This is a genomic window from Sphingobacterium lactis (assembly GCF_051951495.1).
GTDB lineage: Bacteria > Bacteroidota > Bacteroidia > Sphingobacteriales > Sphingobacteriaceae > Sphingobacterium > Sphingobacterium lactis_A.
This window is the reverse complement of the sequence record NZ_JBNHAS010000002.1, coordinates 115,343-230,685: the sequence shown is the minus strand read 5'-3', so window position 1 is coordinate 230,685 and position 115,343 is coordinate 115,343. Positions and strand designations below refer to the sequence as shown.

Here is a 115,343-nt window from a genome sequence, read left to right as displayed (position 1 = left end):
GTACTCGCTTGGTAAGTCCCTCGCTGATCCTTTTTTCTTTGGCTTTGCCATTTAAGATAAAGGATACGGTCGTTACGGAGACGCCCAGATTCTTGGCAATGTCACTGATCAAAATACGTTTCTTCATTTTTTTAGGTTAGCTGTTGATAGTTAAAATCTACCAAATATATAAAAACAGCTAAATTTTAGCAAATAAATGCTAAATAATTCGCTAAATAAAATGCTAAAAGGGTTTAAACGAATTAAAAATGTACATTTGTAATAAACAATTTTTAAACTTAGCATATATGATAACCTTAAACAAGCTGAAAGCCGCATCTATATTTTCAGTTTTAAGTCTGCTTTCTTTTCAAGGAAATACGCAAGAACTGACGAAATATGTAGATCCCTTTATCGGTACTGGGGGTCATGGACATACCTATCCTGGAGCTACCGTACCTTTCTCTCTGGTCCAATTGTCACCTGATAATGGAAAAGGCGGTTGGGACTGGGTCAGTGGTTACCACATAAGCGCAGACTCCATTGCCGGGTTTAGCCATATGCATTTGAGCGGAACCGGAATAGGCGATTGGTTGGACATTGCTATTATGCCACTAGTATCTCCTAAATATCAGCATCAGCTGGATACGCGCGTAAAATTTGACCATCAGAATGAGCAAGCAAGCCCAGGTTATTATACCGTAAAACTACAGAATGGCATTCAGGCCGAACTAACGGCAACGGAACGTGTGGGTTATCATCGTTATCAATTTCCCCAAGGTTCGGAAGCAACCATTCGTTTAGACCTTAACCATGCCTACAATTGGGACAAACCTACAAAAACTGCCATCCGCATCTTAAACGATAGCACAGCAGTTGGATATCGTTATTCAACAGGATGGGCGAATAAACAGCATGTTTATTTTGCTATTCGTTTCTCAAAACCATTTGCGAAATACTTGTTGAACGGTAATAAGACTATAGATAAGGATGTGGAATTGGAATTGAAGAAAGGCATGTTAGCAAGTTTAGCTCCCAATGCGCAATTCATCTTTGCTGATTCTAATCCGGTAGAATTAAAAGTTGCTTTATCGACTTCCAACGAAGAAAAAGCATTGGCAGCATTACAGGAGATTCCGAGTTGGAATTTTCAAGCTGTAAAAGCAAACGCGGAAGCAAAATGGGAAAAGGAACTAGGGAAAATCAAGGTGGTTTCTTCAGACGAGCGATTGAAGAAAATATTCTATTCGGCCTTGTATCATACGGCAGTATCCCCTACCCTTTATTCGGATCAAGATGGTGCTTACAAGAACTATAAGGGTGAGGTTCATAGCATGGCAAATGGCGGACAGCGTTATACTTTGTTTTCTCTTTGGGACACTTTCCGCGCCCTTAAGCCGCTATTTACCATTACTCAGGCAGATCGCTATACCGATATGCTCAACAGCATGTTGGCTTTTTACGATGAGAACGGACTATTGCCTGTTTGGGATTTAAGCACTTTTGAGACTAACACCATGACGGGCTACCACGCTATTCCTGTCTTAGCTGACGCTATTTTAAAGGATTGGCCAGGATTGGACCAAGAACGTGCATATAAAGCTATGCTAGGCAGTGCATTTCAGAAAATAAGGGAAGTACCGGCATATATCGAGTATGGTTATGTTCCTCAAGATGTAAATGGAGGATCCGTAACCAAAACATTGGAATATGCCTTTGATGATTACTGTATCTCCTTAGTTGCTAAAAAACTAGGCAAAACTGCGGATTACGAAGCTTTTACAAAAAGAGCTAAAAACTACCAGCATCATTTTGACCCTAAGAGTGGTTTCATGCGTGCAAAATTGAAGGACGGTTCATTCGTTGAGCCATTTGACCCTTTCTATTCCGAACATGATTTTGACAAGAGCCAATACATCGAGGGTAATGCTTGGCAACATTCTTTCTTCGTGCCACATGATGTACGCGGTTTAGCGAAGTTATTTCCTAAGAAAGATGGATTAGACAAGATGCTGGATAAATTATTTGCTGCACCTTCCTACATGACAGGTGAAAACAAATCGCCTGATGCGAGTGGATTCATCGGGCAATATGCTCATGGAAATGAACCAAGTCACCACATTGCATACATGTATAGCTATTTGGGCAAACCTTGGAAAACGCAGGAGAAAGTGCGTACCATCTTGGATTCCATGTATCATGATCGTCCAGATGGCTATGCCGGAAACGAAGATGCCGGTCAAATGAGTGCTTGGGCAGTATGGTCAATGATGGGCCTATACCCTGCTTCACCGGTAAATGGGGAATATGTATTTGGAAGCCCTTCATTGGACGGAGCACATATCAGTATGCCAAGTGGAAAAACCTTTAGCATCGTGGTGAAAAACAACGGCCCAAAGAATGTGTACATCAAATCGGTACGATTGGATGGCAAGATTTACGACAAATCATATATTCGCCATAGCGATATGTTGAAAGGAGGAACGCTAGAGTTCCTCATGTCGGACAAGCCCAACAAGAAATTTGGTAAGCATAAAAAGAATCAGCCAACTTCTATGGAAAATTAAACAATTCCTTCAATCTAACGTTTTGTCATAAAATACCCTTAGGTATGCATTTTGATAAATTAGGGAAAGGAGAAAAGAAAAATGACAGATTTTAACAACAACATTAACATAAAGGACATTCAAGACAACAATCCTGAGGATTTTTACAAAAACTTCAAGGAGAAATTAATCGACGTAGAGAATTTCCCTACGATCTACACCTTTAAATTCATCGTTAAAACCGATTCAGACAAAGGAGATCAAGTGAAAGCGCTTTTTACTCACCCGAGTGCTAAGTTCTCGGAGAAAGCTTCTTCCGGCGGAAAATATACATCGATATCGGTTGAGAACTTTGTAAACAATGCCGATGAGGTGATTGATTATTACAAAAAAGTCGCTGAAATTCATGACGTAATGATGTTATAACCAAAAAAGGGATGCCATTTTGGCATCCCTTTTTTGGTTAGTATTTAGTATTTAGTACAGAGTAGTTAGACCTATTGGCGGGATAGATTTTATGGAGCGTTAAAGCGGTCGAAGCATGCTTCGACCCTACAGTTAGGGACGTTTTAGGTTGTATTTTCCTCGTTATCGGTAGGGTCGATGCATGCATCGACCGCTAATAAATAATACCTAAAAACCTTATCTGGTGTCTGATGTCTATCATCTGTTATCTCAAACAATTATGGTGGAAATGGGATACGGAATATCGGTCGAAGCATGCTTCGACCCTACAGTTAGGGACTTTTTAGACTATATTTTCCACGTTATCGGTAGGGTCGATGCATGCATCGACCGCTAATATATAACACCTAAAAACCTTACATCTGGTGTCTGATGTCTATCATCTGTTATCTCAAACAAAAAAGTTTCTTCGGCTAGCCTCTGAATGACAAGGTCTTGAGGGGAGGGAACAAAGACTCTTCGCTTTGCTCTGAGTAATAAGTGACAGAAATGCCTTTACCAACATACCTATTAACACAGCTCATCACAACAAACATCACTTATCAATCCTCTCATGTCTCAAAATTCTTTCTCTGCGACATAGGTCTAACTACTAAATACTCACTACTATATACTAAAAAAGAGCGCCTCATCAGCGCTCTTTTTATTTCAACTATCCTTCTTTCGGTTTGTCTTCCTTAGGAGGTCTTGGCAATAAAGCTTTGCGGGAAAGCTTCAATTTACCTTGCTTGTCGATATCTAATAATTTAACGGTTACCATATCGCCTTCTTTGAATACACCGTCCATTGTTTCTAGACGTTTCCAGTCGATTTCAGAGATATGTAGCAATCCATCTTTACCTGGCATAATTTCAACGAATGCACCGAATGGCATAATCGTTTTCACTTTACCTTCGTATACTTCACCAATTTCTGGTTTAGCAGTGATGGCTTTGATACGTGCTAAAGCAGCATCAATAGACTCTTTGTTATCAGCGAAGATCTGTACAACACCTTTGTTATCCACTTCTTCGATAGAGATGGTTGCACCAGTTTCACGTTGCATTTCTTGGATGATTTTACCACCAGGTCCGATAACTGCACCAATGAATTCCTTATCAATGATGATTTGGATGATACGTGGAGCGTGTGGTTTGTAATCCTCACGTGGTTGAGTAATGGTTTTCGCCATTTCACCTAAGATATGAAGACGAGCTTCTTTCGCTTGGTCTAATGCTTGGGTTAATACTTCCCATTTCAAACCATTGATCTTTAAGTCCATCTGACATCCTACGATACCTTTCTCCGTACCTGTAACTTTAAAGTCCATATCACCTAAGTGATCTTCATCACCTAAGATATCCGAAAGAATAGCATACTTACCAGTTTTCTCATCAGTAATCAATCCCATTGCGATACCTGATACTGGAGCTTTGATTTTCACACCTGCATCCATTAATGCTAATGTACCAGCACAAACGGTAGCCATGGATGAAGAACCATTAGACTCTAGGATATCAGAAACAACGCGGATAGTGTATGGGTTATCCTCACTAGGAAGAACTTGCTTCAAGGAACGCATAGCCAAGTTACCGTGTCCTACTTCACGACGACCAGGACCTCTGTTAGGTCTAACTTCACCTGTAGAGAATGCTGGGAAATTGTAGTGTAATAAGAATTTGTTGTATCCGTGGAAGAAAGCACCATCAATCATTTGCTCATCATCCTTAGAACCTAAGGTTACAGATGTTAAGGATTGAGTTTCTCCACGTGTAAAGATTGCTGATCCGTGTGCTGCAGGCAAGTAATCTACTTCTGTCCAGATAGGACGTACCGTACGAACATCACGACCATCAAGACGAATCCCTTCGTCTAATACCAAGTTACGAACAGCATCATACTGTACATCATGGTAATATTTCTTCAATAAGAATGCAGTTTCATCATCAATCTCTTCACCTAAAGTTTCAAAGAATGCTTTTCCGATTTCTGCGAATTTCTCTGTACGGTCATGTTTAGAAGAACCCGATTTTGCTATAGCGTATACTTGATCATAAGTAGCGGCATAGATAGCATCACGCAATTCTGGGTTGCTAGGTTCGTGTTCAGCATTACGCTTTTCTTTAACACCTACTAGGTTAGCTAATTCCACCTGAGCAGCAACTTGTTTTTTGATCGCTTCGTGTGCAAAAGCAATTGCCTCTACCATTTCGGTTTCAGAAATCTCTTTACATTCACCTTCCACCATCACGATATCTTGTGCAGAGCCTGCAACGATAAACTCTAAGCTTGCATTTTCTAATGCAGATACAGTAGGGTTAATCACTAACTGACCATCTACTTTCGCTACACGAACTTCAGAGATAGGACCATTGAAAGGAATATCTGAAACCGCGATAGCAGCAGATGCAGCAAGACCTGCTAATGCATCAGGCATAATCTCTTTATCAGCAGAGATTAAAGAAACCATCACTTGTGTATCTGCGTGATAGGTATCTGGGAATAATGGACGTAAAGCACGGTCAATCAAACGAGAGATCAATACCTCATAGTCTGATAATCTTGCCTCACGACGTAAGAAACCACCAGGGATACGACCAGTTGCCGCATATTTCTCTTGATAATCTACCGATAAAGGAAGGAAATCTGTTCCTGGTTTAGGTTCTTTAGCAGAAACAACTGTTGCTAACAACATTGTAGCACCTTGTTTCAACACAACTGATCCATCAGCTTGTTTAGCTAATTTTCCAGTCGACAATTCAATAGGTGCTAATCCGCCACCCATTTCAATTGTTACTTTCTTTTCGTTATAACTCATTGTTTTTTCATTGTGATGCATTTGCGTCATTTGTCATGCATCAATTTATTTGACCTTTTTAATCCGCACAAAGGTAAATAAAATTTTATCTAATCGTATTGATGTACGTTTTTTTATAAGATAGGCATGAATTGGAAGGGGAGACAACAGATGGGAGACATTAGACCACAGACATTAGACGGGAGACAACAGACAGTGTCTTGTTTAACGGGCGATGCATGCATCGCCCCTACATGAAACGGAAAACACAAACCTAATACCTACATCTAATAGCGAAGCGGTCTCATATCTCATATCTAACAGCGTAGCGGTCTCACTTCACACAACAAAGCCTCAACAAAAATGCTGAGGCTTTGAAAATACTTTTTACTAAAAGCTTATTTGATAATATCACGTAGACCTAATGCTTTAATGATAGCACGGTATCTGTTAATATCTTTTTTGTACAGGTAAGCCAATAAAGAACGACGCTTACCTACTAACATTTGTAGGGAACGTTGTGTGTTAAAGTCTTTTCTGTTTTTTTTCAAATGCTCTGTTAAGTGAGCAATTCTTTTAGTGAATAAAGCTACTTGTCCTTCTGCAGAACCAGTGTTTGCTGCTGCACCTGCAAATTCTGCGAAGATATCAGCTTTGTACTCTTTACTTAAATACATTCTTGAATAATATTAAAGCGTTAAAAATTTAATTAATTGGATGCAAAGATAATGGCTTTCATCCAATTATGAAAATATATCTTTCTTTATCTTCCTTTTAAACCTTGATATAGATTTTCTTTTGGTCTAACCAGTAACAAATTGCCCACATAAATACTAGAAAACAAAGGGAGTAAGCAAATGAGCCCACTTCAGTTGGTCCAGGCAATTGTGCACATACATTTTTATAGAACCAAGCTAATGGACTGGTAAACAATTGCACACCTTCTGCAGACACACCATTAGGAATACGAATCAAAGCCAATGTTTTTGGCAATAGACCGCTTAATACAAAGATAAACAGTGGATTTTTACCAAATACATCAAAGAATTTGGTCAATGCATTCTTAACGCCTTGTACCTCGATATACCAGATCATGCCACCTATGGTCATAATACCCAGCCCTGTCGTGTATAATACATAGGAGCTTGTCCATATTTTCTTATTAATTGGGAAGCCCAAAGACCAAGTCCAAGCAAGAACTACTAAGATAAAGCCGGTTACAAACATACCGGATAACAATTTAAAATGAGGTTCATTTGATGCTGGCACTTTCGTCCATAACCAATCAACCTGTCCTTGCTTCTTAATAAATACACCTGCTAAATAACCGAACACAACTTGTATTACTGCTGGCAAAGCACTCATAAATCCTTCCGGATCAAATGGCACCCCCTCACCCTTGTACATATGCGCCACACCCAAAATTTGCTTGTCGATATCAGTACCAAACCAACCTTCTAAAGAATAAGGATCTCCAGTACCTAAGAATGCTGTTAAACCCCAATACCCTAAAAGGACCGCAGCAGATATATAAATCAATGTTCTAGGTTTAAAATAATAGGCCAATACGGATGCAAAGAAATAAGCTATGGCAATTCGTTGTAATACACCTAAAATACGTACGCCTTTTGTGGGATCAACAGAGCTTACCCACTCACGGAATTGCAATGCCCCATCAACCCATTGTACAAATGGAAACCAATTTAAGCCTAATCCAATTAAGAAAATCAAAATTGTTCTTTTGATTACTTTTCTCCAAAACACCCCATCCCCTGCTTCTTGCAATCGAGGGATTACAAATGACATGGCATTACCCACTGCGAACAGGAAAAATGGAAATACCAAATCCGTTGGAGTACATCCATGCCAAGGCGCATGTTTTAAAGGGGCAAACATGGAGGACCAAGTGCCCGGATTGTTCACCATGATCATCAAAGCTACGGTAGCTCCTCTGAACACATCTAAAGAATAATAACGTTGTTTCATATGGGTAATAATTAAAGCTAATGTACGGCTTTAAGCGCATAAATAAAACCATATAGTGCGGAAAGAGAAATTAAACACGCACAATAACGCATGTTTTATAGAATACATTACTAATCAATTAAGTAATGAAGCCAGACTTATTAAAAAAATTAAAAAGTATTTGTATGTTAAGATTATTTTAATTTAACTTTACCAAATCATTGTTAAAACGAATTAGCCTTGGAAAGCCTTAAATTATCGATACTTAAAAGTCTTTACTTTACAAAGCCGCAATCGATTGCAGACCTTAGTCAATCGGCTGGAAAGAGCATTCCAAATACTACAAGTGCAATTAATAGACTTATTGAGGCTAATTTAGTGGAGCAAGACGGTTTAGCACCATCAACTGGAGGACGTCGAGCAGCACAATTTATTTTAAATGCCAAAGCCCTTCCAAACATCGTCAGTGTTGCAATAGATCAGTTCTATTGCTCAGTTGTTGTTACAAACTTCAATAATGTTTATCAAACAGCGATAAAAACGCAACAGATCACCTTGAAAGATTCCAATGCTTTTGAACAGATTGTGGAATTAATTCAATCTGTTATTGCTGAAGCCAAGGATATTATTATTTACGCAGTAGGTTTAAGCATGCCTGGTTTTGTGGATAGTAATTTAGGGAAGAATTATTCCTACCCTATTGACTCTCCATTCTATAATTTACAATCTAACCTATCCAAACTAATAGATCTTCCTGTATTCATTGAGAATGATTCTTCGGCAATAGCAATTGCAGAACATCATTTTGGACAGGCAAAACTGGCAAAGAATGTTATGGTTGTCAATCTGAATTGGGGTGTAGGATTGGGGATGATTATTGACAATGAACTTTATCGAGGACATTCTGGTTATGCTGGTGAATTCAGTCATATCCCCCTCTCTAATTTAAATAAGTTATGCTCTTGTGGAAAAGTAGGCTGCCTGGAGGTAGAGGCTTCTTTATTAGCAGCTGTCGACATGGCAAAAGAACGATTAAAGGAACAAGCAGAATCCCAATTAAGTAAACCGTATCAAGAACAAGGCTACCTAACAGGAGATCAATTACTGACTGCTGCAAATAATGGAGATCAATTGGCCATTGAATGTGTGAGTCGTATTGGCTATATGTTAGGTAAGGGTATTTCGACCTTAATCCACATCATCAATCCAGAAATGGTTGTTATTTCTGGTCGAGGGGCAAAAGCAAAAGATGTCCTTAGCCCCCACATCAATGCGGCTATTTTAGAGTTTACCATTCATCGCCTATCTAAAAATGTTAAAATCAAATTCAGTAAAACTGAACACATACAACTATTAGGCTCTACATGCATTTGTATTGCTAGAGCGGATAAAACCATTTATAAATCACAATTAAAGACTGTTTTATAAACCTTAAAAAAAAAAGAACAATACAATCAGGAACAAAATCACAATTAATAGAAATTATTTACCAAAAATCAGTTTAAAAAATGAGCAAACTTTACGCTAAAAGCTGCAGTATAGTGCTTGTCATGCTATTGAGCATTTCGACACTATTTGCACAGCAGACTGTTACAGGACGAGTAACAGATGCAAACGGTCCTGTTGCGGGCGTTAGTGTGACTGTAGCAGGCACCACCCGTGCTACACAAACCAATACGACTGGACAATACAGCATTCAAGCTAACAATGGTGAAAAGCTACGATTTACCATTATTGGTTATAGTTCCCAAGAAATCACCGTTTCTGGAACTTCACACAATGTAACCTTGAGTCAAGATGAAAGTAATATTGATGAAGTAGTGGTGACGGCAATGGGTGTAAAACGCGAAAAGAGATCTTTAGGATATTCTTTCCAAGAGGTTCAAGGAACAGCATTAACTGATGCTAGAGAGAATAACATTGCCAACGCTTTAAGTGGTAAGGTCTCTAACTTGCAAGTTATGAAAAGTTCAGGAGGTCCTGCTTCATCGTCTAAAATCATTTTAAGGGGTTTTAATTCATTAACTGGGGATAACCAACCATTAATCGTTGTGGACGGAGTACCTATGGATAACTTCGTAGGAGCATCAAACAATGACTTCTGGAACCCAACAGCGGATATGGGAGGTGGTCTTGGAGACTTAAACCCTGAGGATATCGAAAGTATGTCGGTATTAAAAGGTGGTGCAGCTTCTGCATTATATGGTTCTCGCGCGTCTAATGGTGTTATCTTGATTACAACCAAATCTGGTAAACAGAAAGATGGCGTTGGTATTTCCTACTCCACTATCACTGGTATGGAAAACATCTTTATGCTACCTGAATTGCAGAGTGAATTCTCTCAAGGTGCAGGTGGTATTTATGGCAAACAAGCTGGTACTTCGTGGGGTGAAAAAATTACAGGTCAGGAAGTAGAAACTTGGGACGGAAAGAAAATAAATTTGAAAGCATATGATAACATGCAGAATTTCTTCCAAACTGGATTTAATACAACTCAAAACATCAACTTCCAACAAGCGATTTCTGACAAAGTAAACCTTTACTCCTCAGCAACTTATCTTCATGACAACAGTAAAACTCCTGGCATGAAGCTAAATCGTTTAAATCTAATCAACCGTGTTAATGCTAAGTTTGGAGAAAGAAACCAATGGTCAACGGATGTAAAAGTACAATACATGAAAAACATGGCGTACAACCGTGCAGTTGGTGGACAGAACGATGGTAACTATTATGCACAGTTACTTTTATTCCCAAGATCTTTAGACATTACGCAATTCAGCACAGGAATGGATGAGCTTGGGGTTAACCAAACTTGGTATGTAGATCCTACAGAAGCTCCAGTAAACCCTTATTGGGCTATTCATAACAAGCTAAGCAACGATACACGTGATCGTTATTTGATGAATGCTACTGTAAAATATGATTTCAATAGCTGGTTAAGTGCTGATGTTCGCTTCGGAACAGACAACTACAACACCAAATATGAAAGCAAAACATATACAGGAAGTAAAATCAACAACTCTTACGGTACAGGTGTAGATAAATTCTATGAGAACAACTACATCGCAAATATTACTGCAAGAAAAGACAATATCGTAGGCAAATGGGGAGGTTCATTAGCTTTATATGGTCAAATCATGGAATCGAACAGAAACTCCATTCATGCTTCTGCTGGAAACTTAAGAGTACCTAACTTATTCACTTTAGGAAACAATATTGGTAATCCTGGCATTACGGAGTCTATCCATAAAAAACAAATCAACTCACTTTACGCGAGCTTAGACTTAAATTACAGCAATTACTGGTATATCACTTTGACTGCTAGAAATGACTGGACTTCAACATTACACCCAGATAATAACAGTTATTTTTACCCTTCAATAAGTTCATCATTGATCGTATCGGATTTGGTTAATTCAAATGGTCAAATGCCTTCTTGGTTTAGCTTTGCAAAGATCAGAGCTTCTTATGCTCAAACTGGTCGTGATATGGATCCATACCAATTGTACAATACTTTCTCAGTTGGAAATGACCCTAATAATCACACCACAGCAAGTAAAGGAAATACTTTATTTGACCCTAGTGTAGTTAATGAATTGCAAAAGAGTTTTGAGGCTGGTTTTGAAACTAGATTCTTCCAAGATCGTTTAGGAATTGACTTTGCATACTATAAAACGAATTCTACCAATCAGCTTTTAAGCATTCCATTAAATAACTTATCTGGATACCAATTCTTTATGGCGAATGCAGGTAATATTCAAAACGAAGGTTTTGAAGCTGTTATTAACGCTAGCGTTTTTAGAGATACTCCATTTAAATGGAACATAGTTGCTAATTTCTCTAAAAACAACAACGAAATCTTAGAATTAACGGATGATGTAAATCGTTTAAAGCTAGGTGGATTTGATGATGTTCAAGTATTTGCAGAAAAAGGCAAGAACTACGGTGCTATTTACGGTACTAAATTCCTTCGTGTTGAGGATGAAACGTCAGAACACTATGGTAAATTAATTTTAAGTTCTCAAACAGGTCTTCCATCGAAAGCAGCAGGAGAGCCAGTTTACCTAGGCGATCAAACTGCACGTGCATTAGTAGGCTTAACCAACTCGTTCATGTACAAGAACTTTGGATTAAGCTTCCAGATTGATGGTCGTTTTGGTGGTAAATTCTTTGCGGGTACACACCGTGCAATCCAATTAAACGGTACTTCAGCGGAGACAGTTGTCAATGGAGATCGTAAGCCTTTCGTAGTAGACGGTGTTGTTTCAAACAATGGAGCTTATGAAATCAATAAACAAGAGGTTACTCCAGAAAATTATTGGACAGCAGTTGCAGGTACTGGAAACTTGGGTATTACAGAACACAACTTATTAAGTGCGACTAATATTCGTGTCAGAAATGTGATGTTAAATTACAGCCTTCCACAATCCGTATTAGGCAACTCTGTTGTTAAAAATGCGAAAATCGGATTCTCTGTAAACAACGTGTTGATGTTGAAGAGTTATGGTAAAGGTGTAGATCCAGAATCTACTTTTGCTATCAATTCCAATGCAACTGGTTTTGAATACCTTTCATTCCCAACATCAAGATCTTATTTCTTAAACATTTCTGTAGGTTTTTAATTAGACAATCATGAAAAATATAATTTCAAAAATAACACTTGCTTTACTAATTGGGGGCATCACTGTTTCCTGTAGTAAATTTGAGGCACTAAATTCAGATCCTACGAAAGCGAGTGAGGATCAGGTAAAACCTGAATACTTTTTAAACAATTCCATTATCGGTGCACAACAAGATCCACATGTTGGTGAGCGTGTATTCGTTTATTATTGGAAATCTGCATCGAGACAAAATTATGCCAACGTATTAAATATAGGATCGGATGATGATTCATTTAATGCTGATTATTGGCGATATATTTCAGAATGGTTAAACAATGCCAACTCAGCAATTGATATTACAGATTTGCATGCTGAAAAAGGCTTAACCAAGCCGTATCATGAAAATGTGAAGCAAGTTGCTCGTATTTGGAGAGCATACTTGATGAGTGAGCTTACAGATAATTTCGGCCCTGCTCCTATTCAATCATTTCAAGGTAAAAACCCTGAGTTCAACACGGTAAAGGATGTTTACTACTACCTATTGGAAGAACTTAAAGATGCAAGCTCAAAAATCAACACTACAGTTGATGGCAGTGAGGTGAAAGATTATGACGCGGCATATGGTTTCAATTGGGATAACTGGATTCGTTATGCTAACTCTATGAGAATGCGTCTTGCGATGCGTCTTTCTGAAGTAGATGTGAACAAGGCTAAATCAGAATTTGAGGCAGCGGTGGCAACCAATAAATTTATTGAAAGCAGCGCTCAGAACTTCGGGGTTCAAGAAAAAGATGGTTGGGATCCTTTGACTGGTGTTATGTCCAGATCTTGGAATGCACAAATCCTTTCGGCTACTATGAACAACTTATATATTGGCTTAGGTGGTGTAAAAACAGAAACACAATTCTCCAGTGCTGCGATTAAAGCAAAGGTTAAACCTGAGAATGACATGGGTATCCGTTATCTACAACATTTCTCCACCATGTCCAATGACCCATCTCAAGGTTATTTATTAGATGGTTTACCTAATAAAATGGACCCAAGAGCTTATAAAGCATTCTTTATTCCAGGAAACACATCAGACCCACAATATTGGTCAGCAGCAAGTAACCAAACAGCTAATATTAAGGTTTCTGACTCCCAAACCGATACGTACAACATGACCAATACTTGGAATGCATTCAGTACAGGTACATGGGGTGGAAAAGCTTCCAACATTGTTGTAAGAGGTCAGAACGGTCGTTTACCTGGTATGATTAACAGATTTAGAACGAGTAAGGAGAAACGTCTATTCTTTGCTTCTTGGGAATCTTATTTCCTAATCGCAGAAGCAGCTTTAAGAGGCTGGGCGACTCCTATGAGTGATAAAGCAGCTTATGAAAGAGGAATTAAAGATAACTTCGAATATTGGGGTGCATCTCAGTTCCTAACAGAATATTTAGCTTCATCGAACTACAGTCGCGTAGGTACTTCTGTTAATTACGATCATATTACTGAACCTGGAGCCACATTTACAGCCACTTATAAAGACGCTTATACTGGAGCAACAGGAACAACACAAATTGCTTATCCAAGTAATACGATTTATAAAAATGGTGCAGTTAAGAATGATAAATTAACGAAAATCATTACGCAGAAGTATCTTGCTTCTTTCCCTTATTTGGCATTAGAAGCTTGGAATGACCACCGTCGTTTGGGTTTACCATTCTTTGAAAACCCAGCAGTGGAGCAACCAATAGCAACAATACCTCAATTAACTGCAGCTAATTACACTAAAAATCAAGTTAACTTTTTCCCGCAAAGATTGAGATACCCATCTTCTTTCCGTACAGCCGATCAAGCTAACTATGATAAAGCAGTTTCCATGTTAGGTGGTGAAGATAATCTATTCACTCCATTATGGTGGGCAAAGAAAAATTAAAAGTATAGGTTGATTATAGAAAAGATTCTCGTAGGACTCGCTCCTACGGGAATTCTTTTTTATAGCCCTTCCAATTATAAAACCGCAGTTTTTCAGTAAACTTGTATTCAAGCATAATCCTTATGACAAAAATGTTTAAACTAGCCGATATCAAAATTCTAATACTTTCACTTATTCTGCTATTCACGCAATTCCAGTTATTTGCTCAATCTGAACATAAAGAAGATAAAGCGCAATGGCTAGAAGATGCCCGCTTTGGCATGTTCATACATTGGGGGCTATACAGTGCCACAGAAGGAATCTGGAAGGGTGAGCGCTTAAGACATCCGAACAACTATGCTGAATGGATTCGCTATAGAAACCGCATCGGGGAAGCGGAATATGGAACATTAGCTAAGCGCTTTGACTGGTCAAAGATCAATCCGGAGGAATGGGTCTTATTAGCAAAAAAAGCTGGTATGAAATATATTATCATCACCTCCAAACACCATGATGGTGTGGCGATATGGGATAGCAAGGTCAGTGACTATTCCTTACCGAAATTAAGTGGTATCAAACGTGATGTCATTAAGGAAATTGCCGAAGCATGTAAGAAACACGACATTAAGCTTTGTTTTTATTATTCACATTGGATCGACTGGCAGCATCCCTATGCCTGGAATCATAACCAAGAAGTAACTGGGCGAGTTACAGATGAGCAATACGACCAATATTGGCAAGAGAAGGTCATCCCACAAGTCAGGGAATTGCTAACCAACTATGGTGATGTGGCTATGATGTGGTTTGATATGTGGATTCCTTATCAAAAAAGCATCATCAAGAAAGAACAACTTGAACAATTGGCCAACCTTATTCATGACTTACAACCCAATTGTTTAATCAACTCGCGTTTGGGTTTACCGATTGAAAACGAGCATGTGGATTTCGAGACCTTAGGTGATAACCAATTCGGTACAGCCTATACAGACCATGTGTGGGAGACTCCTGGTACAATAGCACACTCTTGGGGATTCAATGCCTTGGAGAATGAATGGAAATCAAATAGCCAGCTCTTTCAATCCTTGATCAACAACATCAGCTTAAATGGTTCTTATACCCTAAATATTGGTCCTCGAGCAGATGGTTCGGTTCCTTATGAAGGTATTGAACGATTAGAGAACATGGGAAAATGGCTAAGCAAGTACGGTGAAGCTGTATACAACAACCAAGGCATCAACATTCGTGCTTCGCAGCATGATTGGGGTAAAATGACCCGTAATAAACTCAATAAAGCTGTTTACTTACATGTGTATAATTGGCCATTGGATAAGATCCTTCGTGTAACTGGGATTAATAGCAAGCCTAAATCAGTAGAACTGCTGACCTCCAATGGTAAAAAACAAGCATTGAAATTTCAGCAATGGGGACCTGTTATGCACATACAATGCCCTGATCAAGCCGCAGATCCTTATGTATCTGTTATCAAGTTGACCTTTGACAACTTCCAATTAAACAATGAAGTCGTTGCAGAATCTACATTTGGCGGCTTTGCATTGAATGCCAAAAACACCATCAGCAAGAACTTGGAGATTAAAGAATTTGACGGCACACGTCCAGATCACATCAAGCTGCAAGCAAAGCAGAAAGTACAATGGAAAGTATTTATCCCTCAATCCGGAAAATACACTCTTGAAGCTTCCTTACATAACCCACAAAAGGAAAATGTGCGATTAACTATAAATGCCAATGGAAAAACCTACCAAGCAATCGCCAAGCCTAATGGCAAAGTAACAGTAGAACCCAATGAAAATTGGTATGTAGAGGAATTCCTTGATATCCCAATTGGACAATTAGACATCAATACCCCACAAGAAATCCTAGTTGAAATGGAAAGTAGTGAGGCTATTTTGTTTAATAAAATAGTATTTAGTAATTAGTATATTGAGTATAAAGACCTGTGGCGTCTAACCATAGTTTCTAGTAATAAAAAACGTGCAAAATAATATTTTGCACGTTTTTTATTGAGTTATAGGTCTAACTACTAAATACTTACTACTATATACTAAATAGCTGCCGTCTTCTCTTTCAACCAAGCTTGTTCTTCTGGGCTTAGGTGACTGGATAGCTGCTCGTATACCCAAGCGTTGTAGTTATTCAACCATGTAATATGTTTTTCTTCTAAAAGCGATTTATCCACTAAATCTGTAGCGATATAACAGATGGTTAATGTTTCAAAATTCATGAAATCGCCGAAGTAGTTGCTTTCAACTGCTTGTGTTAATACCAAATTCTCAATACGGATACCATATTTTCCTTCGCGGTATAAACCAGGTTCGATGGAGGTAATCATTCCCTCTTCAATCATGATATCTACTGCTGCCATATTGAACACCTGAGGACCTTCATGCACATTTAAGAAGAAACCAACACCGTGGCCAGTACCATGTCCATAATTACGTAAAGTCTCCCAAAGTGGGCGTCTGGTAATGGCATCGATGGAATATCCACGAGTTCCTTTAGGGAAGATCGCCATAGACCCTTCGATAGTACCTTTCAATACTAAGGTATAATCAGCACGTTCTTCATCTTGAATATTACCTAAGGATATTACACGGGTAATATCGGTCGTTCCATCTTGATATTGACCACCAGAATCTACCAATAATAAACCCTCCGGTTTTAATGTCGAATTACTGCTTTCCGTAGCTTTATAATGTGGTAATGCCCCATGTTCTTTGTATCCAGCAATTGTATCAAAGGAAATGTCAACAAAACCTTCTGAAGCAGCTCTTAATCCTTGTAGGTGTTCTGCAATGGAAATCTCTGATAATTCTCCGCTAGCAACTTCCTCCTCTACCCATTTGAAAAATTTGGTTAAAGCAACACCATCTTTCACCATAGCGTTGCGCGTATGGGAAGCTTCCACATTATTTTTCACCGCTTTCAATATAGTCGATGGATTCATGTCTTCAACTAGATCAACTGATTCTTTCACTGAATCATAAATTGAAAAACAGGTTTTCTTAGGATCCAATAAGATTCGGCCATCCTTAATATTAGCCACCGCATCAAATGCTTTTTCGTAAGACGCTACTTCTACTCCTGCTTTGTTTAAAGCTTGAATATCATCAGCAGATAATTTACCATCACCGATGAACAAGGTGTTTTTATCTGGTTGGATTAGGAAGAATCCTAATACTACAGGATTACAATGTACATCATTACCACGGATATTTAGCAACCAAGCTAAATCATCCAATGAAGAAACCAAATGAGCGTCGATACGTTTATCAGCCAATCTAGCTTTCACTGCCTCAATTTTGGAAGTAGTGGATTGACCAGTGGTGGACTCATCGATTAAATAAGCTTTCTCAGCAGGTAATGCTGGACGGTTTTCCCAAATAGGTTCTAGTAAATCCAAATGACCATTCACTTTAATTCCCAATGGCAGCAATTCTGCTTGTACCGCTTGTGCTACAGCTACTGCTGCTAAATTACCATCGAATGCTACTGTATCGCCTTTTTTAAGGTTCTTAGCAAGCCAAGTTGCATATTCTGGTCGACCTTGAACTTGCAATTTCACCAGTTCAAATCCGGTACCTTCCAACTGTTCATTAGCCTGAACAAAGTAACGTGAATCGGTCCAAAGACCAGCGAAATCCGCTGTTATCACCAATGTACCAGCAGAACCTGTAAATCCTGAAGTCCAAGCGATACATTTGTATCGATCCGGTAAGTACTCGCTAATATGTGGATCAGAGGAAGGGATAATATAGCCATCTACAGCCTTTTCTTTCATCTCCTGACGGATGGAAGCTAATTTTTCGATGTATTTCATTGTTTATTTTTTAAGAATTCGTGCAAGTTATAAAAAGTCTCTTAATTAATGCATTACCATAATCACAGAATTGAAATTTTACAATTTAAATGCACATTATGTCCTCTAGATTACGATATTTGCTAGCTATGAGAAGAATTCTTTCTTTTTTGACGTTTGCAACCATTTTGTGTCTGCTTAGCAGCCCATCCTTGTTTGCACAGAACAGTAAACCGAAAATCCAAGCTGCCTTTCAGCAATTCCTGAAAAACCCTGCTTTAGCTAATGGATTGGGATCACTAACCGTTATCAATGCGAAGACCGGTGAGCTGGTATTTGAAGGGAATAACAAGGTTGGTATGCCTACGGCATCTACCTTGAAAGTCATTACTTCCATTACAGCGCTAGACCTTCTTGGCCCTGACTTCAGTTTTGCCACTAAACTTTATGTCTCCGGAGATATTGATTCTTTGGGCACATTAAATGGCGACATCATTATTGAAGGAACTGGAGACCCTACCTTAGGCAGCGATCGCTATCCACAAACAAAACCCGAGCTGATATTAGCTAAATGGAAAGAAGCGATCCTTAGCTTAGGTATCAAGCAAATCGCGGGTAGCATTATTGCCAACGACCAACTCTATAAGGGATATGATGTTCCTGGAACATGGATGTGGACAGATATTGGTAATTACTACGGTGCTGGTGTATCGGCATTAAATTGGAAGGAAAATAAACTAGGCATCAAATTCAATCCGGGAAAACCGGGGCAAGAAGCTAGATTATTAGACCAAGCAGGCAACCCTAGCTATAGACTTATTAATGACGTGAAAACAGGATCTGTTGGTTCGGGTGATAATGTTTACGCCTATTCAGCTCCATATTCGGAAATAGTGTACTTGCGAGGTACCTATGGTAGCGACTTGAAAAAGATTATTGAAATCTCTGTTCCTGACCCTGCTTTAGACTTGGCCTATGATCTTTCCCGTGTTCTGGAACAAGATTCCATTCTTGTAATGGATACTATAATCACGTATCAAAGACTGATAAATTCCAATCCACAATACCAAATTCCAGGCAACAAGAAGCTCATCCATACGATACAATCCCCAAAACTGATAGAGATTGTTCATTGGTTCAATCAAAAGAGCATTAACTTATACGGGGAGACTTTGCTGAAGGTAATCGGTGGAATCTCTGCCAACAAAACCAATACAGCAGAGGCTGCTTCGATGGTTTCTAAGTACTGGCAGACCAAGCTAAAGATCCCAACCAGTGAAATCAATACCTATGACGGTTCAGGATTATCTCCACAAAACCGAGTAACCACAAACGCCATTGCCCAGATCATGCAATATGCCAAGGGAAGAAATTGGTATGCTGACTTTTTAAAATCATTACCTACGATCAATGGGACGAGCATGAAAAGCGGCACGATTGGTGGGGCATTAGGATATACCGGTTATCAGAAATCCGCTGATGGCCAAGAATACAGCTTTTCCCTTTTAGTGAATAACTATCAGGGATCCAGCACAGCCATGAGACAGGCTATGTTCAAATTATTAGATGCATTAAAATAGAATCACCCTTTTGGGGTTGTTTCGACATATATAAGTATAAACTACAATTGTAATGAGTAACATCAACAGAAAAAAAGACGCTTTAAATTACCATGCTATGGGGCGTCCAGGAAAGATTGCCGTCGTTCCTACAAAACCACACAGTACACAGAGAGATTTAACTTTAGCCTATTCTCCGGGAGTTGCTGAGCCTTGTTTGGCTATTGCAGAGAACAGTGAGGATGCTTATAAATATACCGCAAAAGGAAACCTAGTAGCCGTTATCAGTAATGGTACAGCTGTATTAGGTTTAGGAGATATTGGTGCACAAGCTGGTAAGCCAGTGATGGAAGGTAAAGGTCTTTTATTTAAGATCTTCGCTGATATCGATGTATTTGACATCGAATTAGACACTAAGAATGTAGACGAGTTTGTCAATATCGTGAAGGCTTTAGAGCCTACTTTTGGTGGGGTGAACTTAGAAGATATCAAAGCACCTGAGTGTTTTGAAATTGAACGTCGTCTTAAAGCCGAGATGAACATCCCGGTGATGCATGATGACCAACACGGTACTGCTATTATTTCTGGCGCTGCAGTAATCAATGCCTGTGAGTTATTAGGAAAGAACATTGCAGATGTGAAAATCGTAGTAAATGGTGCTGGTGCAGCTGCTATTTCCTGTACAGCAATGTATGTTGCTGTAGGTGCAAGGAAAGAAAACATTGTGATGTTAGATAGTAAAGGGGTTATCCGTAAAGACCGTGATAACTTAGATGCTACTAAAACAGAATGGGCTACTGACCGCGACATTCATACCTTAGCAGATGCAGTTAAAGATTCAGATGTATTCATCGGACTTTCAAAAGCAGATGTATTAACACCGGATATGCTAAACACTATGGCTGAAAATCCGATTGTATTAGCGATGGCAAATCCTAATCCAGAGATTGATTACGAATTGGCATTAGCTACTCGTAAAGATATCATCATGGGCACAGGACGTTCAGATTATCCTAACCAAGTAAATAATGTATTGGGATTCCCATACATCTTCCGTGGTGCATTAGATGTTCGTGCAACAGCTATCAATGAAGCTATGAAGATTGCTGCCGTTCGTGCAATTGCTGAATTAGCAAAACAAAATGTTCCTGAAGAAGTAAATATCGCGTACAACCAAAGCAATATCCGTTTCGGAAGAGATTATGTAATTCCTAAACCAACCGATCCACGTTTGATTACAGAAGTATCTATCGCGGTTGCTAAAGCAGCAGTAGAATCAGGTGTTGCCCGTAAAAACATCGAAGATTGGGATGCTTACCGTGAAGAATTACACAAACGTCTTGGTAAAGATGATCGTTTAATCCGTAACCTAGCAGCTAAAGCAAAAACAAATCCTAAGCGTGTTGTATTTGCGGAAGCAGATAATACCAAAACTTTAAGAGCAGCTCAGATTGTTAAAGAAGAAGGAATTGCAAAACCAATCCTTTTAGGTAATAAAGAAAAAATCCAAGGCATTATCCAAGAATATGGTTTTGAATTGGATGGTGTAGAGATTATTGACCCACAAGCAGAAACTAAAACAGAACGTTTCGAGAAATATGTGGATCATTTATATGCTAAAAGACAGCGTCGTGGCATCAATAAATTAGATTCTAGAAAATTGATGACCAACAGAAACTACTTCGCTGCAAGTATGGTAGAGTTCGGTGAAGCAGATACCTTAATTTCAGGCTTGACCCGCAACTATGCATCTACTATTCGTCCTGCCTTACAGGTGATTGGTGCTAAACCAGGAAGCCGTGTAGCTGGTATGTATATCATGATGACTAAAAAAGGACCTCTTTTCTTCGGTGATACTACTGTAAACGAGAATCCAAATGCACAGGAGCTTGCTGATATTACCGTATTGTTGGATTCAGCTGTAAAACGCTTCAACATCAAGCCGCGTATCGCCATGTTATCTTATTCAAACTTCGGTTCGAATGAAGGAACTATTTCTGACAAGGTGCGTGGTGCAGTTAAAATCTTACATGGAGAACACCCAGAGATTGTGGTTGATGGAGAAATCCAAGCAAACTTTGCTTTAAACTCAGAAATGTTGGCTGCAAACTTCCCATTCTCGACTTTAAATGGTGAAGCAGCAAATACCTTAGTATTCCCTAACTTAGAGTCTGGAAACATTGCTTACAAACTTTTACAAGAAGTAGGAAATGCGGAAGCAGTAGGTCCAATCTTATTGGGAATGAATAAACCGGTACACGTATTGCAATTAGACAGCTCTGTTCGTGAAATCGTAAATATGGTAACTATTGCCGTAGTAGATGCGATTGAACATGAAAAAGCGGCTAATGCCAATGCATAATTTTAGATATGTACGAATATTTTAAAGGAAAACTTGTATTTAAAGCCCCTACTCACGTCATTTTAGAAGTGGGTGGGATAGGCTATTATCTGCACATTTCTTTGACGACTTTCAGTCAGATCAAGGATATGGAGGAATGTAAACTGTTTGCGTCTTTTCAAGTTCGGGAAGATTCACAAACTTTATATGGTTTTGCTACAGAAGCGGAGCGCCATTTATTTGAGCACCTGATTTCTGTATCCGGCATTGGTCCGAATACAGGTAGAATGATGCTTTCTTCCATTACCCCAGAGGAAATACAACAAGCCATTATTGCTGGTCAAGTGAATGTTATCCAGAAGATCAAGGGAATTGGACCAAAGACAGCACAGCGTGTTATTTTGGAACTTCAGGACAAATTGAAAAAACAAGGACCTGATGCCTTGATACCTTTACCGATCAGCAAATCATCGGCTATTGAAGAAGCATTGACTGCACTAGTCATGCTTGGATTTGCCAAACCAGCAGCAGATAAGGCACTACAAGCCATTCATGCAAGCGATCCTGAACAAAGTGTCGAACAACTTATTAAAGCCGCTCTGAAGCGCTTATAATCAAAAAAGTCGGAAAGCAATTTCCGACTTTTTTATTGACATAACCTAGACCAAACAGGTGTTATAACATACAATCCATCTTTGGACAATTTCTTATATTTGCAAACGAAATAAACAGTAGAAAATGGCAGAAGATTTAACCATCCATAAAGGCACTAAAGAAGAACAATATCAGTCCTTACTTCCTCAAATCAAGGGCTTAATAACTGGAGAAGATAACCTCATTGCTAATTTAGCTAACATTGCGGCCGCGCTTAAAGAACAATTTAACTTTTTCTGGGTTGGCTTCTATTTAGTAGATAACAAGCAATTGGTACTAGGTCCTTTCCAAGGTCCAGTAGCTTGTACACGCATGGCCTATGACCGCGGTGTATGTGGAACAGCTTGGGCTAAAGAAGAAACCATCATTGTCCCAAATGTGGATGAATTCCCAGGTCATATTGCTTGTTCTTCCCTTTCAAAATCTGAAATTGTAATTCCTATATTCCAAGCAGGGAAATGTATTGGAATTTTAGATGTGGATAGTGATCAATTAGATGCTTTTGATCAAGTTGATGCAAAATACCTGCAAGAAGTTTTAAACTACTTGCCGAAAAGCGTTTAATACCTAAAATTAGGTATTAAACGTAATTAATCCTATCTACAAAGGAAAATCGATTAAATTTCACTAAATAAATCATAAGTATTCGAGTAAAAAGATTATCTTCGCTGAACGTCACACCTAATTATTAATCTGCCATGTCTACAGCGAAGACATTAGCTCTGCTCAATTGTATCATAGTCACGATTAATTTTTCGTGGATTATTCTTATTGATAACAGTTATTTCTTCGGAGATTCTATCAATTCGGCAATCAGCGAATACCCAACCTATTTAACTCCCGATACAATTACTTTTAAAATCTGGTCCTTTTTAGCTGCCAATATGATATTAGTGGGTATACTCATGTATATAGCTAGCAAAAATGAACAAGAAAATATACGAACCCTTAAAAAGGTAGAAAAAATAGGAAACCTATTGCTGATTAACCAACTATTTTGTGGAATGAGTATGGTTTTGAAATTAAACGACCAATTCATTTTATCGGTTCTATGTTCAATAGGATGTTTAATCACTATTCTGTTGATCAATAGAAAGATCGAAATCCACAAGCTGGTATCCAATTCCATCACCCGATATTTTATCCGCTTAGGTTTTGGTGTATATACAGGTTGGATGATTGTTATAGCAGCCTTTAACAGCGTTATCATCGTAACGAAATACGAATTGATTACAAACTCAATCGAGATGTTCGGATTAAACTTGGCAATTATAGTCGCAGCAACTGTTTATGCTATTTATTACACCATCTCCCACAATTTACCTGCTGTATCAGTAGTCATGGCTTGGGGAGTTTTTGGTATTCTATTAAAGAACATTAATAGCCCGTTTTATATTCAACCGGATATGAAACCTTATTTATTTATCCTGTTGGCAGCAACGGTTCTAAGTTCAGCCTATAGCTTTTATCGCTGCAATGTAAGAAGAGGAACTGTCGTGGAATTTAATGAAAATCCACCTTCCATATCTTAACTTGCTTATCATCACTTACCGTGATGATTCTGTCCTCATTCCATAAGAGATTATTGATACTGAGGTAATGACTATCAAAACCTCGGTCTCTTGAAATATTTTTAGCGAGGGTCCAATCTTTTGACTTCCATATTTTCAATGTTTTATCTCGACTAGCTGTAGCAAGATATCCCATGTCCTCTGACGCTGCAATACCATAAACAGTAAACATATGCGGAACCAATTCTTGAACTTTCTCTAAGTTTTTAGGATTTAATCGATATAATTTAGCATCTCTACCCCCGGATACCAGATCATCTGCAATAAATTGAAGACTAGTTACCGGCAACTCATGAATCTTTTCTTTGCAGATGACATGAAAATCATGCGCATCGTGTAAATGAATATAGCCTTCCTTATCACCGAAAGCTAAGAAACGTTCATCGGCAGACATGGCAATTACTCTTGAAGTATCATTGGCGACCTTAAAACGGTATAACAATTCCTTATTCTCCAAACTCCATACATAAGCATACCCTTCCTCTCCTATTGCTAGAAGTTCTTGTTTGCCTATAAGGTACAGAATATCAAAAATAGCTCCCGATTCCGTTTTCCAATTGCCAAGGATCTCCATCTTCAGGGTATCCAATAAGAGAACTTGTCCTGAGCGCATACCTACAGCAAGCATATTCGTACCTGGAATAGTCAACAGTTTATATACAGAAGATCCCACTTTACAGACAATACGCTTAAAAGATTGACTTTTTAGGTCCCATTCCACCACGCCTTTATCATTCCCACCCGTGAATAAGATGGAACGGTCATCAGGTTGCGCTAAAGCAAATATGGGGTTTTGGTGTCCTGTTAGGCTGGCTTCAAGCTGTACGTCTGCAATACTTCTCATAATACAAAGATAAGCCCAATAGCTATAAATAAAAAGGCTAACCTGAGGTTAGCCTTTCAAAGTATCTTATTGATGTCTACTTTCCAAATTCTTGGCGACAGTTTCTAAACCCATCCCCTTCTCCTTGAGCAAAACCAATAAATGGAAAAGCAAGTCAGAGGATTCATTAATGAAATCCATATCCGTTTCACGAAGAGCTGCAATAACAGTTTCAACAGCCTCCTCGCCTACTTTTTGCGCGATTTTATTGATTCCACGACCACGAAGCCTATTGACATAGGATTCATCGGATGGGAAGTCAATTCGGTGTTGAATAATACGCTCCAATTGAAACAAGAAGTTCTGATTGAACTCCGTTTGAAAACAACTTCTGGAACCAGTATGACAAGTAGGCCCTACTGGATTCACCAGCAATAATATCGTATCCTGATCACAGTCAAGATGTGAACTCACTACATGTAAGAAATTTCCACTCTCTTCGCCTTTAGTCCATAGACGATTCTTACTTCTGGAGAAAAAAGTAACCTTTTTTTCGGCTTCTGTTTTCTTCCAGGCTTCTTCATTCATATAGCCCAACATTAAGACCTCTAAGGTCTGAGCATCTTGAATAACCGCGGGCACTAATCCATCGCCCTTACTAAAATCTATATTCATGATGATCTTGTATTTTAAGTTCTAACGGTCACCCCATTAGCCTTAAGTGTATCTTTTAATTCTGGAATCAGGATTTCCCCATAATGGAATACCGAAGCTGCTAAGGCAGCATCTACTCCCGCTTCCTGGAATACATCAACAAAGTGTTGTTGATTCCCTGCTCCGCCTGATGCAATTAAAGGAATGGAAATCCGATCATTCATTTCCTTTAATAATTTCAAGTCAAAGCCATTCTTTGTGCCATCATGATCCATGGAGGTCAACAGAATTTCACCTGCCCCTCGACCTGCAGCTTCTAAGATCCAATCTTCCGTTTTTATATCCGTTAAATCACGTCCGCCACGCAAGTGGACATAATTGCCATCATTAACGAATCGAGTATCCACTGCCAATACCACAAACTGAACCCCAAATGCTTTGGCAAATTCATCCAGTAGTTTTGGATTACGAACCGCAGCTGAATTTATCGAAATCTTGTCTGCTCCAGCGTTTAACAACACATCGGCATCCTTTAACTCATTAATCCCGCCCCCAATCGTAAATGGAATATTAATCTGGCTAGCCACAGACTTTACCAGGTCAACCGTCGTCTTCCTGCGTTCATGGGTGGCTGTAATATCCAAGAAAACCAATTCATCAGCCCCCTGTTGAGAATACTGATAGGCTAATTCTACCGGATCACCAGCATCGCGAAGGTCAACAAAATTAACCCCCTTAACGGTACGGCCATCCTTTACATCCAAACATGGAATTATCCGCTTTGCTAACATCCTTAGAAGTTAATTAAGGCCTTTAAATTCCAAGCCTTGATATCTTCAATTGAAATTCTATTTTCATATATGGCTTTCCCAACAACAACCGATTCCATTTTACCTAAATCGTTCAATGCCTCAATATCACCCATGGAACTAATTCCTCCGGAGCCTATTAATTTAATAATGGGAGAATGAGCCAATAATTTACTGTATAGCTCTACACCTGCACCACCTAGTTTACCATCCTTACTGATATCCGTACATAAAAAACGGTAAAATCCTAAACTAAGGCATTTATCAATGTATTCGATTAATTTGATTGGGGAGCTTTCTAACCAGCCTGAATATTTGATGACCTCATCCAATACATCAATCGCAATCACGATATGGTCAGCATATTTCGTACGACCTTCGTTTAATTTTGATAATTCCTCTAAAAAGGTCGGATTAGTAATCGCTTGTGTCCCAACAATTACACGATATACGCCAGCGTCGATTAGTTCTTTCACTTTTTCTATGCTGCGAACACCCCCTCCATATTGCACTTTCATCTCCGTACGACGGATGATGTCAAATAGGTAAGCCTGGTTACTAAAGTCACCTTTAGCACCATTCAAATCTATGATATGCACGATTTCCGTACCATTGGCATGGTACTTCTCGATCTGCTCTTCTAAAGAAATAGGATAGGTTGTTACTTCATCGTAATTGCCTTCTCGCAAGCGGACAACCTGTTTGTCCAATACATCAATTGCAGGTATAATATACATAATTTCAAATATTCAATTATAAGTTACTAAAGTTCAGCAGCAGGGTTTCGCCTGCCTTCCCCGACTTCTCCGGGTGAAATTGTACCGCCCAAAAATTATCCTTTGCAATAGCTGCAGAAAATGGTAATCCATATTCACAGCGTGCCACGCAATAGGCTTCGTTATACTCGATAAAATAGGAATGTACAAAGTAAAAATAGGAATTGTTTGCTATATCTTTAAATAATGGACATTTATCATCAAACGCAATCGTGTTCCATCCCATATGTGGCACCTTTTCTCCTAATTCTTCCTCAAAATGAAGCGTCTTTACAGGTATAATTCCCAACAAATCAGCATTTCCTTCCTCAGAATAATCAGTCATCAACTGCATTCCTACACAAATTCCCAGTACGGGCTTTGTTTGTTGTTTGATGATCTCTGCCAACCCTGAAGCCTTTAGCTTTTCCATAGCCGCTCCAGCATGGCCCACACCCGGAATTAGAATGCGATCATATTGCTCGAAATCCTCCGCATGGTTTATCATACCATAACTTAATCCTAAACGCTTTAAGGCCGCAGTAATCGAGAATATATTGCCAGCTCCGTAATTTACTATCCCAATCATCTTTTATCTTCCTTGTATAACCATTTGGTATTCAAAAAGTTTTACAGCAATCCCTTGGTACTTGGTAATTGCATATTGTCAGCATCACGACGAACCGCTTTTTTAATGGTCTTTGCCAATGCCTTAAAGATTGCCTCTATCTTGTGATGCTCATTATCTCCAGTTGCTTGAATATTCAAATTCGACTTGGAAGCATCTGAGAATGACTTGAAGAAATGGAAGAACATCTCTGTAGGCATATCCCCTATTTTTTCACGTTTAAACTCCGCATCCCATACGATCCAATTACGACCGCCAAAATCCAATGCTACCTGTGCTAGGCAATCGTCCATTGGTAAAGTATAAGCATAACGCTCAATACCACGTTTATTACCTAATGCGGTAAGAAAGATCTCGCCTAATGCAATTCCGGTATCCTCAATGGTATGGTGCTCATCAATGTGTAAATCGCCTTTAGCTTTGATGGTCAAATCCAACGAACCATGACGCGCTAATTGATCCAACATATGATCAAAAAAAGGCAATCCCGTTTCAATGTCCGATTTACCTGAACCATCTAAGTTCAGTTTAATATAGATATCCGTTTCATTGGTCTTCCGATGATGCTCTGCAACTCGGGTTCCCAATTTCAAAAATTCATAGATAGACTTCCACTCGGAAGTTTCCAAAGCCACAACGTCGGCATTGATTTCTACGCCTTCCAATTGACCCAATTGGTCATTATTTCTCAACCAAATTGCCCTTGCCCCTAAATTCTCCGCTAATTTCACATCATTCACGCGATCACCTATGACAAATGAATTGGCCAAATCGTATTTCGTTTCATCGAAATATTCCTTCAACATACCTACACCAGGCTTGCGCGTTTCTGCTTGCTCATGAGGGAAGGTACGGTCAATATGCTCGCGTGCGAAAGCTACACCTTCGCCAGCAAAACTATCCATGATGAATTGATGCACCGGAAAGAAGTTTTCCTCTGGATGGGAGTCGGTACCCAAACCATCTTGATTCGTTACTAATACCAATTCAAAATCCAATTCCTTGGCTATTCTTGGTAAGTACTGTAAAGCACCTGGATAAAATTTTAGTTTGCTGAAAGAGTCGACTTGTTCATCTGCTGGTTCTTGAACCAAAGTCCCGTCTCGATCGATAAAAAGTACACGGATTAATTGCTCAGACATGCTATTTTGATTTATAAAAAGATTGGATTTCGGCTAGTAATTTTTCATTTTCATTTTTCGTACCTACGGTAATACGTAAGCAACCCTCACATAGAGCTACCTTGGACCGATCACGAACGATAATCCCTTGGTTAACCAAGGCATCGTATAATCCTCTAGGATCTTCTAACTTCACCAATACAAAGTTGGCATCCGAAGGTGTAATGTGTTCAACCTGGCTTAAGTTGGCTAATTGAGTGATTAATGCTTCTCGCTCCTGAATGGTTTCTTTAATCCATTCATTTACGATGTTATAGTTATCCAATGCTTCCAAGACTAAGTCTTGTGTAGCTTGATTAATGTTATATGGCGGTTTAATCTTATTGAAAACAGCTATTATCTCCTTGCTAGCGAACGCTAAGCCCAATCGTAATGCTGCCAGTCCCCATGCCTTTGATAAGGTCTGTAAAACGACCAAATTCGGGAATTCAGGAAGAGAATAGGTAAATGATTTCTGCTTTGAATAATTGATATAAGCTTCATCAACCACTACGATTCCTTTAAAATTCAGCAATAAGGTTTCAATATCCAATGGATTGATGCTATTGCCTGTAGGGTTATTTGGCGAACAGATGAAGATAATCTTGGTATGCATATCCAATGCATCTGCAATACCGTCTAGGTCTAATTGAAAGTCTGGTGTTAAATTGACTTTACGGACTTGCACATCATTAATATTTGCTGACACCTCGTACATACCATAGGTTGGTGGAACAATGATGACATTATCTAATTTTGGGGTACAAAATGCGCGATAAAGGATATCAATGGCTTCATCAGAACCATTTCCCAGAAACATATTTTCTGAAGGTACACCTTTAATTTTCGATAACTTATGCTTTACTTGATGTTGAAGAGGGTCGGGATAGCGGTTATAATCATGAGGAAGTGGTGAACCAAATGCGTTTTCATTGGCATCTAAGAATACTGATGCTTCCCCTTTAAATTCATCCCTTGCTGATGAATAAGGTACGAGATTTCTAATATTATCCCGAAGTAATGCGTTTAAGTCGAAGGACATTTTACTGGTCAATTTTTTGAGCTGTAAATATGGTCAAAAAATCACAAAATCACTAAACTAAATACCATTTCCCTTCTACAGAAAGCTCTGTATTAGGAAATACGGATTGTGCTTCTTCCAATAGTGGTGTTAAAACCTTATACCGAGCGGAATAATGCCCCAAAAGCAATTTCTTCACACCTGTTTCTTTGGCAATCTCTGCTGCCTCCAAGCAAGTCGTATGAAAGGTTTCTTTTGCGCGATCTCGCATATCGTCTAAGAACGTTGATTCGTGATACAATAGATCGGCATGTTGAATAGAAGACAGATAAATCGGATGACGTACCGTATCCGAGCAATACGCATAACTTCTGGACTTCGGTCCAGGCTCAGTCAGTTCACTTGCATAGAACACTTTGCCTGTAGGATCCACATAGTCTATCCCTTTTTTCAATAAGGAAAAATAGGGTTTTGGAATACCTGCAGCTTCCACTTTGTCCGCTAAAATACTTGCCGACCGCTTTCCTTCATCAAAACGAAATCCCGTACAAGGTATCCTATGGACTAATGGGAAAGATTTTATCGACATCATTCGTGAGCTGAAGATTTCCTCTTCCTCATTGGGATTGGTGTGGTGAAAAATAATGGGATAACGGATAACCGTCTCAGAGTACTTAAAATGTACTTCTAGTATTTCCTGCAATGGTGCTGGACCGTAGATGTGCAGATCTGATTTTCGACCAACCAAGTGCATGGAAGACAAGAGGCCAATTAAACCTAAATAATGATCTCCATGCAAATGACTAATAAAAATATGGTCTATACGATTGCTTTTGATTCCGTACCGCGACAATTGCATCTGGGTACCCTCTCCACAATCGATCAAAAATAATTGTTCGTTATAGTTGATGACTTGTGATGTTGGATGGCGTTCAAAGATCGGCGTAGCAGAGCTATTACCTAATACCAACACTTCAAATCGAATCATCTTATACTTGCCCCTCTTTTAAGTCTAAGCGAATCTCATTGCCAAAGATTAAATCCTTTGCTTTTTCCACATTAGAAGTAATAATGAGGTATTTATCTAAACCTAAAGAATTGATATATTTTTTTACACCATCATTCAGATTGGTAATGATAAATAATCCACCTAGGGATTTACAAAGACGACGAGCTAACAATCCTGTACGGATTCCATGCTCATCCGTCTCCAATACTTGATTCATATCGAGGACGATGTTTCGCTGACCACCGGTATTGCGTAACATAAATTCGCCTTTTAAACTTGCGGCAGCATCCCCATCCAATTTCTGTTGAAGAGGCTCTATCACCACGTATCGATCGTACTTATCCACCGTAAATTTCATAATATGTTCCTTTTTTTGGTAATTCCTATAATTGTGCTAATGCTTCGTTCACATTTTTCTCCACCCGATTCAACACCTCGCCTTCAGCAGGGTATTGGAATTTATCCCCAGTGATGTGTTCGAAAAGCTCAATATAGCGCTCAGAAATTGAATTTACAATAGCATCTGTCATTTCAGGTACTTCTTGTCCTTCTTTCCCTTGGAAACCATTCTCGATAAGCCATTGACGGACAAACTCTTTGGAGAGTTGTTTTTGGGCTTCGCCATTCGCTTGACGTGCTTCATATCCATCAGAATAAAAATAGCGTGAGGAATCCGGCGTATGAATCTCGTCGATCAGGTATATTTCACCATCATGCTTACCAAATTCATATTTCGTATCCACCAAGATTAAGCCTCTATCAGCCGCAATCTCTGTTCCGCGTGCATATAAGGCATGTGCATACTTCTCCAGTTGGCTGTATTCCGCTTCACTTACGATGCCTTGGCGAATAATCTCTTCACGGGAAATATCCATATCATGTCCTACCGCAGCTTTGGTGGTTGGTGTAATAATCGGAGTTGGCAACTTATCGTTTTCCTTTAACCCTTCAGGCAAAGTAACGCCACATAATTCACGACCACCATCGCGGTAAGTGCGCCATAAATGTCCAGAGACATAACCACGAATAACCATTTCCACTTTGAAAGGCTCACATTGTTTCCCGATTGTAACATTGGGATCAGGAACAGAAACCACCCAATTTGGAACAATATCCTTGGTTGCTGCCAAAAATTTCGATGCTATTTGATTCAACACCTGACCCTTGTAAGGTATTGCCCGTGGCAATACCACATCGAAGGCTGAAATACGATCCGATGCGACCATAACTAAATAGTCGTCGCCGATGCTGTATACATCACGGACCTTGCCCCGGTAAAAGGAGGTTTGATTATTGAACTGAAAGTTCGTTTCTTTTATTGTACTCATTATCTTATGCGCATTCACGCGTTAAATTTCATTAAATATCACCGTAGGCTTCAAGGATACGTTTCACAAGTTTATGCCTTACCACGTCGGCACCACTTAGGTAAATCATATCAATTCCTTCAATACCATCCAGAATTTTCACAGCATTTACCAGTCCTGATTGTGTTTTCTTCGGCAAATCCACCTGCGTCATATCTCCAGTCACGATGAATTTCGCCGTTGGTCCCATACGCGTTAAGAACATTTTCAACTGCATATCGGTCGCATTTTGTGCTTCATCTAAAATCACAAAACAGTTATCCAAGGTACGTCCGCGCATAAATGCTAAGGGTGCAACTTCAATCGTACGGTTCTCTAAATATCCTTTCAGTTTTTCAACAGGGATCATATCATCCAAGGCATCGTACAAAGGACGTAAGTAAGGATCTACCTTTTCCTTTAAGTCACCCGGCAAGAAACCTAAGTTCTCTCCAGCTTCTACTGCAGGACGTGTTAAGATTATACGTTTGATCTCTTTATTGCGTAAAGCACGAACAGCAAGTGCAACGGCAGTATAGGTTTTACCCGTTCCTGCAGGACCTATAGCAAAAAGAATATCATTCTTATTGATACTATCCACCATACGGCGTTGGTTGGCCGTTCTTGCGCGCACCACAATTCCATTCGGACCATAAACAATAGGCTCCCCTTTCATGGCAGCCGCCTTTGCATCAGCCTCATCTTTACTGTTCACAGGTGCCTTAATGTCGCTGACAACGCCTAGGATGCCCTCTAGCTCCAATAATGAGAGTGTTTGAAATTGGTTAACGTGGGCTAGAATCTGATCGAATGTTTGTTGAAAACGACCTCTTTCCCCTTCTTCGCCTAATACCTTTAGTTGACTACCCCGTGCTACCAAGCGCAGTTTTGGGAATGCCTTCTTGATAAGCTCATAATTCTCATTCTGTGCCCCCCATAGGGTTACCAGATTGACAACATCTAAATTGATTTCTAATTCACTCAAATTTTAGTGTGTTAATTGTTCAATTATTTTTCTTTTCATCCCCTGCGGGTTTCTTTAAAGATACCCAATTTTATACTATCTTGAACCTTTTAAAGGTTTTGCTGACTCAAAAATACAAACTAATTGAGCAGAAATAAAAGCATTTGCAAGGATAAATTCACATATGATTTAGCATTCAGTTTACTTTTTCTATTTTTGTAGTTCGCTTATCAAAAACATCAGTTAAAAATTTTAGCTTCGGGCATTCTGGATAGTATGGGAGTAATAACGTTAACCACCGATTTAGGTCATCGCGATTTTTATCAAGCTGCATTGAAAGGCAGTATTATTTCGCAATTGCCTAATGTGCGATTGGTGGACATATCACACGATATTCCATCCTTCAACATACAACATGCGGCTTTCGTTATCAACAACGCTTACCCGTATTTCCCCAAGAAAACGGTTCACCTTATCGGTATTGACACCGTATTCCAAGAAGATTCACGCTATTTAGCCATGGCATACAAAGGTCAATTCTTTGTGGGCGCTGATAATGGTATCTTCAGCATAATCCTTGGTGAAGACCAACCTACAGAATTGATCGAAATCAATATCATGCAAGATTTGCGTTACTTGCATTTCCCATTAGCGGATATCCTGACCAAAGCTGCTTGCCATATCGCCAATTCCGGCAAGTTAACAGACATTGGTTTCCATATTGATAATGCCGTACAAAAAGTAACCTTCCAACCGGTTTACAATCAGTTTAGCATTAAGGGGCATGTGACCTACATTGACTCCTTTGGCAACGTCATCAGCAACATCAGTAAGGAGCTTTTCAATAAAGTGCAAAACGGTAGAGATTTCATCTTACGATTCAAACGCAATGAAACCATATCAAAATTAAGTTGGCATTACAATGAAGTAGTGGAAGGAGAAAAACTTTGCCTATTCGGCATCAGTAATTTCTTGGAAATTGCCATCAATAAAGGAAATGCCAATCAATTGTTAGGCTTATATCAAGACGAAACCATCTTGGTGGAGTTTTTCGATAAATAGGTTTTTTCAATTCTATTCAAAAGTTTTACTTTCCGATATAATCTTAAGTCCGCAAATGAATTAGCAGGACTTTTTTGATTTCACTCTGTGATCTACCAAGGATAACATTCTCCTTACACCTCCCTATTGATAAAAGTATACGCCATATCGTATTCTTATTTTAGCCCATAATCCTTCGAAACTCCAATGGAATTTTCAAGGATCTGATACGGATCTTTTTCGGATCTCGTTCGCTTCTAACCGAACGAGATCCGAACGAGTTCCGAAGGAGTTCCGAAGGAGATCCGAAGAAGTGTCGAAGGAAACCCTTGTGAGAGACGTGGAGACAACAGACGAAAGACACCAGATTTTAGACCTATTGGCGAGATATCATTTATGTCATTTACAACTCAGAACGAAGTGAAGAGTCTCTGTTCCCTCTCCACAAGACTCGTCATCTTCCATCGAAGGTGGAAGATCTTTAAACTATGCAAATCAGTTAAAGAAAATAAGTTGAAATAGATTTTTGCAAAAGACGGTCGAAGCATGCTTCGACCCTACGGTTTTTGTGGTAAACAGTAATAAAATCACGAACGTCTGTAGGGGCGATGCATGCTTCGTCCGCTAAATTTAAATTAGAAATAAAATTCAAAAGGCTGACACATTAATTTGGTCAGCCTTTTCTATAAGTAGTTTTTGATTATTTATAAATTCCGAAATCCGCCAAGTTTGCGTAATTAAAATCTCCCCATGAGTTTTGGGATTCAATTTTTAAATACCGCGTGCTGATTGTAGATCCCAAATCAATATTGATCCACGATCCATTCACATTTGGCAGTTGAAAAGTTTTTAACAGCGTCCATTGTGTACCATTTGTACTTTGGTAAACTTTGACATCCTTCAATGCTCCATTAAGGTTATCACGCTGTCTAAATGCCAATCCTTTGAAACTACGCACTTCCCCCATGTCTACAGCTACCCAATGTGGATGAGTCGGTTGCCCTGTTCTCCAGGTGCTGTGCCAAAATGTATTTCTGTTGTTATCCAAGATATAAGAAGCCATGCCATCCCATTCTTCGCTATCTTTTCCTAAGATTGACCAGCCATTAGTAGGTTCCAACTTATGTACAGTTACTCCAGAAATCTGTGGGATAGAATTGACAAAAGAATAGTTATATCCAAAATTGGTTCGTGTACCATTTTCATGAACAAATCCGATACGCAATTGGTAATCGCCTTCCAATTTATAGAAATCGGTTAAAGGGCAAACAAAGTGGAATCCGTCTGTACCTACGACTTTTCCAGACCAACTTACAGCATCGTAATCTGTGTTTGCTGCTCCGTATGGTGCAGGATCATTCCATACAATGATATCGTTTACTTTCTTACTGCTTTGGAATTTTCCATCAATGACAATACTTCCATTTTCGTATTTTACCGAGAGTTCAGTGATCTCGTTATTAACTGTTGTATACCAATCGCTACGTGTTTCCGTACTGAAAGTTTGGGAACTATTGAAAGTTGCTGTTGAAGACCTCGAAAGCGTCGTTAATGACTTTCCATAGGTATAGTTTCCATCACTCATTAATGAAGTACCTCGCGATGTAACCATGGATTTTATCATTTTATCGTGGCTGGCATTCAGACCATGTCCAAGTTCATGTAATAATCCGCCAATAAATACTGTTGCTGAGTTACCACGAGCACCGGATGTACCCAAGTAATTTACGTCCAGGTATTGGAAGTCTAAGGCATAACAATAAGTACCACTTCCATAATATGGAGGTCCTGAAGGTCTATAAGGGTCTGTAAGATCATAGGCAGGAACGATGATTAAATTATGTACACTTTTCTTATCATTGGGGTTTTGCGTGAAATAAGCATCAACTTCGGCTTTAATATTTGGCCCACCACCCTCGTACATATACTTTTCTTTACCAAATTTACCTTTGAGATAAATCACATTTACCGTTTTGTCATTGATCAAGTTAAGACCGAAGGATTTTCGACCATAACCATCTTTTTCCATATCATCGGCAAATTCCTTTTGACCGCGCAATAAGATTTGACTTAAACGATTTTTGAAATTTGCAAAAGTATCTACATCATTAGGTACAAAATAGAACACATTCAATTTGTATGGATTTTTGTTCCATGGATTGGTAATTTCCGTTGGTTTTGGATCTGGATCTGGACCTGGTTTTACTCCTGGATCAACAGTAGATTTTGAACAAGAATAAAATGCAAATAGAAATACGCATAGAAATACCCTCCAAAGGTTTGTGTGCATCATCGTAATAGGATTAAATAGTTAATTGATTATTTGATGCGATATTACTATTCTTTATTTAAAATTTTAACGAAACACATTTGTCTTTTACTCATTTTTATTAATCAAACGATTGCCTAAACAACGAAATAGAAAACAATGTAACGATAAACAACAACTATTTAAGAAAAATGACCTATTTAGCTATATGAATCAATTAAAAAGTAGGAGTAAACCGTAGGAAAATTTAACTCCAGGATGATGCTGTAAGAGATAGAAGGTAGCTCATGCAGGCATTACTAAAGTATTCCATGTGAAACATATTTTGTATTCTTGGACGCATTTTTGATGATAAAAAAACTAAATATCCTAAAACAACATGTTTAAAACCCGAATACCTCTATGGAGGAAGCTTAATTTTCAATTTTTATTTTTAGGTTTAATAAGCTTTTACATGAGCAGTATGCAAGCTCATGCGAACATTCAAGATAGTACAGCAAAAGCTGCTGATTCCCTGACTTTCGAAGCACAAAGAGCAAGAGTCAATCAGCTATTGGACTCCAGAAGCAAGCGGTTTGGCGAATATGCTACCTCTTTGGAAAAGAAGACCGGTGTTTTCGGTTTATTTAAGACGAAAAAAGATATGCAGAAATCAAATGACATCCTTCGGGAATTGGTCATTAACGATAATAATATCTTCTTAGAGACACGTAAATTGCTTGACTTGAAAGACGCACAATCCGAGCGCTATCAAAAACTAGCCACTGAATACGACCAACAGGTCTCTGCCTACATGAAAACCATCAATAAACTTCAAAATGAAAACGACAAACTGCGAGGAGAAATCAGTCAATTGCATGATGTAGATCAAGGAAGTGACAATAAACTCTTTTTTGCAATCGTCCTGATTTTGATTCTGGTAGGTGTAATTGTCTATCTTTATTTAAAGAATAAGCCTAAAAAATTGACTGTATAGTGATAAGAAGACATAGATATATGTTTACTTTTGCCCAATTCATTAGTAAAGATACATGGCCAGACCGAGATTGAACAGTGGAGATTCGCATTCGGAGGATTTACCGAAAACGAAATTAAACAAGGATACCTTTAAAAAAGCCTTAAAGATTTTCTCTTATATCAAACCTTTCAAGTGGAAGTTTGTGATAGGGATGATTTTTTTGATTTTATCAAGTTTAACCATGCTGACCGTTCCAGCATTGCTTGGAGCGATGATTAATGCAGCCCAAGGGCAGCAATCTTATCAATGGTTGCCAGCTGATGTTTCCTATATAGGTGGACTAAGTATTGCTATTCTCGGGATATTAGCCGTCATTTCCTTCTTCCGTATCCGTCTTTTTGTGGAGATTGCAGAGAAGGCATTGGCGAAAATCCGTAAAGAAAGCTACCTGAAGCTAATTACCCTTCCCATAGATTTTTTTGCCAACCGCAGAGTTGGTGAACTAAACAGTAGATTATCTGCCGATCTATCGCAGATTCAAGATACCATGACAACTACTTTGGCGGAAATAATCCGTCAAACAATTAGTTTATCTTTTAGTGTGGTTTTATTGGTTTTGGTATCGCCAAAGCTTGCCCTGATGAACCTGAGTATTTTACCGGTGATTATTGTGATCGCTTTAATATTCGGGAGATTTATCCGCAAATTATCTCGCGAATCGCAGGATGAACTTGCTGATTCCAATGCCATTGTTCAAGAGACTTTATTGGGCATTAGCAATGTAAAAGCATTTGTAAATGAGTTTTTCGAGTCTAAACGTTATGCTTCAAAATTAGAGAAGGCCGTTAATTTGGCGGTTAAAGGGGCTACCTACCGTGGTATATTTGCTTCTTTCATCATTTTTGCCATTTTCGGAGCTGTAGTTTTGGTTATTTGGTATGGCGCGACATTGGTATCTACCAAGGAAATTTCTGTTGGTGATTTGACCAGTTATATTTTATACTCCATGTTCGTTGCTGGTTCTATGGGAAGTTTCCCGGAGTTATATGCCAGCATACAGCGCTCCTTAGGCGCTAGCGAACGCATCTTGGAAATCTTGGATGAACCTCAAGAAAATATACAGGTAGCAGAGAGCGATAAAGTCATTAAACAGGAATTGCGTGGTGATATTCGTTTTGACCATGTTCAATTCTCCTATCCAACCAGACCTGATATCGAAATATTAAAAGACATCTCGTTCGAAGTTAAAGCAGGCAAGAAATTAGCGATTGTAGGACCTAGCGGTACTGGGAAGTCAACTATTGCATCCCTAATCCTACAGTTCTATCAACCAAGTGGCGGTACGATTTATTACGATGACATACCATCATCAGAATTAGCCTTGACCGATATACGTAATCAAGTTGCCGTAGTACCTCAGGATGTACTCTTGTTTGGCGGTACGATTCGAGAAAACATCAGTTATGGAAACCTGACTGCTGACGCGGAAGACATTATTATGGCGGCGAAGCGTGCCAATGCCCATCAGTTCATTATGGATTTTCCAGATGGTTATGATACGGTTGTTGGAGAGCGCGGGGTGAAACTTTCCGGCGGTCAGCGACAACGCATTGCCATAGCACGCGCTTTATTAAAGGATCCTGCGATTTTAATATTGGACGAAGCAACTTCCTCTTTGGACTCTGAGTCCGAGCGTATGGTGCAGCTAGCTTTAGAGGAATTGATGAAAAACAGAACCTCCGTGATCATTGCTCATCGACTATCGACTATTCGCGATGCCGATTGTATCATCGTGGTGGAAAATGGTTTAATTTCAGATAAGGGAACCCACCAAGAGTTGATGACTAAGGGTAGTGGGCTTTATCAGCATTTATACCAATTACAATCTTTACAGGTGATTGAAAGTTAATTTTTGTTAATTTCTAATACCCACAAACATTTTGGCTTATTGCTTGTTTGAATTATAATATCATTAACAAAAAATAGGATAAAACAATATAATCATGGAAAAGAATAGAAATGGACTAGTGGCATTCGCCCTATTAGGATTAGCAGTAGGTACAGCGGCATACTATTTATTAGGAACCGAAGACGGTAAAAAACAATTAGACCGTGCAAATGACGGTATCAAAAGTTTAACGAAGTCAATTAAAGATTTATCAAAGAAAGAAGCGAAACGTGCTTCCAAATTTGCTAAAACAGCGAAAGAGGATTTAGAGAACCTTAAAGATCGTGCAAAGAATGCAGGCCGTGATGCATTGGATAAAGCAGCATCTAAAGCTAACGAGTGGGCAGGACGTGCATCAGACGCAGCTCATGGAATGGCTGACAAAGCGAGCGATGTAGCTGACAAAGCAAAATCTGAGATTAAAAACGCTTAATTTCTAGCTCATTCCACTTGGTAGAGCAGATTGATTCGTATCTTTGTGGCGATGAATCTGATTACTCAAGTAAAAACATTAATATATAAGGATGTTCTTTTGGAATGGCGTTCAAAATATGCCATCAACAGCATCCTACTTTATGTGGTATCCACCGTATTTGTATGTTATCAATCATTCAAATCGGTGGATACTTCTGTTTGGAACACTTTGTTTTGGATAATATTACTTTTTGCAGCTATCAATGCCATGAGCCGTTCTTTCCTTCAGGAAACGGGGAACAGGCAGATGTATTATTATAACTTGGTGAGTCCATTGGCAATTATTCTTGCCAAGATTATTTACAATTCCTTTATCATGATATTGATGACTGGAATTGCCTTTGTAGTTTACAACCTTATTTTCAGAACGCCTATTGGTAACTTACCTGTTTATTTGCTGAGCATATTATTGGGCAGCATTTCTTTTGCCACTGTTTTTACCATGGTTGCCGGCATTAGTGCAAAGGCCGGTAATAACAGTACCATCATGGCGATCTTGAGTTTTCCTGTTATTATTCCTTTGTTAATCGTGTTGATTAAATTATCGAAATCAGCAGCAATGGGTGGCTTAATCGCTGAAAACTGGGGAGATATTGCTGTTTTATTGGCAATTAATGTCGTTACTATTGCCGTTTCTTTGCTGTTATTTCCTTACCTTTGGCGAGATTGATTTTTTAGTACTTATGAGAAAAAATTGGTGGAAAATCTTGGCCGTAGTCATGGTTGCGAGTACGGTGATAGCCGGTTTATTAGGTCCAGTACCGGTACTGTATATATTAAATGAAACCATCAGAAATGTTTATTTCCACGTCCCAATGTGGTTTACTATGATGATTTTATATTTAATTTCATTGGTTTACAGCATCAAATATTTGAATACAAGTAAGCGGGAATATGATTTCATGGCAGTTGAAGCCGTAAATACAGGAGTATTGTTTTGTATCTGTGGTCTATTGACTGGTATGTTATGGGCGAATATTACTTGGGGTACACCTTGGACAAACGATCCACAATTGAATGGTGCTGCAATAACTACCTTAATGTATTTGGCCTATTTGGTATTGAGAAATGCCTTGGAAGAAGAGCAAAAGAGAGCAAAAATCTCTGCGATATACAACATCTTCGCATTTCCGATTATGATTGTATTGATCTATATCCTTCCAAAAATGAACGATTCATTACATCCTGGAAGTGGAGGTAATTCAACCTTTGGCTCCTTGGATATGGATAATAACATGCGCCCAGTGTTTTACACGGCAGTAATTGGATGGATCCTTATCGGGACTTGGATAGCAACCTTACGCTATCGCATTCGTTTAATTGAAGACAAAAGAAATAGTATTTAAGAAAATATGAGAAATTTCCTATTATCCCTAATGGCCATGCTAGTAAGTTTTAGCAGCGCTGTTGCACAGACTACAACAACTGACCATGTACCTATGGCAGATGGTCTTCGTGCTGAAGGAAAAATCTATGTGGTTGTTTTGGTTATGTTAGTTATTTTCATCGCGGTTGCTGTTTACCTATTCACACTTGACCGCCGAGTGAAGAAATTAGAAAAAGACAACTAAGAATAAGATATGCTGATTAACCAACACCGGACATTATCGGGATTAAACATCTTCCTGGTGACCCTTGTTGGCACAGTATTATGCCTTGGTGCCTATACGCACTTACCTGAACGATTAACACCGGTCCTTTTTGAGCCGGGCTTAGCGAACCTTTTAGGATTTCAAATTGGGGAGAATATTTCGCCCCAATCCAACGTATTCATTACCTTGGCATTGACCATTCTTCAGGCATTCTACCTGAACCGTGTAGTAAATCACTTCAACTTATTGGGAAAGCCAAATTTCCTTACCGCATTGATGTTCATGACCTTGGTTAGTGTGTTTATTCCCTTCCTGGTCTTATCCCCTACCTTAATCTGTAATTTCATCACCATTTGGATGTTGCACAAACTATTCAACATCTATAAACACAGTGATGTGAAAGGAATCATGTTTGATCTAGGCTTGTTAATAGCCTTGGGAAGTTTGATTTACTTTCCATTTATCGTGATGTTGCTGCTTATATGGGCTAGCTTGGTCATATTTCGACCATTTGCTTGGCGAGAGTGGGTTACACCATTATTGGGGGTTATCGTGGTTTATTTTCTTTTAGCGGTAGCCTATTTCTGGTTGGAGCGGATGGATGAGTTTTACCAGATTTTTATTCCATTCAGCTACCCATTTCCAACACGTTTGAATATGGACATGCACGATTTCTTCGTGTTGATACCTGTTGTAGTTGCTTTAGTTGGTTTTCTTTTTATCCTTAAGGACAATTTCTTTAAGAGTGTAGTACAAGTCAGAAAGAGCTTTCAATTACTCTTTGTGATGTTGATTTTAATCTTTATCTCCTTTTATTTGAATCCAGATAAATCTGTAAACCATTTTTTATTGACTATTCCGGCGATTTCGATTTATTTGGCTTATTTTTTCACCTATGCGAAGGTACGGTGGTTTTATGAGACCTTATATGCCGTAATAATAGCCACGATTATCTACTTCCAGTTTTTCTAAAAAACTGATATTTAGTTGTTTAACCTTTTTTAACAACTAAATATCCCGTGATTATTAAAAATTAGATAGTTTTGTAGCGAAAATTTAGGCTTAAAATGCCAAAAATAAGAATTAACCTCATCGTTTTAGATTATGGAATAAGGATTCCCTTGATCGATCAAATACGATGGTTTATTATAAAAAGTTGATACCATTGAGACGAATTTTTAGAAACAGACAGTTATTTACACTTTTGGGTATAGGTGCTATGCTCTTGGGTTACACGGAAACACGTGCCCAATCATCGACTTCCCATTCTCCTTATTCACAATTTGGCTTAGGCCAAATGCGTGAGGATCAATTGCCTCAAACCCGTTCTATGGGTGGTATCACGAGCGGTGTCCGTTATCAAAGTGGTTTACCGATTTTAAACATATCCAACCCGGCGAGTTACTCAGCTTTCAGTTTGGCTATTTTAGATGCGGGCTTATATGGTAATGTGACCCAATTGGCAAAATCAGGCAGCCAAGGACATACAGCAGACTTTGCATTCAGCCATTTCGCATTCGGATTTACCTTAAATAAAACAAACGGACCGAAATTAGGTGGTGTTTCCTTTGGTTTAATGCCGTATTCGGATGTGGGTTACAACACAGCGAGCACTCGTCAAATCGATAATATTCCTTATAAATCAAGTTTAGTTGGTGAAGGAGGCGTAAATAAAGCCTATGTAGGTTATGGTGTTTCCATTTTACCAGGGTTCAGTATCGGTGCTAACGCTGGTTTTCTTTTCGGAAACTTGTATGATAAGTCCATGATTGAATTTCCATTTGAAGCAGGCATGTACAATACGGTTCAAACCCGTACAAGACAGATTCGTGGGGCAACCTTTGATTATGGTGCGCAGTATTTCAAAGCGCTAGGAAATAAAATGAACTTGACTATTGGCTATAATGGTTCCTTAAATAACACTGTAAATAGCAAAACGAGTTCATTAACTACCTTGACACAAACAGATCCTTCATTAGGAGATAATGGACAAGTAGCGATTGACACATCGGCAATGGATATGTTATCCAATAGAAATATCAATCTTCCGCTAAAGCATTCCGTTGGTTTTACCTTGAGCAAAGGTGTTAACTGGAGTGTGGGTGCCGATTTTAAATATGCTGATTGGTCAATTTTCCAAACGGAGCAAGGACAACCTAAGTTAGGTAAAAACATGGGTATTGCAGTAGGTGGGCAATTTAAGCCAGATCCTACATCCATGAAATATTTGAATGTGGTGGATTACCGTCTTGGTTTCCGCTATAACAAATCGCACATCTCAGTCGATAACCATCGATTAACAGATATGGCAGTTACGGTAGGTTTAGGTTTACCATTACCTGAGAACAATTTTGGTCGTACATTTTCAAATGTGAACATTTCTGCCGAATTTGGTCAGCAAGGTACCATGAACTATAATTTAGTTCGCGAGCGATATATCAACATCAACTTAGGCTTTACCCTAAATGATGCTTGGTTTAAGAGAAGATCTTACGATTAATATGTTAATTCCGAAATTAAAGATATCATCCATTTTGCCCCTAACAATTATATTGCTAGGGGCAATCTTGTCAATTGCCTGTGAAAACGATCAGAAGGACATTGATCGTTTGACGAATATTGAGGCTGAGGAGGCAGTGGATATATCGAAGGATGTAACGGTTATTTATAGTGATTCGGCGAGGGTAAAAGCAGAGCTTAAAGCTCCAGAAATGCGCCAATATCACGATAGTACCGGTAACATGGAATTTAAAAAAGGGGTCTTGGTAATCTTTTATGACGATAATGCTAAGGAATCGCAACGCATCACTTCCGAATATGCGATTCTAAAACAAAAACAAAAGCTCACTGAATTCCGAAAGAATGTGGTGATCACGATGGCAGATGGATCGGTGATCAAAACGGAGGAGTTGATTCATGATGAGCAGAAAAAGCAATATTATGGTAGCCAACCAATTAGCGCTGATTTCACAGATGGTAGAGGACAAATGCAAGGGACTTCGTTTATTTCGGATGTCGATTTCAAAATAGTGGATTTCACAAATGCCACAGGAATAATATACCCTAAATCAAACTCTTCAGGTTTCCCTGGTTTCGGAAACTAACAGAAAGTGAAGTAATTGACTAATAATATTTGGGAAACGGCCTAAAAATAAAATTTTACACTTTTTTTCATAAAAGTTGTATCTTGCGCCTTGTTTTAAAGAAACACAATTAAGTAACTCAAATTAAGCATTAAAATATATAGTATACAGTTATGGGATTAATGGGCTATTTGCGAAACCATGCGGGACTAGTTGTTACCGTTATAGCTTTGGCAATTGTTGCGTTTTTATTAGGCGATATGATTAACATGGGGACTCCATTTTGGCGCAGCAGTCAGAATGAGGTTGCAAATGTGAACGGAGAAGGTATCGACTATCAAGAGTTTAATGGACAAGTAGAACAAACAGTGAACATGTATCAGCAACAAATGGGTGGTGCAAACAACCCGCAGATGCAAGGATATGCGGTTCAACAAGTTTGGAATCAATATTTGACTCAGCAATTGATTTCTCAAGAGATTGAGAAAATCGGAATTGAAGTAGGTAAAGATGAATTGAACAGTTTAGTGAGTGGAAAAAATCCTTCTGCATTAATTGCACAGTATTTTACCAATCCACAAACAGGTCAAATTGACAACAATGCATTAAATGCATTTATTCAACAAACTAAACAAGATCCTAATGCAAGAACGCAATGGGAAGGTTTATTGAAAAACATCAAAACTGATCGTTTATTCCAGAAATACAGCACATTGGTTAACAACAGTGTTTATACCACTGCTTTAGAGGCGGAATACGATTATAACTCTCGTAATAAACTAGCTAACTTCAAATATGTGATGTTAGACTATGCATCTGTAACAGATGCTCAGGTTAAATTGACCGATGCAGATTATAAAGAGTATTACGATAAGAATAAAAATGCTTTCAAGAACAACGAAGAGACACGTAGTATTGATTACGTAATTTTCGATGCTCGTCCAAACAACGCAGATACGGCATTAGCGACAGCTGAAATCCAGAAATTAAAGAATGAATTAGCTGCTTCAACAAATGATTCTTCATTTGTAAACATCAATTCAGAGAATAAATACCCAGTAAGATATTACGGAAAGAATCAATTAAGCGCGGCTTTAGATTCAGTAGTATTCAATGCTGCTCCAGGAACAGTTGTTGGACCGTTCTTAACGCAAAATGTTTATGAGATTGCTAAAGTAATCAGTGTTAAAAACTCACCGGATTCTGTAAATGCTAGCTTAATTGTGATTGATCCTGCTGCTGAAGGAGGGCTTGACAAAGCAAAAGCAAAAGCTGACTCCATCAAAAACTTGGTATTAGCAGGTGGTAATTTTTCTACTTTAGCAGTTGAATTCAGTGCTGATCCACAGACAAAAAATAATGGAGGTGAATTGCCAACATTAACTCGTGGAGCAATTCCTGAATTGGACGAAGTATTATTCGACGGTGTAACTGGTGATGTAAAAGTAGTTCCTACCAACAATGGTGTACACATAGTAAAAGTGAACAAGCAAATTGGTAGCTCTAAAATTGCCAAATTAGCAATCGTTGACAAAAGCATCGTTGCAGGAAAAGAAACAACAGATTTCGCATATTCAAAAGCTAATACATTCTTCTCAGGCTTAACTGGTAAGAATTTCGAAGAGCAAGCGAAGAAACAAAACTTAACGATCATGAAGAACGACCGTACTGCTGCTATGGATAACACATTCGGCGCAATTGAAGTACCACGTGATTTAATTCGTTGGGCATTTGAAGCAAAACAAGGCGACGTAGGTGAGAAAATCTTCGATACACAAGATAACTTCATCGTAGCTCGTGTTACAAATATTCAACCTAAAGGCCATCAGCCATTAGAGTCTGTAAAAAGTGTTATTGAGCCAGTTGTTAGAAACATGGTTAAAGCACGTATGTTGAAAGAGAAAATGAACAATGCCTTAAACGGTGCATCATCTATCGATCAAGTAGCTCAGAAATTAGGTAAGAATGCACAATCTGTAGAGAATGTAGTATTGGCTAATCCGGTTATCCCTGGTATTGCAATCGAGAATGCAGTTGTAGGTACTGTATTTGGTTTACAACCAAATAAACCATCTAAAGCAATCGAAGGTTCTCAAGGTGTATATGCTGTTCAAGTAGTAGGATTTGTAAATCCTAAAGCATTAGCTGGTGAGGAATTAGCTGCACAACAAAGACAAATTACACAACAGAAAGCACAACGCTCTCAAAACGTAATTTTCCAAGCATTACAGGATAATGCGAAGATTGTTGACAATCGTATTAAATTCTATTAATAAAGAATAGTTAAATTTACAGCTGGGTAACGTTTTGTTGCCCAGCTTTTTTTATTTTAGGGAAATGGATATTCAAGAGAACATCGTTAATAAGGTAGCAGAGAGTGGGTTGATTACGATCGACTTGGCAAAATATGCCCCTACGGAGCCAATCGTCGTTTATGATATAAAGGACAACTTATTCCATGGGTTGATATTAAAAGAGAAAGATTTCAGAACATTTATAAAAGAACATGATTGGTCCAGCTATGCCGGTAAACACGTTGGCATTGTTTGTACCGCTGATGCTATAGTACCTACCTGGGCATATATGCTTTTAACCAACAAACTGGTGGAGCATGCCCTATCGGTTCATTTCGGTGATGAAGCTTATGTTCGTCAAGTATTATTTGAGCAACAATTACAGCAATTGGATTATAGTCAATATCAGAATGAGCGTATTGTGGTGAAAGGATGTGGGGATATCTATATCCCTGAGTCTGCTTTTGTCAGTTTTACAGCATCATTAAGTAAAGTTGCCAAAAGTATTATGTACGGAGAACCATGCTCTACAGTTCCAGTGTTTAAGCGGAAAGCTTAAACTATTTATGCTAACCACGGTCATATTTATATGAAAAAATTAATTTCAGTTCTAGTATTGCTATTTGTGTTGAGCTCCATGAGCATAGCACAAACATTACCTTATCTTCCGGAGCCTACCTTTAAAGCGGGTGAGGTTTTGAAGTATAAGTTGCGTTACGGTATTTTATCGGCTGCCACAGGCACCTTAGCTGTACATGAATCAAAATATGATTTCGGGGTAAAAGATGCTATGCATCTTTCCGTTTTCGGACAGACTTCAGGGGCCTTCTCTAAGCTCTATACGGTTAAAAATCAATATGATTCTTACATAGACCGCAGGAATTTCCTGCCGATATTATACACGGAAAATATCCGGGAGAACAATTACCGTCGAGTAGAATACGCTACGTTTGATCACAAGTCTAGAAAGGTAAATGGAAAGAAAGGAAAGTTCACAAGTCCGACAGCACAGACTTTTGACTTGGTATCGGCCTATTACTTCTCCAGGAATCTTGACTTTTCAACGCTTAAGAAAGGCGATAAGTTTAAGATTACGTATTTTCTAAATGATGAAATTGCTCAGTTAGGCGTGGAATACATCGGTGTAGAAAAGATAAAATCTGTATTAGGCACATTGGAATGTATCAAATTGAGTCCTGAAATATCTCCGGGAAGAATCTTTAAAAAGAGCAGTCGTTTGTATCTTTGGGTCACCAACGATGGGAACCGCATTCCTGTAAAAGCACAGGTTGATATCATCATTGGCTCAGTGACCATGGACTTGGTCAGTGCAGACGGATTAAAATTCCCGTTAGGAGAACGGGTTAGTTATTCAAAATAAAAAATGATAGAAGTAGGAAATGTATTGGTTCACGAGGACATCGTGAATCATGATTTTGTTTGTAACCTGAGCAAGTGTAAGGGTGTTTGCTGTATCGAAGGGGATTCAGGTGCTCCACTTACGGCTAAAGAGACGAAAATATTAGAAGATATCTACCCACAGGTTAAGCCTTACTTGACAGAGAAGGGCATTGAGGCTATCGAAAAGCAAGGAAAGTATGTTGTAGACTCCGATGGAGACTTAACGACGACCTGTGTAGATGGAAATAAAGAGTGTGCTTATGTGACTTGGGAGAATGGCATCACGAAGTGTGCCATTGAAAAAGCATATGAGATGGGTGATGTCAATTGGAAAAAACCGATATCCTGTCACCTCTACCCTATTCGTGCAACACATTATCCGGAGTTTGATGTATTGCATTATGACCGTTGGTACATCTGTAAAGATGCCTGTACCTTTGGCCAAGAATTGAAAATCCCCGTATATCAATTCTTAAAAGATCCATTAATTCGAGAATATGGCGAAGAATGGTATAAGGAGCTTGAAATTACCTTAGCTTCTAAACCATAATTTTAGTATTTTTATGGTCAATTTCATCGATTATTAATGGTCTTAAACCATTTTCATGTTAACATTAGACGAAATACAACTTCCGATAAAAGAACATCTCAAGAAATTCGAAAAAACCTTTAAGGCTTCGATGCAGAGCTCTGTACCTTTATTGGATAAGATAACACGATACATCATTAAACAAAAAGGAAAACAGATGCGACCGATGTTTGTTTTCTTTTCAGCAGGTTTATGTGGCGGCATTACAGAAGCAACTTACCATGGTGCTTCATTAGTGGAATTGCTACATACTGCTTCTTTGGTACATGATGATGTCGTAGATAATGCCAATGAACGCCGAGGCTTTTTTTCCATCAATGCATTATGGAAAAACAAAGTAGCTGTTTTAGTTGGGGATTTCCTGCTTTCGCAGGGTCTCCTACTTTCGGTAAAACATAAAGAATTTGATTTACTACGCATCGTTTCAGAAGCAGTTCAGCAAATGTCAGAGGGGGAATTGTTGCAGATTGAGAAAGCAAGACATTTGGACATTGAGGAATCTATTTACTTTGAGGTCATCCGTCAAAAGACAGCCTCTTTAATAGCTTCATGTTGTGCCTGTGGAGCATCTTCAGCTGGTGCAGATGCAGAGACAGTAGAAAAATTACGTTTATTTGGGGAGAAGGTCGGTATCGCCTTCCAAATAAAAGATGACCTTTTTGACTTTGGATTAGATGATGTTGGTAAACCAGTTGGAAATGATATCAAAGAAAAGAAGATGACACTTCCTTTGATATACGCGTTATCTGTTGTTGATAAAGGACAGAAACGTAAGATTATCAATTTGGTGAAAAACCATAATGAGGATCCTGAAAAAGTTACGGAGGTAATCAATTTCGTAAAAGTAAATGGAGGGATGGAATACGCCACGGAGCGTATGATGCAATACCAACAAGAAGCATTCGATATCTTAGCACAGATACCGAATGGCGGTGATTATAAAACCGGATTGGAACAATTAGTACGTTTTACAACAGAAAGAAAGAAATAAAATAACATGAGCCACGAAGCACTCTTTATGATCGGATTTATAGTCTTTATAATTCTGATGCTAGCAATTGACTTAGGACTATTTTCAAAAAGCGACAAACCTGTATCCCTTAAAGTGGCTGCCATTATGAGTGCCATTTGGGTTACATTTGCCCTCCTCTTTGGTTTGTTATTGTATTTTTGGGGAAATGAACTCCACAATGTTCACGACATAGCCAGGCTTAAGGAGGTCATAGCCAAACATTTTCATAATATCACCATCAATGAAAATGACCTCGCAGCAAGTTTACATATCTATAATAAAAACCTGACCCTAGAATATTTAACAGGTTATGTGGTGGAATATGCCCTTTCAGTGGATAATATCTTCGTCATGGTATTGTTATTCAGCTCTTTTGGTATTCCAGAGAAATACTACCACAAAGTTTTGGTTTGGGGTATTTTAGGTGCTATTATCATGCGTTGTATTTTTATTTTCGTAGGTGCTGCCCTAATTACAAAATTCGGATGGATTCTATATGTATTTGGGGGATTCTTGGTCATCACTGGATTCAACATGTACCGAAACCGGAATAAAGAGGAAGAGGTTGACCCAGAAAATCATCCGGTTGTTAAATTTGCATCTAAGCATTTTAAAGTAACCCATAAATTGGATCAAGGTCGTTTCTTTCATATCGAGAATGGCGAAAAGTATATGACCCCATTATTTTTGGTGTTGTTGGTAATCGAGTTTACTGACTTAGTCTTTGCTGTGGATTCTATTCCAGCGATTTTCTCCGTAACGAAAGATCCGTACATCGTATTCTTCTCGAATATCTTTGCAATTCTTGGATTACGTTCCATGTTCTTCTTATTGGTAAACATTATCCACAAATTCCACTATTTGAAAGTTGGTTTAGCATTCCTATTAATCTTTATCGGATTAAAAATGTTACTTCACAGCTACTTGAAAGATTGGGGTTTCACTACAACACACTCACTGATTGTAATTCTAAGTATATTGGTAATAAGTGTTGTTGCCTCCTTGATGTTCCCTAAGAAACAAGACTTCGAGAAATCTTAATCAGAAATACCATGGCCCTCATATTTGGGGGCCATCTTTATATGTGCTAATATTTTTACAATATAGCCCAATAGCCCTATTATAAATTTTATAAATTCGTAAACATTTTATTTTAACAAAAGACCATATGAATTGGAGTAAATCTATTCTATTTGCAGCAGCATTATTTGCTACAACATCAACATTTGCGCAAGACAACCTAATAAACGCATTAAAAGGAAATGCTTCGGACAACAGTAAAGAAGGTTTCCGTTTTACGGAAGTTATCAATCTTGGTAACACTTCCATTAAAGATCAAGGATCATCAGGTACCTGTTGGTCTTATTCTGGTAACTCATTCTTAGAGTCAGAAATGATTCGTATGGGTAAAAAACCAGTTGATATTTCACAAATCTATACTGCACGTAATACATATATTGAAAAAGCGAAGAACTTCGTTCGTCTACATGGCGATCAAGCACAAGGAGACGGCGGACAATTGCATGATGTATTGACCATCTTCAAAAAATACGGTGCGGTTCCTTATGAGGCCTATACAGGACTTACAAATGGACAGACTCGTAATAACTTCGGTGAGATGGGTACAGTTCTTCAGGGGATTACTAAAACTGTTGCTAGCAGCAAAAAACCAGGAGCTCATTGGTTGGATGCTTTTACAGCAGCGATGGATTCTTATTTAGGAAAAGTTCCTGAATCTTTCCAATACAATGGAAAAACCTATACGCCTAGAACATTTGCTGATCAGGTAATTGGTATTAATCCTGATGATTATGTAGGTATCTCTTCTTTTAAAGAGCATGAATTATACAAACCATTTGTTTTATTAATTCCTGACAACTGGTCATTTGAAAGTTTCTACAATGTAAAAATCAATGATCTTACTGATATCATCGATCAAGCATTAGAAAAAGGATACACTGTTGCATGGGCTACTGACGTATCGGAGAAATCATTTAGCTGGAAAAACGGTATTGCTTATGTACCAGAGAAACCAGTAGAACAAATGAACCAACAAGAGTTGAACAATATGTTCAATGGTCCTAAACCAGAGGCTAAAATCACGGAAGAGCAACGTCAAGAAGCATTTGATAATTATACGACAACAGATGATCATGGTATGCACATCACTGGATTAGTGAAAGATCAGAACGGAAAAGAGTATTATATCGTGAAAAACTCTTGGGGATCTACAAATGACTACAAAGGTTATATGTATGCTACTAAAGAGTTTGTTCGTTATAAAACTATCTCACTTTTATTGCATAAAAAGGCATTAACTAAGGAAATGTCAAAAAATTTAGGCGTCTAAATTAAAAATATTACAAAAAGTCCTCGTAAAAACGGGGACTTTTTAGTTTTCTTTAATTACATTAGCTTCATTATAAACAAAGGATTATAGATTAAAATAGATTATGAAAAAGTTATTATTACTATTATTTACCATTCCCTTCTTGGCGATAAGTCAAGAAAAGGGTATACAATTCGAGCATGGCACGACTTGGGAGAAGGTAAAAGCGAAAGCGAAAGCAGAGAACAAACACATTTTTGTTGATGCATTTACCACTTGGTGTGGTCCTTGTAAATACATGTCCTCCACTATTTTCCCTCAGGAAAAGGTAGGTACATTTTTCAACAAGAACTTTGTGAACTTAAAGATTCAGATGGATGAGACTGAAGGAGATAATGCAGATGTAAAATCATGGCGTGCAGAAGCAAAACGTTTTGCTAAAGATTATGCCATTACTGCCTATCCTACCTTTTTAATATTCGATCCTAACGGTGAGTTAGTACACCGCATCGTTGGTGGTGGAGAAGCTGATCAATTTATTGCACTAGCAGGTGAAGGATTGAACCCAGAGACTCAATACGTGACATTGTTGAAGAAATTTGAGGCAAACCCAACAGATGTAGCTACGGCTAAAGTAGTGGCAGCAGCTGCCTCTAAAGCTTATGATAAAGCAACAGCTGATAAAGCCTTAGGAGTTGTCATTGATAATTCGAGTATGGATGAGTTATTGACCAAAGAAAGCGTGTCTATGTTAGGTCGTGCAGCTAGTTCGACTAAATCAAAAGCATTTGATGTTATCAGAAAAAACAAAGCTAAAGTTGATGAGTTAACCAAACCAGGTTATGCTGACCAAATCTTAGGTATTGCTATCATTAATTCAGAAATCGTTTCTAAAGTTCGTGGATCTAAGGAAGATATTTTAGATCAGGTAATTGCAGATGTAGAAAAAACATATGCTGATGTTGATATGAAAAACATCTTAGCAAGCTATAAACCAAATTATTATGCTTCCAAAAAGAATTGGCCTAAATACCGTGATGCTGTCAATGCATACATTGCTGTATTAGGTGATAAGACTCAAGCAAGCCAATACAATAGCTTTGCTTGGACTATTTTTGAGAACTGTACTGACCCTGCATGTTTAGATGCTGCTATCAAATGGGCAGAGGCTGGTTTGAAAAAAGAAGAAACTGCTGCTTTATTAGACACTTATGCAAACGTGCTTCATAAAGCTGGTAAAACGAAAGAAGCGATTGCTGCTCAAGAAAAGGCTATTACCTTAGCTGATGCACAATCTAAAGCTGATTACGAGAAAACATTAGCATTGATGAAAAAAGGCTTGCCAACTTGGGAAACTGAATAATCAGCATGCTGAAATAATGAAAAAGGCAATCCAGAAGTGGATTGCCTTTTTTATTTTGTTAAACTTAGGACACGCTTATTTCTGAATATCCTTATAGCCTACATTCATATTTTGGAACATAAATGCCCATTTATCGGTTTGTTCTGCAATAACCATTGCAGTAGACTTTCCAGCGCCATGTCCTGCTTTGGTATCAATACGTATTAATACCGGATTTGGTCCTTTATGGTATTCCTGCAGACGAGCAGCAAACTTAAAGGAATGCGCAGGAACTACGCGATCATCATGATCAGCTGTGCTAACCATAGTTGCGGGATACTCTACTCCTTGTTTCAAGGCATGATAAGGTGAATATTTATAGAGGTAGTTAAACATTTCCGCACTATCATCTGCAGTTCCGTAATCAAATGCCCATCCTGCACCTGCTGTAAACTTATGGTAGCGAAGCATATCCAACACACCAACAGCTGGGAAAGCTACTTTAAACAATTCCGGGCGTTGGGTCATAGAAGCTGCAACAAGCAGACCGCCATTAGATCCTCCAGCAATGGCTAATTTTTCAGAAGAAGTATATTTCTCCTTGATCAGGTATTCAGCCGCTGCAATGAAATCATCAAAAACATTCTGTTTCTTCATTTTAGTTCCTGCTAAATGCCAAGTTTCACCATATTCTCCACCTCCTCGTAAGTTGGCAACCGCATAAACACCGCCTTGCTCCAATAAAATCACATTACTAGTACTAAATGATGGTGTTAGACTAATATTGAAACCACCATAACCATACAATAAAGTTGGGTTAGTGCCATCTAATTTTATTCCCTTTTTGTAGGTAATAATCATCGGCACTTTGGTGCCATCCTTAGAGTTATAGAATACTTGTTTGGATTCGTAATTCGAAGGATCGAATTGAATAGCTGAAGCTTTATAGACTTCTGACTTTCCAGAAGCAATATCATATTGATAAATGGTTCCAGGGTTGACATAATTAGTAAAGGTATAATACAGGGTTTTATCATCTTTCTTAGCTCCAAAACCAGCTGCAGTACCTATTCCAGGTAATTCCACTTCATGCTCTAACTTACCGTTTCGATCAAATTGTTTCACTAGTGAAGTCGCGTCTTTCAAATAGGTAGCGAATATTTTACCTCCACCAGTTGATGGACTCAATACATTTTCGGTTTCAGGAATTAAATCTTTCCAATGCTCAGCCGTCGGGTTTGAAATATTGGTTTGTACTAAACGGCCATTAGGTGCATTTAATTCTGTGAAAATAATTAGATTATCACCTTCATTGTCTATTACATAGTGATTTTTCTCCATGTTGTTGACAATAGGCACAAAGGCTGAATTAGGGGCTTTTAGGTCTTTTATGTATAATTCATTTCCTGAAGTAGTATTAGCTGCTGTCACCACCAAGAATCTTTCATCTTCTGTTAATCCTGCACCTATATAGCGTCTTGGGGTACTAGGACCACCAAAAACTAAAGCATCTGTATTTTGTGGCGTATTTAGTTTATGGAAAAACAATTTGTGTTGATCTGTCATGGCTGAAAGTGCTGAACCAGCCTTTGGCTTATCATATGAGGAATAATAAATCCCTTCATTGCCATGCCATGCCATTCCTGAGAATTTCACATTGGTTAAGGTGTCACCGATAATGGATTTATCCTCCGCTTTAATAATAATCACTTTGGTCCAGTCAGATCCACCTTCAGAGATTTGGTAAGCCGCTAAGGAGCCATCCTTGCTGAAAGAGAGACCCGATAAAGAGGTGGTACCATCCTTCGAGAATTTATTGGGGTCAAGGAATACTTCCTCCTTACCATCCTCCCCTTTCTTACGGTAAATTACGGACTGATTTTGTAGTCCATCATTTTTAGAAAAATAAGTCCAGTCACCTTCTTTAGATGGAGCAGAATATTTTTCATAATTCCATAGCTTCTCTAAACGTTTTCTGATATTCTCACGAAAAGGGATTTGGCTTAAATAATCTTCGGTTACTTCGTTTTCAGCCTTCACCCAATTTTTAGTTTCTTGGGATAAGTCATCTTCCAGCCAACGATAAGGATCATCGACTGTAACCCCAAAATAAATGTCTTGTTGTGTTCCTTTGCTGGAATTCGGGTATGGTTTCACAGTAATTTTAGTGTTTGATTCTACTACTTTTTCTTGCTGGCATGCCGTCAGCATGAGGGCTAGAACGCCCAAACTTGCATATTTGATCATACGGATTAAGATTAGTTCATAACAAAACTAAGGAAATAATTCGCTTCACAAAAGCCGACTATATTGTGAAAACGCTATAAATGTGGTAGTTTTGGCCTTTATGGCCATTAGAGACAAGATATATTTCGCATCAGACTTCCATTTGGGATCCTATCCGGCTACCCAATCCATCGATCGCGAACGCCGAATCATTTCTTGGTTAGAGGATATCAAAGCTGATGCTAAGGAATTATATCTAGTAGGTGATATCTTTGATTTCTGGTTCGAATATGCAACTGTGGTTCCCAAGGGATATGTGCGGTTTCTTGGTAAACTTGCTGAGCTGGCAGATTTAGGCATAAAAATCACCCTATTCAAAGGAAACCACGATATGTGGATGTTTGGATATCTGAAAGACGAACTGCATGCTGATATCGTCTCCAATGAAAAGATCATTGAGCTAAATGGCAAAAGATTTTATATTCATCACGGTGATGGATTAGGCCCTGGTGATAAGAAGTATAAATTCTTAAAAAAGATTTTCCGATCAAGCATCTGCCAATGGCTTTTCGCCCGATTACACCCAAATTTGGGTATTGGCATTGCTACCCGTTGGTCTAAGCATAGCCGTATAGCCAATAATAATGAAGAAAAATTTCTTGGTGAAGAACAGGAATGGTTAATTGTCTATGCTAAAGAAATCCTCGAGAACCAACATTATGACTACTTTATTTTTGGTCATCGTCATTTACCCTACGAAATGGAATTGAAGAATAAATCGAAGATTATCAATTTGGGAGAGTGGATTAATTATAATACTTATGCAGTGTGGGATGGTGAAAATTTAAGCTTGAAAACATGGAATTCAACGAAATAGCGCAATCTATTTTCCCTCTAAGTCAGGTAGATTTAGAAAGATTATCCCAATTAGTGGAAATTCAAAAGGTCAGCAAGAATATGTGTTTTATTGAAGCTGAGAAAACAACGCCATATCTCTATTTTCAACAAACAGGGATTTGCCGCATCTTCTACCACAAGGAAGAGAAAGAGGTTGTATTGGCTTTTACCTTTCCTGGTGAAGCGATCCTTTCACTCAATAGTTATATCCATGGGAAAAAGGGCTATGAGAGTATTCAAGCATTAGAGGACTCCGTTCTTTACCGTTTATCCATAGCGCAATTACAAGAATTGTATAAGCATTCTGTGGGAATAGCCAATTGGGGAAGGAAGTTAGCGGAATTGGAATCTGTAAAAATCGAGGAACGCTTGATGCTTCGCTTATTTAAGTCTTCCCGTGAGTCCTATCACGAGTTATTAAAAAAAGCCCCCAATATTACCAACCGTATAAAGTTGGGCTACATTGCCTCTTATTTAGGAATTAGTCAAGTAACTTTAAGTAGAATTCGCGGAATCAGAAGGTAAGTTGATTTTTTAACATTTGTTAAAGAATATGGTGTAATTTAACCGCAAATTTGCAACCTTAAAATTTTATCATTAAAAATGAATTGGATTATCCTAATTATTGGTGGCTTATTTGAAGTTGCCTTTACTTATTGTATTGGACGCGCTAAAGATGCAACAGGAACAGAGATGTACCTTTGGTATCTTGGTTTTCTTATCAGCGTGACTATCAGTATGGGACTGTTAATTAAAGCAACAAATACGCTTCCTTTGGGTACTGCTTACGCGGTTTGGTCAGGCATCGGAGCAGTCGGAACAGTACTTATGGGTATATTTTTCTTTAAAGAGCCTACAGATTTCTGGCGTATTTTCTTCATTATCACCCTTATAGGATCGATTGTTGGTCTGAAAGCAGTTTCTTCGCATTAGGCTCGTCAAAAAAGCAGGAAAATCTTTATTTTTGTCGATTACAAGTTCTCCCAAATTATGAGGAGGACATACCATTCAACAGAGGAATACTATGTTAGACAAATTACAAGCAATAAAAGAGCGTTGGCAAGAGGTGGAAGCGGAGCTCAGCAACCCAGATACCATCAGCGACATGAATCGTTTTGCCAAGCTTAATAAAGAATATAAAGATCTTTCCAAGATTGTTGATCAATACCATATCTACAAGAATATGGTCAGCAATATTGACACAAATAAAGATATCCTTGCCAATGAGAAGGATCAAGAGTTGAGAGAAATGGCGAAGGAAGAATTGGATATACTTTACACACAACGCGAAGAGAAAGAGGAAGAAATCCGCTTGATGTTAATCCCTAAAGATCCCGAAGATGGTAAAAATGCCATTATCGAGATTAGAGGTGGTACAGGTGGTGATGAGGCGGCATTATTTGCTGGTGATTTATACCGTATGTACACCCGTTACTTTGAAACTAAGGGTTGGAGAACTGAAGTTATGGATGTAACAGAAGGTACTTCAGGAGGTTATAAAGAGGTTATCCTAAAGGTTATTGGAGATGACGTTTATGGCCAATTGAAATATGAATCTGGTGTACACCGTGTTCAACGTGTTCCAGACACTGAGACTCAAGGGCGTGTTCACACTTCAGCGGCATCTGTAGCGGTATTGCCGGAAGCAGAAGAAGTGGATGTGGAGATCAATCCTGGTGATATTGAAATGCAGACATCCCGTTCAGGAGGTGCTGGAGGTCAGAACGTAAATAAAGTAGAAACTAAAGTACAGTTGACCCATAAGCCTTCAGGTATTGTTGTAGTATGTCAGGTAGAACGTTCGCAATTAGCAAACCGCGAATTGGCTATGGAGATGTTACGTAACAAGCTTTATGAGCTAGAGGTACAGAAAAAACATGGAGATGTTGCAGCAAAACGTAAGACAATGGTATCAACCGGAGACCGTTCAGCAAAAATCCGTACTTATAATTATCCACAAGGTCGTGTAACAGAACACCGTATTGGATTGACGATGTATAATTTACCGGCTATTATGGACGGTGATATTCAAGATATTATCGATAAATTACAATTTGCAGAGAATGCCGAAAAGATGAAAGAGGGCGCTGTAGAGTAATATTTTTCAAAAAAACATTAGCAGATATGGAAATAAACACTATATTTGCACACCTTCTAAAAAGAAGGTAATTGAGGTCTGGTAGTTCAGCTGGTTAGAATACATGCCTGTCACGCATGGGGTCGCGGGTTCGAGTCCCGTCCAGACCGCTCAAGAAAACAAGAAGTACAGTAGGTATTTCAAAAAGATCGGGAAACCGAGACGTTCTTTACGATATTGCAAAATTATTGGTCTGGTAGTTCAGCTGGTTAGAATACATGCCTGTCACGCATGGGGTCGCGGGTTCGAGTCCCGTCCAGACCGCCAATAATATTATTAAATAGTTTTGCAAAGATTTTGGTCTGGTAGTTCAGCTGGTTAGAATACATGCCTGTCACGCATGGGGTCGCGGGTTCGAGTCCCGTCCAGACCGCTAAAAAGGTCACAAATTAACATTTGTGACCTTTTTGCGTTATCCCTAATTCAAAGTTTCTATTTCCTTTAACTTTTTTGATGTAATTCATATGCCAATGCACCTGATGGACAAGCATCAATTTGATCAATCAGCTCTTGTGTTGTAGCCTCTTCTGGCTTTATCCACGGTCTTGCACTAGGATCATAAACCTTAGGAAGTGAATTGACACATACTCCTGAGTGTATACATCGTTTTGGTCTCCATAAAACGGTTATTTCACCATTTGGATGTGGATATCGAATAGTTTTTTCTTCCATAACTCGCCTATTTATAAAGTTCAACAAGCGATAGGTTATATTGTTTGTTACTTAAGTTTGGTTAGTTCAATTGCTTATTACTTTCTATGCTGATTCATTATTCTAGAAAAAAACCTCTTTGGGAGGTTTGAATTCAAATCGAAGAGATCTAAAGGAGATATGCGTAATTACATATAGTCTAAATAAATTTTCTATAAACTATTTTATTTAATTAACTTTAGGATTAAACAGTTTTAAGTCAATTGATTACCAATTAATGAACAATTCTAGTTATATTTAATGTAACTAATAACCTAAATAACAACATGAAAAAGCAGCCTCCCTCACTCGATGAGGATGACGATTCTATGGATGACGGAAAAAATGTGGCCATAATTTCTTATTTAACTGCATTAGGTCTCCTAGTAGCCTTTGTATTGAACAGCGAATCACGTAATGATTTCAGCTCATTTCACATCAAACAATCATTGGGAATATTCCTGACGATGAGTGGCGTATTTGTATTAAGTTACATTCCCGCAGTTGGGTGGATATTCGCAGGTATAGGTCTTGCAGCAACCTGTATATTATGGATGATTGGACTTATACATGCCGCAAGCGGAAATAAAAAGACCGTACCGTTCCTTGGTGATTTCTTTAATCGTATTTTTGAAGGTATCTAAGGAAGGTTGTTCAAGAAATAAAAAAATAGTAAAGACATGCCCTGATAGAGCATGTCTTTTATTTTTTTGAATAATTTATAATGAATTACAAACGTTATTGTAATTCCATGATAAATCCATTACGTTTGGAAAAGAATTCCTAAAAAAAGGATTTTTTGTTGTAAATGGGTTACTATTTGAAAATAAGGGTATTAATAGGTGAGTAAAATAAGAGAGATAATCAATAAGACACGCACGGACAGTGAGTTGTTAGAAGGGATGCGGAAAGGCGATAGCGCTGCAGTGTCTTTTATCTATAAATCTTGTTATCCATCGGTTTCCCATATGATTTTAAACAATAAGGGAACTGAGGACCAAGCGAAGGACATCTTTCAAGAAGCAGTCATCGTTTTATATGACAAGATTACTCGAGATGAGGGGTTTGAGCTGAGCAGTAAACTAAGCACATTTTTATATGCTATCTGCAGGAGGTTGTGGTTAAAACAATTGAATCGACGGAATTTATCGCTCGATAGTATCGAGCAAGACAATTTAGACATTCCCGATATAGCTGATGCCTTGGAAGACCATGAGGCAGAAGAAATGAAGTTTAACCAAATGGATGTAGCCATGAATAAACTAGGTGAACCATGTGCAACTATATTAAAGGATTTTTATATCAACAAGAAATCCATGCAGGAAATCAGTGATGAATTAGGCTATAGTAATGCTGACAATGCTAAAAACCAAAAGTATAAATGTTTACAGCGATTAAAGAAACTATTCTTTGATCAATGGATTAAGGATGAACAATAACATGAATCAAAAGGACTTTATTGCGTGGGCCGATCGTTATCTTGCCGGAGAATTATCCGAAAGCGAACGTGTGGAATTTGAAAACCTATGCCAAGAAGATTCTGAACTGAACAATCAATTTCTTGCCCATAAAGAGTTTGTTCATGCCATGCGTCAGCATGCTCGAAGAAAAGAGTTTATGGCCAACTTGGATAATGTGGTTAAAAACACCCCAACACAGCCTATTATTTACCGCATGTGGAAGAAACTAAAGATAAATGCAGTAGCCGCAGCCGCAGTTGCCGTTCTTTCCTCTTTAGCGACCCTGTATTTAACCGGATACTTCTCGACACTACGTAAGACGACTTCAGATTATAGTGCGCTTAAACGTGAGATAAATAACGTTAAACGTAATGTGAGTGCTCACCAGAATGCGATCAGTAATATCAATAAGGAAACAACTACTCCTACCCCATTACAATATGGTGCAACAGGATTTATGTTGACCAAGGATGGTTATGTAGTAACGAACTTTCATGTAGTGAGTGGAGCAGACTCTATTCATCTTCAAAATAACAAAGGAGAGACTTTCCGAGCTTCTGTTATCCATGTGGATGCAGAAAAAGACTTGGCAATTTTGCATATTTCTGATACGAGTTTCAATCAAGCTAGTAATATCCCATATACATTCAAACGTCAAGGACTAGATTTAGGAGAAGGAATCTTCACTATCGGTTATCCTAGAGATGAGGCTGTATACGGCGAAGGGTACTTAAGTTCTTCAACAGGATATAGCGGTGATACAACAGCTTATCAAATTTCCGTTCCTGTAAACCCTGGTAACAGTGGTGGTCCGGTATTGGATAAGCAAGGGAATATCATCGGTATTATCTCCGGAAAACAAAAAGGAATTGATGGTGCAGCATTCGCCATTAAAACAAAAGCTCTAATTGAAACTTTGAACAGAATCCCTAAGGATTCATTAAAAGGAAATATCGTATTGAGCAGTAAAAATAGCCTATCAAATTTACCAAGAACGGAGCAGATCAAAAAGTTACAAGACTTTATCTACATGGTTAAGGTATATTAAGAATAAATTGACTTATGTATCTAAAAGGTGTTACAAATAATGTGACACCTTTTTTTTATTCGATGTGCTATGAAAGAGGGTTGAAACATCAACAAAATGACATTTATTATATCGCCAAGAATTATAACGGCTTATTTATTAGGCGATCAAAAAATTATTTCCTTGAAAACGAACAACTTAATAGTATATTTAGGAAAATAATTAACATGCGAACATTTTGGATTTACTTTTTCATCTTTTTATCGCTACTTATTCTTGTACAGACATTTAAGTATTTTTCAAGTCCGGTAGACTTGGCATTTACTTGGTCGGAAAGCCTGAAATACCTAGGTTTAATTATATTGATTGCAAGTATATCTGCTTTCATATCTCCTAAAAAGAAGAAAAAACACATTTAAATAGAAAGAGCCAATTAGTTACTAATTGGCTCCTTTTTTATATAGATCAACCTATTTATTAGGTTGTGGAGTAGTTCTCAAATAAGGTTTGATTTCGGTATAACCTTTCGGGAACTTACCTGCGATATCCTCTGTCTTAATAGCAGGAACAACGATTACGTCTTGACCATCTTCCCAATCAGCAGGTGTTGCTACTTGATATTCATCAGTCAATTGCAAAGAATCAATCACACGAAGAATCTCTTGGAAATTACGACCTGTAGAAGCTGGATAAGTCAAAGTCAATTTAACTTTCTTATCTGGGCCAATTACAAACACAGAACGTACTGTTGCAGTAGCGGAAGCATTTGGGTGAATCATATCATACAACTCAGCTACCTTACGGTCCTCGTCAGCAATAATTGGGAAATCTACCTCTGTATTTTGTGTTTCATTAATATCCTTAATCCATTCCAAATGTTCAGGAACAGAATCAACACTTAGCGCTAAAACCTTTACATTTCTACGTTCAAATTCATCCTTTAATTTTGCAGTTCTCCCCAACTCAGTGGTACAAACAGGTGTGAAATCTGAAGGGTGTGAATATAGAACAGCCCATTTTCCATCTATAAAATCATAGAAATCAATATCTCCAATGGAAGTTTTTGCCTGAAAGTTTGGCGCGGTGTCTCCTAATCTTAAGCTCATATATTTAATTTATTAGTGTTTTGAATAATACTCTACCAATATAGTAGTATTTATTTTTAATTCCAAGAGTCAGCAAATTATGACGTAATAATTATAATAAAATAATCCGATGAGGAATATTCTAGCTGACATCTAATAAACGTTTTAGTTAATCTTAAAGTTTGAGGTTCAAGTAATTTGACAATTAAAAAAGAATTATTACTATGCAAGCATAGTATATTTATGTATATTTGGTATACACCATATAAACGAATACAATGAATTTCGAACTATCAGAAGAACATAAAATGATTCGCGATGCAGCACGTGAATTTGCACAAGAATTGAAGCCAGGCGTTATACAACGCGATGAAGAGGCTAAATTCCCCTATGATTTCGTCAAGAAAATGGGCGAATTAGGCTTTATGGGTATTATGATTCCCGAAGCTTATGGAGGTGCCGGAATGGACACCTTAGCTTATGTTTTAGCTTTAGAAGAGATTGCAAAGATTGATGCCTCAGCAGCGGTCATCATGTCTGCGCACAATTCGCTGGTCTGCTATGGTCTCAATGAATATGGTACGGAAGAACAAAAACATAAATACCTTAAACCTTTAGCCTCGGGAGAAAAATTAGGTGCTTTTGCCCTATCCGAACCAGAAGCAGGGTCTGATGCCTCATCGCAACATACTATTGCTGAGGATAAAGGCGATTATTACCTGTTAAATGGAACCAAAAACTGGATTACCAATGGTGGTAATGCAGATATCTACCTAGTCATAGCACAGACGCATCCTGAAAAAGGGCACCGTGGAATTAATGTTCTAATTGTAGAAAAAGGTATGGAAGGATTTAATATCGGTCCAAAGGAAAATAAATTAGGAATACGAAGCTCTGACACGCATTCTTTGATGTTCTCTGATGTCAAAGTACCTAAGGAGAACCGGATTGGTGAGGATGGCTTCGGATTTAAGTTTGCCATGAAAACCTTAGATGGTGGACGAATTGGCATTGCCGCACAGGCTTTAGGTATTGCTGCTGGTGCTTATGACCTGGCATTAGCTTATTCTAAAGAAAGAAAAACATTTGGCAAGCCTATTTCCGATCATCAGGCTATACAATTTAAATTGGCAGATATGGAAGTGGATATCGAAGCAGCGAGGCTATTAACCTATAAAGCAGCTTGGACGAAGGATCAGGGATTACCTTATGGAAAGATTGCAGCCATGGCTAAATTGAACACCTCAGAGGTTGCCATGAAACATACCGTAGAAGCTGTGCAAATCCATGGTGGCTATGGTTATGTGAAAGAGTACCATGTTGAAAGATTAATGCGTGATGCCAAGATTACACAGATCTATGAAGGCACATCCGAGATACAACGATTGGTAATCGCTAGGGAGGTATTGAAGTAAGAAATTCGAAATGATAGATAAAAAGCAAACGCCCCGAATATCGGGGCGTTTTGTTTATTATAAAGGATTTTGTTTAACAACTCCTAAAGTTCTGTTCAACTCTCCTCTTGGAATAAGAAACTCCCATTGCTTATCACCAGCTGGAACACTCATTGTAACAGCTATAGTTGCATTATGGTTAGCCCCTGTTCTATCCAAAGGCAGATTCAATCTTTTTAAATCATAAAATCTAAATCCTTCACCCCATAATTCAACTCTTCTTTGCGTAAGAATTTCCTCAATAAGAGCCGCGCCAGAATTCGTAGATAAAACATAGTTTGTATCTCTAGCCTTAGCTAATTCAAACAACACTTGTTTTGCATCGGCTTCTCTTCCTGCTGTTCTTGCCAAAGCTTCAGCTTCGATAAGATACATTTCAGCAGAACGCATAAACATTAAATCGCCATTACTGTTAGCTGGATTAGGCAATGTGAATTTTCTAGTCATATAAGGCTGTCTCACACCACTCGCAGCAACTGGAAATCCAGCTTCTTTAGCAGTAGGATCCCAAAGTTTTTTACGGATATCCGTGCTGGAAATCTTATTATAAAGCAAAGAATTTATTGCTTTAGGGTTTCCACGTGTATTGGTCGAACTGAAATTACCTACATACGCATAAAATGAGTAGAAGTATAAAGGTTGATCATCGCGATGCAATATCCCCCAAATCCATTCTGGGTTACTTACAGAAACAAATGAATTTAAATATTGTGTCTGACTCATTAAATTGTATCCTTGACGAGCTTCTTTAGCCATCGTTGCAGCTACAGGATAATTTTGCTGCGTTAGAGCAACTCTAGCTTTCACCCCTTTAGCAACATTCATATTTAAATGCGAAATATTAGGACGCGCTGTACTGTTTGCAAACAAAGCAATAGCATCATCTAGGTCCTTATTAATTTGTGTATATGTTTCTTCAACAGTACTACGTGCTACTGCACCAACAGTTTTTTCTAACACAAGCGACATACCCATTGAGGAGTTATCTCCTCCTTGCACATAACGCTTTCCAAATAATTGAACCATTTGATAATAACTCCACGCTCTATAGGTAAGTGCCTGAGCTTTTAGGAAATTTTTATCTTCTTGCGGACCTTCAGCATTATCAATATTCGCAATAATTTCATTAGCATTTCCAATTAATGCATAGTAAAACCCGTAATTGAATGTTAGGATTGATGCCGCTTCATCACGATGATTTCGCCACTTATATTCATTGATAAAAAAACCATTTGCTACACCAGTCATTACATAATCATCGCCTAATGCTTCCATATAAAGCATGTTTCCACTCTGCCCACCCGCAGCTTGATTGCCATGCCATTGCGAATACATATACCTATGCATACCATTAATTGCAGTATAGGCATTTTTGGTTGTGGAGAATACAATTGAAGGAGAGATACTGGAAAGAGGATCTTTCTGTAATAAATCCTTCTTACAACCCGAAAAAATCAATGCTGAAATTGCAGATGCTACAAAAACAGCTTTTTTATTAAATATATTATAGATAGTCATAATATTAAAATCCAAAGTTTACACCAAAGTTAAATGTTCTAGCATGGTTGTACGCACCATTACCTGTTGGAGAAGTAAGACCACCAACTGGGTTAAAACCCTGTCTAGCTGATAAGAAAAACAAATTCTCACCACTTGCATAAACGCGTGCAGTTCTTACACCAATTCTAGAAATAAGTTGATCTGGTAATCTATAACCTATATTTACAGAAGATAGATTCAAATACGAAGCTTTCGTTAACCAACGATCGGATAGAGCTCCAGACTCAGCTGTTCTATTCGTATTCATTGCAGGAATATCAGAAACATCATTAGGGTTTTTCCAAGCTCCCAATAAATCTTTATGTAAGTTAGCACCATTAGAAGGACCAACACTCATTAATCCCGCATACTGCGAATCGTAGAAATAACCACCTAAACTATAAGTGAATATAAAACCAAATTCAAAGTTTTTATAATTAAAGGTATTTACTACACTACCATAAACAGGAGGAAGAGCACTTTTCCCAACAAATGATAATCTAGCTGCACTGTGGTTTGTAGTTAATGTATCCATACCACCATTTCCATTATCTACCAATTTAAAAGTTGGGTCTGTATCCTTGTATTCTACACCATCTGCTAAACCTTTATACAATACATAACCATTATCTGGATTAACGCCATAGTAAGATCTTAACCAGTAATCATATACGGAATGACCTTCCTTACGCTTATATGCTCCTGACACAATCTCAGGCGTTTCAACAGGCATTTTTGTAATTTTATTTTTAATGGTCGTTAAATTCAATGTAAGATTCCAATTAAAATCTTCCTTACGAACTAAATTACCTGTTAATGAAACTTCGATACCTTGGTTTGTCATTGCACCCACGTTCTGATCTATACTAAAAGATCCACCGGTAGTACCACCATTGTGATATGGCTGTGGAACGGAAAATAATAATCCATCAGAATTTCTATGATAATATTCTAGGGAACCTGAAATTCTATTATTGAACAAGGAGAAATCTACACCGATATCAAATGGTTTTTGGGTTTCCCAAGTTAAAAAATTACTACCTAAGTTGGTAATTGCCGAACCAGATTCGCCAGCATTATTGTATATTGAATAAGCTGCTTGATAAGGATAAAAACTACCAACATCAGCATTTCCTAATATACCGTATGATGCACGAAGCTTTAACAAATCGATTTTATCGTTATTGAAAAACTCTTCTTTATCCAATCTCCACGCACCACCTAATGACCAGAAATTTGCCCAACGTAAGTCTGATTTGAATCTTGAGTTACCATCTCTACGAATCATCGCACTTAAGTAATATTTGCTGTCATAGTTATAGTTAGCACGAGCGAAATAACTTTCAACCGTGTTTTCACTTAATCCGTTTGAAAGGGAAGTAATATTTGCAAAATTACTGAAGACTAACATGTCATCAAATCCTTGACCTGTTCTCATTCCATAAATACTTTCATACTTATAAGAATAATACTCATGACCCAATAAGCCTTCTAGATTATGTTTGCCAAAACTATTGTTTGATCTTAAAATCTGATTGAAGGTATAGTTAAATAATCGACCCCAACCTTGATTATAACGTCCTGAAGGAGCACCATCACCTACCTCAGTATTTTCATATCCTTCAGCTTTAGTATTTTGATAATCAGGGCTGAATGTAGTACTAAAAGTTAACCAAGGCATAATATTAATATCTAAATAAGCTCTAGCATTAATAAATTCCCTAGTACCAAAATCATTATTCAACATCGTCTCCGCAAGAGCATGACGACCGCTGTTAAATGGTCTACTTAATCCATAATCAGCAACGAAATTACCATAGTCATAACGTTTTTCTCCATTACGATCATAAACTAAATCTCCTGTTTTTGGGTCTCTTAAATAAACTGGATAAATTGGAGCAATTGCTCTACTGAAATAAAATGGGTTATTGATCCCATCACCTGTTGATGCATTATTATCTATATGCGATCCTGCAGTGATATTGATACCTGATTTCAACCATTTATTGATTTGTGAATTTACATTTACACGGCCAGAGTATCTTTCTTTTGATGATCTAAAAGCCCATCCTTGATCTTTTAAATAATTTGCTGAGGCAAAAAAGTCGGTATTATTAAATCCTCCAGAATAACTTACGTTATACTCATTTCTTGTTCCATTTCTTGTAGATTCATCCTCCCAAGTTCTGAAGTCAGTATATTTAATTTGAGCATTCGGGTTTAATTTACCATTAACATCAATTAATTCGTTATTAGCAACATTGAATGCATTATAATTTCCTAAGAATTGTACAATGTCTTGGTATGCTACTCCGTTGTAAACTTGATTTCCTGCAGCATTGCGTGGAAGCAAACCTGAACCAATTTGTCTTGCTATGTCACGAGGTAATGCCTTTGTAGGGTCTGGTGGGAAAATCATACCATTGGTATAAGCTTGCCACATCAATTCATAATACTCGCCTGCATTTACGGTATTGTAATTTGGCACACCATTTTGATTAAAACCAAATTGAGCGGATGCATTTAATTGACTAGCTCCAGCTTTACCCTTTTTAGTCGTAATCATAATAACACCATTGGCACCTCTTGAACCATACATCGCGATCGTTGCTGCATCTTTTAACACAGTAATTGACTCGATATCTGCAGGGTTAATGTTTGACATTCCACCCTCGTATGGCACTCCGTCAACTACGGTCAAAGCAGAAGAACTGGCCGAGTAAGATCCAATACCTCGGATTCTAATCGCAGGTGATGAACCTGGTGCGCCTGAAGGAGCAGATGTTTGGATACCTGGACCAGCACCTTGTAATGCTACCAATGGATTCGAGATCGGTCTTTTATCCAATTCCTTTTCACCGATTTGAGTTGCTGAACCGGTAAAATCAGATTTTTTAACCGTTCCATAGGCAACAACAATAACCTCATCTAAGTTCGTTTCACTTGAAACTAAGGTAACATTGATGGTTGAACGATTGTTTACAGGTACTACCTGTGAGGTAAATCCTACGTTTGAAAAACGCAAAGATCCATTTCCGGGCACAGAAATACTGTAATTCCCGTTTCCGTCAGTTTGTGTTGAAACAGAACTTCCCACAACTGTTACGGTAGATCCAGCAACTGAAGCTCCGTCACTTGAAGAAGTAACCTTTCCACTCACTTGACGATTTTGTGCATATGCAACACCAACTAAAAGTGTACACAGCAGTACAAAACTGAGTAATTTTTGTTTCATAATAGTTTGTTTGAGTTGTTAAATAATTGCTTACAGTACTTTGAAAGCGGCTGGTTAGTCCACTTCATCATAAATTAGCATGATTCCACTATTCAAACATAACATATATTTTTAACATAACATTAACATTGATTTCATTTTTTTCTAAATGTTACAATCGATTGCGGAATTAATAATTAAAACGACGATTTTGTATTTAATTATTATACTTATCAAGTTTTATTCTTCAAACTTTACCAAAATAGAATTAATAATACCAATTAAAATAAATTAATGAAAGTATTTTAACCATAACAAAATCAAATAACGTACTTGTTTATTTAAAATTTTAACAAACCTTCGCCTTTTCCTTTCCATTAACTTCAGTCATTGCCCCTCCCACAAATCTTTACCAAACAAAAAAGGGTCCCCACGATTGGGAACCCTTTTAAAAAAACCGGTTTAAGTATTAAAAACTAAATCTCTAGATGTTTAATTACCATCCTTCATTTTGAACTAAATTCGGATTGATACTAACATCATTATCTGGAAGACCCCAAACGAACTTCAAATCTGAAGCCTCCACTTTTTTACTTGAAAACTCAACTCCTGAGCGCACTAACACGGTAGATTGTGGATCACGACGCTCAAATCCTTCACCCCAGCGTTTTAAATCATCTAATCTAAAGCCTTCAAATGCCAATTCACGGAATCGTTCATTCTTAATCTCATTGAACAAGGTAGTTCCGGAAATACCCGACAATGCAGGAAGCCCTCTAGAAACACGCAGTGCATTTAGATAAGTTAAAGCATCAGCCGTATTTGATGGGCTAGACCGATAAGCTGCCTCTGCCGCAATCAAATACATCTCCGCTATACGAAATACTTTTGGAACAACAGAATTCGTGCTCTTATCTGTATTCAATCCTCCTACGATAAAGGGGTATTTATTGATTATATTAACCTTCTCTGAAGCATTCACAGTAGACATCGTCACCAAGGTATCCGCAAAATAGACTGCCTTTCTAAAATCAGCATTGTCGTACATGTCAACCACCCATTGAGAAGGAATAAAATCAGGCCTAAAATCATTATTCCCGGCACTAAAACCATAAAATGGTGCATTAGAATTGGGCATTTCATTTGGCCTAGCAACTTTAGTTTGAAAGATAACCTCCGAACTATTCGTTGTAGCCCACATCGCTTGTATAGAAGCCTTAGTGGAATTTAATGGATAAAGTCCGCCATCAACCAACGTTTTTGCTGCTGCTAAAGCTCCAGTAAAGTCATTCATATACAACTTTACACGAGCTTCCAAAGCCGTTGCCACATCAATATTGAAACGAGAAGCACCTACAGCACCAGCCCTATTAGCTAAAAGAGTTTTTGCTTTGCCAATATCCTCGAGAATTAGTTTATAAGCATCTTCAACAGTACCACGAGCCGGTTTAGCTTCTAAATCCGGCACCAAAAGCAATGGAACAGAAAGGTCAGTTGCTGCCGTTGAAGCATTATAGGCCTTGGCAAAACGTAGGGTTAAATTCAAATAATAATAGGCTCTCGCCAAATAAGCATCGCCATAATAACCATCCATTTTTGCCTTTTCAGCGTTATTTGCTGGAACTATGCCGTCAAAACCTTGCAACTGTGTGTTGATGTTATTGATCGCACCATAATACCCGCGATAAACATCGCGAATGGTGTAATCTGTGGAAAGGAAGCCTGTCCAACGATGTAGATCACCATTTCTATTACCAAAATCCTGGCTTGCATTTAATTGATCGGCCTGAATATCTGTTGAATAAGAATAAATACCATATACGCGCCCTCTCAAGAAAGAATAAACCGCATTGTTCCAATATTCCGCATCAGAAACCTTTTTGAAGGACTGAGATAATTCAATACTGCCTTCAGGAAAACGCTCGACATCACAGGAATGAAACATCAATCCTATTGCCAGCGCACTCATTATATATTTTATTTTTTTCATGTTGTTGCTTCTAATTGATTAAAACTGTAGCTCGATTCCGATCATAGACTGTTTTGAATTTGGATTAGCTCCCAAAGTCAAATTGGAATCTATCTCTGGATCTGGCCCTAAATATTTCGTGAAAGTCATCAGATTTCTACCCACATAGAATATTCGTGCATTGGTAAAGAAATTTTGGTGACCAAGAACAGATTTAGGAAGATTATAGCCAACTGAAACACCTTTTAACCTTAAAAATGAAGCGTCTTCAATTAAACCCGAATCGAACTGATTAATCTGTCCAAATCTTGGGAACTTCGTTACATCCCCTGGTTCTTTCCAATAATCCAACACCTCTCTATTTTGGTTATAACCAATGAAATTATAAGGATTGGCAAAGAAATATCTATCGTTATTAATCAGATATTTCCCTTTCGAGAAGGTGAAATCAACATTAAAATAAAATCCTTTGTAGGCTGATGTAAATCCAAAGCCACCATTAAATGGAGGATATCTTTTAATACCCGTACTCTGCTGAAGTACACCTGGATTGAAACTAGAAGTTACATTCTCTGGATCCTTATTCGCATGCGCAATATTATCACCAGGAACATACCACTGCATTAAACCATTATCTGGGTTGACACCTGCCTGAATCGGATAAAAGAATTCTACCGGACTTCCAACTGCCCAACTCACCCCTGTATTTGGAATAATCCAATAATCCTTCCCTTGGAATAGCTCCTTCACCTCTTGGTTCACAAAACCTAGATTAACATAAGGTGTAAAGGCAAAATCCTTACCTCTAAGCACCGTAGCACTTAAACCTAGGTTAAAACCCGTATTCAATACTCGCCCAACATTTGAAAGCACACTTCCAAAACCACTGGTGTATGGATAAGGAACATCAATCAATTGGCTTGTTGTATTTCTATTGAAATATTCAAAATCAAGATTCACACGATCAAGAAGTTGCGCAGCAAAACCCACAGAAAATTTTTGTTGATTCTCCCAGGTAAGATTTGGGTTGCCTGGAGCTGCAATACCCCATCCTGTTTTTTGGTCATAAACTGTAGTACCTACTGTTGCCAAAGCTTCATAATCTCCAATTGCTGCATTTCCCTGCGTACCGATGCTCGAACGAAGTGACAAGGCATTTAACCATGAAACATCACGTAAAAAATCCTCATTTTTCATCTCCCACTTTCCGCCTAAAGACCAAAAGGTAGCCTTTCTTTGATTTTTACCAAAGCGAGAAGACTCATCTTGACGAACAGTTACGTCAGCAAAATACTTCTTAGCAAAAGCATAAGACCCCCGGCCAAAGAACGAATTAAAAGCATAAGCAGTTTTGGTTTGACCAACAGTTTGACCAGTCGTACCTGCAGACAACAAGATTAACCTGTCATCTGTCAGACCTTGTACCCCAGCACTTAAAGTTTCATATTCGTAATCTGAATATTCATGACCACCAAGAACGATCAAATTGTGTTGATCATTAATATCCCAATTATACTCGATCGTATTGGTGATAGTCCTAGAAATCCCTTGCTGATATCCTTCACTACCATTTCCTAATCCAGGTGCACCTAAGTAAGAAGGCATTCTTCTTGAAGAGGTTCTATAATTGAAATAATCCATCCCAGCTTGTGTTCTAAGCGTTAATCCAGTTATTGGCTTTGCCTCCAAAAACATATTGGGATTGAACTGTTGATTTCTACCCACACTAGGGTTCATATCTTGCAAGTATCTTGGAGAGTAAGCCCCTAAACCGGGGATAGTTGATTGATCGTAGATCTCATTTCCATCCGCATCATATGGTTTGTACCAAGGCAATGCCAACATCGCCAATCCGCCATTGAGGTTATTAGTACCCCAACCATTGGTTTGACGTTGGTCATAACCTCCAGCTAGATTCAACCCGAAATTCACCCATTTATTAAGCCTTCCTGTGATGTTACTTCTTAGGTTTACACGCTTAAAATCCGAACGATACATCATACCTGTTTGATCAAACAAACCTCCAGACACATAATACTGCAACCTATCTGAACCGCCCGACACATTCAAATCGTACTGCTTAACTGGTGAGTTTTTGCGGTAATAATAAGTATCCCATCTAAAATCTTCTGGGAAATCGGCTTTAATTTCATCTGCTTCTTCTTGGTCTACAAAACCAACATCCACCCACATTCCCAATAATTCATCTGAATTCATTAGTTGATCAAATGCTTTTCTAGATGCCAAATCATTCCAACCATATTGAGTCCGAGCAGTAATATTGGCTCTTTCTCCAGCCTTTCCTTTACGTGTTGTAAAATATACCACACCATTTGCAGCTCTTGAACCATAAATAGACGTTGCAGAAGCATCTCTTAATACAGTGATACTTTCAAAGTCCTCTGGGTTCATGGACACTAAGGAACCTGCATCTACCGGAATCCCATCCAAAACGATTAATGGTGTAGAGCTAGCTCCTAAAGAACCCACCCCATCCAAACGAATGGAAGGAGTCGCCGAAGGCTCACCTGATGAGGTGAAAACCTGCAATCCAGGCACCTTTCCTTGTAGAGACTCCATAGCATTCGCACTTGGTTTTCCAGAGATATTATCTCGATTTACTTTTACCACGGAACCAACAACTGATCCCAACTGCCGTGCAGAACCATAACCTACAACAACAACCTCGTCAATTGCACCTACTTCCGGAACCATCTGAACATTTAAACTGCTCGATGATCCTACTTTTACTTGTTTTTCCTCATAACCAATGGATCTAAAAACCAAGGTTGAACCAGTAGATGCCTGAATGGAATACATCCCATTGGCATCAGATTGAGTGGCTACATTGGAACCTTGAATGGAAATAGATACACTGGAGATTGGATTTCCGTCTGCTTGAGAAGTGACCTTCCCACCAACCTGACGACTCTGCGAATAGGCTGCACCTATAAAAAGGGCATACAGCAGAACTAGACTGAGTAATCTTTCTTTCATAATTTAAGTTTGATGTGTTTAGTATTTGTTTGGCCGATGAAAACTAGGTGTCTAAACACCTTTGCCTACATAAGCTTCATTCCTATGGTTCAAACTTAATATATTATTTTAACAAATTATTAACACTTAGTTTATTATTTCATGTTTGTTACATAGTTTTATTAATTTCTAAATGAATTTAAATGTTATTACTTGATTATTTCAATTTATAAAATCTTTAATTGCTATTTTGTTAATTTCAAAACATTGGCATACATAAACAATGTCGAAACCCATCTATTTTTACACTTGAATTACAATAAAAAAGCCTACTGTTAAAACAGTAGGCTAAACAATTATTTTAAATATTCCCTATTAAATATGTTTATCAATAGTTGCTAAATAACCATAATCCTCAAAAGAAAAATCACCGGAACGCTTCATATTTAACTCCAAAAGAAATTTTGCCTTGTGCAATAGACTCGATTCTCTTGAAAGTAAACCATCATACATCAACAGTAGTCCCAATGGCCTAACCTGTTCTTTTTGTAGTCCATCTACAAAGCTTAGCAACTTTGCCTCGTCTGCTTGTAGAAAATATTCCCGATCCACCTGAAAGAATTCCTTATACCCTGAATGATCAAGCTCTATTTCCTCGTTTTCTTCCAATCCACTCTCCCATTTATCGACATACAAGCGAAGGTGCTTACCCATTTCATTAATCCAGTTCAGGATCGTATCTTTTTCAATTCTAATTCCCATATTAATTATCTTATTTGACCATGACCAGTGACAAACCACTTTTCACATACTAGCTTTTCCAGAGCGAATGGCCCTCGGGCATGCAATTTTTGAGTTGAAATCCCAATTTCTGCACCTAACCCAAATTCAGCTCCGTCCGTGAACCTTGTGGAAGCATTGGCATATACTGCTGCAGCATCAACCGCATGCATAAAGTTCGAAATATTTTCTGAATTAGATGACACTATACATTCAGAATGCTTGGAAGAATATTTCGAAATATGCTCCAATGCCGACTCCAAGCCCGAAACTGATTTCATCGAGCAGGCTAGACTTAAAAATTCCCGACCAAAATCAGTCGCATCCGCCAAATGCAAATACGGATAGGCTAACTTTAACCAATATGGATAGGATACTTCATCCGCCATCACCTGAACTTCTGCAGCTTTAAAATAGGGGACTAAGCGTGCTATCAATTCTGAAACCACCTCCTTATCCACCAAAATAGTGTCTAAGGCATTACAAACCGAAGGACGTGAAATCTTCGCATTAGCAATAATCTTAGCTGCCATTTGAAGATCAGCAGTTTGATCCACATAGGTATGGCAAACCCCTGCCCCAGTTTCAATTACCGGGACCTTAGCATGCGTTCTTACAAAATCTATAAGCCCTTGGGATCCTCTAGGAATGAGTATATCAACATCCTCTTTAGCATGAAGCAACTCCATAAGCAATTCCCGCTCTACCGGTAATAGTTGTACCATATTTGGATCTAATCCTGCTTTGTCTAAAATCAGTCGAATTAACCCAACTAAGACCGAATTACTTTCCCAGGCATCTGAACCTCCCCGGAGCAAACAAATATTCCCTGAGCGAAGGCAAAGACTAGCCACATCTATGGTCACATTAGGACGCGACTCATAAATAACGGCCACGACACCCAATGCCACGGATTTCTTTTGCAAGAGCAAGCCGTTTTCCAGAACCTGCTCAGTTAAAAGAACATTTGTTGGATCAGGTAGAGATGCTACTTCCTCTACAGCTTTAGCCAGCTCTTCAATGCGATTTTCATCCAAGCGTAAGCGATCATATTTGGAATCATTTACATCCATCTTATTTAAATCTCTTGAGTTAGCTGCTATGATCAAATCCTTATTTTCGCGTAATGCTATTGCTAAATCTCTTAATAGCTGAGCACGTTCTCCTGACCGCAACTTTGCCATATTCCTTTTTGCCTGACGACAATTCAATAATTGTTTTTGAATAGATTTTTCCATGTTGTTTACCGATTTTAAAACAATACAATATCGTTGGCATGCGCCACTTCCATATCTTTTATATTTATACCTGATCTAAGGTTAACTGAATCAATTTTAGATTTAGCAACTGCATGAATTACCATATTTTCATCTGCTATGTGAAACACTTCTCCACTGATAAAATCCTGATTGACCTGTTTAATACCAACAGCCAATAAACTCTTTCGAGCATACAATGCTTTGATTGCCCCTGCATCTATTTGAACCAACCCTGATATTACACTCGCGCTTGCCAGCCATTTCCTTCTCGATGGCAGTCGTTTTTCTTCCGCTAAGCACCTAGTGCCCGTAAGGCCCTTTACAGCCTGCAGGATCGCTTCAGTTTGCTCCATGGAAAAGATGTTCACCTCAATCCCCATCTGTGTAGCTAATCGAGCAAAATTGAGCTTAGAGCTCATTCCCCCAAGCCCCACCTGCGAACAATCTTTTCTTGCAAAGGAAAGTACTTCCTTATCGATTTTTTTAATCTCTGCTATTAACTGACCATCCGTATCCATGACTCCCGGAACTGATGTAGAAAACAATAATTTCTCTGCTCCAAATCCTACAGCAATGAGCGTCGCTAATTCATCATTATCCGAAAACTTTAATTCCTTATTGCTGACCACATCATTCTCATTGGCAATAGGAATCACATTGTTCTTCCATAAGGTTTCATAGGTATTCTTTAATTGCAAAAATTGACTTCTGTTGGAGAAATGATGTCGTTCGCATAAGCTTTGGGCAATGGCAATCTTGAATGGTCGAAAATAGCGTGCATAGGTCATGACCAATAAAGGATTCCCTATGGCAGCTGCAGCTTTTCGTTGCGCCAATGTCCCGCGATATTTCGGAATAAATCGTTTCCCCGCAGCGACCGCGCCAGAAGAAACTATGACAAGGTTAAAGGACGATTGTAATTGAGCACATTGACGCGCTATTTCCAATACGATCCTTTCATCGATCTCTCCATCCTTACTAATGGAAGCAGATCCAAATTTGATTACTAAAACAGGTTTTTTCATTGTTATGAGAACAATAGGTAAAGGTTGAGAATAAGAAGTACGCCAATTAATACAGACCATTGTTATAAAAGCAATAGACCTGATTCCAGGTGTAATTCAAAGAATAAATATGGGGATTGGAAATCTAGTTGCTAGATTTCGGTCTGGGTGCTCTCCAATTTATATAAAACAGGTAACAGGAAAGCATTAAAGAACTGGGGAGTAAAAAATCAGAAAAGCCTATTGCTTCTGCATTTCTATATTTAGAAAACAGCAAGATAGCATTTAGGACTAACAGCAGGAGCGATAGTGCCAAACATACCAATGCAAATGACTTATTCATAAGTCTAATCTACTAAAAATAAATGGGAAAACGTCTAAAAAAGCAAAAAGGCCCTAAGGCCCTTTCGTTTTATGCTAGTACCAATTCTACAGGACAATGGTCTGAATGAACGGCATTTGGTAATATTCTAGAAGATTGAATCTGATCTTTCAATGCTGAAGATACCATGTTATAATCGATACGCCAGCCTAAGTTCTTACCTCTTGCTCCTGCACGGTAAGACCACCAAGTATAATGATGAGGATCGGGATTTAAATGACGGAAGGAATCAATGTATCCGGAGTTGATAAAGTTCTCCATCCATTCTCTTTCCGCAGGTAAAAAGCCAGAGCTATTGGCATTCGACTTCGGATTGTGGATATCAATTGCACGATGACAAATATTGTAATCGCCACAGATTACCAAGTTGGGCTTTTCTTTCAATAGATCATTCGAATACAATTGAAAATCATCCAAGAACTTGTATTTAAAATCTTGGCGAACATCACCTGTAGTACCCGAAGGGAAATAAACACTCATAATGGATGCTTTATCGAAATCGGCACGAATGATACGACCTTCAAAATCATAATCTTCATGTCCACAACCATATTCTACATGGTTCGGCGTAATTTTCGTGAAAATAGCAGTTCCACTATAGCCCTTTTTCTGCGCAGGATACCAATAATGCTCATATCCCATCTCTTCCAACAGCACCAATTCAGGCACCTGATCTGGAGTAGCCTTAATCTCTTGAATACAAATAACATCTGGATTCTCTGATTTTAGCCATTCCAACCAACCCTTTTTAAGAGCGGCACGAATACCATTGACATTATAAGTTAATATTTTCATGGTTTATGGTAATTTATATTGACGTGATTTGAAAGAGTCGAACAACTTAGTGAACAATCCTTTTTTAGGAGGAAGGCCATTTAATTCACGTTCCAGGTCACGAGCCTCTGGTCGATTAAGAACCCTCATCGAAAAACGCTCATCCACTAAAGGACGATCGTTAGAATCGGTTTTATCAGCTGCGATTTTATCAACCACCTCAATTCCCTTCAATAACTCTCCAAAAACGGTATAATTTCCATCCAGGTGAGGTGTTCCACCAACCGTACTGTAGGTATCGCGTTGTAATGGACTAAGCTTGACTCCTTTTAGACGAAATTTCTCTAAGGAATCCAATGCAGCCTGCGAGAATACTCTTCCTTGCACCAGATAAAACTGCGATGCGGAAGACTCCTTAGCTGGATTATTATCACGAGCAGCACCGATGGTTCCTTTTTTATGGATTAAATCCGATTGTATTTCTGCTGGAATGCGATAATCTGGACCACCTTCGCCTAACTTCTGACGGCTTGCCGCATACCTTGAGTCAGGATCTCCACCTTGAATCATGAAGTTGTTAATCACCCGGTGAAACAGCAAAGAGTCGTAATAACCTTCACGAACTAATTTCACGAAATTATCACGATGCTTACGCGTTTCATTATACAATTTCAATAAAGCATCACCCTTATTTGTATGGATTTCCACATAATAATGCGTAGGCTTTTGGGCTTGGGCGAATGACATTCCCAAAAACAAAGCGCAGAAAAATAATATTTTTCTCATATGTTATAAGATATTTTGGTCTTCAAAGTAATCAATGATCAAGGATTTCATGATCATTTCCTGTTCCATTAAGGTATAATTTGGAATGGCTTTCACCAATTTCCAATGTGGCCAGCCCTGTTCGTCAGCACCTTCTAATTCATAGAAACCTAGGCTACTGAACAATCTACAGGTGGCAATGTGCATAAGCTCCTCTTTTTCTCTTTTGGAAAATTCACCTGGACCTTTTCCCAATTCCTGAACACCTATCAGAAAGAGCATAACCTTGATATCCGGAATATCGGTATCAAAGTTTTCGGAAATAACCGCTTGCAGGTCTTTCCATTTTTTATTTATTTCTGCTGCTTGCATTTAAATATACATTATGATTCGCGCCATTCAGCTATTAGCTGCTCACAACGCTGTTTAATTAACTCAAAGACGGGTTTAAACATATTTGAGTCGTAATAAGGATCGGGCACCATGTCATTAGGCAAAAACAAAGTCACTTTCTCCTTATCTTCTTCTTGTTGAGCTTGGGCAATGACATCCTTATAATTTTGATGATCCATCACCAGGATGTGGTCAAATGCATCAAATAATGCCGGCGTAAAGAATTGTGCCCTTTGCATGGAAATATCTACTCCATTGTCTTTTGCAATTTGTACAGATCGTTTATCAGGAGCCTGCCCTACATGCCAATCTCCAGTACCCGCAGAATCTATCTCCCAATCCAATCCTTCAGCTTTAACCATGTGCTCCAATATACCATGTGCTAAAGGTGAACGACAAATATTACCTAAACAAACCATCAAAATTCTCATGGTCTCAAATATAGGGAAATGAGCGATAGCAGACAACAATTGTTAAGGAGTATCAAAGTGCTTTATACGCTGAAATGAAACGAATTGTTTTCTACTATTCCTAGACAATAAAAAAGGCCCGCTAATCGCGAGCCTTCCTTGTTGCTTTATTATTCTAGTAATTCAATGGAACATTTAACTCCACAGAACTTCCTCTTTCATACACGCCTTTTAAGCGGACTACATTTCTTTCTGTATTCGATAATGCAGATTCTACATCATCTACTGTATTAACAGGTTTACCATTCACATGGGTTACAACCAATCCTTTTTCAACACCGAAATATTCTAAAATACCTCCACGGTGTACTTGTGAGATAATAACACCTGAACTGATACCTAAATCTTTCTTCACATTCGCTGGTGCAGGAATAAAGCTACCACCTAATTTATTGAAGATCTCCGTACCTGATGCATTTGCTCCACTCGCACCTTTCGATTTGTTGGATTCTTCACCTTTTAAGGTCAATGACACTTCTTTTTCTTTGCCATCGCGTTTGTATGTTAACTTCACTTTATCACCTGGACGTAATCTAGCAACATGCTCTTGCAAATCTGGAGAACCATAAATGGTCTTTCCTTCCACTTTGGTAATTAAGTCACCAGATTTAATACCTGCGGCTTCTGCAGCTCCACCTTTAACAACATCACTTACATACAATCCATTAACATCGGAAATACCATATTGCTTACGGATTTCAGCATTTACTTCACTGAAAGTAACACCAATATAACCACGTTTTACACTACCAAACTCTTTGAAGTCATCAACGATTTTCTTTGCTAAATTGATTGGAATAGCGAATCCATAACCAGCATAAGTTCCAGTTGGCGAAGCAATAGCTGAGTTAATACCGATCAACTCGCCACGAGCATTCACTAATGCACCACCACTATTACCACGGTTAATTACCGCATCAGTCTGCAAAAACGACTCTACAGCAGTATTAATGATTTGCTGCGGCTCTTCACCATAACCAAATCCACGAGGCTGTTGTTGCTGCTCTCCTAAGATACCAATCTGACGGCCCTTAGCAGAGATAATACCTGCTGTAACCGTTGATTGCAATCCTAATGGATAACCTACCGCTAACACCCACTCACCAATTTGAACATTATCCGAATTACCAAGTTTTACCATTGGCAATCCTGTAGCATTTACCTTGATCAAGGCTAAGTCAAAGTTCGGGTCACGACCAATAACTTTTGCCTCATAAGAACGCTTATCGGTTAAAACAACCTCAATTTTGTCTGCTTCTTCCACCACGTGGTTATTTGTTACGATATATCCATCAGGTGAAATAATAACACCCGAACCCGAAGCTGTCATTGGACGCGCTTGTCCACGACGTTGTTGTGGTACTCCGAAAAACTCTTCGAACATATCGAATGGAGAACCACCTCCTCCACCACGTGAATTACGTCCGGATACGGTTACTTGAATATGCACTACCCCTGGCGAAACCGCAGCGGCAGCTTGTGTAAAATCCGGATTTCCTGTAGAAGATAATATCTCCTCACCCGGATTACTTGCGTAATATACTTTTTGACGTTCTTCAAACGTCATGTCGTCCATCTGTTTCTTTTCCAGAAGCTTGAAACCTCCTACAGCTACAGCTCCTCCAACAATGGCCGCCAATAAAGTTGCTCCTATCTTTTTCATATACTTATATTGAATAATCTAACTATTGTTTTTTAATTTCATATTTGCTTGATTCAAATGTAATACCATTCGATGGCTATCAATTGCTTTTGTCAGTTAAAAAATGTTAACAGCTCGCTCGTTTGTCAACCATTTAACATCATTTAACAAAAGCGTGGTTTATTGTAACAAGAATATTAAATTTACAGCACATTTTCAACCATATGGCTCAAGAAATTCAATTTTATAAATACCAAGGCGCCGGTAACGATTTTATCCTTATTGACAACAGAAACGCAGCTTTTGACGCAAATAACTATGATTTAATAGAAAAACTTTGCGACAGACGCTTCGGAATTGGTGGCGATGGCCTAATGCTCCTTCAAGAAAGTAAAAATTATGATTTCCAAATGCTTTATTACAATGCAGATGGCAAAGAAGGTAGTATGTGTGGTAATGGTGGCCGTTGTTTAGTAGCTTTTGCCAGGGACCTAAATATCATAAAAGACAAAACTGTCTTTTTGGCAGTTGATGGTGAACATGATGCCAGTATTGTTGAAAACCAAGTCAATTTGGGAATGATTAATGTCGATGCGCATCATCGAGATGCTGAAGCTTACGTCATGAATACAGGTTCTCCGCACTATGTCCTATTTACAGAAAAGTTAGCTAAAAAAGATGTATACGCTGATGGTTATGCCATTAGAAATAATGACACCTACGGAGAAAAAGGCATCAATGTCAATTTTATAGAAGCAGAAGGAGATGGTTATTTTGTGCGCACTTTTGAGCGTGGCGTAGAGGATGAAACTTTTGCATGCGGTACTGGTGCAGTTGCTTCGGCCATGTCCGTTGCACTAGCTTCTGGTAAAGATGGTGATTTCAACATTCCAATTCGCGTGCTCGGTGGTCAATTACGAATATCTTTCCATAAAGAAGGTGATCATTTCAGTAATGTTTATTTAACAGGACCAGCTATTCAAGTCTTTCAAGGAAAAATCGATATTTCATAATAATTTAATCTGCCTTATTCCCAAGAAAAAGCCCGAATAACCGTATATTAGTAGCTTTTTCGAGCAGGAATACGTCGTAATGAAGCAGATAGACAACTCTTTATCATACCGTTTAGTTTACTCTTTGGGGAAACATCCATATTTGGGTTTTCTCATTGAGCCTCATATTGTCCATCTCAATCAAAATGGCTCCTATTCTCTTTCTTACAAGCGTGTATTCAGCAATACCGTAGCAGAGTTCTCAAATTGCCTGGATGAAACAGATGAAAAGCTCATCAAATTGTGTGATGAGATGGAACAAACACAAATCATCAAGCGTTTCCACAAGAAGGCCATCAGGCCTATGGACTACTTCAGTAAGATTTTCGATCAACAAGTCTATGATTTTATCCGACCGAAGATTGAGCAAAAAATGCTCACTATTCTTCAGTTAATAGGCGATAAACCTTTGTTCTTAATGAGTAAGGATGGTTATCCTGCTGAACAAGAATTAAAGATTGCTCCAAAAACAACCTCCATCCTCTTCCATTTTAGAAGAAATGAAACGGAAACCCGATATTTCCCAACCTTGAAATATGATGGTCACCGCATGGAATTTATGTTCAAAAATGCGGAAGTGATCATCAACCAACAGGCATGGCTATTATTGGAGAATACTTTATACCATTTCGATGAAGAATTAGAAGGAAAGAAATTAACTCCATTCCTTCAGAAAAGATTTATCTCCATACCTAGGGCAACCGAGAAACGATATTTTGATACGTTCGTCACTTCCCTCATCGAAAAGCATCATGTATATGCTGAGGGATTCGATATCGTCGTCTATAAAGAAAATGCCAGTCCACAATTACGAATTATCTACACTCCAGCAACTGAAACACAGTTGCAATTATGTTTCCAATATGGCGATTATAGCTTCCCAGCTGGTGGACAACATGCTGTCACTGTAAAATATGTATATGATGAACAGCAGGATCGACATCAATTCTTTCGAATAAAACGTTCCTTGAAATGGGAGGAACAAAAATCTGCTGAATTAATCCAGTTGGGGTTACAGAAAGTAGATACCCTATTTGGAACCTATGCCCCTATTCCCGATAAATTCGGACAACGCATGTCTGCCGTGGAATGGATCAACGAATTCCTCCATGAGCTAGAAGCGCATGGGTTTCAAGTGATCCAATCGGAGAATGATAAACGCTTCTTGATAGGAAAAACCAGCTTGAGCATTGAAGTCAATGAGAAAAATGATTGGTTTGATATCAAAGCCGTAGTACGTTTTGGCGAATATGAAATTCCATTTATTCAACTAAGGCAGCATATTCTGCATAGGATTCAAGAATTCGAATTGCCAAATGGGGAAATAGCCATTATTCCTCAGGAATGGTTCTCACAGTATGAACACCTCTTTCAATTCTCATCTAATAAAGAAGAACTACGTCTAAACAAAACGTATATCGGACTTTTAAATGAGATCAGTGAACATGCGCAGGTTAGTCTTCAACGAAAGCTGAATAAACTTGGTGAGTTTGATGAGATTGCCGACATGGAATCGCCAAAGCATTTCAAAGGGGAATTGCGCCCTTATCAGAAAGCTGGATATAACTGGTTTCATTTCCTACAACAATATCGATTTGGTGGGCTCCTAGCGGATGATATGGGCTTAGGTAAGACTGTACAGACTCTTGCCATGCTACAAAAACAAAAAGAGGAGAATGCCGGTACGGACCTTCCTAAAACCTCCCTATTGATTGTACCTACTTCTTTAATCTTTAACTGGCAAAAAGAAGCTGAGAAGTTCGTTCCGCAACTTCGCGTTCTTTTGCATACAGGTGGTAACCGCAGTAAAAATAACTTTGCTTTCTCCCACTTTGACTTGGTCATTAGCACCTATGGAATTGCTCGTATTGACGAGGAATTGTTTAGCAATTATTATTTCAACTACATTATTCTCGATGAAAGCCAGAACATCAAAAACCCTCGTTCTAAATCTTTCACAGCAATAAAGCACTTTAAAGGACGTAATAAATTAGCGTTAAGCGGAACACCAATTGAGAACTCCGTAGCTGATATCTGGTCGCAAATGCACTTTGTTAATCCCGGTTTACTTGGTAGCTTCACTTATTTTCAAAAGGAATTTGTACAGACAATTGAGAAGAAAAAAGATGAGGAAAAATCTCGTAAACTACAGGCTATCATTAAACCATTTGTTCTTCGCAGGACAAAATCGCAGGTAGCCACGGAATTGCCGCCAAAATCAGAGCAGATTTTCTATTGTAGCATGACCGATGAACAACAGGAATACTACGAAACTGTAAAATCCGAATATCGCAATGCCTTATTGGACGGTGCCTTTTCGGGCAAAGCTTCACAGATAGCCTTATTACAAGGCTTAACCAAGCTCCGCCAATTGGCGAATCACCCTTTAATGATCGACTCCAATTACAAGGATGGATCAGGAAAATTTGATGCTGCTATAGAAACGATGGAATCCATCCTCCAGGAAGGCAATAAGGTGTTAATATTCTCTCAATTCGTCAAGCACTTGCAGATATTCAGAGACTATTTTGATAAGAACAAAATCCAATACGCCTATCTGGATGGTGCCACGAGTGATCGCAATGCAGCTGTGAAAAGTTTCAAAGAACAGGATAATATCCAGGTTTTCCTGATATCTATTAAAGCAGGGGGTGTGGGCTTGAACCTCACGGAGGCTGATTATGTCTTTATCCTTGACCCTTGGTGGAACCCTGCCGTAGAACAGCAAGCGATCGACCGTAGTCATCGTATTGGACAGACCAAAAATGTATTTATCTATAAGTTCATTGCCAAGGATAGTATTGAAGAAAAGATTCTTGCCTTGCAAAGCATGAAGAAATCCATTGCCACAGCTTTAATCAGTACAGAAGAATCCTTTGTAAAATCTTTAAGCAAAGAAGATATAGCCGAATTATTTAGATAGGGCAATACCCACAAGAAATGGATCCAATAGGAGCCCAATCCTTTGGATGATAGCCTCATGTCTGTGTTCTGTGTTGAAAGTTTCAGAAAGATTTGAATATTGATAGTTTTCGATTATTAACGGTCGAAGCATGCTTCGACCCTACAGTTATTTTAGTTTGGAATAATAAAATCACAATTGTTTGTATGAGCGATGCATGCATCGCCCGCCTATGGCACGAATACATAAAACCTTTATAGTTTAAAGTTTGTTCGGCTAACCTCACAATGACTCGGTTTTGGGAATAGAGATGAGACTATTTGCGTTGCTCTGAATTGTAAATGACTGAATTACTACCCGCCAATAGGTCTAAATACTCCGTACTAAATACTAGTTACTGCCCGAAGGGCCCAGACTCTTCGCTTCGCTCTGAGTTCTAAGTTGCAGAAAGTTTTAATTTCTAACAGCGAAGCGGTCTCTTATCTCATATCTAACAGTGTATCGGGTCTATATGAACAGGGGTTTAGCAGGGGTTTGCTAGGGGTTTGCTAGGGGTTGGATTCGAGACTCTAACGGATCTCCTTCGGAACTTGTTCGGATCTCCTTCGGATCTCGTTCGGTTCCGACCGAACGAGATCCGAAGGAGATCCCTAGCAGATCCTAAGAAATTCCCTAAGAGTCTCGAATCCAACCCAAGGGAAACTCGAAGCAAACCCAAGGCGATCTACTATCAAAACCGAAGGATTAAGAACTGGGTTAGGGAATAAGGGAATATGAAATTTAATAGAAAATTTAGGGTTTATAGTATTAGGACAGCATATTAATTTGGGCAGGTAAAACTTGGTATAAAAATAAAAAGCCGTTAGACTAGACATCTAACGGCTTTTTATAGTACTACTATTTTATTTTAGTGCAGCTCTAAAATTGCTGGCACTAACTTTTACATCGTTCATGTTATTTTTCCAGTTGTATTCATATTCGGCGGAAATCATGCCTTTAAACTTTTGGCGTTTAAGTTCTGCTTGGACAGCTTGTAAGCCAAGTTTACCGGTCCCCCAATGAACATCATATGCTTTCTTATTGCCAAACTCATTTAGGTCTTTGAAATGTACGTGGTATACACGGCCTTCTAATTTCTTTAAACAAGCTATAGGGTCTAATCCAGAGCGCATCCAATGTCCCACATCTGCTGCTGCACCCATTCTTTTACTGCGGCCTTCGATAGCTTTTAATACCACATCTGGATTCCAGTAATGAGATGGGTTGGGGTGATTATGAATAGCTACCTTAATATCGTATTTATCGCAAAGCTTCGAGATGTAATCCAGTTGATTTTCATTCGGTTCACAATTGATCACCTGGAAATTCAAATCTTTAGCGAATTGAAATACTTTTTCCCACTCGGCTTCATCTTTCGCACCAACAACACCATAGGCTAATGCCGTTATTCCCTTATCCTTTAATAGTTTTTTCACCAATGCTCTGCCTTCCGCAGAAAGCTCATAGGTCATTTTTTCTTGACTCCCTGCACCGATTGTCTGTCCTGGGAAAGCCTCTACATAGCGCAAGCCAGCACTATCGATTTTATTTAAGGCATCCGCAAAGCTGAATAAACGAAAGGTATATGCTTGTGCGCCTAAATGCCAACCCAATTTTTCCTCTGGGAAATCTGCAGTTTTGGCATTTTGAGCAACATGACTCTGTGAAGAACATGCGGAAATGAATAAGGCTGCTACTGCCAAGGCGGCAAGCAGGTGCTGTTTGAAAGATCTCATTTTATCTAGTTTTAAGTTGATTCGAGCTTATCCCTCAAATGCCGGTAGAGCAAGTTGAATACGCTCCAACACTTCCTCTTTACCTAGCAATTCAGCGATCTTAAAGACATCAGGACCAAATTTACCTCCCACCAACATAATACGATACGGCATCATTAATTCGCCCATTTTCATTCCTGAAGCAGCGATTTGTTCTTTGAACAAAGGCTCTAACACTTCAGCAGTCCAGTTATCTTGCTGCTGAAACAGTTGTGCGATGGATTGAAAAAATACAGTTTTATCGGCATTCCATTTAGGTTTTACCGCATCCACATCATATTTCTCTGGCTTTACATAGAAGAAAGATGCTTGTTCCCAATAATCTTCCACGTAAATTAATCTTTCTTTTACTAAATCAAGAATGCTGTTCGTAAAATTATCATCGAACTTATCAGCTGCTAACTGATGTTCTTCCAATACAGCATTTACCTGAGGAAGAAGCACATTGTTTGGGGTGTGTTTAATCCATTCTTGGTTATACCATTTAGCCTTTTCAAAGTCAAACTTGGCACCGGATTTACTAATACGATCGACACTGAATTTTGCAATCAGTTCGTCCATTGTAAAGATTTCTTGGTCTGTACCATCATTCCATCCCAAAAGTGCAAGCATATTGACGAATGCTTCTGGTAAGAATCCAAGTTCACGGAAACCTTTTGTCAAGTCTCCGGTTTTCGGATCTTGCCAGTTCATGGCATATACTGGGAATCCTAAGCGGTCGCCATCACGTTTACTCAATTTTCCATTACCATCAGGTTTCAGAATCAATGGTAAGTGCGCCCATTCTGGCATTTCATCTTTCCAACCCAAGTACTCCCATAAAAGAATATGTACAGGCGCTGAAGGCAACCATTCTTCACCACGGAAGATATGCGATATTTCCATAGCATGGTCATCTACAACCACCGCCAAATGGTAAGTAGGCATACCATCTGCTTTTAATAGCACTTTATCGTCCACAAGTTTTGTTTCAAAACTCACACGACCACGTATCATATCTTCAAAAGATACGACTTCATTTTCTGGCATCTTGATACGAATGGTATGCGGCGTACCGTCCGACAATAATTTCGCTGTTTCCTCTTCAGACAGGCTTAAGGAGTTTCGTAGGTCCAATCTATTCTCATGGGAATAGCGGAAATTCGGATGCAGTTGTCTTTGTTGATCCAACTCTTCTGCTGTATCGAAAGCATAATAAGCAAATCCTTTAGACACTAAATCCTCTGCAAATTTGCGGTATGAAGGTTTTCTTTCACTTTGACGATAAGGCCCGAATTTACCTTCGTTCAAAGGACTTTCATCTGGAATGAGTCCACACCATGCTAGACATTCTTGAATATACTCTTCGGCACCAGGCACAAAGCGGGTTTGGTCAGTATCTTCTACACGAAGGATGAATTTTCCTTGATGCTGTTTAGCAAATAGATAATTGAAAAGTGCGGTTCGAACACCACCTAAGTGTAAACCGCCTGTAGGGCTAGGGGCAAATCGCACCCTTACTTGTTTTTGTGAACTCATAGGCACAAAATTAAGCATTTCTAAATTTCTTTCTCCAAGCTATCGGAAAATGATTAATTTGGGTTCATTTTCCAGGTCTATGAAGCAACACCCTTACCGGTATAATAAACAACAATGGAAATTTTTCCTGTTTTTATTTGCAGCAATGATTGCAGCAGCTTCGCTTTTGTACAGTAACCATTTGGTGAAGAGCCTATCAAAATCCGAGCGTACGAAAGCCCAAGTATGGGCCATGAGTACCAAAAGCGTGGTCACCATGCCCGATCTGGACGATGAGTTCATCAGTTTGATTTTTGCCGTTCGGGATAGCTTGAGCCTACCTGCTATTATCACTGACCAGAATGAAAAAATTATCCTTTGGCGTGACCTGGACAGCAGCAAAACTAACATCGAAAAGGCTGCGCTGGACAGCGGATCCAACCTACAGTACGACCCCATCTATTTTGAAAAGGAACTGCACACCATGAAAAAGGCGCATCCACCTATACAATTGGATTTGGATACGGGCGAAAAATGGTTCGTCTATTACAAAGATTCAGAAGCCTTACAACAGTTGCGCATATTTCCTTATATCCAACTTTCCTTGATTGGGATCTTCCTGATTATTGCCTATACCGTTTTTAACTCTATTCGAAATTCAGAACAGAATCTGGTCTGGGTTGGTATGGCAAAAGAGGCGGCGCATCAATTGGGTACTCCGATATCATCATTGATGGGTTGGTTGGAATTAGCTAGAGTTACCTATGAGTCGAAAGATGATAGTCTATTCAATGAAATGGAACGGGATGTGCAACGTTTGGAAATTGTGGCTGATCGTTTTTCGAAAATAGGTTCTACTCCTTCTTTGTCTAATCATGTGGTCTATGCGGTAGTTGAAGATTACGTGAATTATTTTAAGATTCGCACGAGCAAGCGTATTACATTTGAGCTTACTGGAGACCAACATGTGGAGGCCAAATTAAATGTGCAGGTATTTGACTGGATCATTGAAAACCTTTTAAAAAATGCGGTAAATGCAATAGAAGGAGAAGGCCAAATCGGGGTTAACATTTCGGAAAACATTGCAAAAGAGGAAATTTTTATAGACATTAGTGACACCGGAAAAGGCATTCCGCGTTCCAACTGGGAAACCATCTTTCAACCTGGATTCACTACTCGGAAGCGAGGCTGGGGACTGGGCTTAAGTTTGACTAAACGGATGGTGTATTACCATCGTGGTCAGATTTTTGTGAAAGAATCTGAAATAGGAAAAGGTACAACATTTAGAATCATATTAAAAAGCAATCTACGTTATGAGCCCACTCAAATCTGATGAGTATCCAGCAATTTTTAACGACTATATCGAAACCGTAACGGGAGATGTCATGGTCGAATTAAACGATCAACTGACAACATTCCCTGAATTTATCGCCAGTATTCGGGAAGATCAAGGAACTTACAAATACGCAGAAGACAAATGGAGCATCAAAGAAGTGTTGTGCCATATTTTGGATGCCGAGCGTATCATGACTTATCGGGCATTGCGCTTCGGTCGCAATGATATGACAGCACTGGCATCATTTGAGCAAGATGAATTTGTAGCAAATGGCCGTCATGATGAGCGAAAGCTAGAAGATATCGCCCAAGAATTTTATCACTTACGCAAAGCAAACTTGTACTTATTTGAGTCTTTTGATGAAACAGAGCTTGCTCGTAAGGGCATGGCATCTGATCGTTTAATCAGCGTTCGCGCTTTTTTATACATCATTGCCGGCCACTTAAACCACCATGTGGTTATCTTGAAAACCCGATATCTTAAAGACCAAAACAACAACAATGATTTGGCATAGACCATATACCCTGGAAGAGATTAACGACCTGTTCGCTATTAATATGACAGGTTTTTTGGATATCAAAGCCATATCCATTACCGATGATGCCATTGTCGCCGAAATGCCCGTTAATGAGAAGGTAAAACAACCTTACGGTTTATTACACGGTGGTGCTTCTTGTGTATTGGCGGAGTCTGTTGGTAGTGTTGCTTCGAATTTAGTGATTGATTCCGATGTTTATGCTGGTGTGGGTTTGGAGATCAATGCAAACCACATTCGCCCTGTGACGAAAGGTACGGTCAAAGCGACATGTACCCCATTACATATCGGAAAAACAACCCACGTATGGGACATTCGGATAACAAACGAACGCGATGCTTTAGTCTGTATTTCCAGATTAACCATTGCGGTGATAAAAAAACCACAAACCTAACAAACTTTCTTAATGATGGATTGTTCAACCGTAATAATACCATTTTGGTTTTATGATACGGTTTAGGTTTTTGGAGAGACATCGCCCATTCGAAGTCTCTCCTCTTTTTATGGAAAAACGCAATCGTTTGCTTTTCAAATTCTATTTTAATATTCCAAATTATTTTATTAGCCTTGTGGTTAGCTAAAATTATTAATCCATAAATCAAATTTATGAGTAATCAACAAAATCAATCTACAGTAGGACCAATGATAATTATCGGGTCTTTATTCTTTATTTTTGGATTCGCCACTTGGCTTAACTCCCTGTTGATCCCCTACTTACGGATCGCTTGTGAACTTTCAGAGGTTCAATCTTATTTCGTAACATTTGCATTTTATATCGCTTATTTAGTGATGGCACCAGTATCGACTTGGGTGCTAAATAAATTTGGATTTAAGAAGGGAATGGCCATTTCATTGGCAATTATGGCTGTAGGAGCATTATTATTTATTCCTGCTGCTTACTCACGTACCTACTTATTGTTCTTGACAGGTTTATTCATTATGGGTGGTGGTTTAGCTATTCTACAGACCGCATCCAATCCATATATCACGATCATTGGCCCAGTAGAGACTGCTGCAAAAAGGATCAGTATCATGGGTATTTGTAATAAATTTGCGGGTGCGCTAGCACCAATTATCTTAGGTTACTTCTTAAACCTAGGTGAAGCAGATAAAGTACAACAATCCTTAGCAACAATGAGCCCTGAAGAATCAGCTGCTGCATTGGATAAAATTGCTCTGCAGGTTGTTAATCCTTATATCGGTATTGTTGTTGTTTTACTTGTCTTAGCATTCTGGATTTCGCGCGCTAACTTGCCAGAGGTGAAAGGTGATGAGGAAGAAGATGCTTCGCACCATACCTTAACAGAATCTAAGCAAAGTATATTTGACTTTCCTCACGTAATATTAGGCTTCGTAGCCTTGTTTATGTACGTAGGGGTAGAAGTATTGGCTGGAGATACAATCATCGCTTACGGAAAGTATTTGGGCATTCCTTTGGAAACTGCTAAATTCTTTACATCCTTTACTATGGGTGCGATGGTAGTTGGTTATATCATTGGTATTATCGCTATTCCAAAATACCTTTCTCAAGAGGCTGCTTTAAAAATCAGTGCTATCTTAGGTATTTTCTTAACTGCCGGTATCGTTTTTACTGACGGAATTGTATCATTAACCTTAGTAGGATTATTAGGATTAGCTAACTCACTTGTATGGCCTGCAATTTGGCCATTGGCATTGAAAGGTGTAGGTAAATTTACAAGTGCAGCATCGGGTATCTTAGTAATGGGTATTGCTGGTGGTGCTGTTATTCCATTGTTATATGGTCAATTAGCGCACTTTACCAATTCGCATCAAGCTTATTGGATTGCTTTACCATGTTACTTATTTATATTGTACTATGCGATCTCAGGACACAAGGTTCGCAAGCACTAATATCATAAAATGACAAAAGACAAACGGAGATAATCAACTATCTCCGTTTGTTTTTTTATATGGTATTAGTATCTTCGGAGAATAGAACATTTTTGATTATGAAAAAAATAGCATTTACCCTCTTGCTCGCATCGGGTTTATTCTTCAGCGTTCAAGATGCTGATGCACAAATTAAACTACCACCAGCAAGTAGTACGCAATTTATCATACAAGATTTAGGCATTAGTCAAGTCAGCATAATTTATCAACGTCCAAATATCAAGGGTCGTAAAATCTTTGGAGATCTTGTACCTTATAACCAGATTTGGCGTACTGGAGCAAACAACGCTACTAATATTACTTTTCAAGATGAGGTAAAAATTGAAGGTAAAACATTGGCTGCTGGCACCTATGCTTTATTTACCATTCCGACGAAAAACGAATGGACCATCATTTTTAACAGCAATGCGAAACAATGGGGCGCCTATACATATGATCAAGCGGATGATGTTTTACGTGTTAAGGTAAAACCGGTAACCTTAAAAGACAAGGTTGAATCTTTCACGATTTCATTTGATGAGGTAAATGATCAGCACATGAAAACTTCTTTGGCATGGGAGAATACCAAAGTTTCTTTCATGATCGAGGTAGATCAGAAGACGGAGATCATGGCGAGCATTGATGAAGCCATGCAAGGAAACAAAAAACCTTACTTCCAAGCTGCGCAATACTACCATACCCACAATATCGATGCGAAGAAAGCCGCCGAGTGGATGGTAGAAGCGGATAAAGGCAACACGAATGCGCCGCATATCAAATATTGGAAATCTTTAATATTAGCTAAGGCGGGTGATAAAGCTGGCGCTATTAAAGCTGCCCAAGAAGGAATAGAGATGGCTAAGAAAGAGAAGAATTCAGAATATGTGAAGTTGAATACTCAAGCACTTCAAGCTGCGCAGAAAAAATAAAAATCATACTTTACGGTTTATCTGATATGATAATTTAAACCGTATTGTTTAGTCATAACAGAAAAGGGAGGCACCGCTGGCGCCTCCCTTACTTATTTAATTCATAGGTAGATTATCTTGATTTTAAGAATGTCCATTTCTCGTGGAAGAAGGTACGATCTTTACCATTTTCCACCATGACATACTTCACTTCCATCACTTTGGAACCATCAGCACCAATAGTCATTTTGTTTGCACCAGTGATATCTAAGCGTGCAGAACGTCCATTAGGGTTTGTTCCTTGCCCAAAGTAGTTGGTTACTTCAACCACATTGTTGTTGGCATCAAACTTAAATATCGGCGAGAAGTTACCATAAGATGAGTTTGCAGTACCATTTTTAATCGGGTGACCAGTTCCACCGTTCAAATAGGTATTTGAAGTCATGAAATTGGTGTTACCCAAGATGGTTACTAAGTTGGCTTCAAGTGGGTAATAACCAACTAAATTTGCTGCAGTAACATCAAGCATTGGCGATAAAGCTTCCACCTTATAAACGCCATCGTATTTATTCTTGATGGCCATGGTAAAGATGGCTGTACCACCATTCCCGGAAATATTTCCATGAGAGCTGCTGGTGATGGCGATTGCCAAAACATTCTTTTTAGCCAAGTCAAACTTATCTAATTTAAGTTTAACCTTTCCTAAGGCAAATTTCTCTCCTTTTTTGATGGTTAGGCTTGTTGGCATTTCATATGAATCTGCTGCCACTAAAGTATATCCCGATCCTTTTGCTGCATTTTGTTTATCAACAGTTTGTTGAGATGCTGCTAATTGCACGACAATATCCTGAGGTGCTGTATTCTCTGGTCCAGCATAATTTACGCCAAAGGTGAATTCGTCCTTACCCGTTTCAAAGGTCCCTGCACTGTAAACCAATACAGGATCTATATAAGCGGAAGTAGGACCAGTCACATTATAGAATTCGATAACATTAAGTCCTCCAGATGGATGCAAAGCATATTGATCATCTTTTAGACAGGATGTATTCATGAATAGGAAAAATGTACCTATTGCAAGTGCTGCTATTTTCTTCATTATATTTCGATTATACATAACTATTCCTATTAATTATTTCTTAGCCCAGAAAATCTGATCAGCAAAGTGATTGATCTCTTTAGTATTTGCCGCGTTGTAATTGTATTCCGAAGTCGGATACTTAATCATTGTTGGCAATCTATCTGGACGAGGTGAATTTGATGTTACAGAAGCCATATCTACGTATTTGCTGCCTCCAGGAGTAGTCTTAGGATAACCCGTACGACGGTAATCATTCCAAGCCTCTTCACCAGTGATCATGTTCATGGCAATATACTTTTGGGTAATAATAGCTTCTAATTTTTGTGCATCAGTTCCTGCTTTGGAGATATCCACTAAATAAGATGCTGCATTGGCTGCTTTATAAGCTGCAAAATCCGTTGCTACATTCTTACCAGCTCCTAAAGCGCCATTCACATCTAAGTATAAATAATTGAAGGATGCTTTGATACCGTTTTCAAATGCGGTGGTCATATTTCCAGTCAAATATCCTTTTAAGAAGGCTTCTGCTTGTAAGAAATAAGACTCCGCTGCTAACATCATAGGTTGTCCTTGAGTAGGACCCTTCACCACACCAAGAGCATCTGTAATACTGGAAGCACTGGAGCGAACCCCTGTATACCAAGTAGAGTATCCTGAACGTACTGGTGGGTTACCCGTTTCGTTTCCTAATTGATTCAAAGGTGTAGGCCGTGATGTTACCCCAAAGTCATTATAGATAACCTTTCCTCTCCAACTATCGTCAATCTTATTCCCATCGTAATAACCATAGATATAATAGGAAGGAACACGTGAAGTTGGAACTGGGTTACCTGCTGTCGAGTATCCCCAAGTTGACCAAGTTGGGTTTGGTCTATCTTTCACATAACCTGGATTATTAATGGCATCTTTAGTTAAAAAACCAAGTGTCATATCCATTTTAGCGAATTCCTCAGTTACTTTAGCTTTTAAAGCATCAACTGCAGAAATACGAATCAAAAGCCTTAGTTTCAAGGTATTTGCGAACTTCTTCCATTGATCAATATCCCCTTTAAATAAAGGATCAGATGATGCATTCAACTTTTTCACGGTTTGTGATTCCCCATCAAACATGCCTATTGCCTCATTTAGACGACGCAATAGATCCACATAGATTGAAGATGCTTCGGAATATTTAGGCGCATAATTGGCTTTACCTTGCAGCGCTTCTTCATAAGGGATATCATTATGCTGATCGACCAATTTGTGGAATTGGTAAACAGACATCACTTCCGCAGCAGCTTTATAGTTGATTAATTCTGGATTATCTGCAGATCCATCGATCACATATTTAAAATCCAAAAGGTTATCATAAGCTCCCCATTGTGATCCTGTACCGGCCACGTAGTCATAAGTTAACAAGTTACCAAAGCCAGAGAAACCACCGGCATTGGCGATATACCCCACCACGTTACCACCGTAAGTACTGTAAGAGACTTGGTAGGCAGCAGCAGTGTTAATAGCCCCCGGAAGAATCAGATCGGGCTGAACATAAGTTGGACTATTCGGATTAACGTTGATGTCTAGGTATTCATTACACGAAGCAAATGATAGACAACAAGCAAGCCCTATATATTTTAATTTATTAAATGCTTTCATTTTCATCAGATTAGAAATTTACAGAAATGGTACCACCAAAATAACGTGCAGGAGGAGTTAAACTGATCGTAGCAAAACCAACGGCATTACTTGTAGAACCTGCTGAACTGTACTCAGGGTCTGTATATAAATTGGTTTTAGGAACGAATAACAATAAGTTTCTTCCTTGTACAGAAATAGTAGCTCCTTTAGCAAATCCTTTTAATAATGTTGGAGGAACATCGTAAGATAAAGTTGCCTCTCTCCATTTCCAGAATGCTGCAGAGTGCACATAGTTCTCTCCTACTCCAGTGTTGTAGTTTCCAGAAGTCCAGAAGTCAGCACCACCAGTACGTGTTGTGATATTGGTGTTCTCAACATATTGGTTTGTTGCAGGATCTAAATAAGAAGAGTTTGGAATGACAAAACGCTCGCGGTTAAACCAAGTTGTACGGATACCTGAACCGGAGAAATCGAATGCGGTAGTTACACGGTTAGCGATGAAATGTCCTGTACGGTATTCGAATAAACTGGTAAAGCGGAAACGTTTATAGCGTAGCTCCATATCAGCACCGAAAATGTGTGGAGGGTTAGTAATCCCAACACCTGCATAGTTAGTACCATCAAAGCTTGGGAATCCTGAATTTGGATTTACGATGATACGACCTTGATCATCACGGTTATATTTTGTTACCTCCAAATAAGGGAATGGGTTACCTACTTTAGCTACGATACGGTTACCAGTTCCTGCATCCAACACGAAAATATCCGACTGATCAGAAAGGGAGATAACTTTGTTTTTGTTGTAAGCGTAGTTTGTTCCTAAGGTCAATGTCCAACCATTCAAGTTACTAACTGGAGTAACACGTAAGTAGGACTCAATACCTTCGTTGGAAACCTCTCCTACGTTCGTACGTAAGCTGGAGTAACCAGATGCTTGAGAAACAGAAACACTGAATGTTTGGTTGAAGGTATTTGTTTTGTACCAAGTTGTTCCAACAGAAACTCGACCATTGTACATCTCTAGATCAAAACCTGCTTCAGGACCTTTGGTAATCTCTGGTTTCAAATCATCAGCAACCATTGTCCCGCCAATAGTGAAAGCAGATACACCATTATAAGGGTATCCTGCTGCTTGACCAAAGGTTGTGCTCAATGCATAAGGTGATAAGTTCACATTACCCACATAGGCGTATCCACCTCTAATTTTCAAGCTGGTCATCCATTTTTGAGCCTTCAATGCAGGGATCGCATCAGAAGCAATGAATGAAAAGTCAACGGATGGATAGAAGAATGAGCGGAATTCTTTTGCTAGAATAGATCTCCAGTCATTTCTTCCTGTAAAGTGTAAGAATAAGAAATCCTTATATCCAAAACGTGCATCACCCGCTAAAGCTACTTGTCTAGAACGCGTATTTGACTCATCAGCTGTTGGGTTAAGACTTGAGTTTCCGATGTTGAATAAATCATCGATAACTAAGTTTGCTCCACCAACAGATAGACCTTTGTAGTTATTCTCACGAAGTGAGCCTAAAGCTGTTAAGTTGTACGTGATATCTGAAGTAATGTTTCCTTTATATCCCAATGCAAGCTCAGATAACAATTGAATACTTGTCGATTTGCTATCACTCACATTAGCTGCATAATCACCTTTGGATGAGGAAATGTTTTTGGTGTATTCTGTAAAACGGAAGGCACCGTTATAGCTCTTATTTTGCGCATTTTGAGAGCTGATACCAATACGGTAAGTCACCGACGCATTCTTAATTGGGTTCCATTCTAACTGAACGTTTCCTTGGAAATATTCATTTCTAGTTTTAGAACGCCAGTTATCCAATGAGAAATAAGGGTTGTCATAATAATCGTTATAATAACCGTTCGGGTTAGCATAAGGATCATTCTTCCAATCACTATACTGTGTCAATGGAACATGCGCTGGAGTCTGTAGAATCTCGTTATACATACTTCCACTTGCTGTTGTTAAATCATACCAGTTCTGAATGTAGTTGGCATTGTAGTTAGCACGGAAGTTTGGATAAATATTTCTTGAACCATTGGCACGAATACTCGCGCGTTTGTATTTATCTTTTGGTAAAACACCAGACTGAGCAAAGAATTGTCCAGAGATATAATAAGTAGATTTATCATCACCAGAGGTTAAGCTAATATCAGATTGATTAGCTAATCCATTTTGCCAAAATTCGTATTTATCATTTCGAGCAGAATAAGGGATTGTTTGGATAGAACCATCGAAAAGAGGTTTACCAATTTCTACCATGCTTCCATCAAACTCAGGTCCATATTGCTGGTTTTCATAAGGGGTATAGGTTTTTACAGCATCTGGAGTAGTACCTGATCCGAAGCGATTTTGAATCTGTGGTAAGTAACTAACGGCCTCTACTGTAGATGTATGAGAAGCTTTAATGGTTGTTACACCAGCTTTACCACGTTTAGTAGTAATTACGATCGCACCATTGGATGCATCAGATCCGTAAGCAGCAGCAGCACCAGCACCGTTTAATACTTCAATGTTTTCAATGTCCTCTGGATTTAAGTTACCTAACATTGAATTTGGTACAATAATGTTATCCAATACCAATAATGCCTGGTTGTTACCAGTAATGGAACGCTGACCACGTAATACTAAACGGTAGTTAGGGTTTACACCACCATTCACAGCATTCACCTGTAAGCCAGGAACTTTACCCGATAAGGCAGATGCAAAGTTGGAGGATTTACCTTGAGTAATCACTTCCGACTTAATTGTCGTACTGGCATTACCTACTTCCTTACGTTTAGCCACTAAACCTCCCCCTGTAACGACTACTTCATCAAGTACATTGTTAGAAGCCTCCAAGTAAATATCTAGACGCTCACCACGCAGGTTAGAGACAGAAATCACTTTGGGGCTATACCCTACTGATGTTACTTGGATGCTGTTGCTGTTGGTAGGAACCGAAATGGTAAATCGGCCTGAACCATCAGTCATGGTTGCAATACGGGTTGATGGAACCGTAACTGTAGCGCCTGGAATTGGCTTTCTTGTTTCTTGGTCAGAAACAGTACCCGACACAACGCGGGTCTGAGCAAAACCAAGATGAACTAACAGGAGACATCCTATTAGCAGAATTGCTTTGAGTTGTTTCATTTGTTCAATTAGAATTGGTTAGTATTTGTTTGTTTGTCCCCAAAAATATAGGCAATACTTCCCCCGAAGGCCTATTTTTAGACCTCTGCCCCAAGTCCCGAAAGACTCCTATATTTTAATAAAAGATGTACTGACGCTTCGCTAGTAAACTTATCCCCTAAGGCTTACTATTGAAAACGAATTAAATCTTGGCTGAAAGGACCAGCCTTAAGAAATGGATAATGAGTAGATGTCTGTTTTTTCATATTTAGTTGTTTAGTTAAAAAAGCAATCCCAAAACTCCAAGTATTGTACTCTCAATCCATCCTACCTAATTAGGTATAGAAAACAGAAGTAAACACTACAAAGAGTAATTACATTATATATTAAAATAAGCAAGTTGGAAAGCTGTCAAACGATCGCGACATTGGCTTCAACTTCATAATTCAGTAGCACATAACTTTTTGTGCTTTTGGTTTTTAGGTCATACCCGGTAATTAAGTATGACTTCATTAATAAAATTAATAAAGGAATTTAATTAAACAAATTTTATAAACTAATTAATCTTTCAGTTCTAAAATAGAAAATTGACTATAAAACAATTTTTAGACAGTATAAATTAATGACTTTTCTATAATTTCGATTATTATAAACTTTAAACACCAAACTATTAATAGAAACAATACAAAACGCTACAGTACAGTAGGTTGTTTGAAAAAAAATATAATTAAAAAACCTAAATCAATTTACCTTCTGTAACAAAAGTTTGCTCATTATAAAAAACAATATGTTATAATCACAAAAAAAACCTTTCAACTTATTCATTGAAAGGTCTTTTGTTTTATTAGGAAAGACTGTTAATTACAATAAAGCCTTAAATAAAATCTCAACTGGATGATGGGCTGATTCTTTTGTTCCATCAAATATCTGATGTCTGCAACTTGAGCCTGGGGCCGCCACTATACAACCCGACTTCTTATCTCGTACAGCAGGGAATAATACCAACTCCCCTATTTTCATGGATACTTCATAGTGTTCTTTTTCATAACCAAAAGATCCAGCCATACCGCAACATCCTGATGGAATATCCTTTACCTTATAATTTTCAGGTATTGCCAATATTTTGTGAACAGCAGGTACTATTCCCCAAGCCTTTTGTTGGCAGTGTCCATGAAGTAATATCTCCTGCTCTTCTTGTGTAAACTGTTCTGTAGCAATATTGCCTAATTCATATTCTTGCAAAATAAACTCTTCAATAGACAATGCTAATGGAGCAATTCGTTTGGCATCTTCAAGCAAGTGCTCGTCCACCAGATCAACATATTCATCTCGGAAAGTCAAAATAGTAGAAGGCTCCACAGCAACTAACTTCGTGTTCTCATTGAGTCTGCCCCTAAAGATCTCCACATTCTTATTGGCCAATTTCTTAGCTTCCCGCAATAATCCCTTAGACATTAAAGCACGACCTGAAAACTCATGTTCAACCATTAGAACCTGATAACCTAAGGCCTCCAAAAGCAATATGGCTTTCTTACCAATCTCGACATCGTTATAATTCGTAAACTCATCAAAGAAGAAGTACACCGTTTTTAATGCTTCTTTTTTATCAAAGGAAGGTTTATCCTTTTGCTTATACCAAGAACGCAAAGTCTGACTGGCTATTTTAGGAATATGACGCTCAGGAGCAAAGCCAATAACTTTCTTGATGAGATTACCAGTTAGCTTATTGCCCGTCATAAAATTATATATGCCTGAAATTGGTTGCATCAAGCGTGTTAAAGTATCCACATGGGCAATCATTCTCGATCGAATAGGCACACCATGCGCATCATAATAACCTTGTAGAAACTCAGCCTTAAGTTTAGCCATATCAACGCTACTTGGGCACTCCGATTTACAACCTTTACAGCTGATACATAGATCCATGACATCCTTTAATTCCTCATGGTCAAAAGGATTCAGTTTACTGGAATTTGTCAGCATTTCACGTAGCATATTGGCCCGTGCTCTGGTCGTATCCTTCTCTTCCTTGGTGGCCATATATGAAGGACACATCGTTCCTCCCGATAAGTGCGTTTTACGGCAATCTCCAGAACCATTACACTGCTCAGCATGCTGTAGGATAGTTTGCCCGTTATAACGAAATACCGTCTTTATTTCCCGATCTACCTGTCCGGGTTCATGACGTAAGAAAGTATTCATCGAAGGCGTGTCAACAATCTTACCCGGATTAAATATCCCCTCTGGATCCCATTGCTTTTTAAGATCCTTTAAGAGCTGATAATTATGGTCACCAATCATGAGTGGAATAAATTCTCCTCGCAGTCTTCCATCACCATGCTCCCCACTCAAGGAACCTTTATATTTCTTCACCAATTCCGCAATTTCCAATGCAATAGCTCGAAAAAGTAAATTGCCTTCTTTCGTTTTGAGATTAATTATTGGGCGCAAATGCAATTCGCCTGTGGCAGCATGCGCATAATGCACTGCATATAAATTATATTGTTCTAAAATCTGGTTAAAGTCAGCGATATAGGCTGGTAGATCATGCACATCAACCGCTGTATCTTCAATGACTGCAACAGGCTTCTCATCTCCAGGCACATTGCTCAATAACCCCAATCCAGCTTTACGTAGATTCCATACCCGCTTCTTATCAGCACCTAACACCAAAGGAAAATGATAACCTAGGCCATGAGCTCGCATATCAGCCTCTACTTCTGCAACCTTTCTTAAAATATCAGCTTCATCCAGACCATCGTATTCCACGATTAATATCGCCGCTGGATCGCCCTCTATAAAGAATCGATTATTCATTTGCTCCAGATTACCTTTGGTGCATTCCAAAATGTAATTATCCATGAGCTCACTTACCAAGGGCTGATGTTTTAAGGCAATCAGATTTCCTTTTAAGGCATCTTGCAGCGAATGAAAATGCACACATAGCAACCCACTTGGGTTCTCAGGCAATGCATTTACATGAAGTTTAATGGAAGTAATAAAAAGTAAAGTCCCTTCCGAACCACAAATCAATTTACAGAAATTAAAAGGCTCAGCTCCTGAATTAAAAGGATCGGACTCCAATAACAAATCCAAAGCATAGCCTGTATTCCTACGTTGAATACTTGCTTTCGGATAGTTCTCGCGTATTAATTCTTGATTGTGGTAATCACCCAACATGGATTTAATCTGCTGATATATTCTACCCTCTAGACTATCCTGTTGGCTCTTGGCAACAAACTCATCAAAACTCAAGGCTTTAAAAGACACTTCTGAGCCATCGCTCAGAAAACCTTCCACCTCTAAAGTATGCTCCCGAGCACTACCATAAATCAAGGAGTTAGAACCACAGGAGTTATTACCGACCATCCCGCCAATCATAGCACGATTCGCCGTTGAAGTCTCGGGTCCAAAATAAAGCTTATGCGGCTTAAGGAAAAGATTAAGCTCATCCCGTATTACTCCAGGTTGAACTTTTACCCAATTCTCCTTTACATTTAGCTCTTCAATACCTGTGAAGTATCTGGAAACATCCACCACTATTCCTGCTCCAACAACCTGACCTGCCAGCGAAGTACCTGCAGTACGTGGAATAAGAGAAGTATGCTGTTCACGAGCGAAAGAAATCAATCTTTTGATATCCTCTTTGTTTTTTGGATAAGCCACAGCCAAGGGCATCTCGCGATAAGCAGATGCGTCTGTTGCATATAACAAACGCATCGGTTCATCCCAAAACAATTCGCCCTCTAACTGTTGAGCAAGCAAAGAAAGCTGCTCTTCCATATTCTTACGCTCCTTTTATTTGTGTGGTATAAGTACTTTCGAAAATCTTATCGGCATTATTGGTCTCAAAACCATCTCGACGATGCTTAGGTTCAATTTGATCTTTTGGTAAATCTTTAAATTGAGGCAAAACACTACGCTCGGCAAACTCCACATAACTTCCAGCAATCGGCAATGTCTTTCCATCAGCAAACTTCGCATCATATAAAGCAGAAACCGTAGAACTCTGGCGCAATAAACCATCCTCACTAGTTTTAATCTTCCCACCTGAAGTATTCAATTTCACGCCAATACTTTCCAAGAAAGCATTAAACTCCTCTAAGGTATTGTAACCATCCTTCAATTCATGTATGCTGATGGTATAATGGTTTAAATAATAACGGTTGTAAATAACCCAAGCAGCATATTCACTTTCCGCCAATAGCGTTTCATATTCGCTTGAGGTAGGCAAGTCCCATAGTGGTTCTTGCAAGAAAGCTGCAACCTCTTCCCCATTCTTCAGGTCGATTTGATCTACTGGATCAGAAGTTATGGACTTTGTATATTTCTGGATGATTTCTTGCGCTTCTTTAGACAATTCCTTTACCCGAAGTTCCGAAACAAAAATACGCGGATAGGCTGGATCTGCAGGTGCGTACCAATAAGCATCCAATTTCTTACCTTCAAAATAAAAATAATCCATCTTTTTGTAACCAAAGGAAAGGAAGATCTTCTCAAAAGAAGCCAATCCTAAGTTCGGCACCCCTAAAGTACGGAAGGCTATATGGTCATTGACAATCTCTTCTTGAGAAGAAACCACCTGACGCTCTAAAAGGGCTTTGGTAATTTTATCGACATCGGCTACGTTCCGTCTATAATGTTCAAAAAGGTCATTTAGAACAAAGTCAACAGGCTTTTTTTCATCGAAATGCATAATCGCGGAATTTAAATTTACAATTAGAATAAAGTTATCGAAAAATTGATAAATAAAAACAATTATTCAGTAAAATTCATATTAATAAAAATATTATTCAGCAAATTAGAGTTCTTCGTTAAGAATCTTCTCTAACTCCTCCGCAGTAAGGTTCATATTGATGTTGCCATCCTTAGCAAATGAAATCTCTCCAGTTTCTTCGGAGACAATGACTGCAATAGCTTCAGAAACTTCCGTAACACCAATTGCAGCACGGTGTCGAAGGCCAAATTGTGGAGGCAGATCTTCACTGTCTGATAATGGCAATACCGAACTAGCTGTCATAATACGGAAATCAACAATAATGACCGCACCATCATGTAAGGGAGAATTTTTAAAGAAGATGGTTTCCAGCAAACGCTTTGAAATGGGTGCATCGATGGTCGTTCCACTGGTTTGGTAATATTCCTCATCGAAGTAACGTGAAAATACTAATAAAGCACCTGTCTTTGAACGGGACATGTTTTGACATGCCTCTACTATTGGACGGATATATTCCGTATTATCTGCATGAGTGGATTTCTTTGTACCAAAGATGGTCCAAAAGAATTTTTTACGTCGTAAGGAGATATTCTTACCAATATGTAATAGAAATCGCCTGATTTCCTGCTGGAATACAACAATCAAGGCTATGGATCCCACGGATATAAAACCGCCGAAAATCTCTGTCAGAAGGCGCATCTCCATCTGCTTCACTACCAGGTAAATCCCATAGAAAAGCCCTACCCCAATTAGGATATTTACTGCTATTGTACCTTTTATCAAACTATAGATATAGTAGATGATGATCGCTACGAGTAGAATATCGATAAAGTCGAGTAGGCGAAAGCCACTTAAGAGATTGAAATCCAGTCCATCCATATTTCCTGCAATTTATAAAATTTTATCCATTGATTTAGCGTTAATAAATCAGAATATCATAGGAATATGGCTTACTAAAACAGTAGATTTGTAAAAAATAGGAATCATGACTAAACTATCCGTAAACATCAATAAGATTGCTACCCTCCGTAATTCAAGAGGAGGCAATGTTCCCAATGTATTAGCTACCGCTTTGGCTTGTGAGCGCTTTGGTGCTCAAGGAATCACCGTTCACCCTAGGCCAGATGAAAGACATATCAGATACCAAGATGTATATGATCTGAAAGCCGAAATCCAAACGGAATTCAATATTGAGGGGAATTGTCAGGAGCAAAAATTTGTTGATTTGGTATTGGCCAATAAGCCTACGCAAGTTACCTTGGTTCCTGATGCCCTAAACCAAATTACTTCCAACCATGGCTGGGATACTATTGCCAATAAGGATTATCTTATCGAGATGGTGAAGCTATTCAAAGGTGAAGGCATCCGCGTATCCATCTTTGTTGACCCGGTAGAAGAGATGGTGGAAGCAGCTGCTGAGACAGGCACTGACCGCATTGAATTGTACACTGAAGCTTATGCCGCAGAGTTTGGATTTGATAAAGAGAAAGCAATTGAGCCTTATTTTAAGGCAGCCTTGAAAGCAAGAGAAGTAGGTCTTGGATTAAATGCAGGGCATGATTTAGATTTAAACAACCTGCAATATTTCAATCAGCATATCCCCGAATTATTGGAGGTAAGTATCGGCCATGCTTTAATTGCAGATGCTTTGTACTTAGGCTTAGAAGAAACAATCAAACGCTATTTAGCAGCCTTGAAATAGGCAATCAAAATATTTAATAAAACAAGAAAGGCTGAATTTTCATCAAATTCAGCCTTTCTCTTTATGCTCTTTTTAAAGATCCGCTATTAATGAATGCCTTTAAATATTCTATCCCAGCGGATTTTGCTTAATCCAGAACCATCTGTATCCCAGCTCATCCAAGTGAATAAAGCTTTTCCTACGATATGATCTTCAGGCACAAATCCCCAAGCTCTAGAATCGGCAGAGTTATGGCGATTATCACCTTGCATCCAATAGTAATCCATTTTGAAAGTATAGGTATCGGATTTCTGCCCATTGATGTAATATCCATCAGCACGTTTCTCGAAAGTATTACCTTCGTAAGTAGAAATGACCAATTCGTAGATAGGTACAGACAAGCTGTCCAATTTCACACTAGCCCCCTTCTTAGGAACCGTAATCGGTCCGAAGTTATCAATGTTCCATATTGGACCATTCTCGTAATGCGGGAATGCATCACTCATTGGATCCGTTGTATTTTTCCAATAAATCAATTTTTCTACCTTTTTGATTTTCGGCCAAGCCTTCACTTGATCTGCTTCTTCCTGGGTCATATGAATAACATATAATCCTGAATCTGGATTCGTATAGTAAGTATCCAATTCCAGACGATTATCCTTTAATGTCTGTTGGGCCAAAGAGTGGGGATCCGTTTTGACAACATAAGTCGTCTGAAACTCTGCTGAAGTATAAGCCGGCTCACCATTGACGAATAATTTCGCATCTTCCATGGAAACAACATCACCTGGCAACCCAACACAACGTTTAATATAATTCTCCCGCTTATCAATTGGGCGGAAAGTTTCTGTTGGATAGTTAAAAACGACTACATCGTTGCGTTTGATCTCTTGGAAACCAGCAAGACGTTTGTAAGGCAATTGGATCAGCTCCGAATAGGCCTTTCCACCGGTTATCGGCATGGTGTGGTGTGCAAAAGGAAATGCTATAGGCGTCATAGGCACACGTGGGCCATAGTTCAGCTTACTTACAAATAGGAAATCACCTACTAATAAACTGCGCTCCATAGAACCTGAAGGAATCATATACGCCTCGATCAAGAATCCACGAATTAGAGTTGCCGCTACGGTAGCAAAGATGATGGCATCAGCCCATTCCCTACCCAGTGATTTCTTATATGGATATTTCTTCTTGAATTCCTCTGTAGTCGACTGCCCCAAATATTTCACATTCGGATCTCTACCCCACATTGGCAATACGATAAAAGGCACCAATACAGCAGCTGCATTTTCCCAAAACCGACGTTTACCAAAAGCTTTTACAAAGTTTAAATAGAAATCATAGAATATAAAAACATTCACGATTGGCACAAAAAGCCATACAATCCACCATGTTGGTCTTCCTACGAGTTGAGCCATCACATATTGTCTGTATACAGGAACGATGGCTTCCCAACCTTGTCTACCCGCTTTAATATAAAGTAAGTAAAGCCCGTATAAAGAACCTAAAATGAAAATGGCAGCAAAAATATACCACATATATTATTTATTAAAATCAAACATTTCTGTAACCTGGAAAAATCCTTTTTTTCCATAAAGCCATTCTGCGGCAATAACTGCGCCTAAAGCAAAGCCCTCACGGCTATGTGCAGTATGCTTAAACTCGATTTGATCAACCTCGGAACTATACAGCACGGTATGTGTTCCCGGAACCTCCTCGATGCGCAAGCTTTCAATCAATAACTCATCTGCCTTAGGTATCACTTCTTCCCCTGATCCTTCTACCGAATTCACCCATCCAGCTTTGGAGTCTATTCCATCTAAAATCCCCTCAGCAATGGTAATCGCTGTACCTGAAGGTGCATCCAATTTATGGATATGGTGAATTTCTTCCACCTGCACATCGTATTGCTTATAAGGATTGATGGCTTTTGCTAGTAATTTATTAATATGGAAAAATATATTGACTCCGATACTGAAGTTAGAGCCATATAATAACGCCTGATTAGCATCTAAACAGGTTTCTCTCACTTCTTCCAAATGATCATACCAACCTGTAGTTCCTACTACAAGAGGAAGATTGGCTTCAAAACATAGACTGATATTATCAAGGGCGGCGTGAGGAGTACTGAAGTCGATAGCAATATCGGCATCTTCAATATCTTCCAGCTCAATGGAATCTCGATTTTCTTCATCCACGATCAAGACCACCTCATGCCCTCTTTTGAGTGCGAAGCGCTCGATCAGCTGCCCCATTTTACCATATCCCAATAAAACAATTTTCATATTATAATTGGTTTTTATCTTAATTCAATGTAAATGTCATCTTAATTCCTGGAGCATACAAACTTTTCGCCGAAAAATTAGGTATACCCGCCGAATTGGAACCCGTTGGCATAAAGGTAGGTGATAATTTAAAACTTAGGTCATTGCTGATGTTCCAGCGGTTTTTAAGTATGGAATCCACATAAGCTTCCACAATATTAAGACCATACCAGCCGACTGTTACCAGGATTGTCAAGTCTCGATTACGACGACCATAATCCTTAAACTTGATCAAACCTTGTGTATCCCAATTGCTATTCATCCCAAGAATACCATCAGGTGAAGGCTGATTATACTGTTCTCGGTATTGCAATTCGGTTAGAAACAGCTTATAATACCATTGCCAATAATCAATAACAAAATAGGAGGCGACAAACCCTCCATAGATAACAGGAACTTTGATCCACCAAAGTCCTTGATTCGTATATTGACCCCAACCCGGTAAAATGGCTGAACGCTTCCACGCCACACGCGTTAAACGCTCAATTTCTAAACGAGCAGAATCCTTCTTAATATCCTTGTAATAATATTTAGCGCGTTCCTTCTCTGCTTTGATCCTAGCCTTGCGCTCAGCACGCGTCTCCTTCTTTGCGGTATCTTGCACCGCAGCCTTAACAGAGTCCGGAATAATAACGGTCTTTGTAGAATCAGGAATGGTATCCCGACGTTGTGCCGAAACAAAGTTCGCACACAGCAACAAAGCCAATAGCCATAGTATTCGCTGCATTACCAATCAAGCAATTCTAAAATACGGCTTAAATCATCTTCCGAGTCAAAAGGGATTTCAATAGCCCCCTTACCCTTCGCTGATTTTAAGTTCAATTTAACGCGAGTAGCAAATTTGGAAGCCAAATCATCCTCAATCTTTTGAAATTGAAAGTTCAATCCAGCATCTTGCTTTCCTTTTTGCTTTTTGTCCTTAGCTTGTTGTACTTCACGAACCAATTGTTCTGCCTTACGTACCGAAAGACCTTTTTCCACGATTTCACGGAAAATAAACAATTGCTTATCCACCTCACCCACATTGATTAAAGCACGTGCATGCCCCATAGTCAAGTCCCCATCACGAATTGCCGCTTGAATAACAGGTGGCAATTTCAACAAACGAAGGTAATTGGTAACCGTCGAACGGTTTTTACTTACGCGGTCACCCAATTCTTCTTGTTTAAGGCTACACTCTTCAATCATGCGTTGAAAACTCAATGCAATCTCAATTGCATTCAGGTTTTCACGTTGAATGTTTTCGATCAATGCCATTTCCAACATCTGTTGGTCATTGGCTGTGCGCACATAAGCAGGGATTTCGGTTATCCCAGCCAATTTAGAAGCACGAAGACGACGTTCACCAGAGATTAACTGATACTCATTTTTACCCACCTGTCTTACCGTGATAGGCTGAATAAGTCCTTGAATCTCGATGGACTCCGACAATTCCCTTAGCGCCTGTTCGTCAAAATCCGTACGTGGCTGAAAAGGGTTTATTGAAATTTGTTCTACTTTTATAAAATTGATACTCCCTGCCGGAGAGGCTGGGGATTTCGCTACAGGAACCTCAGTAGGCGTGCTTTTTGCCGTGCCGATATCATCTTGTTGCAATAAAGCTCCTAATCCTTTTCCCAATCCTGTTTTCCGCTGTAATGCTGCCATACTATACTGTTACTGTTTGCGTATTTTCTTTTAACAATCCGTTCTTTTGAAGGATCTCCCTAGCCAAGTTTAAGTAATTGATCGCTCCTTTACAAGAAGCATCGTGCATGATGACCGAAATACCAAAGCTTGGCGCTTCACTTAAGCGCGTATTACGCTGGATAATGGTATCAAACACCAAATCATGGAAGTGCGTACGCACCTCTTCTACTACCTGATTGGATAAACGAAGACGTACATCGTACATCGTCAACAAGATCCCCTCGATCTCTAACGCTGTATTTAATCTATTTTGTACGATCTTGATCGTATTTAACAATTTACCTAGCCCTTCCAATGCAAAATACTCACACTGAACCGGAATAATAACCGAGTCAGATGCTGTCAATGCATTGATGGTAATCAAACCTAACGAAGGAGAACAGTCGATAATGATAAAATCATATTCATCTTTCACCACTTCCAACACACGTTTCATTTTGAATTCGCGTTCTTCCAAATTGATCATTTCAATCTCTGCACCGACCAAGTCGATATGCGCAGGTAAAAGATCAAGATTTGGTGTCTCTGTATGTTGAATAGCGTCCTTGGGGTTCAAGTCATTGATTAGACACTCGTAAATACTGGCTTTTATTCCTCGAGGATCAAACCCAATACCTGAAGTTGAGTTTGCTTGTGGATCCGCATCCACCAATAAGGTCTTATATTCTAATACTGCTAAACTGGCCGCTAGATTGATGGACGTCGTAGTTTTACCTACTCCTCCTTTTTGATTGGCGATGGCAATAATTTTTCCCATTGTGATTCCTCAGATTTTGAAAACTAATTTTGTGGCATCTATTAGGCTACATGAAGCTGCAAAATAACATTCACAATCGATAAATGATATTTAAATGATGTTAAATTTGCTACTTTTGAGCAGTTTCCTCCTCAAGATACTCAGGATGCTAAGATACAAAAAATAGAATTAGGTATGGTGATTTAACTGTCATGCTTTTTCATAAGTAACATTTAAACAATGAATTTAATTATCTCCGGAACGAATAGAAAACATGCTAACTCTTTGAAGGTCGCCAAATTCTATCAAAAGGAATTACAACGACGGGGTGAAGAATATGAAATTCTTTCGCTTGAAGACCTTCCAGCACAACTCATGGAAACGGATCTTTATGGCAAACGCTCTGAGGAATTCGCTGTTATTCAACAGAAAGTATTCGATGCGGATAAATTTATATTCGTTATTCCAGAATATAATGGCAGTTACCCAGGCGTGCTGAAACTCTTTATTGATGCTTGTGCATTCCCAAGCAGCTTCCACCATAAAAAGGCAGCTTTGGTCGGCGTGTCATCTGGAAAATACGGCAATATCCGTGGGGTGGACCATTTTACCGGCGTATGCAATTACATGCGTATGCATGTTTTACCCCTCAAAATTCATCTTCCTAATATCACCAATGAATTAGATGAAAACTTGGATTTTCACGATCAATTAACGCTCAAGTTTGTAACAGAACAAATCGAAGAAATTAAAAGATTCTAAAAAGAAACTTTCAACAATATTAAAACAGCTATTCAATCAAAAGGGAGAAACATTTATCATGCTTCTCCCTTTTGATTTTAGCTTTTACTAGATCTAAAGTTTTGTTAGCTGCAATAGCTTATTCATCATTTTCGTCACCTGCAATTTTATAACCAAAAACGATTCCACAGGCTTCAGCAACCTTGTTAAAATCAGCAAGTACATCTGCCTCCTTTTGCGAATGGCTCATCAACTTGTCGTACTTTACTTTGAATGCTTCATCACTAAAACCCTTTGGTAGATTTTCAAAATCATCAAAAGTCACTAGAAATTCTTTTTCCACATTGATGTAGGTAAGCATCATAGTCCGAAGAATCTCCATTTCTAGGGGTAATTTTTTATTTTTCAACAAAACTGTCTGTTTATCCAGATAGGATAATATCTGTTTACTGAGTGGCTTTATGCCTTTCATCTCCCTTGTACTCATACCTTCTTTAATCTTTGCCCCGAGCTGAAGCCCTAATTGATAAGTGGAATCGGAAATGTCTGCACAAAAGTCATTGAAATCCAATGCAACTTTACGTTCTGCAGCAGTTTTCTGCGCATAGCCCGCCTGCAAACACAGCAAAAAGGCCAGTAGAATCATTATTTTTTTCATAGAAATATAGGTTTGTAATAATTGTTAAAGTAAATCTACCACAACTTTTATTAATATCCGATAGATAGAACTCCAGTTTTAACCGCATTTGTTGACTTGCTAATATCTTACACCTACCAACACCAGGAAAAGGACTACACTTCACCCTTAACTGACTTAATATTTCACATACTTTCTTTCAAGTTTGCTTCGAGACTCTTAGGGAATTTCTAAGGATCTGATAGGGATCTTGTTCGGATCTCGTTCGCTTCTAACCGAACGAGATCCGAAGGAGTTCCGAACGAGTTCCGAAGGAGATCCGAAGAAGTATCGAATAAAACCCCTCTGAAAGACGATGAGAATACAGACAAAAGACAACAGAAATAGATGTGAGATATGAAACCGCTACGCTATTTGATGTGAGATAGAGGAAAGGAAAAAGGGGAAAGAAAAAGTAGAAAATATCAAAATTAGAATTGAAAATTGAATCTGGGGTTTGACTAGGGGTATAAAAAGAAAAAACCCACCTGAAGGCGGGTTTTTGTGGAGGCTACTGGATTCGAACCAGTGACCCTCTGCTTGTAAGGCAGATGCTCTGAACCAGCTGAGCTAAGCCTCCTAAATTCTTTGATGTTCAAATGGGATTTAGGATTCCCTTTTTTGTTGTGGAGGCTACTGGATTCGAACCAGTGACCCTCTGCTTGTAAGGCAGATGCTCTGAACCAGCTGAGCTAAGCCTCCTTTTCCGTCTTGCGGTGTGCAAATATAGGGCTAAAAACTGATTTACAAAATATTTTAGACTTAATTTTTAGATTTTTTCAGCAAAATATTCTTTTCCAAAGAGATAGTTTTTGCAAAACATCGCATTATAAAGCTCCGACCTAATCCAAATAGCCGTAAATCTGGTGCATGTAGTAGGCTTCATCTAAGGAATGGATCAATTGATTCAATTCATTTGGGTGAAATGAAAAGTTTATTCCATCGTAGGGACTATGCAATAAAATACGCTGACTGCCATCTGGGAAAACAATGGTCTCTTGTTCACCATGTATGTTTTTCACGATCTGACGGAAACGAAAAAAATCATCTACCGTAAAATTGATCATTAGATTATTAAAACATAAATGGATGACTTGATGGCCACAAGGCATGCTGATAAAGCCTAGTTTACTTTGGGAAAGAATTTTTAAGCTTTTGTGATTCATCAATCTGCTGCTCTTGTAATCTTATACTTGTTGTCGCTTTTGTTTCGTTGTGCCTGCCTTACCCGTATGCCTATCATCATACGGGTAAACAGGACTTATGTATTTGAGAAACTATGTAATTCCTTTGCGCTGTAAATATAGAGATTATTTAGAATGATTATAAATAATATTTGCGATTGCACCTGTTTTGACAATTAAATTATAATCCGAGGACGATAGCTGTATTCTATTTAATCATGGAAATGGAGCAAAATAAACTAGCCGTTTAAATTTTTAGGCATAGCGAATTGCCAGCCTTCCAACCTTTTCAAGATGGAAAACATTCATTTATCTGCCAAATGAAAGGAAAAAGGGATTAATCGTAGAACTTCCAAGACACTCCAAAACGAAGGAATGCAGGGTTCATCGGGTAACGACGAACGGTATAATAACCCTTAGGATAAACATGTTGATTAGCGAAATTATAACTCAAGAATAAATTCACCCGATCGATGTTTGCTGTCAACCAAAAGTCAACGATGGGATAGGTTGAAAACTTGATTCCTAAGTTATCGTTATAGAATTGTCCAGCATTGATGGCATAGGAAGGCGTTTTAAAGGGTGTATTAAAGCGCACATCCATCCCAATTCTAAAATCCATCACATTGTACAGGATATTCGCATAATACAAACTGTGGAAGGTATAGAGCTCTGGCGTGGCAACCACATCCATTGCGTCGGATTTCTGATAGACCACCATATTATCCAAATGCCATTTACTTACTTTGAAGTTTTGGCCAACTGTAAGTTTTAATAGGTTAAGATTTCCAGCCTGCAAAGTTTCTATCTGACGTGCTCTGGCCAATTCATTATTCGGATTTGGAATCTCGTGGAAGTAGGTGTAATTGTTGATAAGAAAATATTCAACCTTTCCATTGAAGCCGATCTTATTATTGGCATAAGCAAAAGATAGGTTTTGGGTTTTTATTTTATCGAGATTGAGGTCACCTTCATTCCATTGGTGGTAAGCAAGATTGGCATTTTGGAAAATCATCTCGGGCGACTTATTTTGCGAATAGGCACCTATCCGTAGTTTTCCAATAGCCTCGCTCAAATGAACATCAGCGTATGCCTCATAAAGAAAGTCTCCAAAATTACGTCCCAATACAATTTGATTGGCTGCAAAGTTAACATCTACCTTGTCGGAGAATTTATAACCTACAGATCCTTTCACCATGGAGTTTTGGTAGAAGTTACTCATTAAGGAGTCAGAATACCATATTAAATCGTTCTGAAAGCCTAGCTCCACCTTAGCCTCATTTTTCATCGCCTTACCCCTTAAGTAAAAGGAATAGGTGAAATCATTACTAATGGTCGTAATTTTGGTGGTATCATCTACCCATTCCAGGGATTTGAAAGGAAAGGCATTGTATAAATCCTGTTGATTCTTAAAGAAGATAAATTTCTGCTGACGAACACTGGAATTATGCGCAATAACGTTGGTTGGGTGGATCTCCGCATCAGGACCTTTCCCATTTACCGTGTCGATACGACCGATGTAATAGGATTGTCTTAAGAATACACTCATATCCTTCCATTTGTTATATGGACGGTTGGCTTGCGTTCCATTTAACCGCACCGGATAACGGGAAGGCGAGGTATTGTCGGATGTATCGCGAAAAAGGGTATCGTTGAGTACCGATCCGTTTTCCGTTGCATCCAAAGTATTAAAGGTAAAGTTGGAAACTAAATTGTACCGCTTACTAGGCGATTCATACCAGGCAAACACCGCCCCTTTACGATCACTGTATGTTTGGTTATTGTAGTAGCCATCGGTATTAGTGGCATGATATTCTGCACCAATATTAAGATTCGGATTGATATTCTGTGCTAAACGCGCTCGAAAGACCTGGTCATCAAAAAAGAAACCTACGGCATAAAGCTCAGAAAAACGCGCTCGAGCCCGAAAATACTGAATAGAATCGGAGGTTAGTAAATACCGTTCCAAGGCATGATAACCCGATTGGAAACCGATGGATTTATTTGAATTAAATAGTAAATCG

94 protein-coding genes and 5 tRNA genes (2 of these 99 running past the window's edge) are annotated in these 115,343 nt (G+C 38.7%); 49 read left to right on the top strand and 50 right to left on the bottom strand.

Going from position 1 to position 115,343, the window contains the following annotated elements; translation table 11 throughout:
• A protein-coding gene (locus ACP6L2_RS08690) for a LacI family DNA-binding transcriptional regulator (protein ID WP_440508845.1) crosses the window boundary here: on the bottom strand, positions 1-127 show its start. 893 nt of this gene lie to the left of the window's left edge; the window shows 127 of its 1,020 coding nt (coding positions 1-127); the start codon lies at positions 125-127; its stop codon lies off the left edge, out of view.
• Between the two features lie 160 nt (positions 128-287).
• Between ACP6L2_RS08690 and ACP6L2_RS08685 the strand changes: the two genes are divergently transcribed.
• The gene (locus ACP6L2_RS08685; RefSeq protein WP_440508844.1) at positions 288-2,546 is read left to right on the top strand and encodes a GH92 family glycosyl hydrolase; all 2,259 of its coding nucleotides are present in this window, start codon (positions 288-290) and stop codon (positions 2,544-2,546) included.
• Positions 2,547-2,627: 81 nt separating this feature from the next.
• On the top strand, positions 2,628-2,951 hold the full coding sequence (locus ACP6L2_RS08680; RefSeq protein ID WP_440508843.1) for a DUF493 domain-containing protein: 324 nt from the start codon (positions 2,628-2,630) through the stop codon (positions 2,949-2,951).
• A gap of 691 nt (positions 2,952-3,642) precedes the next feature.
• Here ACP6L2_RS08680 and pnp read toward each other — a convergent pair.
• The 3 genes from pnp to ACP6L2_RS08665 form a co-directional block, all read right to left on the bottom strand.
• The gene (gene pnp, locus ACP6L2_RS08675; protein WP_440508842.1) at positions 3,643-5,787 is read right to left on the bottom strand and encodes a polyribonucleotide nucleotidyltransferase; all 2,145 of its coding nucleotides are present in this window, start codon (positions 5,785-5,787) and stop codon (positions 3,643-3,645) included.
• Between the two features lie 377 nt (positions 5,788-6,164).
• Positions 6,165-6,443 (bottom strand): 30S ribosomal protein S15, encoded by a 279-nt coding sequence (rpsO, locus tag ACP6L2_RS08670; protein ID WP_189625276.1) that lies wholly within the window; start codon positions 6,441-6,443, stop codon positions 6,165-6,167.
• A 97-nt stretch (positions 6,444-6,540) separates the two neighbouring features.
• Positions 6,541-7,752, bottom strand: a complete 1,212-nt coding sequence (locus tag ACP6L2_RS08665; RefSeq protein ID WP_440508841.1) for an acyltransferase family protein — start codon at positions 7,750-7,752, stop codon at positions 6,541-6,543.
• A gap of 219 nt (positions 7,753-7,971) precedes the next feature.
• Here ACP6L2_RS08665 and ACP6L2_RS08660 point away from each other — a divergent pair, with 219 nt between their 5' ends.
• The 4 genes from ACP6L2_RS08660 to ACP6L2_RS08645 all read left to right on the top strand — a co-directional run bounded on the left by ACP6L2_RS08660 (position 7,972) and on the right by ACP6L2_RS08645 (position 16,169).
• Complete coding sequence (locus tag ACP6L2_RS08660; RefSeq protein ID WP_440508840.1) at positions 7,972-9,159, top strand: ROK family transcriptional regulator; 1,188 nt, start codon at positions 7,972-7,974, stop codon at positions 9,157-9,159.
• Between the two features lie 80 nt (positions 9,160-9,239).
• On the top strand, positions 9,240-12,353 hold the full coding sequence (locus ACP6L2_RS08655; protein WP_440508839.1) for a SusC/RagA family TonB-linked outer membrane protein: 3,114 nt from the start codon (positions 9,240-9,242) through the stop codon (positions 12,351-12,353).
• Positions 12,354-12,363: 10 nt separating this feature from the next.
• Positions 12,364-14,253 carry a SusD/RagB family nutrient-binding outer membrane lipoprotein gene (locus ACP6L2_RS08650; protein ID WP_440508838.1) on the top strand — a complete coding sequence of 630 codons (1,890 nt, stop codon included), beginning with the start codon at positions 12,364-12,366 and terminating at the stop codon, positions 14,251-14,253.
• A gap of 122 nt (positions 14,254-14,375) precedes the next feature.
• Entirely contained in the window at positions 14,376-16,169 is a 1,794-nt protein-coding gene (locus ACP6L2_RS08645; protein ID WP_440508837.1) for an alpha-L-fucosidase, read from the top strand.
• Between the two features lie 125 nt (positions 16,170-16,294).
• Here the strand turns inward: ACP6L2_RS08645 and ACP6L2_RS08640 are convergent, their stop codons facing one another.
• Complete coding sequence (locus ACP6L2_RS08640) at positions 16,295-18,070, bottom strand: aminopeptidase P family protein (protein ID WP_440508836.1); 1,776 nt, start codon at positions 18,068-18,070, stop codon at positions 16,295-16,297.
• A gap of 128 nt (positions 18,071-18,198) precedes the next feature.
• Here ACP6L2_RS08640 and dacB point away from each other — a divergent pair, with 128 nt between their 5' ends.
• The 5 genes from dacB (at position 18,199) to ACP6L2_RS08615 (ending at position 24,135) form a co-directional block, all read left to right on the top strand.
• Positions 18,199-19,629, top strand: a complete 1,431-nt coding sequence (gene dacB / locus ACP6L2_RS08635) for a D-alanyl-D-alanine carboxypeptidase/D-alanyl-D-alanine endopeptidase (RefSeq protein ID WP_440508835.1) — start codon at positions 18,199-18,201, stop codon at positions 19,627-19,629.
• 52 nt (positions 19,630-19,681) lie between these two features.
• On the top strand, positions 19,682-21,970 hold the full coding sequence (locus tag ACP6L2_RS08630; protein WP_440508834.1) for an NADP-dependent malic enzyme: 2,289 nt from the start codon (positions 19,682-19,684) through the stop codon (positions 21,968-21,970).
• An 8-nt stretch (positions 21,971-21,978) separates the two neighbouring features.
• Positions 21,979-22,563, top strand: a complete 585-nt coding sequence (gene ruvA, locus ACP6L2_RS08625; RefSeq protein ID WP_440508833.1) for a Holliday junction branch migration protein RuvA — start codon at positions 21,979-21,981, stop codon at positions 22,561-22,563.
• A 124-nt stretch (positions 22,564-22,687) separates the two neighbouring features.
• Positions 22,688-23,167, top strand: a complete 480-nt coding sequence (locus ACP6L2_RS08620) for a GAF domain-containing protein (protein ID WP_440508832.1) — start codon at positions 22,688-22,690, stop codon at positions 23,165-23,167.
• 134 nt (positions 23,168-23,301) lie between these two features.
• Entirely contained in the window at positions 23,302-24,135 is an 834-nt protein-coding gene (locus ACP6L2_RS08615) for a hypothetical protein (RefSeq protein ID WP_440508831.1), read from the top strand.
• Here ACP6L2_RS08615 and ACP6L2_RS08610 read toward each other — a convergent pair.
• From ACP6L2_RS08610 to ACP6L2_RS08560, 11 genes are all read right to left on the bottom strand, one after another.
• Positions 24,107-25,018, bottom strand: coding sequence for a WD40 repeat domain-containing protein (locus ACP6L2_RS08610; RefSeq protein ID WP_440508830.1), 912 nt, complete (start codon positions 25,016-25,018; stop codon positions 24,107-24,109). The two genes, ACP6L2_RS08615 and ACP6L2_RS08610, sit on opposite strands and share 29 nt — an antisense overlap.
• 66 nt (positions 25,019-25,084) lie before the next feature.
• A complete protein-coding gene (hisIE, locus tag ACP6L2_RS08605) occupies positions 25,085-25,675 on the bottom strand; it encodes a bifunctional phosphoribosyl-AMP cyclohydrolase/phosphoribosyl-ATP diphosphatase HisIE (RefSeq protein ID WP_440509585.1) in 591 nt (196 codons plus the stop codon).
• Positions 25,676-25,686: 11 nt separating this feature from the next.
• A complete protein-coding gene (hisF, locus tag ACP6L2_RS08600) occupies positions 25,687-26,442 on the bottom strand; it encodes an imidazole glycerol phosphate synthase subunit HisF (RefSeq protein WP_440508829.1) in 756 nt (251 codons plus the stop codon).
• Positions 26,443-26,444: 2 nt separating this feature from the next.
• The gene (locus ACP6L2_RS08595; protein ID WP_440508828.1) at positions 26,445-27,197 is read right to left on the bottom strand and encodes a HisA/HisF-related TIM barrel protein; all 753 of its coding nucleotides are present in this window, start codon (positions 27,195-27,197) and stop codon (positions 26,445-26,447) included.
• Between the two features lie 16 nt (positions 27,198-27,213).
• Positions 27,214-27,804 (bottom strand): imidazole glycerol phosphate synthase subunit HisH, encoded by a 591-nt coding sequence (gene hisH / locus ACP6L2_RS08590; RefSeq protein ID WP_440508827.1) that lies wholly within the window; start codon positions 27,802-27,804, stop codon positions 27,214-27,216.
• A 41-nt stretch (positions 27,805-27,845) separates the two neighbouring features.
• The gene (gene hisB, locus ACP6L2_RS08585; RefSeq protein WP_440508826.1) at positions 27,846-28,985 is read right to left on the bottom strand and encodes a bifunctional histidinol-phosphatase/imidazoleglycerol-phosphate dehydratase HisB; all 1,140 of its coding nucleotides are present in this window, start codon (positions 28,983-28,985) and stop codon (positions 27,846-27,848) included.
• Between the two features lies 1 nt (position 28,986).
• Positions 28,987-30,045, bottom strand: coding sequence for a histidinol-phosphate transaminase (hisC, locus tag ACP6L2_RS08580; RefSeq protein WP_440508825.1), 1,059 nt, complete (start codon positions 30,043-30,045; stop codon positions 28,987-28,989).
• Positions 30,046-30,097: 52 nt separating this feature from the next.
• Positions 30,098-31,009: a ribonuclease Z gene (locus ACP6L2_RS08575; RefSeq protein WP_440509583.1), complete on the bottom strand. Its 912-nt coding sequence runs from the start codon at positions 31,007-31,009 to the stop codon at positions 30,098-30,100.
• 4 nt (positions 31,010-31,013) lie between these two features.
• Entirely contained in the window at positions 31,014-31,391 is a 378-nt protein-coding gene (locus ACP6L2_RS08570; RefSeq protein WP_440508824.1) for an STAS domain-containing protein, read from the bottom strand.
• Between the two features lie 25 nt (positions 31,392-31,416).
• Entirely contained in the window at positions 31,417-32,361 is a 945-nt protein-coding gene (locus tag ACP6L2_RS08565) for a phosphoribosylaminoimidazolesuccinocarboxamide synthase (protein ID WP_440508823.1), read from the bottom strand.
• Positions 32,362-32,392: 31 nt separating this feature from the next.
• Positions 32,393-33,364, bottom strand: coding sequence for a PhoH family protein (locus tag ACP6L2_RS08560; RefSeq protein ID WP_344673248.1), 972 nt, complete (start codon positions 33,362-33,364; stop codon positions 32,393-32,395).
• Between the two features lie 255 nt (positions 33,365-33,619).
• Between ACP6L2_RS08560 and ACP6L2_RS08555 the strand changes: the two genes are divergently transcribed.
• Positions 33,620-34,405, top strand: a complete 786-nt coding sequence (locus ACP6L2_RS08555; RefSeq protein WP_440508822.1) for an SAM hydrolase/SAM-dependent halogenase family protein — start codon at positions 33,620-33,622, stop codon at positions 34,403-34,405.
• A gap of 679 nt (positions 34,406-35,084) precedes the next feature.
• Here the strand turns inward: ACP6L2_RS08555 and ACP6L2_RS08550 are convergent.
• Positions 35,085-36,677, bottom strand: coding sequence for a discoidin domain-containing protein (locus ACP6L2_RS08550; RefSeq protein WP_440508821.1), 1,593 nt, complete (start codon positions 36,675-36,677; stop codon positions 35,085-35,087).
• Between the two features lie 430 nt (positions 36,678-37,107).
• Between ACP6L2_RS08550 and ACP6L2_RS08545 the strand changes: the two genes are divergently transcribed.
• From ACP6L2_RS08545 to ACP6L2_RS08465, 17 genes are all read left to right on the top strand, one after another.
• Complete coding sequence (locus tag ACP6L2_RS08545) at positions 37,108-37,629, top strand: hypothetical protein (RefSeq protein ID WP_440508820.1); 522 nt, start codon at positions 37,108-37,110, stop codon at positions 37,627-37,629.
• A 55-nt stretch (positions 37,630-37,684) separates the two neighbouring features.
• Positions 37,685-39,520 carry an ABC transporter ATP-binding protein gene (locus ACP6L2_RS08540; protein WP_440508819.1) on the top strand — a complete coding sequence of 612 codons (1,836 nt, stop codon included), beginning with the start codon at positions 37,685-37,687 and terminating at the stop codon, positions 39,518-39,520.
• A 94-nt stretch (positions 39,521-39,614) separates the two neighbouring features.
• Entirely contained in the window at positions 39,615-39,992 is a 378-nt protein-coding gene (locus ACP6L2_RS08535; protein WP_440508818.1) for a YtxH domain-containing protein, read from the top strand.
• A 51-nt stretch (positions 39,993-40,043) separates the two neighbouring features.
• Positions 40,044-40,703 (top strand): heme exporter protein CcmB, encoded by a 660-nt coding sequence (locus tag ACP6L2_RS08530; RefSeq protein ID WP_440509581.1) that lies wholly within the window; start codon positions 40,044-40,046, stop codon positions 40,701-40,703.
• Positions 40,648-41,379 (top strand): cytochrome c biogenesis protein CcsA, encoded by a 732-nt coding sequence (gene ccsA, locus ACP6L2_RS08525; protein ID WP_440508817.1) that lies wholly within the window; start codon positions 40,648-40,650, stop codon positions 41,377-41,379. The genes ACP6L2_RS08530 and ccsA overlap by 56 nt, the downstream gene beginning before the upstream one ends.
• 6 nt (positions 41,380-41,385) lie before the next feature.
• Positions 41,386-41,604 carry a CcmD family protein gene (locus ACP6L2_RS08520; RefSeq protein ID WP_440508816.1) on the top strand — a complete coding sequence of 73 codons (219 nt, stop codon included), beginning with the start codon at positions 41,386-41,388 and terminating at the stop codon, positions 41,602-41,604.
• 9 nt (positions 41,605-41,613) lie between these two features.
• A complete protein-coding gene (locus tag ACP6L2_RS08515; RefSeq protein WP_440508815.1) occupies positions 41,614-42,597 on the top strand; it encodes a DUF6427 family protein in 984 nt (327 codons plus the stop codon).
• 193 nt (positions 42,598-42,790) lie between these two features.
• Complete coding sequence (locus ACP6L2_RS08510) at positions 42,791-44,125, top strand: hypothetical protein (protein ID WP_440508814.1); 1,335 nt, start codon at positions 42,791-42,793, stop codon at positions 44,123-44,125.
• A gap of 1 nt (position 44,126) precedes the next feature.
• Entirely contained in the window at positions 44,127-44,729 is a 603-nt protein-coding gene (lptC, locus tag ACP6L2_RS08505) for an LPS export ABC transporter periplasmic protein LptC (RefSeq protein ID WP_440508813.1), read from the top strand.
• A gap of 161 nt (positions 44,730-44,890) precedes the next feature.
• Positions 44,891-46,981 (top strand): SurA N-terminal domain-containing protein, encoded by a 2,091-nt coding sequence (locus tag ACP6L2_RS08500; RefSeq protein WP_440508812.1) that lies wholly within the window; start codon positions 44,891-44,893, stop codon positions 46,979-46,981.
• A 64-nt stretch (positions 46,982-47,045) separates the two neighbouring features.
• Entirely contained in the window at positions 47,046-47,561 is a 516-nt protein-coding gene (locus tag ACP6L2_RS08495) for a DUF2480 family protein (protein ID WP_344673261.1), read from the top strand.
• A 30-nt stretch (positions 47,562-47,591) separates the two neighbouring features.
• Entirely contained in the window at positions 47,592-48,383 is a 792-nt protein-coding gene (locus ACP6L2_RS08490) for a DUF3108 domain-containing protein (protein WP_440508811.1), read from the top strand.
• 3 nt (positions 48,384-48,386) lie between these two features.
• Positions 48,387-48,953: a DUF3109 family protein gene (locus tag ACP6L2_RS08485; RefSeq protein WP_440508810.1), complete on the top strand. Its 567-nt coding sequence runs from the start codon at positions 48,387-48,389 to the stop codon at positions 48,951-48,953.
• A 55-nt stretch (positions 48,954-49,008) separates the two neighbouring features.
• Positions 49,009-49,983: a polyprenyl synthetase family protein gene (locus ACP6L2_RS08480; protein ID WP_344673264.1), complete on the top strand. Its 975-nt coding sequence runs from the start codon at positions 49,009-49,011 to the stop codon at positions 49,981-49,983.
• A gap of 6 nt (positions 49,984-49,989) precedes the next feature.
• The gene (locus tag ACP6L2_RS08475) at positions 49,990-51,045 is read left to right on the top strand and encodes a TerC family protein (protein ID WP_344673265.1); all 1,056 of its coding nucleotides are present in this window, start codon (positions 49,990-49,992) and stop codon (positions 51,043-51,045) included.
• 127 nt (positions 51,046-51,172) lie between these two features.
• On the top strand, positions 51,173-52,354 hold the full coding sequence (locus ACP6L2_RS08470; protein ID WP_440508809.1) for an aminopeptidase C: 1,182 nt from the start codon (positions 51,173-51,175) through the stop codon (positions 52,352-52,354).
• 103 nt (positions 52,355-52,457) lie between these two features.
• Positions 52,458-53,696, top strand: a complete 1,239-nt coding sequence (locus ACP6L2_RS08465; protein WP_440508808.1) for a thioredoxin family protein — start codon at positions 52,458-52,460, stop codon at positions 53,694-53,696.
• A gap of 75 nt (positions 53,697-53,771) precedes the next feature.
• Here ACP6L2_RS08465 and ACP6L2_RS08460 read toward each other — a convergent pair whose 3' ends face one another.
• Entirely contained in the window at positions 53,772-55,922 is a 2,151-nt protein-coding gene (locus tag ACP6L2_RS08460; protein ID WP_440508807.1) for a prolyl oligopeptidase family serine peptidase, read from the bottom strand.
• A gap of 100 nt (positions 55,923-56,022) precedes the next feature.
• On the opposite strand from ACP6L2_RS08460, the gene ACP6L2_RS08455 reads away from it, so the two are divergent.
• The 7 genes from ACP6L2_RS08455 (at position 56,023) to ACP6L2_RS08425 (ending at position 59,308) form a co-directional block, all read left to right on the top strand.
• On the top strand, positions 56,023-56,778 hold the full coding sequence (locus ACP6L2_RS08455) for a UDP-2,3-diacylglucosamine diphosphatase (RefSeq protein ID WP_440508806.1): 756 nt from the start codon (positions 56,023-56,025) through the stop codon (positions 56,776-56,778).
• Positions 56,760-57,323 (top strand): Crp/Fnr family transcriptional regulator, encoded by a 564-nt coding sequence (locus ACP6L2_RS08450; RefSeq protein ID WP_440508805.1) that lies wholly within the window; start codon positions 56,760-56,762, stop codon positions 57,321-57,323. The genes ACP6L2_RS08455 and ACP6L2_RS08450 overlap by 19 nt, the downstream gene beginning before the upstream one ends.
• Before the next feature lie 78 nt (positions 57,324-57,401).
• Positions 57,402-57,731: a DMT family transporter gene (locus ACP6L2_RS08445; protein ID WP_440508804.1), complete on the top strand. Its 330-nt coding sequence runs from the start codon at positions 57,402-57,404 to the stop codon at positions 57,729-57,731.
• Positions 57,732-57,822: 91 nt separating this feature from the next.
• Positions 57,823-58,896, top strand: coding sequence for a peptide chain release factor 1 (gene prfA, locus ACP6L2_RS08440; RefSeq protein WP_440508803.1), 1,074 nt, complete (start codon positions 57,823-57,825; stop codon positions 58,894-58,896).
• Between the two features lie 75 nt (positions 58,897-58,971).
• A tRNA-Asp gene (locus tag ACP6L2_RS08435) sits at positions 58,972-59,045 on the top strand.
• Positions 59,046-59,125: 80 nt separating this feature from the next.
• A tRNA-Asp gene (locus ACP6L2_RS08430) sits at positions 59,126-59,202 on the top strand.
• Between the two features lie 32 nt (positions 59,203-59,234).
• A tRNA-Asp gene (locus ACP6L2_RS08425) sits at positions 59,235-59,308 on the top strand.
• A gap of 68 nt (positions 59,309-59,376) precedes the next feature.
• On the opposite strand, the gene ACP6L2_RS08420 is transcribed toward ACP6L2_RS08425, so the two are convergent.
• Positions 59,377-59,607 carry a (4Fe-4S)-binding protein gene (locus ACP6L2_RS08420; RefSeq protein ID WP_440508802.1) on the bottom strand — a complete coding sequence of 77 codons (231 nt, stop codon included), beginning with the start codon at positions 59,605-59,607 and terminating at the stop codon, positions 59,377-59,379.
• A gap of 305 nt (positions 59,608-59,912) precedes the next feature.
• Here ACP6L2_RS08420 and ACP6L2_RS08415 point away from each other — a divergent pair, with 305 nt between their 5' ends.
• The 3 genes from ACP6L2_RS08415 (at position 59,913) to ACP6L2_RS08405 (ending at position 62,133) form a co-directional block, all read left to right on the top strand.
• Complete coding sequence (locus ACP6L2_RS08415) at positions 59,913-60,269, top strand: DUF4870 domain-containing protein (protein ID WP_440508801.1); 357 nt, start codon at positions 59,913-59,915, stop codon at positions 60,267-60,269.
• Positions 60,270-60,467: 198 nt separating this feature from the next.
• Positions 60,468-61,064: an RNA polymerase sigma factor gene (locus tag ACP6L2_RS08410; protein WP_344673275.1), complete on the top strand. Its 597-nt coding sequence runs from the start codon at positions 60,468-60,470 to the stop codon at positions 61,062-61,064.
• Entirely contained in the window at positions 61,054-62,133 is a 1,080-nt protein-coding gene (locus tag ACP6L2_RS08405) for a trypsin-like peptidase domain-containing protein (RefSeq protein ID WP_440508800.1), read from the top strand. The genes ACP6L2_RS08410 and ACP6L2_RS08405 overlap by 11 nt, the downstream gene beginning before the upstream one ends.
• A gap of 449 nt (positions 62,134-62,582) precedes the next feature.
• On the opposite strand, the gene ACP6L2_RS08400 is transcribed toward ACP6L2_RS08405, so the two are convergent.
• Complete coding sequence (locus ACP6L2_RS08400) at positions 62,583-63,218, bottom strand: peroxiredoxin (RefSeq protein WP_440508799.1); 636 nt, start codon at positions 63,216-63,218, stop codon at positions 62,583-62,585.
• A 257-nt stretch (positions 63,219-63,475) separates the two neighbouring features.
• Here ACP6L2_RS08400 and ACP6L2_RS08395 point away from each other — a divergent pair, with 257 nt between their 5' ends.
• On the top strand, positions 63,476-64,612 hold the full coding sequence (locus ACP6L2_RS08395) for an acyl-CoA dehydrogenase (RefSeq protein ID WP_440508798.1): 1,137 nt from the start codon (positions 63,476-63,478) through the stop codon (positions 64,610-64,612).
• Between the two features lie 57 nt (positions 64,613-64,669).
• Here the strand turns inward: ACP6L2_RS08395 and ACP6L2_RS08390 are convergent, their stop codons facing one another.
• The 12 genes from ACP6L2_RS08390 to ACP6L2_RS08335 all read right to left on the bottom strand — a co-directional run bounded on the left by ACP6L2_RS08390 (position 64,670) and on the right by ACP6L2_RS08335 (position 81,839).
• A complete protein-coding gene (locus ACP6L2_RS08390; RefSeq protein WP_440508797.1) occupies positions 64,670-66,184 on the bottom strand; it encodes a RagB/SusD family nutrient uptake outer membrane protein in 1,515 nt (504 codons plus the stop codon).
• On the bottom strand, positions 66,174-69,425 hold the full coding sequence (locus tag ACP6L2_RS08385; protein WP_440508796.1) for a SusC/RagA family TonB-linked outer membrane protein: 3,252 nt from the start codon (positions 69,423-69,425) through the stop codon (positions 66,174-66,176). Before ACP6L2_RS08385 ends, ACP6L2_RS08390 begins: the two co-directional genes overlap by 11 nt.
• 475 nt (positions 69,426-69,900) lie before the next feature.
• Positions 69,901-71,394, bottom strand: coding sequence for a RagB/SusD family nutrient uptake outer membrane protein (locus ACP6L2_RS08380; RefSeq protein WP_440508795.1), 1,494 nt, complete (start codon positions 71,392-71,394; stop codon positions 69,901-69,903).
• Between the two features lie 18 nt (positions 71,395-71,412).
• On the bottom strand, positions 71,413-74,370 hold the full coding sequence (locus ACP6L2_RS08375; RefSeq protein WP_440508794.1) for a SusC/RagA family TonB-linked outer membrane protein: 2,958 nt from the start codon (positions 74,368-74,370) through the stop codon (positions 71,413-71,415).
• A gap of 354 nt (positions 74,371-74,724) precedes the next feature.
• Complete coding sequence (locus ACP6L2_RS08370) at positions 74,725-75,111, bottom strand: hypothetical protein (RefSeq protein ID WP_440508793.1); 387 nt, start codon at positions 75,109-75,111, stop codon at positions 74,725-74,727.
• A 5-nt stretch (positions 75,112-75,116) separates the two neighbouring features.
• Entirely contained in the window at positions 75,117-76,367 is a 1,251-nt protein-coding gene (locus ACP6L2_RS08365; protein WP_440508792.1) for a glutamate-5-semialdehyde dehydrogenase, read from the bottom strand.
• A gap of 14 nt (positions 76,368-76,381) precedes the next feature.
• The gene (gene proB / locus ACP6L2_RS08360; protein WP_440508791.1) at positions 76,382-77,413 is read right to left on the bottom strand and encodes a glutamate 5-kinase; all 1,032 of its coding nucleotides are present in this window, start codon (positions 77,411-77,413) and stop codon (positions 76,382-76,384) included.
• A gap of 391 nt (positions 77,414-77,804) precedes the next feature.
• Positions 77,805-78,569 carry an exodeoxyribonuclease III gene (locus ACP6L2_RS08355; RefSeq protein WP_440508790.1) on the bottom strand — a complete coding sequence of 255 codons (765 nt, stop codon included), beginning with the start codon at positions 78,567-78,569 and terminating at the stop codon, positions 77,805-77,807.
• A 3-nt stretch (positions 78,570-78,572) separates the two neighbouring features.
• Positions 78,573-79,334 (bottom strand): peptidylprolyl isomerase, encoded by a 762-nt coding sequence (locus tag ACP6L2_RS08350; protein WP_440508789.1) that lies wholly within the window; start codon positions 79,332-79,334, stop codon positions 78,573-78,575.
• Between the two features lie 3 nt (positions 79,335-79,337).
• Positions 79,338-79,685, bottom strand: coding sequence for a hypothetical protein (locus ACP6L2_RS08345; RefSeq protein ID WP_344673290.1), 348 nt, complete (start codon positions 79,683-79,685; stop codon positions 79,338-79,340).
• An 11-nt stretch (positions 79,686-79,696) separates the two neighbouring features.
• Complete coding sequence (locus tag ACP6L2_RS08340; protein ID WP_344673291.1) at positions 79,697-80,137, bottom strand: low molecular weight protein-tyrosine-phosphatase; 441 nt, start codon at positions 80,135-80,137, stop codon at positions 79,697-79,699.
• 154 nt (positions 80,138-80,291) lie between these two features.
• The gene (locus tag ACP6L2_RS08335; protein ID WP_440508788.1) at positions 80,292-81,839 is read right to left on the bottom strand and encodes a Do family serine endopeptidase; all 1,548 of its coding nucleotides are present in this window, start codon (positions 81,837-81,839) and stop codon (positions 80,292-80,294) included.
• Positions 81,840-82,042: 203 nt separating this feature from the next.
• On the opposite strand from ACP6L2_RS08335, the gene dapF reads away from it, so the two are divergent.
• The gene (dapF, locus tag ACP6L2_RS08330) at positions 82,043-82,831 is read left to right on the top strand and encodes a diaminopimelate epimerase (protein ID WP_440508787.1); all 789 of its coding nucleotides are present in this window, start codon (positions 82,043-82,045) and stop codon (positions 82,829-82,831) included.
• 79 nt (positions 82,832-82,910) lie between these two features.
• A complete protein-coding gene (locus tag ACP6L2_RS08325; RefSeq protein WP_440508786.1) occupies positions 82,911-85,793 on the top strand; it encodes a DEAD/DEAH box helicase in 2,883 nt (960 codons plus the stop codon).
• Between the two features lie 881 nt (positions 85,794-86,674).
• Here ACP6L2_RS08325 and ACP6L2_RS08320 read toward each other — a convergent pair.
• Both ACP6L2_RS08320 and gltX read right to left on the bottom strand, forming a co-directional pair.
• Positions 86,675-87,547: a sugar phosphate isomerase/epimerase family protein gene (locus tag ACP6L2_RS08320; RefSeq protein ID WP_440508785.1), complete on the bottom strand. Its 873-nt coding sequence runs from the start codon at positions 87,545-87,547 to the stop codon at positions 86,675-86,677.
• A gap of 27 nt (positions 87,548-87,574) precedes the next feature.
• The gene (gene gltX / locus ACP6L2_RS08315; protein WP_440508784.1) at positions 87,575-89,104 is read right to left on the bottom strand and encodes a glutamate--tRNA ligase; all 1,530 of its coding nucleotides are present in this window, start codon (positions 89,102-89,104) and stop codon (positions 87,575-87,577) included.
• Between the two features lie 79 nt (positions 89,105-89,183).
• On the opposite strand from gltX, the gene ACP6L2_RS08310 reads away from it, so the two are divergent.
• The 5 genes from ACP6L2_RS08310 to ACP6L2_RS08290 all read left to right on the top strand — a co-directional run bounded on the left by ACP6L2_RS08310 (position 89,184) and on the right by ACP6L2_RS08290 (position 93,773).
• Complete coding sequence (locus tag ACP6L2_RS08310) at positions 89,184-90,416, top strand: sensor histidine kinase (protein ID WP_440508783.1); 1,233 nt, start codon at positions 89,184-89,186, stop codon at positions 90,414-90,416.
• Positions 90,397-90,933: a DinB family protein gene (locus ACP6L2_RS08305; protein ID WP_344673298.1), complete on the top strand. Its 537-nt coding sequence runs from the start codon at positions 90,397-90,399 to the stop codon at positions 90,931-90,933. The genes ACP6L2_RS08310 and ACP6L2_RS08305 overlap by 20 nt, the downstream gene beginning before the upstream one ends.
• The gene (locus ACP6L2_RS08300) at positions 90,920-91,348 is read left to right on the top strand and encodes a hotdog fold thioesterase (RefSeq protein ID WP_344673299.1); all 429 of its coding nucleotides are present in this window, start codon (positions 90,920-90,922) and stop codon (positions 91,346-91,348) included. The genes ACP6L2_RS08305 and ACP6L2_RS08300 overlap by 14 nt, the downstream gene beginning before the upstream one ends.
• Positions 91,349-91,560: 212 nt before the next feature.
• Positions 91,561-92,826, top strand: coding sequence for a sugar MFS transporter (locus tag ACP6L2_RS08295; RefSeq protein ID WP_344673300.1), 1,266 nt, complete (start codon positions 91,561-91,563; stop codon positions 92,824-92,826).
• Between the two features lie 98 nt (positions 92,827-92,924).
• On the top strand, positions 92,925-93,773 hold the full coding sequence (locus ACP6L2_RS08290) for a DUF2911 domain-containing protein (protein ID WP_440508782.1): 849 nt from the start codon (positions 92,925-92,927) through the stop codon (positions 93,771-93,773).
• Between the two features lie 112 nt (positions 93,774-93,885).
• Here ACP6L2_RS08290 and ACP6L2_RS08285 read toward each other — a convergent pair whose 3' ends face one another.
• The 6 genes from ACP6L2_RS08285 to cdaA all read right to left on the bottom strand — a co-directional run bounded on the left by ACP6L2_RS08285 (position 93,886) and on the right by cdaA (position 105,167).
• Entirely contained in the window at positions 93,886-94,848 is a 963-nt protein-coding gene (locus tag ACP6L2_RS08285) for a DUF1735 domain-containing protein (protein WP_440508781.1), read from the bottom strand.
• A 33-nt stretch (positions 94,849-94,881) separates the two neighbouring features.
• Positions 94,882-96,465, bottom strand: a complete 1,584-nt coding sequence (locus ACP6L2_RS08280) for a SusD/RagB family nutrient-binding outer membrane lipoprotein (protein ID WP_440508780.1) — start codon at positions 96,463-96,465, stop codon at positions 94,882-94,884.
• 10 nt (positions 96,466-96,475) lie between these two features.
• Positions 96,476-99,592, bottom strand: a complete 3,117-nt coding sequence (locus ACP6L2_RS08275) for a SusC/RagA family TonB-linked outer membrane protein (RefSeq protein WP_440508779.1) — start codon at positions 99,590-99,592, stop codon at positions 96,476-96,478.
• Between the two features lie 840 nt (positions 99,593-100,432).
• Complete coding sequence (locus ACP6L2_RS08270; RefSeq protein ID WP_440508778.1) at positions 100,433-103,354, bottom strand: FAD-binding and (Fe-S)-binding domain-containing protein; 2,922 nt, start codon at positions 103,352-103,354, stop codon at positions 100,433-100,435.
• Positions 103,355-103,358: 4 nt separating this feature from the next.
• Positions 103,359-104,267 carry a DUF1338 domain-containing protein gene (locus ACP6L2_RS08265; RefSeq protein WP_440508777.1) on the bottom strand — a complete coding sequence of 303 codons (909 nt, stop codon included), beginning with the start codon at positions 104,265-104,267 and terminating at the stop codon, positions 103,359-103,361.
• A 105-nt stretch (positions 104,268-104,372) separates the two neighbouring features.
• Complete coding sequence (cdaA, locus tag ACP6L2_RS08260; RefSeq protein ID WP_344673307.1) at positions 104,373-105,167, bottom strand: diadenylate cyclase CdaA; 795 nt, start codon at positions 105,165-105,167, stop codon at positions 104,373-104,375.
• A gap of 106 nt (positions 105,168-105,273) precedes the next feature.
• Here cdaA and ACP6L2_RS08255 point away from each other — a divergent pair, with 106 nt between their 5' ends.
• Positions 105,274-105,990 carry a pyridoxine 5'-phosphate synthase gene (locus ACP6L2_RS08255; protein WP_440508776.1) on the top strand — a complete coding sequence of 239 codons (717 nt, stop codon included), beginning with the start codon at positions 105,274-105,276 and terminating at the stop codon, positions 105,988-105,990.
• A gap of 86 nt (positions 105,991-106,076) precedes the next feature.
• Here the strand turns inward: ACP6L2_RS08255 and lepB are convergent, their stop codons facing one another.
• Genes lepB through ACP6L2_RS08230 form a run of 5 tightly spaced genes read right to left on the bottom strand, consistent with a single transcriptional unit; the run spans position 106,077 to position 110,739 of the window.
• Positions 106,077-107,507, bottom strand: coding sequence for a signal peptidase I (lepB, locus tag ACP6L2_RS08250; protein WP_440508775.1), 1,431 nt, complete (start codon positions 107,505-107,507; stop codon positions 106,077-106,079).
• Positions 107,508-107,510: 3 nt separating this feature from the next.
• Entirely contained in the window at positions 107,511-108,254 is a 744-nt protein-coding gene (dapB, locus tag ACP6L2_RS08245; protein WP_440508774.1) for a 4-hydroxy-tetrahydrodipicolinate reductase, read from the bottom strand.
• 19 nt (positions 108,255-108,273) lie between these two features.
• The gene (locus ACP6L2_RS08240) at positions 108,274-109,020 is read right to left on the bottom strand and encodes a DUF5683 domain-containing protein (RefSeq protein ID WP_440508773.1); all 747 of its coding nucleotides are present in this window, start codon (positions 109,018-109,020) and stop codon (positions 108,274-108,276) included.
• Complete coding sequence (locus ACP6L2_RS08235; protein WP_344673312.1) at positions 109,020-109,940, bottom strand: ParB/RepB/Spo0J family partition protein; 921 nt, start codon at positions 109,938-109,940, stop codon at positions 109,020-109,022. Before ACP6L2_RS08235 ends, ACP6L2_RS08240 begins: the two co-directional genes overlap by 1 nt.
• Position 109,941: 1 nt before the next feature.
• Complete coding sequence (locus ACP6L2_RS08230; RefSeq protein ID WP_440508772.1) at positions 109,942-110,739, bottom strand: ParA family protein; 798 nt, start codon at positions 110,737-110,739, stop codon at positions 109,942-109,944.
• A 219-nt stretch (positions 110,740-110,958) separates the two neighbouring features.
• Between ACP6L2_RS08230 and ACP6L2_RS08225 the strand changes: the two genes are divergently transcribed.
• Positions 110,959-111,480 (top strand): NADPH-dependent FMN reductase, encoded by a 522-nt coding sequence (locus tag ACP6L2_RS08225; RefSeq protein WP_440508771.1) that lies wholly within the window; start codon positions 110,959-110,961, stop codon positions 111,478-111,480.
• 118 nt (positions 111,481-111,598) lie between these two features.
• Here ACP6L2_RS08225 and ACP6L2_RS08220 read toward each other — a convergent pair whose 3' ends face one another.
• From ACP6L2_RS08220 to ACP6L2_RS08200, 5 genes are all read right to left on the bottom strand, one after another.
• Positions 111,599-112,117 carry a hypothetical protein gene (locus ACP6L2_RS08220; protein ID WP_440508770.1) on the bottom strand — a complete coding sequence of 173 codons (519 nt, stop codon included), beginning with the start codon at positions 112,115-112,117 and terminating at the stop codon, positions 111,599-111,601.
• A 523-nt stretch (positions 112,118-112,640) separates the two neighbouring features.
• Positions 112,641-112,715 (bottom strand) — tRNA-Val (locus ACP6L2_RS08215).
• A gap of 47 nt (positions 112,716-112,762) precedes the next feature.
• A tRNA-Val gene (locus tag ACP6L2_RS08210) sits at positions 112,763-112,837 on the bottom strand.
• 140 nt (positions 112,838-112,977) lie between these two features.
• A complete protein-coding gene (locus ACP6L2_RS08205; RefSeq protein WP_440508769.1) occupies positions 112,978-113,301 on the bottom strand; it encodes a DUF6686 family protein in 324 nt (107 codons plus the stop codon).
• A gap of 355 nt (positions 113,302-113,656) precedes the next feature.
• Positions 113,657-115,343: the 3' portion of a putative porin gene (locus ACP6L2_RS08200; protein WP_440508768.1), read on the bottom strand. The gene runs 302 nt beyond the window's last position; only the last 1,687 of its 1,989 coding nucleotides appear in the window; the start codon falls outside the window, past its right edge; it ends in the stop codon at positions 113,657-113,659.

Excerpts from the sequence above, each read along its gene's own strand:
- ACP6L2_RS08685 (WP_440508844.1), top strand. The coding sequence starts at position 288 with ATGATAACCTTAAACAAGCTGAAAGCCGCATCTATATTTTCAGTTTTA.
- ACP6L2_RS08680 (WP_440508843.1), top strand. The coding sequence starts at position 2,628 with ATGACAGATTTTAACAACAACATTAACATAAAGGACATTCAAGACAAC.
- pnp (WP_440508842.1), bottom strand. The coding sequence starts at position 5,787 with ATGAGTTATAACGAAAAGAAAGTAACAATTGAAATGGGTGGCGGATTA.
- rpsO (WP_189625276.1), bottom strand. The coding sequence starts at position 6,443 with ATGTATTTAAGTAAAGAGTACAAAGCTGATATCTTCGCAGAATTTGCA.
- ACP6L2_RS08665 (WP_440508841.1), bottom strand. The coding sequence starts at position 7,752 with ATGAAACAACGTTATTATTCTTTAGATGTGTTCAGAGGAGCTACCGTA.
- ACP6L2_RS08655 (WP_440508839.1), top strand. The coding sequence starts at position 9,240 with ATGAGCAAACTTTACGCTAAAAGCTGCAGTATAGTGCTTGTCATGCTA.
- ACP6L2_RS08650 (WP_440508838.1), top strand. The coding sequence starts at position 12,364 with ATGAAAAATATAATTTCAAAAATAACACTTGCTTTACTAATTGGGGGC.
- ACP6L2_RS08645 (WP_440508837.1), top strand. The coding sequence starts at position 14,376 with ATGACAAAAATGTTTAAACTAGCCGATATCAAAATTCTAATACTTTCA.
- ACP6L2_RS08640 (WP_440508836.1), bottom strand. The coding sequence starts at position 18,070 with ATGAAATACATCGAAAAATTAGCTTCCATCCGTCAGGAGATGAAAGAA.
- dacB (WP_440508835.1), top strand. The coding sequence starts at position 18,199 with ATGAGAAGAATTCTTTCTTTTTTGACGTTTGCAACCATTTTGTGTCTG.
- ACP6L2_RS08630 (WP_440508834.1), top strand. The coding sequence starts at position 19,682 with ATGAGTAACATCAACAGAAAAAAAGACGCTTTAAATTACCATGCTATG.
- ruvA (WP_440508833.1), top strand. The coding sequence starts at position 21,979 with ATGTACGAATATTTTAAAGGAAAACTTGTATTTAAAGCCCCTACTCAC.
- ACP6L2_RS08620 (WP_440508832.1), top strand. The coding sequence starts at position 22,688 with ATGGCAGAAGATTTAACCATCCATAAAGGCACTAAAGAAGAACAATAT.
- ACP6L2_RS08615 (WP_440508831.1), top strand. The coding sequence starts at position 23,302 with ATGTCTACAGCGAAGACATTAGCTCTGCTCAATTGTATCATAGTCACG.
- ACP6L2_RS08610 (WP_440508830.1), bottom strand. The coding sequence starts at position 25,018 with ATGAGAAGTATTGCAGACGTACAGCTTGAAGCCAGCCTAACAGGACAC.
- hisF (WP_440508829.1), bottom strand. The coding sequence starts at position 26,442 with ATGTTAGCAAAGCGGATAATTCCATGTTTGGATGTAAAGGATGGCCGT.
- ACP6L2_RS08595 (WP_440508828.1), bottom strand. The coding sequence starts at position 27,197 with ATGTATATTATACCTGCAATTGATGTATTGGACAAACAGGTTGTCCGC.
- hisH (WP_440508827.1), bottom strand. The coding sequence starts at position 27,804 with ATGATTGGGATAGTAAATTACGGAGCTGGCAATATATTCTCGATTACT.
- hisB (WP_440508826.1), bottom strand. The coding sequence starts at position 28,985 with ATGTCTGAGCAATTAATCCGTGTACTTTTTATCGATCGAGACGGGACT.
- hisC (WP_440508825.1), bottom strand. The coding sequence starts at position 30,045 with ATGTCCTTCGACTTAAACGCATTACTTCGGGATAATATTAGAAATCTC.
- ACP6L2_RS08570 (WP_440508824.1), bottom strand. The coding sequence starts at position 31,391 with ATGAAATTTACGGTGGATAAGTACGATCGATACGTGGTGATAGAGCCT.
- ACP6L2_RS08565 (WP_440508823.1), bottom strand. The coding sequence starts at position 32,361 with ATGAGTACAATAAAAGAAACGAACTTTCAGTTCAATAATCAAACCTCC.
- ACP6L2_RS08555 (WP_440508822.1), top strand. The coding sequence starts at position 33,620 with ATGGGAGTAATAACGTTAACCACCGATTTAGGTCATCGCGATTTTTAT.
- ACP6L2_RS08550 (WP_440508821.1), bottom strand. The coding sequence starts at position 36,677 with ATGATGCACACAAACCTTTGGAGGGTATTTCTATGCGTATTTCTATTT.
- ACP6L2_RS08545 (WP_440508820.1), top strand. The coding sequence starts at position 37,108 with ATGAGCAGTATGCAAGCTCATGCGAACATTCAAGATAGTACAGCAAAA.
- ACP6L2_RS08540 (WP_440508819.1), top strand. The coding sequence starts at position 37,685 with ATGGCCAGACCGAGATTGAACAGTGGAGATTCGCATTCGGAGGATTTA.
- ACP6L2_RS08535 (WP_440508818.1), top strand. The coding sequence starts at position 39,615 with ATGGAAAAGAATAGAAATGGACTAGTGGCATTCGCCCTATTAGGATTA.
- ACP6L2_RS08530 (WP_440509581.1), top strand. The coding sequence starts at position 40,044 with ATGAATCTGATTACTCAAGTAAAAACATTAATATATAAGGATGTTCTT.
- ccsA (WP_440508817.1), top strand. The coding sequence starts at position 40,648 with ATGTCGTTACTATTGCCGTTTCTTTGCTGTTATTTCCTTACCTTTGGC.
- ACP6L2_RS08520 (WP_440508816.1), top strand. The coding sequence starts at position 41,386 with ATGAGAAATTTCCTATTATCCCTAATGGCCATGCTAGTAAGTTTTAGC.
- ACP6L2_RS08515 (WP_440508815.1), top strand. The coding sequence starts at position 41,614 with ATGCTGATTAACCAACACCGGACATTATCGGGATTAAACATCTTCCTG.
- lptC (WP_440508813.1), top strand. The coding sequence starts at position 44,127 with ATGTTAATTCCGAAATTAAAGATATCATCCATTTTGCCCCTAACAATT.
- ACP6L2_RS08500 (WP_440508812.1), top strand. The coding sequence starts at position 44,891 with ATGGGCTATTTGCGAAACCATGCGGGACTAGTTGTTACCGTTATAGCT.
- ACP6L2_RS08495 (WP_344673261.1), top strand. The coding sequence starts at position 47,046 with ATGGATATTCAAGAGAACATCGTTAATAAGGTAGCAGAGAGTGGGTTG.
- ACP6L2_RS08490 (WP_440508811.1), top strand. The coding sequence starts at position 47,592 with ATGAAAAAATTAATTTCAGTTCTAGTATTGCTATTTGTGTTGAGCTCC.
- ACP6L2_RS08485 (WP_440508810.1), top strand. The coding sequence starts at position 48,387 with ATGATAGAAGTAGGAAATGTATTGGTTCACGAGGACATCGTGAATCAT.
- ACP6L2_RS08480 (WP_344673264.1), top strand. The coding sequence starts at position 49,009 with ATGTTAACATTAGACGAAATACAACTTCCGATAAAAGAACATCTCAAG.
- ACP6L2_RS08475 (WP_344673265.1), top strand. The coding sequence starts at position 49,990 with ATGAGCCACGAAGCACTCTTTATGATCGGATTTATAGTCTTTATAATT.
- ACP6L2_RS08470 (WP_440508809.1), top strand. The coding sequence starts at position 51,173 with ATGAATTGGAGTAAATCTATTCTATTTGCAGCAGCATTATTTGCTACA.
- ACP6L2_RS08465 (WP_440508808.1), top strand. The coding sequence starts at position 52,458 with ATGAAAAAGTTATTATTACTATTATTTACCATTCCCTTCTTGGCGATA.
- ACP6L2_RS08460 (WP_440508807.1), bottom strand. The coding sequence starts at position 55,922 with ATGATCAAATATGCAAGTTTGGGCGTTCTAGCCCTCATGCTGACGGCA.
- ACP6L2_RS08455 (WP_440508806.1), top strand. The coding sequence starts at position 56,023 with ATGGCCATTAGAGACAAGATATATTTCGCATCAGACTTCCATTTGGGA.
- ACP6L2_RS08450 (WP_440508805.1), top strand. The coding sequence starts at position 56,760 with ATGGAATTCAACGAAATAGCGCAATCTATTTTCCCTCTAAGTCAGGTA.
- ACP6L2_RS08445 (WP_440508804.1), top strand. The coding sequence starts at position 57,402 with ATGAATTGGATTATCCTAATTATTGGTGGCTTATTTGAAGTTGCCTTT.
- prfA (WP_440508803.1), top strand. The coding sequence starts at position 57,823 with ATGTTAGACAAATTACAAGCAATAAAAGAGCGTTGGCAAGAGGTGGAA.
- ACP6L2_RS08420 (WP_440508802.1), bottom strand. The coding sequence starts at position 59,607 with ATGGAAGAAAAAACTATTCGATATCCACATCCAAATGGTGAAATAACC.
- ACP6L2_RS08415 (WP_440508801.1), top strand. The coding sequence starts at position 59,913 with ATGAAAAAGCAGCCTCCCTCACTCGATGAGGATGACGATTCTATGGAT.
- ACP6L2_RS08405 (WP_440508800.1), top strand. The coding sequence starts at position 61,054 with ATGAACAATAACATGAATCAAAAGGACTTTATTGCGTGGGCCGATCGT.
- ACP6L2_RS08400 (WP_440508799.1), bottom strand. The coding sequence starts at position 63,218 with ATGAGCTTAAGATTAGGAGACACCGCGCCAAACTTTCAGGCAAAAACT.
- ACP6L2_RS08395 (WP_440508798.1), top strand. The coding sequence starts at position 63,476 with ATGAATTTCGAACTATCAGAAGAACATAAAATGATTCGCGATGCAGCA.
- ACP6L2_RS08385 (WP_440508796.1), bottom strand. The coding sequence starts at position 69,425 with ATGAAACAAAAATTACTCAGTTTTGTACTGCTGTGTACACTTTTAGTT.
- ACP6L2_RS08380 (WP_440508795.1), bottom strand. The coding sequence starts at position 71,394 with ATGAAAAAAATAAAATATATAATGAGTGCGCTGGCAATAGGATTGATG.
- ACP6L2_RS08375 (WP_440508794.1), bottom strand. The coding sequence starts at position 74,370 with ATGAAAGAAAGATTACTCAGTCTAGTTCTGCTGTATGCCCTTTTTATA.
- ACP6L2_RS08370 (WP_440508793.1), bottom strand. The coding sequence starts at position 75,111 with ATGGGAATTAGAATTGAAAAAGATACGATCCTGAACTGGATTAATGAA.
- ACP6L2_RS08365 (WP_440508792.1), bottom strand. The coding sequence starts at position 76,367 with ATGGAAAAATCTATTCAAAAACAATTATTGAATTGTCGTCAGGCAAAA.
- proB (WP_440508791.1), bottom strand. The coding sequence starts at position 77,413 with ATGAAAAAACCTGTTTTAGTAATCAAATTTGGATCTGCTTCCATTAGT.
- ACP6L2_RS08355 (WP_440508790.1), bottom strand. The coding sequence starts at position 78,569 with ATGAAAATATTAACTTATAATGTCAATGGTATTCGTGCCGCTCTTAAA.
- ACP6L2_RS08350 (WP_440508789.1), bottom strand. The coding sequence starts at position 79,334 with ATGAGAAAAATATTATTTTTCTGCGCTTTGTTTTTGGGAATGTCATTC.
- ACP6L2_RS08345 (WP_344673290.1), bottom strand. The coding sequence starts at position 79,685 with ATGCAAGCAGCAGAAATAAATAAAAAATGGAAAGACCTGCAAGCGGTT.
- ACP6L2_RS08340 (WP_344673291.1), bottom strand. The coding sequence starts at position 80,137 with ATGAGAATTTTGATGGTTTGTTTAGGTAATATTTGTCGTTCACCTTTA.
- ACP6L2_RS08335 (WP_440508788.1), bottom strand. The coding sequence starts at position 81,839 with ATGAAAAAGATAGGAGCAACTTTATTGGCGGCCATTGTTGGAGGAGCT.
- dapF (WP_440508787.1), top strand. The coding sequence starts at position 82,043 with ATGGCTCAAGAAATTCAATTTTATAAATACCAAGGCGCCGGTAACGAT.
- ACP6L2_RS08325 (WP_440508786.1), top strand. The coding sequence starts at position 82,911 with ATGAAGCAGATAGACAACTCTTTATCATACCGTTTAGTTTACTCTTTG.
- ACP6L2_RS08320 (WP_440508785.1), bottom strand. The coding sequence starts at position 87,547 with ATGAGATCTTTCAAACAGCACCTGCTTGCCGCCTTGGCAGTAGCAGCC.
- gltX (WP_440508784.1), bottom strand. The coding sequence starts at position 89,104 with ATGAGTTCACAAAAACAAGTAAGGGTGCGATTTGCCCCTAGCCCTACA.
- ACP6L2_RS08310 (WP_440508783.1), top strand. The coding sequence starts at position 89,184 with ATGAAGCAACACCCTTACCGGTATAATAAACAACAATGGAAATTTTTC.
- ACP6L2_RS08305 (WP_344673298.1), top strand. The coding sequence starts at position 90,397 with ATGAGCCCACTCAAATCTGATGAGTATCCAGCAATTTTTAACGACTAT.
- ACP6L2_RS08300 (WP_344673299.1), top strand. The coding sequence starts at position 90,920 with ATGATTTGGCATAGACCATATACCCTGGAAGAGATTAACGACCTGTTC.
- ACP6L2_RS08295 (WP_344673300.1), top strand. The coding sequence starts at position 91,561 with ATGAGTAATCAACAAAATCAATCTACAGTAGGACCAATGATAATTATC.
- ACP6L2_RS08290 (WP_440508782.1), top strand. The coding sequence starts at position 92,925 with ATGAAAAAAATAGCATTTACCCTCTTGCTCGCATCGGGTTTATTCTTC.
- ACP6L2_RS08285 (WP_440508781.1), bottom strand. The coding sequence starts at position 94,848 with ATGAAGAAAATAGCAGCACTTGCAATAGGTACATTTTTCCTATTCATG.
- ACP6L2_RS08280 (WP_440508780.1), bottom strand. The coding sequence starts at position 96,465 with ATGAAAGCATTTAATAAATTAAAATATATAGGGCTTGCTTGTTGTCTA.
- ACP6L2_RS08275 (WP_440508779.1), bottom strand. The coding sequence starts at position 99,592 with ATGAAACAACTCAAAGCAATTCTGCTAATAGGATGTCTCCTGTTAGTT.
- ACP6L2_RS08270 (WP_440508778.1), bottom strand. The coding sequence starts at position 103,354 with ATGGAAGAGCAGCTTTCTTTGCTTGCTCAACAGTTAGAGGGCGAATTG.
- ACP6L2_RS08265 (WP_440508777.1), bottom strand. The coding sequence starts at position 104,267 with ATGCATTTCGATGAAAAAAAGCCTGTTGACTTTGTTCTAAATGACCTT.
- cdaA (WP_344673307.1), bottom strand. The coding sequence starts at position 105,167 with ATGGATGGACTGGATTTCAATCTCTTAAGTGGCTTTCGCCTACTCGAC.
- ACP6L2_RS08255 (WP_440508776.1), top strand. The coding sequence starts at position 105,274 with ATGACTAAACTATCCGTAAACATCAATAAGATTGCTACCCTCCGTAAT.
- lepB (WP_440508775.1), bottom strand. The coding sequence starts at position 107,507 with ATGTGGTATATTTTTGCTGCCATTTTCATTTTAGGTTCTTTATACGGG.
- dapB (WP_440508774.1), bottom strand. The coding sequence starts at position 108,254 with ATGAAAATTGTTTTATTGGGATATGGTAAAATGGGGCAGCTGATCGAG.
- ACP6L2_RS08240 (WP_440508773.1), bottom strand. The coding sequence starts at position 109,020 with ATGCAGCGAATACTATGGCTATTGGCTTTGTTGCTGTGTGCGAACTTT.
- ACP6L2_RS08235 (WP_344673312.1), bottom strand. The coding sequence starts at position 109,940 with ATGGCAGCATTACAGCGGAAAACAGGATTGGGAAAAGGATTAGGAGCT.
- ACP6L2_RS08230 (WP_440508772.1), bottom strand. The coding sequence starts at position 110,739 with ATGGGAAAAATTATTGCCATCGCCAATCAAAAAGGAGGAGTAGGTAAA.
- ACP6L2_RS08225 (WP_440508771.1), top strand. The coding sequence starts at position 110,959 with ATGAATTTAATTATCTCCGGAACGAATAGAAAACATGCTAACTCTTTG.
- ACP6L2_RS08220 (WP_440508770.1), bottom strand. The coding sequence starts at position 112,117 with ATGAAAAAAATAATGATTCTACTGGCCTTTTTGCTGTGTTTGCAGGCG.
- ACP6L2_RS08205 (WP_440508769.1), bottom strand. The coding sequence starts at position 113,301 with ATGAATCACAAAAGCTTAAAAATTCTTTCCCAAAGTAAACTAGGCTTT.